Genomic DNA, 114,669 nt, shown 5'->3' with positions numbered 1-114,669 from the left:
AGGTGCTGGTCGACGACCGCCTGATTCCGACGGGGACCGCACCCGTGCGTCCCGAGGTGGACTTCCGGACCGCTCGCGCGCTGGGCGCGACCGAGCTGGACACCGCGTTCACCGACCTGTCGCGGTCCGCGACCTCCGGGGCCTGGGAGGTCGTGATCGGCGGGCTCGCGACGGGCGAGGTGACCGTGTGGGGTGACGAGGCGCTGAACTGGGTGCAGGTCTTCACCGCCAAGGGCCGGGACACCGGGGTCGACGGGGTCCGCGGCATCGCCGTCGAACCGATGTCCTGCCCGGCGAACGCCTTCAACTCCGGCGAGGGGCTGGTCGTCCTCGAGCCGGGTCAGTCCTGGTCGGCCCAGTGGGGCATCGAACCGGCCGTGCTCAGCTGACGGCGCCCGCACCCGGCCCGGCCGTGGCCGGATCAGAAGTGGGCACGGTCTGCCTCGGAGGCGTCGTCGCTGGCGGTCGCGCAGGTGCTTCTGGTCCTGCCGCCGCTCCCGCTGTTGGTCCCGCTGCTGATGGCGATGTTGTCGCCGCCGAATCGTCCTCGAGGCCGTTGACGAGCGGGGTGATCCGGCGCTCGACCGCGAAGGCGAGCACCACCATCAGCGCGCAGCCCACGATGATCATCGCGATGAAGGCCGCCGACCAGTGGTGGTTCAGCATGAAGCCGGCGACGACCGGGCCCAGGATCGTCCCGGCCTGGAACGCGCCCGCGTTGACGGCGTTGTAGCGGCCGCGGAGGTGGTCGGGAGCCATGTCGTTGGTGATGGCGGGAATGGTCGGCTGGAGCAGCGTCTCACCGAGGGCGAATGTCGCGTGGAAGGCAAGGACGCCCACGGCTGCTGCGACGCCGCCCGGGGCCAACCCGGTCAGCCCCAGGACCAGCCACGCCAGGGCCCACAGGGCGGACATGCCGATCAGGACCCGCGTGCGTCTGCGCCCGGTGATGCGGCGGAGGACGTAGAACTGCAGCCCGACGATGACGGCCGTGTTGACGGCGAAGGCGAACCCGATGACGCTCGTCGACACCTGGCTGACCTGCCGGGCGAACGCCGGGAAGCCGGCCTCCATCTGGCCGTACCCGATGAACACCCCGAGAAAGGTCAGCAGGGTGACCCACACGACCGCCGGGTTGCGCAGGATCGTGAGGTAGGAGCCCGCCGCCTCGCTCTCGCCCTCCGGCTTCTCGGCGCGGCCGTGGACGTGCCGCAACGGCCCGAGGAGCAGCCCGATCGGCACCAGCATCGATGCGGCGTCGGCCAGGAAGATCACGGTGAACGTCGACGGGTGGGCCACGTCGGCGTAGAGGCCGCCGATCACGCCGCCCAGCCCGATGCCGAGGTTGACCAGTGCGAAGTTGATCCCGAAGTACTGCTGGCGCGTAGCCCCGGTCGTGATCGCCGCGACCAGCGCGTTGAAGGCCGGCCAGGACACCCCGAAGTTGAAGCCGAGGAAGGCGAAGGCCAGCGCCACCACGACGGGCGTCGTCGCGAACGCGAGGATGACGCAGCCGACCAGCTGGGCGCCGGTGCCCCACAGCAGCATCCGGCGCGCGCCGAGCCGATCGGTCAGCGCGCCGCCCGGGCCGGTCACCGCCAGCGCGACGACCGCGATGAATGCCATCAGCAGACCAGCGAGGTCGAGCGAGATGCCGCGCACCTCGTGGAGGTAGATCACGGTGAACGGCAGGGTCAGGCCGCGACCGAGGGTCTGCACCGCCACCGTCGAGAGCAGCCACCGGCCCTCGACCGGCAGCTGCGCCCAGAACTCACGCAGCCCGGGCTGGCTCGACGTCGACGACTCACTCACCCGGGAATCATCCCGCACGCCACTGACAGCTCGATACCGGTTTTCCGCCGGCGGCGATCGGGCAGCAACGGGTGGGCACGCGGCATACCCGAGCGTGGCGCGACGGATGGCGACGGGAACAGAAAGGATTTGGACCCACCCGATAGCCTTGGAAGTGCGCATTGACGCACCCCCAAACTTTCGAGGCAAGAGGAAGACAAGTGCCTACTGGCAAGGTCAAGTGGTACGACGCGGAGAAGGGCTTCGGCTTTATCTCCGACGACGACGGCAGCGACGTGTTCCTGCACGCGAACGCTCTCCCCGAGGGCGTCGCCACGCTCAAGGGCGGCGCGCGGGTGGAGTTCAGCGTGGCCGAGGGGCGTCGCGGCACGCAGGCGCTCGCCGTGACCCTGCTCGAAGCCGCGCCGACGGTGACCGCGGGCAAGCGCGAGGCGTCGCGCAAGTCCCCCGAGGACCTCGCCCCGCTCGTCGAGGACGCCATCAAGCTGCTCGACAACTCCTCGAACGCGCTGCGCCGCGGTCGGCGTCCCGAGAAGGACCACGCCACCAAGCTCGCCGCGGTCCTGCGCTTCCTCGCCGACCAGATCGAGCCGTGATGGCAGGCAAGGACGACGCGGTCCTGGCCGGAGCCGAGGCCGTCGCCGTCGCGCGCGAGGCCGCCGAGTCGATCGCCGAGCGGGGCACCGTCGGCGACCACCTCGGCATGCAGATGGACGACGAGCGCCTGGCCACGCACTTCTTCGCGTGCGACGCCTCGGCCTACCCGGGCTGGCGCTGGGCGATCACCGTCGCCCGCGTGCCGCGCGGCAAGGTCGCGACCGTGTGCGAGACCAACCTCGTGCCCGGCGAGGGTGCGTTGTTGTCGCCCGAGTGGCTTCCGTATGCCGACCGCCTGGCTCCGGGGGACCTCAGCGCCGGCGACGTGCTCCCCTACAAGGAGGACGACCCGCTGCTCGAACCCGGGTTCGAGGCGACCGGCGACGAGGAGGTCGACGAGCTCGCGGCCTACGAGCTGGGTCTGGGGCGCAAGCGGGTCCTGTCCGCCGAGGGGCGCGAGGCCGCTGCCCAGCGGTGGTACGAGGGCGAGAACGGCCCGCACGCTGACGTCGCCGAGAAGGCCTCGGCCCCTTGCTCGTCCTGCGGGTACTTCCTCCCGATGGCGGGTGCACTTCGCTCTTTTTTCGGCGTGTGCGCCAACGCCTGGTCACCTTCCGACGGTCGCGTCGTAAGTCTTGACCACGGCTGCGGCGCCCACTCCGAGGTCGACCGTTGCGTCGCGAAACGGGGCTTGCAACTCCCGTGTTGCGACGCAACGGCCGTTTTGCGGGGGATCCGGTGTCCGGCATCCACAGGCAACACAACGCACGGGGGGAGATCCACAGGGTCCCGGATGCCTCTCGCCCGTAGCGGGTCGGCAATCGATCCTTGGGCGATGGACTCCAGGGCCGCGGCACTCATGAGTGCCCAGGGCGGCGCGGTCGGTACCTGCCAGTTGAATCGCCTCGACGTGTCGTCGCAAGAGCTGGCGTCGTGGGTCAGGGCGGCCGAGGTCGTGCGAGTTCGCCGGGGCGCCTACGTCGACGCTGAAGCGTGGGCAGCGGCGGACCCGACCGAGAGGTACCGCTTGACCGTCATGGCAACGATGCGTTCCCGCGCGGGAGGCGAGTCCGCCAGCCACCACTCCGCCCTGGCCCTGCATCGGCTGCCGTTGTGGCACGTCAACAGGGGGTTGGTCATGCTCATGGCGGACGTCGAAGAGTCCACGACAACGAACGGCGTCCGCTTGACGCCGTTGCGGTCGATGGTGGACGAGACAGAGGTCGGCGGGCTGCGAACCCTGACCGTGCCAGATGCCATCGTGACCGTCGCGTCCGTCTCGGTGGAGGGCGGAGTCGTGGCCGGGGATGCCGCGATCCGCACGGGCTGCTGCACGCCCGCGCACCTGGACGAGGCTGCGGACAGACTCGCGGCCGGTCTGAGAGGTCGCAAACGGCTGCGCCAGGCCATGGCCGCGATGGACGGCCGGTCGGAGTCGCCCGGTGAGAGCCGCACGCGACTGGTGCTGTCCGCGTTGGGGCTGCCCGTCGAGTCACAGGTGGACATCGTCGATGCCGGCGGCGAGTTCGTCGGCAGGGTCGACTTCCTGGTCGCTGGTCGCGTGGTGGTCGAGTTCGATGGAGCGGTGAAGTACCAGGGGGAGGACGGTCCGGCCGTCGTCGTCGCAGAGAAGCGGCGCGAGGACAGGCTGCGCGAGCTCGGCTACGAGGTTGTGCGGATCACGTGGGACGAACTCGCTCATCCGGAACGCATCCATGCCAAGATCCGGGCCGCCTTGCTACGCCGCCCCGTCTGACCAGCCTGGCAAAAACGGCCGTTGCGTCGCGAAACGGGGCTTGCAACTCCCGTGTTGCGACGCAACGGCCGTTTTGCGGGGGGTCGCCGGGCGGGGGGTCGCCGGGCGGCGGGTCTCCGGGCGGCGGGTCTCCGGGCGGCGGGTATGCCGGGTGGCTCAGGTGGGTCTCGAGGTCTCGAGGTCTCGGGGGGCTCGGCCGAGCTACTGGGCGCCGGCGGCGTTGCCGCGACCGCGGCGCACGTACGAGAAGCCGATCAGGCCGAGCACGATGCCGACCACGGGGACCCACGGCCACCAGTCGCGCTCGCCCTCGTGCAGGGCAGGCACCGCGAGGATGACGGCCAGCGCGACGAACCAGCCGAGCTGCCCCCAGACGACGACCCGGGCAGTGCTGACGGCCAGCGGCCTCAGCTCCTCACCGGGACCGTCGGAGGTGGGTTGCGACTCGCTCATGTCGGGCAGCCTATCTTTCACGACGACGCAACACTCAGGCCCTACTCTGGCGCCCATGGCCAAGCCCTCAACGAAGTCTGCGGCACCGCAGCGCCCGTCCCCGAAGTCCCCTTCGTCCGGAGGCCTCGACGGCTTCTTCCGGATCACCGAGCGTGGCTCCACCCTCAGCCGCGAGGTCCGCGGTGGGCTGGTCACGTTCTTCACGATGGCTTACATCGTCGTCCTCAACCCGCTCATCATCGGCACCCAGCAGGACGGCTCTGGTCAGTTCCTCGGCGGCGGCGACATCGTCAAGGCGCAGACCCTGGTTGCGGCCGGCACCGCCCTGATCGCCGGCGTGATGACCCTGCTCATGGGGGTCGTCGCGAACTACCCGCTCGCGCTCGCCACCGGCCTCGGGCTCAACGCGTTCGTGACGTTCGGCATCGCCAAGCTGCCCGAGATGACCTGGGCCGACGCGATGGGCCTGGTCGTCATGGAGGGCGTCATCATCCTCGTGCTCGTGCTGACCGGCTTCCGACAGGCTGTGTTCCGCGCGATCCCCGCCCAGCTCAAGACCGCCATCTCGGTCGGCATCGGCCTCTTCATCACGATCATCGGCCTCGTCGACGCCGGTTTCGTCCGCCGCACGGGGGTCGGGCCGGTCCCGGTCGAGCTCGGCATCTCCGGAAACCTCAACGGCTGGCCGCTGCTCGTCTTCGTCATCGGTGTGCTCGCGATCATCGTCATGATGGTCCGCAAGGTGAAGGCCGCCATCCTCTACGGCATCCTCGGTGGCACGGTCCTGGCGATCATCGTCGAGGCGATCGCCGGCATCGGTGGTCAGTTCGACAACACCGGCAAGTTCGTCAACCCGGCCGGCTGGGGGCTCAACGTCCCCACGCTGCCGGACAAGATCGTCGACGTCCCGGACTTCTCGCTGCTCGGCAACTTCAACCTCCTCGGGTCGTTCGACAAGCTCGGCTTCGTCGCCGCGCTGCTGCTCGTCTTCACGCTCCTGCTCGCCGACTTCTTCGACACCATGGGCACGATGGTCGCTGTCGGTGCCGAGGGCGGCCTGCTCGACAAGGACGGCAACCCGCCGAACTCCGACAAGATCCTGCTCGTCGACTCGGTCGCCGCGATCGCCGGTGGTGCGGGCTCGGTCTCGTCCAACACGTCCTACATCGAGTCGGCCGCAGGAGTGGGCGAAGGCGCCCGCACCGGTCTGGCGTCGGTCGTCACCGGTGTGATGTTCCTGCTCGCGACCTTCCTGGCGCCCCTGGTCAAGGTCGTTCCCTACGAAGCCGCGACTCCGGCCCTGGTCGTCGTGGGCTTCCTGATGATGCAGCAGGTCAAGGGCATCGACTGGGACGACCTCGACATCGCGATCCCGGCGTTCCTCACCATCGTCCTGATGCCGTTCACCTACTCGATCACCGTCGGCATCGGCGCCGGCTTCGTCGTCTACACCCTCATCAAGGTGGTGCGCGGCCGGGCAAGTGCGATCCACCCGCTGCTGTGGACCGTGTCCGCTCTGTTCGTCATCTACTTCGCGATCACCCCGATCAAGGAGATCCTCGGGGTCGGCTGACGCCTCCTCGACCACAGCAGGTATGCCGCGKGGCCCCGTGAGGGGGGCCACGCGGCATACCTGCGTCTGGGCCTTGGGAGCACTCGGTCGGGGTGAGCGAAATACTTAGCACAGGTAATGAGTTATGCTAAGTATCAACCAAGGAGGCACAGATGACCCCACCCGCCGCACGCTCACGCCGAGCTGCCGAGTCCGGGCTCTCACCTTCCGCGATCTATGCCCTCGCCGGCGAACTCCGTCTTGCCTGCATGCGCATCTCCCGCCGAGTGCGGTTCGAGAGCACGGATGTCGTTGCGCCGCACCAGTTCTCGGTGCTCTGCCGCCTCCAGGAGGCGCCGCGCACGCCGAGTGAGCTCGCGGAGATCGAAAAGGTGAGCGGGCCCAGCATGACTCGCACGGTCGCGGCCCTCGTCGAGCGCGGGCTCGTCGCGCGCACCGACGACCCGGCCGACCGACGCCAGGTGATCCTCTCGCTCACGAGCGAGGCCACGTCGCTGCTGAAGGACATCCGCCGCAAGCGCGACGCCTGGATGTCAGTGCGCATCGGCCACCTCACGCCCGCGGAGCAGGACGTGCTGCGGGAGGCCTCGGCCATCCTCACCCGGGTGGCCAGCGAGTGAGCCCGACGTTCTCCTCGCTCGGCGTCCGCAACTACCGCATCTATGCCACCGGTGCGTTCATCTCCAACATCGGCACCTGGATGGGCCGGGTCGCGCAGGACTGGCTGGTCCTGACCGAGCTGACCGACCACTCGTCGACGGCGCTCGGCATCGTCACCGGGCTGCAATTCCTGCCGTTCCTGTTGCTCGCACCCTGGGCCGGCATGATCGCGGACCGCTATCCGAAGCGGCGGATCCTGGCGATCACCCAGACCTCGCTCGCGCTGTCGTCGCTGGCCCTCGGCCTGCTCGTCGTAACAGGGAATGCCGAGCTCTGGATGGTCTACGGCATCGCGCTGTTCACCGGGATCGCCACCGCCGTCGACAACCCTGCTCGCCAGACCTTCGTGTCCGAGATGGTGCCGCGTGAGCGGCTTGCCAACGCGGTGTCGCTCAACAGCGCCTCGTTCAACGCCGGCCGGCTCGTCGGCCCCGGCGTCGCGGGCCTGACCATCGCGGCGTTCGGCACGGGCTGGACCCTGCTGCTCAACACCCTGACCTTCGTGGCCGTGCTGATCGCCCTGGCAGCGATGCGCGTCAGCGAGCTGCGACCCGCGCCGGCCCTCGCCCGGGGCAGCGGCGCCATCCGGGAGGGGCTCGCCTACGTGCGCAGCCGACCCGACCTCCAGCTCGTCATGGCCCTGGTGTTCGTCCTCGGCACGTTCGGGATGAACTTCCAGATCACCACGGCGCTGATGGCCACCAAGGAGTTCGGCAAGGGCCCGCAGGAGTACGGCCTGCTCGGCTCGATCATGGCGATCGGCTCGCTCACGGCCGCGCTGCTGTCCGCCCGCCGGGCCAGACCGCGACTGCGGATCCTGCTCGTCGCGCTCGTGGGCTTCACGATCGCGAGTGGCCTGGCGGCGATCGCTCCGACCTACCTGCTGTTCGCCCTCGCCCTCGTCCCCGTGGGGCTCACCGCGCTGACGGCCCTGACGACGGCCAACGCGATGGTCCAGCTCAGCGTCGACCCGGCCATGCGCGGGCGGGTGATGGCGCTCTACATGGCGATCTTCATGGGCGGCACGCCGCTCGGCGCCCCGCTCATCGGCTGGATCGGTGACGTCGCAGGCCCCCGCTGGACGATCGGCATCGGCACCATCGCCGTCGGGCTCATGCTGGTCGCGGTGTCCATCCGGATGGCCAGGCGCGAGAATGTCCAGGTGACCTATGAGTCCCAGCGGCGACCGCGCATCAGGATCCGCACGCTCCCTCAGCCCGAGGTCTCCGAACCCGTCCCCGAGGCGGTCCGGTGACGCCGCTGTTTCGTCGGCGGGTGACCATTGCCGTCCTCGTCATCGTGGTCGCCGTGGCAGTCGTCGCCAGCCTCGTCGGCAACCTCCGCTGACCGGCAGCTTGGGTATGACCCCCGACTTGTTGCTCGCAGGTCGTCACGCGAGGGCTGATTTCGGGGGCTAGTGACGCGCATCGGGCAACAAGTCTCGATGACCCCCGGACTTGTTGCTCGCAGCTCGTCACTGGGTGGCCCCTGGCGGGGTCCGGTGACCACCTCCCGGCAACAAGTCGGGAGGGGCGGCCTGGGTCAGTGCAGCTTGCAGAGGACCGTGACGCCCAGGAGGTTGACCACCGGGTCGTAGCCGGTGGGGCACTTGCCGTTGACGGGCAGCACCTCCAGCGGCAGGGGAGCGGGGGTCGAGCTGCTGGGGCTGGGGGTCGGCGTCGGGCTGGGGGCGGGGGTGCTGCCGGTGACGCCACCGACCACTCCGCCGACGACACCGGTCGCGGCGCCCACGACGCCACCACCAGCGCTGGGCGAGGGCTGCGGAACCGGGGAGGCTGAGCCGCCGTCCGAGCCACCTGAACCACCCGAACCGGGCTTGGCAGCAGCCGACGAGCCGCCCGACGTGCCAGCGGGCTGTGAGGCCTTGGCCGGGTCGTAGGTCGCCATCGTCTGGGGTTCACCGGCCGGGAGGTAGGGCGAGCCGCTGCGCTGGGACTCGGACAGGTCCGAGCCCGGGAGGACCGTGTAGCCACCGCGGTAGCCGGCGGCGATCGCCAGCACCTGGTCGGCGTAGGCATCGCTGTGGTTGTAGCGAAGCACGGCGGAGCGGGCACCGGAGTCGGTGCTCAGGTCGCCAGGACCCGAGCAGAGGTAGACCGCGGTCGCCGTGGCGGCGTCGGCCATGTTCTGCGGGTCCTTGCGACCGTCACCGTTGGCGTCGACGCCGACGACGCGCCAGGTGCCGGGGATGAACTGCATGGGGCCGACGGCGCGGTCCCAGGTGATGTCGCGGTCGTACGAGCCGCCGTCGGTGTCGTGGATCGTGGCCGTGTTGTTCTGGCCGTTCAGGGGTATGCCGTAGATGCCGGGGCGGACGGTGCCGTCGCGGTCGAGGCCGTTGCCGCCGTAGCGCCCGTGGTTGGACTCGACCTTGCCGATCGCGGCGATCAGGGCCCAGTCGATCCGGCACTCGGCGTCGGCCGCGTCCACGATCGTGGCGGCTCGCCGATAGGCGTCCAGAGCAGCCGCGGGGATGCCGTTGGCGCTCATCGAGGCAGGCAGGCCAGCCGACTGGTAGAGCGGGGTGGGCTCGGCCTCCGGTGGTGCGGGCAGCTCAGGGAGCCGGGGAGCGTCGAGACCGGTGAGCGGTTCGCCGGGCACGGTGACGACCGGGGTGTTGTCGGCGACGATGTCGGTGGCGGGGTGGCCACCCGTCGCTGCCAGGGCCACTCCGGCGCCGATGAGGGCGAGCGCGGGCACACCTCCTGCGATCTTGCGCCACGGCAGTCGCATCGTGCGTGTCATCGTTCGGCTCCTCGACATCGTTGTCCACCTTGCGGTGTCCCACCCCGGGGGTTATGTGGGGTTCAACGAGGGTCTTGAGCCGAGGTTACGCGCGGGGGTTTGTCCGCGGGGGGCTTGCGAGGCGCTGAATCAGCCCACAACGTGCTCAATGCACGCAATCAGGGCCGAAACATCCTCGGGGTCGACCGCGGGGAACGTCGCCACCCGGAGCTGGTTGCGACCGAGCTTGCGGTAGGGCTCGACGTCAACCACGCCGTGGGCGCGCAGGGTCTTTGCGATCGCGGCTGCGTCCACCTCGTCCGCGAAGTCGATCGTGGACACCACCTGGGAGCGGGCGGCCGGGTCCGCGACATACGGCGAGGTGTATGCCGTGCGCTCGGCCCAGGCGTAGAGGCGTCCGCTCGAGTCGGCGGTGCGCTTCACGGCCCAGTCGAGGCCGCCCTGGCCGTTGATCCAGTCGATCTGCGAGCGGAGCAGGGCCAGGGTGCCCAGCGCGGGGGTGTTGTAGGTCTGGTTGAGCCGGCTGTTCGACACGGCGGTCGGCAGGCTGAAGAAGTCGGGCACCCAGCGACCGGACGCGGCGATCTCGTCCACGCGGTCAAGCGCGGCCGGGGAGAACGCCGCCAGCCAGAGGCCACCGTCGGCCGCGAAGCACTTCTGCGGGCCGAAGTAGTAGACGTCGGCCTCGGCCACGTCGACGGGCAGACCGCCGGCGCCGGAGGTGGCGTCGATGAGCACGAGCGCACCCTCGTCGGCGCCCTCCACGCGCTTGACGGGAGCCATCACACCGGTGGAGGTCTCGTTGTGCGGCCAGGCGTAGACGTCGACACCGGCCTCCGCGCGGGCCGTGGCGAGGGAGCCGGGGTCGGCCTTGATGATCGTGGACTCCCCGAGGAAAGGCGCCTTGTCGGTGACGCTCGCGAACTTGGCCGAGAACTCACCGAACGCCAGGTGTTGCGCGCGCTCGCGGACGAGGCCGAACGCCGCGATGTCCCAGAACGCCGTCGACCCACCGTTGCCGAGGATGATCTCGTAGCCCTCGGGCAGGCTGAACAGGTCGGACAGGCCCTCCCGGACCGCTCCCACGAGGTTCTTGACCGGCGCCTGGCGGTGCGAGGTGCCGAGCAGGGTGGTGCCGAGGCCGGCGAGGTACTCGACCTGCTCGGGGCGCACCTTCGAGGGCCCCGAGCCGAAGCGGCCGTCCTTGGGCAGCAGGTCGGCGGGGATGGTGGGCGTCGCGGGGGCGGCAGTGTCGGTCACGCCGTCAGTCTCTCATCCTGTCCCGAGGCGTGGGACGTGAGGTCCACCACCCGGACGCACAGCGGGGGTGGGGTATGGCGCGTGGCTGAGCCGGCCGCACGGCGGGCCGAGCCGTACGTCTGGCCGAGCCGTCAGTCTGGCCGAGCCAGGCGGCATACCCCGGCTCGGAATGCGAAATAGGCCTTCGCATTCGCGAAGGCCCATTTCGTTTCTCCAACCACGTCATCAAGCTTGCGGCGGACGCCAGGCGCCCCGTCAGGCGCGGTAGCCGGACACGGCGTCCAGGCCGCGAGGGGCCTCGCCGATGTAGCGCGAGCTGGGCCGGATCAGGCGCCCGGTCTTCTTCTGCTCGAGGATGTGCGCCGACCAGCCGGCCGTGCGCGCCGCGGCGAACAGCGGCGTCATCATCGCGCCGGGGACCTCGGCGAAGTCGAGCAGCACCGCGGCCCAGTAGTCGACGTTGGTCTCCAGCACGCGGTCCGGCTGGCGCTCGCGCAGCTCGGCCAGCGCGGCCTGCTCGAGTTCGAGGGCGACCTTGAACCGCGGGGCGCCGAGGCGTTCGCAGGTGTCGCGGAGCACGGCGGCGCGGGGGTCGTAGGCGCGGTAGACGCGGTGGCCGAAGCCCATCAGCCGCTCGTGGCGGTCGAGGACGCCCTTGACGTAGGCGCGGGCGTCACCGGTCTTCTCCACGCCCTCGATCATGTGCTGCGCGCGCGACGGGGCGCCGCCGTGCAGGGGGCCCGACAGCGCACCGATCGCGCCGGACAGGCACGCGGCCACGTCGGCCCCGGTCGAGGCGATGACGCGCGCGGTGAAGGTCGAGGCGTTCATGCCGTGCTCGGCCGCGGAGATGAAGTAGGCGTCGATCGCCTCGACGTGCTTGGGGTCGGGCTCTCCGCGCCAGCGGATCATGAACCGGTCGACGATCGTGCGGCCCTCGTCCACCCGGGACTGGGGCACCATCGGCGACCCCTGCCCGTGGGCCGACTGCGCGATGAACGACAGCGCCATCACGGAGGCGCGGGCCAGGTCCTCGCGCGCCTGCTCGGCGTCGATGTCGAGCAACGGCTTGAATCCCCACACCGGCGCGAGCTGGGCCAGCGCCGACTGCACGTCGACCCGGATGTCGCCGGAGTGCACCGGCAGCGGGAAGGGCTCGGCCGGCGGGAGCCCCGGGTCGAACTCGTTGTCGACCAGCAGGCCCCACACCTGCCCGAAGCTCACCGTCCCCACGAGTTCCTTGAGGTCCACGCCGCGGTAGCGCAGCGAGCCGCCTTCCTTGTCGGGTTCGGCGATCTCTGACTCGAAGGCGATGACGCCCTCGAGGCCCGGCTTGAAGTCGCTGTCGGACATCGGTGTCCTCTCGGCCTGGGGGGAAGGTGGGGCGTCCCTGTGGGGGCGTCCGGTGACCTACTGGCTGGTTCATTCTGCACTGTCCTGCTGATGCGCCACTATGGCCCGGTGCTGAGAGCCGAGACCGACTACGACGGCGAGGAGTTCACCGAGGACCTGACTGGGTCCTCGGCGGGCGGCTCCCGATTCCTCGAATGCACCTTCCAGCGGTGCGACCTCAGCGAGCTGCGCGCCCCGCGTTCGCGGTTCTCCGAGACCAGCCTGTATGCCGTGCACGGAGCAGGCGTGGACCTCGCCGAGTCGTCGTGGAGCGACAGCCTGGTGCAGGGCGCGCGGCTCGGTGCCGTGGCGATGTACGGAGCCGAGCTGTCCCGCGTGCGGTTCGAGGGTTGCAAGATCGAGTTCCTCAACCTGAGGGGGGCCAGGCTCCGGGACGTGGCCTTCGTCGACTGCCAGCTCGTGGAGGTCGACTTCGCCGAGGCCACGCTCACGGGGGTCTCGTTCGAGGGGTCGCGCCTGGTGTCGCCGGACTTCACCAAGGGGACCTTCAAGGACGTCGACCTCACCGGGGCAGACGTGGCCGGACCGCGTGGGGTGGCCGGACTGCGGGGCGCGACCGTCTCCGCGCTGCAGCTGATCGACCTCGGACCCGCCCTGGCCGCAGAGCTGGGCATCACAGTCGCCGACTGACGGCCTAGTCGTCCGCGCTCCCGGCCCGCCACACTCGCGGTGTGACCAGGAATGCCGCACCAGACCCTCGGCTGATCCAGACCGGGCTCGGGCCGGTGGAGGTGGCTCTGCGGGGCAATGCCGAGAGGCACGTCCTGCTCTTCCCCGGAGGACACTGCTCGGCGACGACCCCGCTGGGGCAGGACGTCTACGAAGAGCTCGGATACAGGGTCGTGACCGTCAGCCGTCCGGGGTACGGCGCGACCGGCACCGATGACCTCTCCGCGGCGCAGTTCATCCCTGCGGTGGCAGATATCGCAGCCGAGCTGAGGATCACCCGGTTCGACGCGGTCGTCGGCGTCTCCTTCGGAGGCTTGCAAGCCCTTCACACGGCCGTCTCCACCGACCTTGCGGAACGCCTCGTCCTGCACAGCTGCGCGCCCTCGAGGCTCGTCTTTCCGGACACGGCTCGGGACCGGGCGATGGCCAGGGTGGTCTTCAACCCTCGCGTCGAGCGGGCCACGTGGGCCGCAACGAGGGCGATGGTGCGGACCGACCGGGGACTGCGAGTCGTGATGGGCGAGCTGTCCACGCTGCCCGCCGGTGAGTGGTTCGACGAGTGGTCGGCCGACGAGAGGGAGCAGGCGCGGGCGACTCTGCTGTCGATGCGTTCAGGGAGGGGCTTCGTCCTCGACGTCCGCCAGGGCCGTGGGTCGGCTTTGTCCGAGCGCGAGCGGACCCAGCGGGCCGTGAGCGTGCCCACGTTGGTCACCGCGTCGAGAACGGACGGTGGAGCGGCCTTCGCACACGCCCTCGACTTCGAGGCGACCATCACCGGCAGCACACTTGTCGAGACCAACGCCCCCAGCCACTTCGCGTGGATCGGCCCGTCGCGGAGGGTGCTGCTCGAGAGCCTGCGAGAGCTCCTCGGGTCGTAGGGTCTCGGGGGACATGCACCTCGGGGCGCAGCCGCTCAGGCCTTCCGGTCCTGGCGCTTGTCGCGGACTGTCATGGCGTTGCCGACGGTGCGGACCTCGAAGAGCTCGGTGGCCTTGAGCAGCTTGCTCAGCGAGCCGTACCCGTAGTTGCGGGAGTCGAAGGACGACTGGTTGGAGATGCTGTTGCCGACCGCGCCGACGCTGGCCCAGCCGTCGTCGTCAGCGGCCCGGGAGACGGCGTTGCGCAGCAGCCGCACGAGGCCGCCGTCCTGGCGGAGATCGGCGGTGGACCGGCGGGCCGGGCTGGCCTCCGCCTTGGGAGCGGCCTTCACAGCGGCCTTGGTCGCGCCCTTCTTGGCGGCCTTGGGGGCCTTGCCCGGTGCAGCCGTGGAGGCCGCGGCCGGTGGCTCGGAGGTGGCCTGGGGCGCACTCTCCCCCTGTGGCACGGTCTCGGCCTGGGGCGCAGGCTCGTCGAGCCGCGCCTCGTCAGGGTCGGCGAGCTGGTCGAGGAAGAGGAACTTGGTGCACGCCGAGCGGAACGGCTCGGGCGTCTTGCGCTCGCCGAACCCGTAGACCGCCGCGCCCTTCTCGCGCAGGTGCATCACGAGCGGGGTGAAGTCCGCGTCCGACGACACGATCCCGAATGCATCGGGGTGGTCGTTGTAGAGCAGTGACATCGCGTCCACGACCATCGCCATGTCACTGGCGTTCTTGCCTCGGCTGTAGTCGTACTGCTGCATCGGCCGGATCGCCCGCGGGTGCAGCACGTCGGCCCACGGCCTGAGCCCAGCCTTGGTCCAGTTGCCGTAGGCGCGGCGAATGCTGGTCTCGCCGTAGGCGCTGAGCTCGTTGAGGATCAGGTCGATCTTCGTCGCCGAGGAGTTGTCGGCGTCGATGAGCAGGGCGATCCGGGCGCGGGGGTCCATGGGGCCCGACGCTACGGCACCCGGCGCCGCGACCGTGGCCACGCGGCATACAGTCGCCTCGTGCCGCTGCTCCTGGACCTGACCCCGTTGCGGGGCCACGCGGCCTACCGGCGGCTGTATGTCGGGTTCACCCTCTCCAACGTGGGCTCGCAGCTGGCTGTCGTGGCGATCGGGCTGCAGGTCTACGAGATCACCCGGTCGACCGCGGCCGTGGGAATCGTGGGGTTCTGCGCGCTTGTGCCGCTGGTCGTGATGGGGCTGTACGGCGGGACGCTCGTCGACCACTTCGACCGGCGCACGGTCGGACTCGTCGCCCAAACCGTCGCGTTCGTGGCGAGCATCCTGTGTGCCCTGCAGGCGTGGCTCGGCAACACCCACGTGTGGGTGCTCTATGCGTTGGTGGCGTTGTGGAACGGAGCCTTCGCGGTCTCGTCGCCGGCTCGCACGTCGATCTACCCGCGGATCCTGCCCCGCGACCTGTTGCCGGCGGCGAACGCGCTGTCGGTGTTCGCGATGAACGCCTCGATGACCGTGGGACCGCTGATGGCCGGGTTCCTCGTCGACTGGGGCGGCTTCAAGGCGGCTTACACGACCGACGCGGTCATCACCACGGCCGCGCTCTGGGGGCTGGCCAGGCTGCAGCCGCTGCCGCCCGAACCCGAGGAGGGGGCGGCGCCGAGCCGGCCGGGGCTGCGGTCGGTTCTCGACGGATTCGCTTTCCTGGCAACGCGGCCCAATGTGCGAATGACGTTTGTCGCCGACATCTGCGCGATGCTGCTGGCCCAGCCACGGGTGCTGTTCCCGGCTGCCGGCGCCATCATCTTCGGTGGCGGCGCCAAGACGGTGGGGGCCCTGTCGGCGGCGGCCGCGGTGGGTGGGATTCTCGCGATGTTCTTCTCCGGGCGGCTCGGACACGTGCGCCGCCAGGGCCTGGCGATCCTGGTCTCCATCGTCGGCTGGGGCTTTGCCATCGCCGGCTTCGGTGCCGCGATGCTGGCGGCCGGTGGCCTGCTTTCCAAGGGTGCGGCGCTGTGGCTCGGGCTGGTCGCGATGGCGGTGGCGGGCGCGTCGGACTCGGTGAGTGCGGTGTTCCGGACGACGATCCTGCAGGCGGCCACACCGGACCACCTGCGCGGCCGGCTGCAGGGCGTCTTCATCGTCGTCGTGGCCGGCGGGCCGAGGCTCGGCGAGATGGCGGGCGGCTTCCTGGCGAGTGGGATCGGCGAGGCGATGACCGCGGTCGTCGGTGGGCTCGCGTGTGTCGTCGCGATCGTCGTGCTGGCCCGTCTACAGCCGGGCTTCGTGCGCTACGACGCGCGCCACCCCGTGCCCTGAGCAGACCTCTGAGTCGAGGGCAGCTAGACCGCGTCGGGTTGCCCGCGTCGCAGGGCGGCGCGGCGGCGTTCGTCGGTGGCGTCGGCCATCGCCCACCGCACCGCCGACGTGGCGACGCCGCCGAGGGGCCGCCCGACCAGGCGCTCGGTGACGGGCAGCCACGGGAGCCGCAACGGCTGCCTGGCCCATCGCGGGAGCATGGCCACGGCGCCCGCTGCCAACGCGGCATACCCGGGTCGGGCGGCCAGCGGCAGTGGCGGGTGGACGAGCAGGAAGCGCGCCGCCTCGCGGGCGGCCGCAGTGGACTCGAGCTCGGGACGGTAGCCCTCGATGCATGCCTTCAGCTCGGCCACGGTGGTCGGTGGGTCGACCACGCCGAGGGCGCTGGCGACGATGCCGCCCTGCTGGACGTACAGGTCGGCCTCTGCGTCAGCTAGCGGCACCACCGCATAGCGCTGGTAGGCCGTGAGGAAGCTGTCGGCCTCGGTCGCGTGCACCCAGGCCAGCAGGTGTGGGTCGCCAGCGGAGTAGGGGCGACCGTCGGCCGCCTTGCCGCGCACCCGGTCGTGGATCGACCGCACGCGCGCGATCTGCTCCTGCGCGTGGTCAATGGTGCCGAAGGTCGTGGTGGCCAGGAACTCGCTGGTCCGCTGCAGCCGTCCCCAAGGGTCGCCCTTGTAGCCCGAGTGCCCCGCGACGCCCGCCATCGCGAGCGGGTGCAGGGACTGGAGCAGGAGCGCCCGGATGCCGCCGGGGAACATGGCGGCGTCGGCGTGCACCCGCCAGATCGGGTCGTCGGGCGTGAACCAGCGGGGTCCCTCGGCGCCCCAGATGCGTTCGGCCTTGGCCTGGGCGTCGGAGCCGGCGACCTTGGAGCGCAGCGCGTGGGCGAGCTGGCGCCGCGCCCCGTCGGCCATCGGCGCCAGGAGGGTCATCGCGACCGACCGGTCCGGCGGCGGGGGAGCTGCTTGAGACGCGCGGCCGGGGTGGGGAGGTCGGCCGGGCGGGCCCGGGTGGACAGGTCGCTGTTGGCGATGAGCTCGGCGAGGGGAGTGGTGGAGGTGGGGTGGGCGGCGATGGCGTCGTCGCCGGAGAAGACCACCCACACGGGTTCGCTGTGGTCGGCTCGCGGGTCGAACGTCTTGAGCACCGTGCCCTCGCGCACCGTCGCCGCGTGCTCGATCGCCCGGCGCCGGGCCCGCTGCCGGTCCAGCGCCGTCTGGGCAGCCTTCATGGCCGGCTCCTTGGCCTGCTGGGCCAGCACGACAACGTGAGGGCCGTACTTCACGCCCCACTTCACGAGGTTGCCGACGGCCTTGCCTTTGCTGGGCATGCTGCCTCCCTGACTACTGGTCCGACCTTCACCCTAATCTCGACCCATGGAAGACCTGCACCGCACTGACCCTCTGCGCCTCGACTACAGCGGTGACGGGATCTCCGAGGCCGAGATCGCGCCCACGCCGTGGCAGCAGGCCAAGCGCTGGGTCGACGAGGCCGTGGAGCGCTCGCAGGCGCAGGCCGACGTCCCCGAGCCCTACGCCCTGTCGGTCGCCACCGTCGACGCCGAGGGACGACCCAACGTGCGGACCGTGCTGATGCGGTTCTTCGACGAGCGCGGCCCGGGGTTCGTCACCGGCACCGAGTCGGCCAAGGGTCTCGAGATCGCCGCCACCGGTGGGATTGCTGCCTCGCTGACCTGGCCCGCGATGTTCCGGGCGATCCGGTTCCGCGGGGTGGCGGAACAGGTGTCGCGCGAGGAGGTGGCGGGCTACTTCGGGTCACGCCCCTGGGCCTCGCGCATCTCCGCGTGGGCCTCGCGACAGTCCCAGCCGATCGAGGGCCGCGCCGGCCTCGAGGAGGCCTACGCCAGGTATGCCGCGCAGTTCCCCGACCGCGGGAACGCGGACGACGTGCCCGTGCCCGACTTCTGGGGCGGGTACCGCGTGCTGTGCGACGAGGTCGAGTTCTGGGGCGGCCGGCGCAACCGGCTGCACGACCGCCTCGTGTTCAGCAGGGTGGCGAAGGGTTCGCTCGACGACGCCGCTGCCTGGACGCTGTCCCGCCGCCAGCCCTGACCTCCCGTCCGTCGCCCCCCATCCCCGGGTCGATGAAAACGCCGGGGATCACCGGCGTTTTTACATCGACCCGGAGTGGGCCTGGGTCTGCACGTCGGTGTCGCCGTGGCCGGAGTTGGCGCCCTCACTGGGCTCTCTCTCCTTGCGGCGCAACAGGAACGACGCCAGCGCCAGCAGGATGATCGTGCCGGTCAGCAGCCCCATCAGTCGCAGCGTGTCGGCGAACGCCGGCTTGCCCAAGAGGTCGGGCGCCTTGACCGACAGCACGACGATCTCCTTGATCGAGGCGATGATCCCGACGAGGAGGAAGGGCTCGGCCACCAGCTCGCGCCGGGAGAGGGTGGTACGCACCGCGAAGAGCAGCTCGACGACGATGAAGACGAGCAGCAGCAGGTCGAGGATGTCCGCAGCCACGTCCACCACCCCGCCGCTGCCGAGGTTGCCGAAGGTGAGGACGGTCTTGCCGATCACGACCGACGCCACGGCGAACAGGATCACCGCCACCGCGAGGTAGATGACGTTCTCGACTCGCTCGATGGTCCCTTCGATCCAGTCCGTCATGACGGACATCCTGTCCGACCTGCGGTGATCCGTCACCCGCTGGGCTACTGGTCCGTATGCCGGGATGCCCATTGCCGGATCGCGGGTCGCCGTCACACTTGTGAACTGAATCACACGCGCACGCCAACGGAGCCGTTCGCGCGGTCCCATCCTCGACCGCCGAATCCCCTCAGGAGCCCCATGGCGCCCGCCATCCACCCCGTCGTCGCCGACGTCACCGCCAGGGTGACCGACCGCAGCCGAGCCAGCCGCACGGCCTACCTGCAACGCATCTCGCGCGCCGCCTCCGAACTGAGCCTGCGCCCGGCCCGCACCGACCTCGGTTGCTCCAACCTCGCCCACGCGGTCGCCGCGTGCGGCGGCAGCGACCGGACCACGATGGCTGCCGACACCGGCGTGAGCCTCGGGATCATCACGGCCTACAACGACATGCTGTCGGCGCACGCGCCGTTCGAGCACTACCCGGCCGCGATGAAGCAGACCGCACGCGAGGTCGGGGCCGTCGCCCGCGTGGCCGGTGGCGTGCCCGCGATGTGTGACGGCATCACCCAGGGGCGGGCGGGCATGGAGCTCAGCCTGTTCAGCCGCGACGTCATCGCGATGTCGGCGGCGATCGCGCTCAGCCACGACGTGTTCGACGGCGTCCTCATGCTCGGCGTCTGCGACAAGATCGTGCCGGGACTGGTCGCAGGGGCGCTGTCGTTCGGCCACCTGCCGACCGCCCTGGTGCCGGCCGGGCCGATGGCGTCGGGCCGCTCGAACGCCGACAAGTCCGAGACCCGCAAGGCGTTTGCCGCAGGTGAGGTCGGGCGCGACGAGCTGCTCGCGAGCGAGGTGGCGTCCTACCACTCGCCGGGCACCTGCACCTTCTACGGCACGGCGAACTCCAACCAGATGCTCATGGACGTCATGGGCCTGCACCTGCCCGGAGCGGCGTTCGTCCACCCCGACGACCCGTTGCGCGAGGCCCTCACGGCCGCGACGACGGTCCGGGTCGCCGAGATCGCCGCGTCCGAGACGCCGTACGGCATCGGCCAGGTCGTGGACGAGAAGACGGTCGTCAACGGGGTCGTCGCCCTCCTGGCGACCGGCGGCTCGACCAACCACACGATGCACCTCATCTCGATGGCAGCCGCCGCGGGGATCGACCTGACCTGGGAGGACTTCGACGACCTGTCGGCCGCGGTCCCGTCCATCGCCCGGATCTACCCCAACGGTCCCGCCGACGTGAACCACTTCCACGCAGCGGGCGGCACGCCGTTCCTCATCGGCACCCTGCTCGACCACGGACTGCTGCACGAGGACGTGCTGACCGTGGCCGGACCGGGGCTGCGGCGCTACACCCAGCGGCCGGTGATGATCGGCGGCCAGCTCGGGTTCGTCGACGCCGCAACGGAATCCGGCGACCCGGCCGTCCTGCGCCCGGCCGACGACCCGTTCACCGTCGACGGCGGGCTCCGCGTCCTCGGCGGCAGCCTGGGCCACGCGGTCATCAAGGTGTCGGCCGTCGCGGAGGAGCACCGCGTCATCGAGGCCCCGGCGCGCGTCTTCACCGACCAGGTCGGCTTCCTCCAGGCGTTCTCCCGCCGCGAGCTCGACCGCGACGTCGTCGTCGTGATCCGCGAGCAGGGTCCCAGCGCCAACGGGATGCCCGAGCTGCACGCCCTGACCCCCTCCCTGGGAGTCCTCCAAAAGCGCGGGTATGCCGTGGCCCTGGTCACCGACGGCCGAATGAGTGGGGCGTCGGGCGCCATCCCGGCGGCCATCCACGTCACCCCCGAGTCCGTGCACGCCGGGCCGATCTCGAAGATCCAGGACGGCGACGTCATCCGCGTCGACTCGCTGACCGGGCGGCTCGACGTGCTCGTCGACGAGGACGAGTTCGCCGCCCGGGTCCCCTCGCCGCGCGTCACCGCCGAGGGGGTCGGCACCGGGCGTGAGCTGTTCGCGTCCATGCGCGCCGCCGTCGGTCGCGCCGACGAGGGCGCCCACGTCTTCGGCAGCCTCGGTCACGTCTGGGACCGAAGCGATTCCGCCCCGTTCGTCAGCCACGAGGAGAACCGATGACCACCGCCAACACCCTCACCGGCGCGAGCGCGCCGACGACCGCGAGCGCGCAGTTGAGCCTCACGCAGCCGGACGGCCCCACGAAGCCGGTCCTCTACAGCGAGGCGGACATCCTCGACCTGGCCCCGGTCATCCCGGTGGTCGTCGTGGACTCCGTCGAGCAGGCCGTGCCGCTGGCACGGGCGCTGGTCCGCGGCGGCATACCCGTCATCGAGATCACGCTGCGCAGCGAAGCCGGTCTCGGCGCGATCGAGGCGGTGGCCTCGCAGGTCGAGGGCATGGTCGTCGGCGCGGGCACGGTGGTCACGCCGGAGCAGGTGCAGCAGGTCAAGGACGCCGGGGCGCAGTTCCTGGTCACCCCGGGGTCGCCCCCGCGGCTGCTGGACGCTGCCCTGGCGAGCGGCCTGCCGCTGCTTGCGGGCGCCGGCACGCTGACGGAGATGCTCGTGCTGGCCGAGGCAGGCCTCGAGGCGATGAAGTTCTTCCCGGCCGAGGCGAGCGGTGGGCGGCCCTACCTGTCTGCCGTGAGCGGGCCGTGTCCGCACCTGCGGTTCTGCCCGACGGGTGGGATCACGCCCGAGACGGCGGCAGCGTGGTTGGCGCTGCCGAACGTCGGCTGTGTCGGCGGGTCCTGGCTGACACCGAAAGACGCTGTGGCGCAAGGGGACTGGCCCCGCATCGAAGCCCTGGCCGCCGAGGCGGCTGCCCTGCGCCAGCCCTGACGCGCGGGCAACACGTCGCTGGGCATGGAACAGCCCGTGGGCTTCGCCTCGCCGACAACGATCGGCTCGGCTTGCGCAGGGGACGACCTGCACGGCCCACGGGCTGCGGTGAACTGCTGGGGATTGCGCCGGATGGCGGACCTCGAGCAGTCGAGGTGCGCTAGCGCGCAGTCACCTCACGCGTCCATATTGAAATCACTTCTTGGACCACCTCCCTTCCGTGTAGCTCGACGCTAATTCGGGAAGGTCGGCTGGTGCAACGGTTTTTTCGCGCGAGTTGGCGGCGCTCAGACGGAGGTGACGACCTCGTCGTAGTCGAGGCGGGGGAGCCGGTCCATCCAGGCGCCCTCCGCAGGGCGGCCGATGTTGACCACCGCGAGGGTGCGGTGGGCGCCGTCGGGGAAGAACTCACGGTCCACGCCGGCGGCGTCGAACCCGGTCATCGGGCCGGCAGCCAGGCCGGCCGCGCGGACGCCGAGGATGAAGTAGGCGACCTGCAGGGTGGCATTGAGGGTGGCCGACCCCTCGCGCATCTGGTCGTTGCCGGCGAAGAGGTCGCGAGCGCCCTCGAAGTGGGGGAAGACCTTGCCGAGCTCGTCGTGGAAGTCGGTGTCGGCAGCCAACACGGCCACCAGGGGGGCGGTGGACGTCTTCGCCTTGTTGTTGCCGCCCATCAGCTCGACGAGCCGGCCGCGGGCGTCGGGCGTGCGCACCAGGACGATCCGCAGCGGCTGGTTGTTCATCGACGTCGGGGCCCACTTCACGAGGTCGTAGATGGCGCGCACCTGCTCCTCGCTCACCGGCTCGTCGGTGAAGGCGTTGGCCGTGCGGGCGTCGCGGAACAGCAGGTCCTGAGCCTCGGGGGAGAGCTCGAGGTGGTCGGCGAACTGGGCCTCGAGCTCGGTCAGGGAGTCATGGGTCTGAGTCATGATTCGTTGAACAATCAATCTCATGGTTGCATTCCTCAACCATGAAAGCGCAGGTCAGGTGTCGCGGTGCACCTTGTGCGGGGCGGCCTGGATGCGCGGTTTGATGACGAGCAGGTCGATGTTCACGTGGGCCGGGCGCCCGACCATCCAGCCGATCGCCTCGGCGATGTCCTGGGCCACCAGCGGCTCCGAAACCCCCGCATAGACCGCGTCGGCCCGGGCCTGGTCACCGCCGAACCGCGTCAGGGCGAACTCCTCGGTCCGCACCATCCCGGGCGCGATCTCCTCGACCCGTATGGGCTGGTCCACGAGCTCGAGCCGCAGGGTCTGGGTCAGGGCCGTGACCGCGTGCTTGGCCGCGACGTAGCCCGAACCGCCCTCGTAGGCGACGTGTCCCGCGATGGACCCGACGTTGACGATCGTCCCCGCGCCCGAGGCGATCAGGGCCGGCAGCAGCGCCTGGGTCACCTGCAGCGTGCCGATGACGTTGGACTCGAACATGCCACGCCAGTCGGAGACGTCGGTGTCCGCGGCCGGGGCGAGCCCGAGGGCGCCACCCGCGTTGTTGACGAGCACGTCGAGACGGTCGCCGACCTCAGCAGCCAGCCGGGCCACGTCGTCGGCCGACGTCACGTCGCAGACCAGGGCCCGACCGCCGATCTGCCCGGCCAGGGCTTCGATCCGGTCGCCGCGGCGCGCGGCGCAGACCACCTCGAAACCGTCCGCCGCCAGCTGCCGGGCGGTCGCCTCACCGATGCCGCTGCTGGCCCCGGTTACCACTGCGAGCTTGCTCATGCCGCACCTCCGGCGGGTCGAGGGGCACTGGCTTTCTGAAAGGCACTGGGCTTCTGAAAGGCACTGGGCTTCTGAAAGGCACTGGGGTCGATGGCGATCCAGGTGGCCTCGGCCTGCGCGAGCAGGCTCCCCTCCGCGGCATACAGGGCGGTGCCGCTCAGGTATTTGCGACTGGTGGCCTTGCGGGCCTCGCCACCGCTCTGCCACGCCATCACCACGTGCTCGTCGCCGGGTGTGGGCAGGCTCGACACCTGCGCCGTCATCGTGCCGAGCACCATCGCCCGGCCGGCAATTCCCGAGGCCCAGGCGCCCGGACAGTCCAGGGCGGCCCACACCGTCTCGAGGTCGACGTCCGCGCGGGGGCGCCACGCCGCGGCATACTCACCATCGCCTCCGGCCACCCGAGCGGGCTGGAGCCTCAGACCGTCGCCGGCGGCGCGACCGGTGCCGCACGAGAAGCAGGTGGGAAAGGGATGGGCGGCGAGGCCTTCATAGCCCTCACCCGCCGCCGCGGCCTCGGCGAACGACACAGCAACAGGTATGCCGCCCGCGTCCAGTCCCGGCGCCGTCGTCGCCTCGACGACGAGGTGCTCACCGTCGCGGACCTCGAGGGTGCGGTGGCCCTGCGCCGAACCGCTCTGCACGGTCAGCTCCCGATCGAGCGGCGGAGGGGTGCGGAGCCGCACGGTGACGGCTTCGTCGGGCCCGGGCTGGAGCAGCGCAGCCGCGTGCCCGCTGACCCATCCGCCGTTGCCCGACTCGGGCGGGCCGCAGAAGCGTGAGGGCACGACGAAGCTCATGGCCCGAACCTACTCGTGGCGTCTCTCGGCGTGAGAGGTCAGGGGCATCCGTGGCCAGACCGCGTCAGAATGGCCGGGATGTCCGCCCCCAAGCCCCGACCCGAGCTCGACAGCGAGGCTCCCTTCAGCCTGCGCGGGATCGCCGTGCCGGCGTACGGCCCCACGATCATCGTGGCGATCGGCAGCGGTGCGATCGTCCCCATCGTCACGCTGAGTGCCCTCGACCTCGGGGCGACACCGGCGATCGCCGCCCTCACGGCCGGGCTGGCCCTCGTCGCCGAGCTGTTCTTTGCCGTGCCGGCCGGAGCGCTCGTGCACCGGGTTGGGGAGCGGCGCGCGCTGCTGTGGGCGAGCGCGGTGGACGCGGTGGCGGCGTTCGTGGCCCTGACCGCCCCGTCGCTCGGCGTGCTCATGGTCACGGTGTTCGCGATGGGGTTCACGTCGTCGGTGTTCCTCGTGGCGCGGCAGGCCTACCTCATCGACGCGGTACCGGTCACCATGCGGGCGCGAGCCCTGTCGACCCTCGGCGGGGTCAACCGGATCGGGATGTTCATCGGGCCGTTCATCGGGGCGCCGATCATCCACCTGTGGGGGCCGCGCGCCGGGTTCGCGGTGGCCGTGGCGGCCGGCCTCGGGGCGGCGGCGCTGGTGTGGCTGGGGCCGGACCTCACGGCCGCGCACGAGGCGCGGGCCAGGGAGGCCTCGCGTGACCGGCCGTCCGCTGGCGGCGGTTCCACCGGCGGTTCCACCGGCACAGCGGCGGTGCTCTGGGACCACCGCAGGGTCTACCTGACCATCGGCCTGGGCGTCATGGTCATCGGGGCCGCACGCTCGGCCCGACTCGTCCTGCTCCCGCTCTGGGCGGCGCACGTCGGCCTGTCCGCCAGCACGACGGCCGTCATCTTCGGCATCGTCGCCGGCGTCGAGATGCTGCTGTTCTACCCGGCGGGGTCGGTCATGGACCGGTTCGGCCGGATCTGGGTCGCGGTGCCGTGTGTCGTGCTGCTCGGCCTCGGGATGATCGCCCTGCCCCTGACCCACAGCGCGCTCGCGGTGACGCGGGTTGCCCTGGTGGCCGCCGTGGGCAACGGCATGGGATCCGGCATCGTGATGACCCTGGGAGCCGACAGTGCGCCGGAAGTGGGCCGTTCCCAGTTCCTCGGTGGCTGGCGCTTCGTCTCCGTTCTCGGCATGAGCGGCTCTCCCGCGCTGATCAGCCTCATCACGGCGCAGGCAGGGCTGGCGGCGGCCTGCGTCAGCCTCGGCGGGCTGGCGCTGGTGGGGACGGGCTGGCTGGGCTACTGGGTGCCGCGCTACGACCCGGTGCGCGGCGGCGCATCCCGCTGACCATCGCCGCGACGCATCCCGCTGACCAGCGACGCACCCGCCGGGTGATGCGTGACGCGCTGACGGCCGCAGGTGAGAGGCTTAGGCCTGTGACCGACCTGATCGACACCACCGAGATGTACCTCAAGACGATCTTCGAGCTCGAGGAAGAGGGCATCACGCCCCTGCGCGCTCGCATCGCCGAGCGTCTCGGGCACTCCGGGCCGACCGTCTCCCAGACTGTCGCGAGGATGGAGCGCGACGGCCTGCTCAGCCTCGCCGGCGACCGCCACCTCGAGCTGTCCGACCACGGCCGGCTGCTCGCGACGCGCGTGATGCGCAAGCACCGGCTGGCCGAGCGGCTGTTGGTCGACGTCATCGGCCTGGAGTGGGAGTACGTCCACGACGAGGCCTGTCGCTGGGAGCACGTGATGTCCGAGCGGGTCGAGCGCAAGATCCTCGCGATGCTCAAGGACCACCACGACTCGCCGTACGGCAACCCCATCCCGGGCCTCGACGAGCTGGGCGAGGACGAGCCGACCGAGGACTTCCGCTTCGGACTGCGGACCCTGACCGAGCTGGCCGGAGACTCCCCTGAGACGGTGCTCGTGCGCCGGATCGGCGAGCCGGTCCAGGTCGACCACGAGGCGCTGAGCCTGCTCACCGTCGCGCGGCTGCTGCCCGGCGAGCGGGTGCGGGTGCACCGCGCCGACGGCCGCGTGGTCGCGGTCCGTGAGGGTGCGCCCGAGTCCACCGGCGTCTCGCTGCCCGACGAGGTGGCACAGCACGTCTTCGGTGCGCTCATCTGAGCGCGTCGGCGTGTCCGATCTCTGGTCGGGTGCGCGTTTCCTGAGCACGAAAGCACAGATGTGCGTGACGTCGCGATGGACTCTCTTGGGGCGGCCGTGACCTCAACGTGACATTCCCAGACGGCTTGTGTACGGTGGCTCCGGTTCACTCGCCCCCTGGGTGAACCGGCTCGATGTGGAACGCCTAGTCCTGTCACCACGCCCGAGTCATCAGTACAAACCGCTTGGCAGGAGCGGGGGACCCAACTTTGGGCCTTCTCTTCACGAGGAGGTCCTTGGGGTTAAGTCTCCACGTACGCGCCCGCAAGGTCGGGCGACAACCGTGGAGGCCGGGTGATCTACCTCCACCCGAACCCGACAGCTCACCTCGTAGGCGCCGGAGGTTCATCCATCGTGGCTTCACACAGTTCTGGCCGTCACCGCGCGCCGGGCCGCTTCAATCCCGTCTCCGAGTTGTCGGACATCGTGGCCAGCGCCGCGCAGCCGGCAGTCAAGACCTCAGCGGTCATCGCCGCTTCCGGTGGTCTTGTCGCCTCGTTCGCCCTTCCCGCCTCTGCTGCCTCGGCCAGCCCGTCGGCGGTGACCAAGAGCGCCACCGTCACCGCGCCCGTCGCTGTGCAGGCGCCCGAGACCGCGGCCCCGACCGCGACCGACGCCTTCGGTGTCATCGGCTTCAAGGCAACGGCCAAGCCCAAGCCCAAGCCCGTCGTGGCGCCCGCCGCGGCCCGCACGAGCGACCGCACCGCGAGCCGTTCGACCGCCCGCAAGGACTACACCAGCCTCAAGCCGGCTGCCGGCGGCGTGCTCGCCATCGCGGCCCAGTACGAAGGCCTGATGTACTCCTACGGCGGCACCAGCCCGTCGACCGGCTTCGACTGCTCCGGCTTCACGCAGTACGTCTTCGGCAAGGTCGGCATCAGCCTGCCGCGCACCGCCGAGGAGCAGCGCTCAGCCACCACCCGCGTGTCGACCCCGCAGCCGGGTGACCTCGTGTTCTTCGGCAGCCCCGCCTACCACGTGGGCATCTACGCCGGGAACGGCAAGATGTGGGACTCCCCGCGCAGCGGCCAGGCCGTCGCGCTGCGTTCCATCTGGTCCTCGAACGTCACCTACGGTCGCCCCTGACCTGAGGTTGGCCACCGCGCCAAGCCACGGTCCGCAGGCCCCCTCCCGCTTCGGCGGGTGGGGGCCTGCGGCGTCCCCGCCCCGCCCGGTCCGAGGTATGCCGCGGGGCCAGCCGTGCGGCATACGCCCGACTTGCGTGGTCGTGTGAGGATGGATGGATGAACGACGCACACCAGGCCAACGACGACCGCTCGAACGCAGTGGAGATCGACGTCTGGGCGGACGTGGTCTGCCCGTGGTGCTACATCGGCAAGCGACGGCTGGAGCTGGCGATCGCGGAGAGTGCGCACCCCCACGAGGTCACCGTGACCTACCACGCGTTCGAGCTCGACCACCACGTCACGCACGGCGACGGGGAGACGGTGCTCCAGTGGTTGGCGAAGCGCTACGGCACCGACCTGGCAGGGGCCCGTGAGATCGCGGAGCGGCCCGCTGTGACCGGCCGTCCGGACGGGGTCGAGATCGTCGTCGACAAGCAGCTGCGGGCCAACTCGTTCGACGCGCACCGGCTGGTCGCGCTCGGCCTCGCCCAGGGCGGCCCGGCCCTGCAGGCCGCGGTGCTCGAACGCCTCTACAGCGCGCACTTCTCCGAGGGCAAGCTGATCGACGACATCGAGACCCTGCAGCGCCTGGGCGCCGAGGCTGGGCTCGACGGGCGTCGGGTGTCGGCGGTGCTGGCGGGCGACGAGTTCGCCGACCACGTGCGCGCCGACGAGGAGGCGGCGATCGACATCGGCGTCTCGGGCGTGCCGTTCTTCATGGCCAACCGCAGGGTGGCGCTGTCCGGCGCGCACTCACCCGAGGTCATCGGCCAGCTGATCGAAGCCGCTCTCAACGGCGATCACGAGGTGATGAGCGCCGGGGCCTGACGAGGCGCCTGGTCCACCGCGCCCCGCTCAGTCGGCGAGGGCTGCCTCGAAGGCATCCAGCGTCGGTCGGCTGAACAGCACGAACCGGACGAGCTCGATCGCCTCGTCCCCTCCGTCGCCGGGCGCGACGGCAAGACTCACGCGAACGGCTTCGACCGCGATCCGAGCCACCTCGGCCGAGTCCCAGCCATAGATCCCGGCGCTGACCGCCGGGAAGGCGATGCTCCGGGCACCCACCTCCCCGGCGACGTCGAGGCTGCGGGTGAAGCAGGACGCCAGCAGTGCCGGGTCGGTCTGCCCGCGATGCCGGTTCGGGCCGACGGTGTGGATCACCCATCGCGCGGGCAGGTCGCCCGCAGTCGTCGCCACCGCGTCGCCCACGTCGAGGCCGTCCCGGTGAGTGGTGGTGCGCAACGCCCGGCAGGCCTCCAGCAGCTGCGGGCCGGCCGCGGCGTGGATCGCACCGTCCACCCCGCCTCCACCGAGCAGCTGCGAGTTCGCGGCGTTGACGATGGCGTCGACGTGCTGGGTGGTGATGTCACCCAGCACGGCTTCGATGGTGACCATCCACCCACGGTATGCCGCGGGCGCCGCTCCGGGTCTACGGGTTGATCGCGAGGAAGACGAACGCGGCGAGCAGCACGAGGTGGACGCCACCCTGGAGCCGCGTCGCGCGACCCGGCACCACGGTCAGCACACTCACGACCACGGTCAGGGCCAGGAGCACCATCTGGGTCGGGCCCAGGCCCAGCAGCAGCGGACCATCGAGCCAGATCGAGGCGATGGCGATGGCTGGAATGGTCAGGCCGATGCTGGCCATGGCCGAACCAAGCGCGAGGTTGAGGCTCGTCTGGATGCGGTTGCCGCGGGCGGCGCGGGCGGCTGCAAGGGTTTCGGGCAGCAGCACCAGCAGGGCGATGACGACGCCGACGAACGACTGCGGGAAGCCTGCCGCCGCCACGGCCGACTCGATCGCCGGCGACTCGACCTTGGCCAGACCCACGACCGCGACGAGCGACACGAGCAGCAGCCCGAGGCTCTGGAGGGTCTCGCTGTCGCTGGGCGGGTCGGCGTGCTCATCCTCGAGCGGTGTGCCGTCATGGCTCACGGGGAGGAAGAAGTCGCGGTGCCGTCTGGTCTGCGTCGACACGAACATCCCGTAGAGCGCCAGCGAGATCACCGCTGCGAAAGCGAGCTGCGAGCTGGAGAACTCCGGCCCGGGCGCGCTCGTCGTGAACGTCGGCACCACCATCGTCATGACGGCCAGCGTCGTCACGGTGGCCAGGGCCGCACCGGTGCCCTCGGCGTTGAACGAGATGAGCCGGTACTTCACAGCACCGAGGAACAGCGACAGCCCGACGATGCCGTTGCACGTGATCATGACCGCGGCGAAGACGGTGTCGCGGGCGAGCGACTGGGTGTCCTTGCCGCCGCTGACCATCAACGTGACGATGAGGGCCACCTCGATGATCGTGACGGCCACGGCGAGGACGAGCGATCCGAAGGGTTCGCCGACGCGGTGCGCCACGACCTCGGCATGGTGCACCGCGGCCAGGACGGCGGCGGCGAGGGCCACCGCGACCACGAGCACGGGCAGGGTGCCGAGGTGTCGCCCCCACGTGAGGACGAGGGCGAGGATGGCTATCAGTGGCGCGAGGGTGGTCCAGGTCAGAGATGTCTTCTTTGATTTGGTCCTGGTCGTTTTCGCGGCCATGCCCCATTCTCACAGGTGAGCAGCACCGTCTCCCAATCGTCGCGGCCCAGTCGCTACGGTCATGCCCCATGACCTTCTCGATCGTCGGCCAGGTGGGTGAGGGCTTCGGGATAGCCGTCGCGAGCAAGTTCCCCTTCGTCGGGGCAGTCGTCCCGCAGGCGCGTCTCGGGGTCGGCGCCGTGGCGACCCAGGCGATGGCGCGGGTGGGCTACCGAGCGGTGGCGTTGGACGCGCTCGCGGGGGGAGCGTCGGCCGACGAAGCCGTCGTCGCGTGCACGACCCCCGATGGCGACCGCACGCACCGCCAGCTCGGGGTCGTGGGCGTCGACTCCCAGGCGACCTACACGGGTGGCTCGTGCATGGACTGGGCCGGCGGCGTCAGCGGCCGGGAGCGCACGGGCGGCTATGCGATCCAGGGCAACATCCTCACCGGCCCCGACGTGGTGGCGGCGATGGAGGCCGCCTGGCTCGGTTCCGCCGGATCCTCCCTCACCGACCGGCTCGTCGAGGCGCTGTTGGCCGGCGACGCCGCTGGCGGCGACTCACGTGGCCGCCAGGGCGCTGCCCTGTATGCCGTGCTGCCCGGAGCGGGGTACGACCACTGTGGGGTGCTCGCGGACATCCGGGTCGACGACCACCCGGACGCGCCGCAGGAGCTGGCCAGGCTGTTGCGGCTGAACGACCTCGTGTTCGGGAGCCCCGAGCTCGTGCTGCCCTGGGCCGACAAGGCAGGCGCGGTGGCTGAGGTTGGCACGGTCGCCGACAAGGCCGGGACGGTGGCCGACGAGGTTGCGCGAAGGCTTGCGCTGCTGGGCCACCACGGCGAGGTGACGCAGGCCTTGGCCAGCTGGGCAGGCGAAGCCAACTACGAGATGCGACTCAGCCCCGACGGCATCGACTCCAAGGTGCTGGCCGCCCTGCGCGAAGCCACGGCCTGAGTGCCCGCCTCCGACCACGCGCCCTCGCGCCCGCGACCTTCTTCCCTCCGACGCCCTAACCTCTGCTAGCAGAAGTTCCCTCGCTCAGCGCAGGTTGCACCCTGTGCTAAGAGAGCCAAGCTCTGCTAGCAGAAGTTGCTGCAGGAGGTCAGTCGGCGGGTGAGGCTCGACGCTGCGGGGCGGGCTCAGCTTGGGACGAAGGCTGCCGCTAAGCATTGGCCTCAGGCCGGGTCGACCTGCTCGGGCTCGCTGTCCCCGGCCTCGCCGCCGGCAGCCTTGCGGCGGCGACGCTCCAGGTCCTCTGCCTCGAGCCGCTCGCGCTCCATCCGCTGGCGCTTGGCTTCCTTCAGCTGGGCCTCGGCGCGCTCCCGCACCTGGCGCAGGAACGCGGCGTCGTCATCCGGGTTGGTCGCGACGAACCGGCCAGGTCGTTCGTACTCCGGGTACGCCGCACCGGTGTTCCCTTTGTACGGCAAGCTCCGCGGGGGTGCCTGCGGTCGTCCGGCCACGAGCCAGGCCACGGCACCGACCACGGACGTCACGAGCACGATGAAGATCCAGGTCACCTTGGGCAGGTTCCGGATGCGCGACTCATCGGTCATGATCACGTCGAAGAGGCAATAGATCCACAGTGCCGTCCCGAGGATCCCCAATCCAAGTTCTGCTCGAATCACGCCTCAGAGGGTGGCACAACGAACCCACCCGGATGGGCAGATTGCCCAGAATCACCGCCTCGCCCCCGGCCTACGTCAGCGTTTGAGCAGGCGGGCTTCCCATGGACGGAGGGGGGCGGTGGGCGAGGCGGGGTCGCCCAGGTTGCCGAGCAGCAGGGCCGCCTCGGACCATCGGTCCAGATCGGTAACTGCGCCGGAGAGGTCGAGGTCGTCGCCGGAGAAGTTGGCGAGGACCAGCAGGTCGGTGCCCGCGTGGGAGCGGGTGAAGGCGTACAGGGTCTCGTGGTCCGGCGCGATCATCGTGAAGTCGCCGTGCGCGATGGCCGGCTCGGTGTGGCGCAGCTCGATGAGGCGCCGGTAGTGGTGGAACACGGAACCCTCGTCGGCCACCGCGGCCGCCGCGTTGATCTCCGTGTGGTTGGGATTCGTTGCGGACCAGGGCTTTCCGGTCGTGAAGCCCGCGTGGGCACCGTCGTCCCACTGCATGGGGGACCGGGCGTTGTCGCGGCTTCCGAGTCGCAGGTTGACGAGGATCTCCTCGACGTCGCCCCCGGCGCCGGCCGCCAACCGGTAGTAGTTGACTGACTCGATGTCGAGGAAGTCGTCGGCCGTCGCGAACGGCACGTTGGTCATGCCGAGCTCCTCGCCCTGGTAGACGTACGGCGTGCCTCGGTGCAGGTGCAGCACCGTGCCGAGCAGCTTGGCCGAGGCGACCCGGTGCTCGGGCGCGTCCGAGCCGAACCGCGACACCGCCCGAGGCTGGTCGTGGTTGTTCCAGTAGAGCGAGTTCCAGCCGACCTCCGCGAGCCCGTCCTGCCAGCGGCCGAGCGAGGTCTTGAGGTCACGCAGGTCGACCCGACTCCGATCCCACTTGTGCGCCCCGATGTCGAGGCCCACGTGCTCGAACTGGAAGACCATGTCGACCTCGTGCCGCGAGGGGTCGGTGTAGAGGATCGCGTCCTCGACCGTGACCCCCGGCATCTCGCCGACAGTGAGCAGCTTCTCGGCACGTCCCTCGAAGACCGACTCGTGCATCTCCTGGAGGAACTCGTGAATCCGGGGACCGTTGAGGAAGTGGGGCGTCCCGTCGCCGAGCTGCGAGTCGCCAGGGAGCGGCTTCCCATCGGGCAGTGACGTCACCTTCGAGATCATGTTGATGACATCCATGCGGAATCCGTCGATGCCCCGATCGAGCCACCAGCGCATCATCGCGTAGACCGCCTCGCGGACCTCCGGGTTCTCCCAGTTGAGGTCGGGCTGCTTGCGGCTGAACAGGTGCAGGTAGTACTCGCCCGTCGCCTCGTCGAGCTCCCAGGCGGGTCCGCTGAAGAACGACTCCCAGTTGTTCGGCGCCCCGTCACCGCCCGACCGCCACCAGTACCAGTTGCGCTTCGGATTGTCTGTGCTGGAACGGGATTCCACGAACCACGGGTGCTCGTCGGACGTGTGGTTGACGACGAGGTCCATGACGATGCGTATGCCGCGCGCGTGCGCCTGCTCGATCAGCGAGTCCACGTCCGCGAGGGTCCCGAACGTCGGGTCGATGTCCTGGTAGTCGGCGATGTCATAGCCGTTGTCGTCCTGAGGGCTCGTGTAGATCGGCGACAGCCACACGACGTCGACGCCGAGCTGTTCGAGGTAGTCGAGCCGGCTGATGATCCCCGGGACGTCACCGATGCCGTCACCGTTGGAGTCCTGGAAGCTGCGGGGATAGATCTGGTAGACGACGGCTTCGCGGAACCACTGGTCATCGGTCATGGCTGAGTCTTTCGACCCGCACCCCCCTCGGCAAGCGCAGGCAATCCCTGCGCAGTAGCGAACCCTGCGCAGCTGTGATCCAGACGCGGCCTGCCCTATGTCCGCTTCACGAAGGTGACTCGTTTTCGACCGGTGCCCTCGCGGAAGACGCGGTGGTGGTAGCCGGGGTCGTGGATGCGCTTGTGGTGGTAGCCGCAGAGGGGGACTGCCAGGTCGAGATCGGTCCGACCACCGGATGCCCACGGATCCTCGTGATGATGCTCGGTCCAGGCGTAGGGCCGGTCGCAGTCATCTGCGGCACAGGAGTCGTAGGTCAGGGCCAGCGCGACCCGCTGCGCCTCGGTGAAGAATCGTTGCGAGCGGCCGAGATCGAGGAGTTGCGACTCCCCGCCGAGGACCGCCGGGACGATCCCCGCGCCACAGGCCAGCCGTCGGGCCTCGGATGCGGAGACGTCGTGGCCGGTGTCGAGGTGGGCCGCTCCCACCGCGGCCTTGAGCTTGTCGTGGTCGAGGGTCACCAGGATGGTCGCGTTGACCTTGCCTGACAGGTGGTCGGTGGGCAGGTGCTCCAGCAGCTCGACGAACGCGCGGCCGTACTTCTGCGACCAGTCCAGCTCCTCGGCCCGAAACGCATCCCACGTCGCCTCGGCGGTCTCGGCAGCGGTCAGCTCGGTGCCGCCCTCAGCCGCCTGGGCTTTCGCGTCCCGCGCCGCGCGCTGGGCGAACCGGCGCGGTGAGGCGATCTGCTGGATGACCTTCTGCAGGATCTGGCCGGCCAGGGTCGGCACGGTGAAATGGCCCGTCATGGTGCCGTCGTGGTTGTCGTGGATCGTCAGCTTGGTCGCGGCCAGGGCCCGCTCCTCCTCGGAGCGCAGGATCGAATCCTCGTGGGCGTCGACCTCGGCCTGGCTCCGTTTCGCTGACTCGAGGGCCCGCCGGGCGGTCTTGCGCAGCCTGACCGGGTCGACTCGTTTGGCCATCGCGACGAGCGACTGCTCGATCGCGACTCGCTCGGCCTCGTCCAGGCCCGCGGGGAGCTGTTCCGCCGTGCGGGCAATGACGTGGGCATGCTCCGTCGAGAACGCGCCCTCGCTCAGCGCAACCCTGGTCGCGAACAGCCCGTCATCGAGGGCGGTCGCCAGCCGCACGTCCTTGGCTGCCGACGCGCCGTCGCGGCGAGAGCGAGCCGCCAGCCAGGCCGCCGTACCCGTCATCCCCGCGTCCGCGGCGACGTCGGCCTTGTCCACGACGGAGACAAGCGACAGCTTCATGGCCTGCAACCGCGCCCCAGCCCTCTCGACCTCGTCGATCAGGCCTGACGCCTCGTGCCCCGAGAGCTCCCCGACGCCATCGCACCGGTCGAGCACCGAGTGCACCTGACGTACAGCGTCGGCCGCCGACAGGGGCGGCGACGGGTGGAGTGGGGCGATGGCCATGCCTCACTGTATTCGAACAGGTGTTCGAAGGTCAACCCAGAAATGGCTAGGAACCTGGGGGGCCATTGACCCATACCCCTGCATGCCGGACGATCAGGTCGACGGAGTCGAGGGTGACTCATGGACAGTCAAGGGGGATTCATGGCAGGCGTGTCGATCTTCGCGGTCATCCTGATCGGGCTCTTCGTCCTCGGTGCGGTGGCGATCGTGGCCCTCGTCGCCGTGGGCATCGTGCGCACACTGCGGGACAGGCGCACCCGCGACGAGCGCCTCGCCGACGAGCACGGCGACATCGCGCCGGGCACCTTCAAGCTCACGCCCGGTTTCGGGGGCGGCGACATCGACGGTGGCACGGGCGGCTTCTGACCGCCTCCGCACCATGCGGTGAGGTATGCCGCGGGGCCCAGCCGCGCGGCATACCTCACCGTATGGTCATGGCTGGGCAGGCTCCGCCGCTGCGGCGATCAGGTGAGTGAGGCTGTCGCGCATGGCTTCGAGCTCGCCGATGCTCATGCCGAGGCGGTCGATGATCGCCGGCGGGATGCGTTCGGCCCGCTTGCGGGCGGCGGCACCCTTCCTGGTGAGGGAGACGGCGAGGGCGCGGTCGTCCTGGGGGTCCCGGTCGCGGGTGACCATCCCGCTGGCCTCGAGGCGCTTGAGCAGCGGTGAGAGCGTCGCCGGCTCCAGGCTGAGGCGTTGGGCGAGGTCGCTGACGCGCAGCGGTGAGTCCTCCCAGAGGGCCAGCATGACGAGGTACTGCGGGTGGGTCAGGCCCATCGGCTCGAGCAGCGGCCGATAGAGCGCGATCACGTTGCGCGATGCGACCGCCAGGGCGAAGCAGACCTGGCGGTCGAGCTTCAGCAGGTCTGCCGGCGTCGTGGTCGAGGCGGGGGTTTCGGCGGTCACGATTTCGAGTCTAGGGGGTCGGGCGGTATCGTTAGGGCACAGATAGTTAGGGCACTAACGAAAACATGGAGCGAGCAATGAGTCGCAAGGCTGACCGCGAAGGACTGTCGCTGGGCTATCGGATCGCCTACCGCGTCAAGGTGCTCGGCATGCACATGTACGGGCCGGCCCAGCTGGGCGACGCGGAGGACCCGCACCGCCGACTCGAGCGCAAGCGCGCGGCCAAGGTCGCGGCGGCTCGCCGGGCCCGCGAGCTGCGAGAGTCCCGCGCGACCGCTCAGTAGCAGCCGGTGACGGTCGCCGCGAGCATGTCGATGTTCTGGCGCATCACGGTCGTCGACGTGGGTTTTCCGTTGATGACAAAGGCAAAGGCCTTGACTCGCCCGTCCGTTCCCTTCGTCCAGCCACTCAGCGCGACGGCGTCGGTCAGGGTGCCGGTCTTGGCGTGGACCTTGCCCACGGCGCACTTCGAGGTGGACGCGGTGAACCGGCCCCAGGACGCCCGCAGCGTTCCCGTCTGACCGGAGATCGGCAGGCCCGCGTTGCTGCGCAGGAGGGCGAAGGGGGTCGCGTTGGCGGGTTCGAAGACGTTGGTCACGAGCCGTGCGAGTTGCAGGCCGGTGAGGCGGTCGCTGCGTGACAGTCCCGACCCGTCATAGAGCGCGTTGGCGGACAGGCCCTCGCTCCGCAGGCGAGCCGTCTGCGCGGACCTCGCTGCGGTCCAGGTCTTGCCGTAGCCCAGCTTGATGCCGACCAGGCGGTGCAGCGCCTCGGCGTGCTCGTTGTCGGACTCGAGCATCATCCGCGACACGATCTGGCTGACGGTCTGCCCCGCCGAGCTGGCCAGCACCGGGCTGGTCGAGCCTGCGGTGCCCCGCCCGATCCGGGTCACGGTGAGGCCGTTCGCCTTGAGCTTGGCCGCGAAAAGGACGGCCGAGTCGATGGTGGTGTCGGAGACCTGACGCCCGTCGACGACCAGGGCCCGCAGCCACGTGGTGTCGGCGGGGATGTACGTCGAACGCCACCCCGTCGCCAAGGTGGGCGGTGCGAAGAGGGTGTCGTCGGCATACAGCCGGACGCGGAGCTGGCCGCGCGCCTTCATGGTGGCCGCCGTGGTCTTGGCGAGGGCGGCGAGCTGGGTCGAGGAGAAGGCGGGGTCGCCCGAGCCGACGAGGATGACCTGGTCCGCCTGCGGGCCGCGCTTGACCTTCGTCGTGAACCGGTACGTCGCGCCGAAGACCCGCAGCGCGTCGGTGGCCGTCACCCACTTGGCGGTCGAGGCGGGCAGGTAGCCGGTGCTGCCGTTCTTGCTCCACACGACCTTGCCGCTCGCCGCGTCGATGACCGCCCCGGTGAACGACGTGCCGAAGCGCGTCGTCGTGACCCGCGCCTTCAGCTTGGACGCGATCCGGGTGTCGGCCGCGGTGTTGACGTAGGTCGTCGTGGTCGTGGCGGTCACGGCGGCGTGGGCGCTGCCGGTCGTCGTCGCCAGGACGGGTGCCACGCCGAGCGCACTGGTCAGCGCGGCGATCGTGAGTCGACGGAGGGTCACGGAGCGGGGGCGTGAAGTCATGCCGGTCCTCAGGGAAAGTGCTGCCTTTGCCGGGACACGGTTGGGGCAGGTGTGACTGTGGGGGATGGGGCGAAGGTACGCCCGCCCGCGGGCCGGTGGGGGCTTTCGACCGATATTCACAGCGTTTCTGCCCGTTCACCTGAGTTGGATGCGCCGGTATGCCGCGAGGCCGGGTCAGCACGCGCCGTCAGGGGTTCGCTCAGATGTCGACCACGAGTCGAACCGTCGTGGTGCTGCCGAGCTCGAGTCCCTCGGCCCGGCGAACTGCGTCCTTGAGCGGCACGATGTAGCGGCCGTCCTTGGGCCAGAGCGAGGTCTTCCAGTCGGTGTCGCCGATCCGGACCTGGACCGGGATCATCCCCCAGCCGTAGCTCACCAGCCCGGCCGTCGCGTCGAGCGCATCGCAGAAGTCCTCCGGCACGGTGACGAAGTGGAACGGTGACGGTCCCTTCCAGAACCAGATCTCACCGCTGAACTCCATATCCATGCGGCACAGGATAGGAGTCCGAGGGCCGGCCGCGGGTCTCGCCGGGAGTCTCGCCCGGGAGTCTCATCCGGGCAGCTCGCCGTTGCCGTCGTCGCGTGTGGGGTGGACGATCGGGCCCAGTGCGACGGCCCCGCAGCGAGTGCGGCCCGGACGCGGCTCTACTCGACGACGGAGGTCCCGTGTCCGGACGGCAGTCACTGGAGGACCGGGTCGACGCCGTCATCGACCGTGCGCTGGCAGCCGGCCAGGTGGTGGGAGCGGTGGTCCTGGTCCGGGAGAACGGCATACCGGTCTATTCGCGGGCCGCAGGGCATGCCGACAGGGAGGCGGGGACGCCGACCGCACTCGACACAGTCTTCCGCATCGCGTCGCTGACCAAGCCCCTCGTGTCCGCGACAGCACTGGCGCTCGTCGAGCGCGGCAGGCTCGGTCTCGACGACCTGGTCACCGACCACCTGCCCGACTTCAGGCCGCGGCTGGAGGACGGACGCGAGCCGGCCATCACGCTGCGCCACCTCCTGACCCACACGGCCGGCTTCGGATACCCCGAGGTGCCTGAGGAGAGCGGTGGCGTGTCGGCGGACGAGGTGGCCCGGGCGGCCGAGGTGGCCGAGGTGGCCGAGGTGGCCGAGGTGGCCGAGGTTGCGGTGGACCGCTACGTCGCGGCCGAGGTGTCCACCGGCCTGGACCAGCCGGGGCTGTCCCTCGAGGAGAACCTCCGCCGCATCGCGTCCGTGCCGCTCTACTTCCCGCCCGGCACCGGTTGGCGCTACGGCGTCGCGACCGACGTGCTCGGCGCGATCATCGCGACCGTCCACGGCGGTTCCCTCGCCGAGGCCGTCTCCGAGTACGTCACCGGCCCGCTGGGCATGGTCGACACGGCGTTCCACGTGCGGGAGCCCGAGCGCCTTGCGGTGCCGTATGCCGACGGGTCACCTCGTGCGCAACGGATGTGCGATCCGCAGACGATCCAGGGTCTGAGGTTCTCCCCGGCGCGAGCCTTCGACGACGGGTCGTTCCAGTCCGGGGGAGCGGGGATGGTGGGGACGGCTGGTGACTTCATGACGTTCCTCGAGGTCCTCCGCACCGGAGGAGCGCCGCTCCTGAGCGCCCCGACAGTCGACGAGGCGTCGACCAACCAGGTCGGGCTGCTGCGCGACGAGGAGCCGGGCTGGGGCTTCGGCCTGCTCTCGGGCGTCCTGGTCGACCCGGTGGCGGCTGCCGCCCCCCACGCCGTCGGGACCCTCAACTGGGGCGGTGTGTGGGGACACCAGTGGTTCATCGACCCCCAGGCCGGTTTGAGCGCGGCGATGTTCACCAACACCGCGCTCGAGGGCTGCACGGGACAGTTCCCCCTCGACATTCGTGACGCCATCTATGCGGCATCGATGTCGCCGGCGGAGCCGCCCGCCGTGCCGCCGCCCTCCGAGACGTCGTGATGAGGCGACCAGCTGAGCGCTGCGACGTTGTGTCACCTGCGGCACAGACGTCGCGGATCGGCATGAGCACCGTGGAGGCATGGGCACCGTCATGCAGACCGGTCGAAGCCACACCGCGAGGACTGAACCGGCCGCGGAGCGCGAGTCTCTTCGACACTGCTGTCGCGAGTCATCGTGCCCGACCAGCCCTCACCGATGGGTCGAGGTAATCCCCGAACAGAAGCGCGGGAACCGCGTACATTGGCCGTTCGTCAACAAGGACAGCGCGCCGGCCATCGGCACTGCGGAGGAGACGAACCGTCATGACCGACCCACAGCCCGGACCGCTCCAGCCCCCGACCCCCCAGGGGGCCACGCTGACGCTGACCGCGCCCGCTGCGCCGCAGCCGGTCCAGGCCACAGCTGCCCCCAGGATGGCCCCGGCTGTCGACGCCGCGGCCCTGCCAGCCCTCGACGCCAAGGTCGACGCCTACCTCGAGGCGCTCTTGTCCGAGGCCCCCAGGTCGCCGGGGTTCGCAGCCAAGTCGGCGGACGTGCGCACGATGGGCGACGGCGACATCCGTCAGGCTGCCGAGACCTCGAACCGCCTCCTCAAGGCCCCCGTGAAGGCGCTCCAGGAGGGCGGGCTCGCGGAGGGCTCCACCGTCGGTGCGACGCTGCTCGAGCTGCGCCGGACCATCGAGGACCTCGACCCGAAGGAGGCGACCGGTGCCCGCAAGCTCCTCGGCATGGTCCCCTTCGGCGACAAGGTTGCCGACTACTTCCGCAAGTACCAGTCGGCGCAGAGCCACCTGGACGGCATCCTGCACTCCCTGCGCGACGGCCAGGACGAGCTGGGCAAGGACAACGCGGCCCTGAACCTGGAGAAGCAGCTGCTGTGGGACTCCATGGCACGGCTCAACCAGTACGTCTACGTCGCCGAGCGGCTCGACGCCCACCTTGCCGCCAGGATCGCCGACCTCGAGGCGACCGACCCCGACAAGGCGACAGCGCTCCGCGACGACGTGCTCTTCTACGTCCGCCAGAAGCACCAGGACCTGCTCACCCAGCTGGCCGTGTCGATCCAGAACTACCTGGCCATCGACGTCGTCATCAAGAACAACATCGAGCTGATCAAGGGTGTCGACCGGGCGTCGACGACGACCGTGTCGGCGCTGCGGACCGCGGTCATCGTGGCGCAGGCCCTGAGCAACCAGAAGCTCGTGCTCGAGCAGATCTCGGCCCTCAACACCACGACCTCCGGCATGATCGAGCGCACCAGCGAGATGCTGCGCGACAACTCGGTGCGCATCCAGGAGCAGGCCGCCTCGGCCACCATCGGGCTGCCTCAGCTCCAGGCGGCGTTCCAGAACATCTACGCCACGATGGACGCCATCGACAGCTTCAAGGTGCAGGCACTGGACACCATGGCCGCCACGATCGGCACGCTCGAGACGGAGGTCGGGAAGTCGCGGTCCTACCTCGACCGGGTCGAGCGCCAGGACCAACAGGTGGCTCACGGCTCGCTCGACCTGGGCAATTCGGTGGGTGCCGGACGCTGAGTGGTGGCGTGGGGGATAGTGAACACATGTCGGGTGGGTTCTGGGGTCGTCTCCTGCGCCGGCCGCAACAGCCGGTCGGCGACAAGGGCTTCCGCGTACCCCCGGTGCCGACCAGCGACGACCTCTTCGCCGCCCTCGACCGCGTCGAGGCGATGGTGGCCGGCGGTGCCGTCCCCGCGCCGGTCGCCTCACGGGTCAGGCGAGTTGACCGGGTCGTGCGCGACACGATTCCGCGGCTCCCCAGCCTCGGCGCCGGGAGTCCCCAGGCGTACTCCGTGATGGCCACCGCGACCGACTACCTCCCCGAGGCGGTCGGCGGCTACCTGCGACTCCCGAGGCAGTTCGCCGACAGCCGGCCGGTCGACCGCGGCAAGTCCTCGCTCATGGTGCTCATCGACCAGCTCGACCTCCTCGTCTCGACGATGGACAAGGTCTACGACGCGGTATGCCGCGACGACGCCGCCGCGCTCGTGGCTCACGGGCGGTTCCTGGCCGAGAAGTTCGGGACCGCCTCGTCGGGCGGATCGCTCAACGTGGGCGCCGCGCCGTTGCCGAAGATGCCGGAGACCCCGGAGACCCCGGACACCCCGAACGCGCCCGACCTGCCGGCTGCCACGTCCGCGGACGAGGACACCGGCAGCCTCGAACGGCTCCGGCCCCCGGCTGGACGGGACGCCTCATGAGCACCTCGAGCCTGGGCGAGGCCGTCGGCGTCGCGGCGGCGCTGGCCTCGAGCGCGGGGTTGGACCCGGCCTCCGCGCGGTCCGAGGCGTTCAGCCTCGCGGCGGCAGTGGCCGAGTCAGCGCCGGGGGCGGCCTCGGACTGGGCGCGGGCGGTCGGCGAGGCCACGACGCAGGACTTCTTCGATGCGGCGAGCCGGGGGCGTCGCTGGCGCGAGTCCCCCACGGCGTCGCTGAGCGCCCTTGTCGCGCAAGGCTCCCCGTCAGCCCGGGCCTACGCCGAGGCGCTGGCCGAGGTGGCCTCGGCCGCATGCGAGCTCGGCGAGCCGACGATGCGCGTCATCGGCAATGCCTCAGTGGCGGCCGCAGCTCAGCTCTCGGCGGTGCCGCACGCTTCCTCAGCCCCGGCCCCCTCGCCAACGGCCATGACCCCGGGGACGACGACCTCGGCGAACCCCACGATGACGCCCACGCGGCATACCGGACTGGACACTCCGGCCCCGGAGACGACGGCCACGGCGGCGACGCCCGCGCCAGCGCCGGCCCGGAGCCTGGACGAGCTGCTCGCCGAGCTCGACGCCCTGGTGGGTTTGAAGCGGGTCAAGCGCGAGGTCCACCGGCAGGTGGCCGTGCTGCGCATCGAGCGCCTGCGCACCGACGCAGGTCTGAAGAGTCCCTCCATCACCCGCCACCTGGTGTTCACCGGCAACCCCGGCACCGGCAAGACGACCGTGGCGCGCCTCGTCGGCGGCATCTACCAGGCCCTGGGCCTGCTGTCCCGTGGCCAGCTCGTCGAGGTCGACCGTTCCGAGCTGGTCGCCGGCTATCTCGGCCAGACCGCGACCAAGACCGCCGAGGTCGTCGCGTCCGCGGCGGGTGGGGTGCTGTTCATCGACGAGGCCTACAGCCTCACGGGCGCCGGGCCGAGCGGTGACCAGTACGGCCAAGAGGCGGTCGACACCCTCGTCAAGGAGATGGAGGACCGGCGCGATGACCTCGTCGTCATCGTCGCCGGCTACCCGGCGCCGATGGAGGCGTTCATCGGCGCGAACCCCGGGCTTGCCAGCCGGTTCCGCACGACGATCGAGTTCGAGGACTACAGCGACGACGAGCTGGAGGCGATCCTGGTCAAGCTCGCGGGGGACGCCGACTACGAGCTCAACCCCGAGGCCACCGAGCGGTTCCGGGAAGTGCTCGGCCGCACTCCACGCGGGAGCAGCTTTGGCAACGGCAGGTTTGCCCGCAACGCCCTCGAGGCAGCCATCGGCGCGCACGCCTGGCGGCTGCGCGAGGTCGAGGCCCCGTCCGTGGACCAGCTCCGCCAGCTCGTGGCACGGGATTTCGACGAGGAGCCGCTCGAGGACGGATCCGCCGGCGGTGCATCGGCGTCAGAGCCAGTGCTGACCGCTGCGGATCCGGGACCCCGTGACCGCCACCTTGGAGGTATGCCGTGACCACCCCCGCGACCGCGACCGCGGCGACGCCTGCCCGAGTGAGCACCGCTCCCGTGCCCGGTGACCGCGCCACCCCCAGCCCCATGCCCGGTCCCGGTTCCGACGGCGGTCCCGCAGGCGGCTCGGCCCGCGGCTCCGCAGCCGGTTCCGGCCCCCCGTCCGGCGTGGCCGGTCAGGTCTCCGCGCTGCTCGCTGGCGTCCGCGAGAGCCTGCAGGAAACTCCCGGTCGGATGCGTTGGCTGGCAGTCGTCGGCGTGGCTGTCGCCCTCGCCTTCGGGCTCGCCGGCGGCCAGGCCTTCCGGTCTGCCAGCGGCGCCCTCGACAGGGCCGGGGCCAACACCGACCAGCTCGTGCGGATCCAGGCCATCCAGACCAACCTGGTCCAGGCCGACGCTGACGCCACCAACGCCTTCCTCGTCGGAGGGCTGGAACCACCCGCCCAGCGTGCCGACTACCTCAGGGCGGTCGGGTCCGCCACCCAGCTCATCGCCGAGGCCGCGCAGCACCAGCCGGCCGACGGTCGCGCACTCGGGGCGCTCAACCAGTCGCTGGTCGCCTACACCGGCGAGATCGAGCGGGCCCGGGCCAACAACCGCCAGGCGCTGCCCGTGGGCGCGCAATACCTCAAGGACGCCAGCGCGAACCTGCGGGCCGACGCGCGGCCGATCCTGAAGAACCTCGTCGATGCCAACGACGAGCGCGTCGCCACCGAGTTCGACAACGCCGGCCGCGCAGCCCTGTGGCTGGTCGTCGTCGGGCTGCTCGCCCTGGTGGTGCTGGCGTTCGAGCTGGTGTGGCTGGCCCGCCGGACCAGGCGCTACCTCAACGTTCCGCTCGCGGCCGGCGCAGTCGTGGTGCTGGTCGCGCTCGTGGCCGGTGTGGTCGCCCTCACCGCGGTGGCGCGCTCCGTCGACACCGTGCGGACCGGGGTCTATGCCGCGACGCTGTCGACCGCGAAGGCCAGGATCGCCGCCTTCGACGCCAAGTCGAACGAGAGCCTCACGCTCATCGCCCGTGGTTCCGGCGCCGCCTTCGAGAAGGCCTGGCAGGTCTCCGACGCCGCGGTGCGGACCGAGCTGTCGCACCTCGCCGGCAACCCCGTGTCCGCAGGGCCGGGCGCCCTGCCCTGGCCTGCGTACGAGGGGGTGCACCGACAGATCCGCGCGCTCGACGCCAAGGGCGACTGGAACGGCGCCGTGAAGCTCGCCACGGGGACAGGGGCCCAGGCCGGCAACGGCTCGTTCGCCCAGTTCGACACCGCGTCGGCGCAGCAGCTGTCCAGTCTCAACGCCAAGGTCGCCTCGCGCCTCGACGGTGCCGGTGCCTGGCTCCCGGTGGGAGGCGCTCTGGGAGTCCTGGCCGGTCTGCTGGCTGCAGCCTTGGCCTGGCGGGGCTTCTCGCTCCGGCTGGAGGAGTACCGATGAGCCGCCTGCGCGCAGCGGCGCTCGCCACCGTCGCCGTGGCTGCGTGCCTCGCAGTGGCATCGTGCTCCAACGCCGGCGCCTACGAGGCGACGCCCATCCCCAGCCGTCAGGCCGGCGCGACGACCGCCACCCCGACAACGCCTGCCCCCACGACGACGACGCCGACGCCCGCCAACCCTGACGTGGTCGCCGCCAACTGCCTGCCGTCCTACGCTCCGCCGGCGACGCTTCCGAGTCCGGGCTCGATGCCCGCGGGCAGCACGATGGCCCGGATCCAGGCTCGTGGTCGCCTGATCGCCGGCGTCTCGGCCGACACGCTGCTGCTCGGCTCGCGGGACCCCGTCTCGGGCGAGATCGTCGGCTTCGACATCGACATGCTGCGAGCGGTTTCGCAGGCGATCTTCAACAACCCCAACAAGGTCGAGCTGCGGGTCATCACCACGGCGCAACGTCTTCCAGTGCTCAAAGACGGCAGCGTGGACCTCGTCGCCCGCAACATGACCATCACCTGCGCTCGCTGGAAGGAGATCGCGTTCTCCAGCGAGTACTACCGGTCTGGACAGAACGTCTTGGTCCGTCGTGGGGACACGTCCAAGGGCGGTGGTCCGATCACCGGCATGGCAGACCTCGTCGGCAAGAAGGTCTGCGCACCGACCGGCTCCACGAGCATGGACAAGCTCCGGACCTTCACTGGTGTCGTGCCGGTCGGCGCGGACACCCACACCGGCTGCCTGGTGCTGTTCCAGGAGGGCAAGGTCGACGCGATCACCGGTGACGCCACCGTGCTGGCCGGCCTCGTCGCCCAGGACCCCTACGCCCTCGTCGTCGATGCCCCCGCGTTCACGGCCGAGCCCTACGGTCTCGGGTTCAACTCGGCCAAGGTCGACTTCGTGGCGTTCGTCAACGGTGTGCTGGCGCAGGTGCGGGCCGACGGCCGGTGGACCAAGAGCTACAACACCTGGTTGGCCGAGGCGCTGGGCCCGGTGCCTGGCCCGCCGGTCGCGGTCTACGGACGGACCCGGTGACCGCCACGATGGCCAGCGCCTCGGCTCCCGTCGCACCGGGACGGCTCGGCACGCCCCTGGTCGCCATGGAGGCGCTGCGCTACCTCGAGGCGCTGGGCGCCTGGCGGGACCAGCGCAAGGCCGAGCTCGACCTGCTCGACGAGACGGCGCTGCAGGCTCCCGACCAGTCAGCCTTCACCGGTGACCTGCTGCTCTCGATGGCGCTCTGGAAGGCCGCCTCGGACCGCTACGACCTGCTCACCGCCACGTGGGACTCCGGTCGCGCAGGCCCGACGGAGCTGGAGCGGCTCTCCACGCTGGTCTGGGGCCGGGTCGACGCCACCCTCGCGGTCTCCTTGCCCGAGGCGTGCCGCCTGTCGGATGCGCTGGCGACTTCCTTGCGAGCCCGGCTGGGGCTCGACACGTCGCAGGCCGACGTCACCACGCGGATCCGCGAGCTGCGGGCCGCGGTCGAGCGGATCAGGGACCTCGTCGACGGCGCGCCCTCCTCGAGCGACGCCACAGGGCCAGTCACATCCTCGACTCTGGCGCGGCTCGCCGCGCGGGTCGACGACCTCGGCGCCCGGTTCCAGCGCGGTGCGGACGTCGGGGGCCTGCTCGGCCCGTTGGAGCACGACGCGGCTCGCGCCGAGCGTGACCTCATCGTCGCGGCCTCCCGCCGGGCGGCCGACTCCCGCGATGCGGCCCGAGCCCATGCTCTGCGCACCGAGCTCGAGGCGCAGGGTGCCGCGCTGCGTGACGTTGCAGCCCGTTGCGTCACCGAAGTCGTGTCGCCCCCTCGGTTCGCCGTGCCCGACGTCTCTACCTTGGGGCCCGTGCCGAGCGACCCTGCGGCCGTCGACGCCTACCTGGTGCGTCTGGACAAGGTCCGCCGTGCCATGACCGTGGCGCAGGACGCGTATGCCGCGGCGTTGTCCGAGCGCGACGAGCTGCGCGGGCGCCTCGGGGCGTATGCCGCGAAGGCTGCCGCCCTCGCCGCCTCACCGCCGGACGCAAGAGTCGACGCGGGGCGAGCACGCGACCTCGAGGAGCTCGAGACCCGAGCCCTCGAGGTGCTCGACCAGACCCCCGCGGACCTGGCGCGGGCACGCGCTCTCGTCGCGGCATACCAGGCCTATCTCGGGGTCGCTCTGGGCACCGCCCAGGGCACGCCACGCCAGACGGGCCGCACCGGTTCAGGAGCAACCTCATGACCACGACCGTGGCGTGCACCCAGCCGGGCTGCACCGGCACGATTCTCGACGGGTACTGCGACGTCTGCGGCTCACCGGCAGCCGCGGCTGCCGCGCCCCACGAGGGGTCGGTGCCGACGGCGCCGGCTGGCATCGACCAGACCCCGTCCACGGTGTCGCGGGCTTCCAACCGGCTCGCCTCCACAGCTCTGGGGTCGGCCCGAAATGCCAGTGGTAGCAAGGTCACCCGCCGTCTGGGCACCTCCTCGCACCGATTGCGCGGTGCTCGGCTCGGCGCGGGGCTGACCTCGATCCCACCCGTCCCGACCATCGACGCGGGCACGGCGGTCCTGGCGGACCCGATGGTCCCGGAGGAGCGCCGCACCTGCCCGTCGTGCGGGTCTCCGGTCGGCCGGTCACGTGATGGCCACCCCGGTCGGACCGAGGGCTTCTGCCCGACCTGTCGGAACCCGTTCTCCTTCACCCCCAAGCTGCACGAGGGCGACGTCGTCGGGGGGCAGTACGTCGTCGCCGGCGCCATCGCCCACGGCGGGCTGGGCTGGATCTATGCCGCGCGCGACCGCAACGTGTCCGACCGCTGGGTGGTGCTCAAGGGCCTGCTGAACTCGGGCGACCCTGACGCGCTCGCCGCCGCCATCGCCGAGCGCCAGTTCCTGGCCCAGGTCGAGCACCCGCTCATCGTCGAGATCTACAACTTCGTGTCCCACGAGGGCGCGGGCTACATCGTCATGGAGTACGTCGGCGGCACCTCCCTCAAGCAGCTGCTCAAGGACCGGATGAAGCAGGCCGGCGGCACCTACAGCCCCCTGCCGGTGGACCAGGCGATCGCGTTCGTCATCGAGGTGCTTCCGGCCTTCCAGTACCTCCACGACCTCAACCTCGTCTACTGCGACTTCAAGCCCGACAACGTGATCCAGGTCGGCGATGCCGTGAAGCTCATCGACCTGGGTGGGGTGCGCCGGCTCGACGACCTCGACTCGGCGATCTACGGCACGACGGGCTACCAGGCGCCGGAGGTGCCCCAGCTCGGCCCCTCGGTGGCTTCGGACATCTACACCATCGGGCGCGCGCTGATGGTCCTCACGTCGGAGTTCCGCGGCTACCAGAGCACCTACGTCGCCTCCCTGCCGCCCGTGGACGAGACACCGCTGTTCCAGAAGCACGACTCGCTCTACCGGCTGCTGCTCAAGGCTTGCGCGCCTGACCCTGCCGACCGGTTCGTGAGCGCCGACGAGCTGCGCGTCCAGCTCCTCGGCGTGCTGCGAGAGGTGGTCGCCCTCGACCGCGCGGGAGCCGCGGAGCACTCCACCTCGTCCCTGCTCTTCGACGTGCCCACCGTCTCGGACGACTCCCTCGCCTGGCAGCACCTGCCCACCCTGCGTCGCGACGAGGGCGATCCGCAGGCGTCCTGGCTGCGGACGGTGAGCATCGACGACCCCGCTCAGCGGCTGGTGGCCCTGGACGGCGCGCCGGAGAAGAGTCCCGAAGTGCTCCTGGCCACTGCGCAGGCAGCCCTGCACGCAGGCGACCACGACAGGGTGGACCAGGCCGTGCAGGCCCTGCTCACCGACGACCCCTGGGAGTGGCGCGCGGTCTGGCTGGACGGCCTCGTGGCGCTCGCCCGCGGTCGGACGAGTGACGCCCAGAGCGCGTTCAACGCGGTGTACGGCCAGGTGCCGGGAGAGCTCGCCCCCAAGCTGGCGCTCGCGTTCGCGTGCGAGACGGGCGGAGAGGTCGACGTCGCCGAGTCGCTCTATGTCACGTGTGCCCGCACCGACGCCAACTACATCGCGCCGGCGGCGTTCGGCCTCGCCCGGATCCGCTCCGGCCGTGGCGACATCGACGGCGCGGTCCGTGCCCTCGACCTCGTGCCGGCGACCAGCCGCGCCTTCACGCAGGCCCGGCGTCGGCGGGCCAGCCTCCTCGCCGAATCTGGTGGTGGGCTGCCGGCCCTCGCCGCGGCCCTCGACAGCATCGACAACCTGACCATCGACCCGGTCGACCGCTCCCGCTTTCGCGTCGACGTGCTCGAGGCGGCCCTGTCCGTGGTGGCGACGCAGGGCGCCGACCCGACCGTCTTCCTCGCGGGCCACCCTGCGTCGGAGCCTTCGCTGCGCGACGGGCTCGAGTCGGCGTACCGCGACCTCGCGACGCACGCGCCCAGCCAGCAGGAGCGCGTCCGCCTCGTCGACCAGGCCAACTCCGTGCGCCGCTGGACGCTGCGATGACCAGGACCGGACCGGACGTGGACGCCGGGACGCCCCAAGCAGAGGGTGGTATGCCGGTGGCGGACGTGGCGCTGACCTGTCCGACCTGCTCGGCACCGATCGGCGAGAGTGACCGGTTCTGCGAAGCCTGTGGCGCGGAGCTGACTCCCGCGCTGGCACCACCGCCGCAGACGGCTCCAGTGGTGGTCGCGAGGGCCTGCCACGAATGTGGCGGCGAGGTCGCCGCTGACGGCTACTGCACCCAGTGCGGTGCCGAGGCCGTCAGCGAGCGCGACCACTTCGTCGAGACACCGGCCGCCTGGGTGGCCGCGGTCTGCGACCGCGGCATCCGCCACTTCCGCAACGAGGACGCTGTCGCGCTGCACGCGGGCGCCGAGCCGGACAGCCACGCGGTGCTCGTCGTCTGCGACGGGGTGTCGTCGTCCACCGACTCCGACGTGGCCAGCCTCGCCGCCGCGCGGGCCGCCCGCGACGTGCTCGCGGTCTCCAGGCCGCAGGCGCTCGGCACCGCGGCGACCCGGCGCACGGCGACGGCCAGGGCCATGGAGGTCGCGGTCGATGCCGCCAACGACGCGGTCATCCGGCACACCACCCCAGGTCCGGGAAACCCTGCGTCCTGCACCTTCGTCGCCGCGGTCCTCCAGGAGTCGCAGCTCGTCGTGGGTTGGGTCGGGGACAGCCGGGCCTACTGGTTGCCCGACGCGGGGACCGGGCAGCTGCTCAGCGTCGACGACTCGTTCGCGGCGGAGCAGATCGCCGCCGGGGTGCCGCGCGCGGATGCCGAGAACGGGCCGCAGGCCCATGGCATCACCCGGTGGCTCGGCATCGACGCGCCGGACCACACCCCGCGGACGGCTTCGCTCGACCTGAGCGAGCCCGGGTGGGTGATGGTGTGCTCCGATGGCCTCTGGAACTACTGCTCCGAAGGGGACGCGATGTCAGCCCTGCTCCGCGACACGGCCTCCGCAACGGGCTGGGCTCCGCTCGACCTGGCCGATGGTCTGGTCGACTGGGCGAACGCCCAGGGCGGCAAGGACAACATCACGGTGGCTCTCGCCCGCGTCGGGCCACCGACGCCGGCCACGACTTCACCGGCCACGACGGCAGCTGCCACCACCCCCGAGCCGGCCCCCGCGGCATACCAAGAGGAAGGCACGCCAGATGGCAACGTTCTCAGCTGAGGTGTTCCAGAACGAGTTCCTGCCCGATGGCGGGACGGACGTCCACGCCATCGTCACGGTGACGTGTTCCGGCGCGGGCGAGGCGGGTCAGACGGACTCGGGCGAGGCCGGCGAGATCGTCATCGTCGACACCTCCGGCTCGATGAAGGGCGAGAACATCGTCGCCGCCCAGCAGGCCGCCGCAGCGGCGCTCGACCAGGTGCTCGACGGTGTCTGGTTCGCCGTCATCGCGGGCAGCCACCTGCCCCGCCTGGCGTTCCCGGTCACCCCGGAGCCCGCCATGGTGCGGATGGACCCACAGGTCCGGGCCCAGGCCAAGGCGGCGGTCGGCTCGTTCTTTGCCGATGGCGGGACCGCCATGGGCACCTGGCTGAGGCTGGCGACGCGAGTGTTCGCCTCGGGGCCCACGCTGGCGCAGCGGCACGCGATCCTCCTGACGGACGGCATCAACCAGCACGAAACACCGCAGGAGCTCTCCGACGCCATCGAGCAGGCCAAGGGCCGGTTCCAGTGCGACTGCCGCGGCGTCGGCGAGGACTGGCAGGTGGCCGAGGTCCGCCGGATCGCGACGGCGCTGCTCGGCAGCGTCGACCTGATCGCGCGTCCCGAGGACATGGCCGCCGACTTCGAGCAGATCATGCGGCAGGCGATGGGCCGTGGTGTCGCGGAGGCGTCGCTGCGGGTCTGGGCGCCGCAGGGGGCCGAGGTGCTGTTCGTCAGACAGGTCGCGCCGACGGTCGAGGACCTCACACCGCGTCGGCACGAGGTCAACCCGCTGACCGGGGGCTACCCGACCGGCTCCTGGGGCGACGAGGCCCGCGACTACCACGTGGCGGTGCGGCTGCCGGCGAAGTCGGTGGGGCAGGAACAGCTCGCCTCGCGCGTGCAGCTGGCCGTGGGTGACAGCGTGGTGGCCCAGGGACTGGTCAAGGCGCTGTGGTCCAACGACGACACCCTGACCGCTCGGATCGACCCGGCTGTCGCGCACTACACCGGCCAGGCAGAGCTCGCGGAGGCCATCCAGGACGGCCTCGCCGCGAAGGCGGCGGGTGACACCACCACGGCGACCGCGAAGCTCGGGCGCGCGGTCCAGCTCGCGGCGCAGACCGGCAACGACGAGGCGACCACCCGCCTGCGCAAGATCGTCGAGATCGACGACGCCGACGCCGGCACGGTCCGGCTGCGACGGGCCGTGAGCAAGCTCGACGAGATGGCGCTCGACACGGCGTCGACCAAGACGACTCGGGTGAAGAAATGAGCGCCGTCACCTGTCCGAACGGGCACGACTCGGTCGCGACGGACTACTGCGACGTCTGCGGGGCGCCGATCGCCCAGGAAGGCGGCGCGTCAGCTGGCGCCGGCGGTGCGGCTCCTGCTGCCGGGGCCTCGGGGGCAGCGCCGGACGCGGCGCCTGATGCCGCTCCCGACGGTGGGGCATCGGGCGCGGCGGCAGCGCCGCAGGAGTGCCCCAACTGCGGCACCGACAACGACCCGGCCGCGCTGTTCTGCGAGGCGTGCGGCTACGACTTCACGACGGGGACGATGCCCCGGCCCGCCGAGGCGGCACCGACCTCTTCCCTCGACCTGGGCGCAGGCGCGGAGGTGGCGGCCGTCGCGCCCGAGGTCTCGGTCGGCTGGGTGGTCGAGGTATGGGTCGACCCTGACTGGTACGCGTCCCAGGAGAGCGAGGACCCCTGTCCGTCACCGGGACTGCCGGAGACGTTGCCGTTGCGGCGGCAGAGCCTGCTCATCGGTCGGCCGTCGGTCAGTCGAGGCATTCATCCGGACATCGACCTCGCCTCTGACTCGGGGGTGAGCCGCCGCCAGGCGCAGCTCACGACCGACGGTTCGCGGTGGTGGGTCGAGGACCTGCAGTCCTCCAACGGCACGTACGTCGGTTCCGCCAGCGGACCCCTGCCCGAGACGCCAGTGCCCCCGGGGCAGCGTCGCGAGCTCGCGGAGGGCGACCGGGTCTATGTCGGGGCGTGGACCCGTCTGGTCGTGCGCCGTGCCACCGCGGAGGAACAAGCGCTCTGACCTACCGGACGGTGCCGTAGTCGTCGGCAGGTGCACCGACGTCGGCCCACGCAAACCTGCGCGGCCACAGGCAGCGTCACCCTTTGGAGGTAGGCGTGGGCGCTGGTCTGGGGGCAAACTGCTGAGGGTGCCGGAACCGCACGCCGGCTGTGAAGTCGCGATCGGAGGCTCACGTGACCGAAGCCGAGGACAGGTCTGCAGCGAGCGCCGCGGCCGTGGCGCGTCTCCAGGCCAGGCTGGCCGAGACGCAGGAACAGCTGGCCGCGACGAGCGAGATCCTGGCCGTTCTCGGGACGTCCGCCTCGGGTGAGGCCGAGGTCTTCGACGCCATCGTGGAGCGGGCTCGCCGGTTGTGCTGGGCCGATGCGGCGACGATCCACATCGCCACCGAGCACGACTTCACCATGGTGCACTCGGTCGGCCTGCGGCCCGACTACCTGGAGCTGGCCACTCGCAAACCAGTGCCCCGCGACCGCACGTCGCTCGTCGGGCGAGTCGGCCTCGACGGCAGGACCCAGCAGATCGTCGACGTGCTCGCCGACCCCGACTACGACCGTCCCGAGTTCCAGAGCAAGAGCGGCATCCGGACGATCATGGGCGCTCCGATGATCGTCGAGGACGACGTGGTCGGGGTGCTCTCAGTGTGGCGCACGATCGTCGACCCGTTCGACGACCGGGTGAGGAGCCTGCTCAGCACCTTCGCGGCGCAGGGCGCCCTGGCCCTGCGGAACGTCGGTCTCTTTCGGGCGCTGGAGAGCCGGTCGGACGAGCTGTCCTGGAAGGTCGAGCAGCTCGAGGCGCTCTCGGAGGTCGGTGAGGCGATCAGCTCCTCACTGGACCCCGACGAGGTGCTGACGACGATCGTCAAGCATGCCGTCGAGCTCTCGGAGACCGACGGCGGGTCGCTGATGGAGTACGACGAGGAGACCCGGCTGTTCGGGGTGCGCACGACCTACGGCACCAGCCGCGACGTGGTCGAGCGGCTGAGACAGTCCCGCATCCACGTCGACGAGACCTTCGTCGGGCGGACGGCCGCCTCGCGCAAGGTCGCCCAGATCCCCGACCTGTCCGAGCACCAGGACCTCGACCCGCACCTGGCGCTGCTCCACGAGGCAGGCTGGCGCTCCCTGGTCGCGATCCCGCTCACCCGTGCCGACCGCATCGTCGGCGCGCTGGTCGTGCGGCGCAAGCAGCCCGGTGTCTTCAGCGACGAGACGTGCGAGCTGCTGTCCTCCTTCGCCAGCCAGTCGGCCATCGCCCTGACCAACGCCCGCCTCTACCAGCAGCTGGAACGCCAGAGCGCCGAGCTGGCCGACGCGAGCCGGCACAAGTCCGAGTTCCTCGCCAGCATGTCCCACGAGCTCCGGACGCCGCTCAACGCCGTGATCGGCTTCTCCGAGGTGCTGCTGGAGCGGATGTTCGGCGAGCTCAACGAGCGCCAGGCGGACTACCTCCAGGACATCCACAGCGCCGGTCGCCACCTGCTGGCCCTCATCAACGACGTGCTCGACCTGTCGAAGGTCGAGGCGGGCCACATGGAGCTCGACCGGACCTCCTTCGACGTGGCCGACGCCCTCGCCTACGCGCACCTGTTGGTCCGCGAACGCGCGTCCCAGCACCGGATCAAGGTCACGGCCGACGCATCCAAGGAGGAGCTGGGGACGATCTGGGCTGACCAGCTGCGCTTCAAGCAGGTCATGCTCAACCTGCTCAGCAACGCGGTGAAGTTCACGCCCGACGGAGGCGAGGTCCGCGTGGTGGCGCACCGGGTCGAAGGGGACCTCGTGGTCAGCGTCACCGACACCGGCGTGGGCATCGCCCCGGAGGACCAGGCGCGGATCTTCGACTCCTTCCAGCAGGGCAGTCGTTCCAGCTCCTCGGCGGAGGGCACCGGTCTGGGTCTGACGCTGACCCGCCGGATCGTGGAGCTGCACGGTGGGACGCTGTGGCTCGAGAGCACCGTCGGGGTCGGTAGCACGTTCGGGTTCCGGATCCCCCAGAGCGCCCAGCTGCGCCTGGTGCCCGAGGTTGACGACGGCGCTGACGCCGCCGCCGCCGACGCTGGCGCTGGCGCCGACGCTGCCGCCGCTGCCGCCGACGTCCACTGGGGACGCGACGAGGGGGACACCCGGCCGGTGATCCTCATCATCGAGGACGACGAGAACTCCGCGGAGCTGGTCTCCGTGCACGTCCGCGCGGCCGGTCTGCGACCGGTGGCGGTGGGGACCGGGGAGGAGGGACTGGACGCGGTGCGCTCGATCCACCCGGCCGCCGTGATCCTCGACATCCGGCTGCCCGGCATGGACGGCTGGGACGTCCTTGGCGCGCTCAAGGCTGAACCCTCCACGGCTGAGACCCCGGTCGTCGTCGTCAGCGTGCTCCCCGAACGCGGCCGCGGCTTCGCGCTCGGCGCCTCCGACTACCTCGTCAAGCCGGTGGCCAGGGATGACCTCCTGGCCGCCCTGCGCCGGGKGGGGGTGGGCCCGCCACACCAGGTGGCGCACCCGCGGATCGTGGTGGTCGACGACGACCCGGCAGCGCTAGAGCTGGTCCGGGTCACCCTCGAACCACTGGGCTGGGACGTGCGGACCTGCGCCCACGGCGCCGATGCGCACGCCGTCGTGCGCAGCGAGTCCCCGGCGGTGGTCCTCGTCGACCTGCTCATGCCGGACACCGACGGCTTCGCGGTCATCGACGCGCTCCACCACGACCCGGACACGCAAGGCATCCCCATCGTCGTGCTGACGGCCAAGACGCTCACCGCCGCCGATCGTCGCCGCCTCAAGGGACGCGTGGAGTTCGTGGCCTCCAAGAGCCGTCTCGACCTGATCCAGCTCTCGACTCGCCTGGCCGGCCTCGCCGGCGTCCCCGCCGCCCTGCCGGACTGAGTGGCGCCGTCACCGCGACGGACGAGATTGGTATGCCGCGTGCTTCAGCCAGCTTCGTCCCTGCGGGCACGCTCGGGTACGGCAAAGCGGACCACGAGAAGCCACCGATCCGATACCGGAGCAGGGGAGCCTGCGGAGACCTGAACGCGCAGCGTCAGCTGGGTCCAGCTCCGGGGCTGCCGCTGCTGAACCAGTTGGTCGGATGGTCGATGTCGTGTTTCTCGACCTCGACGGCGCCGCACCGGCGACACGTCAAGATCTCGGTGTCGTTGGGCCGCCGCTCACGCTGCCAACGGTGGCCCCTCAGCAGGCAGTTCAGGGCCTTGATATTCATCTATCGAGTGTGCTCGCCCATCACTGCCTCCACCACCCCCACGTGGCGAGGTTTAGGCTGCTCGCCGATTTGGCTGCGGAGCGACGGGGGCTTCGTCAGAAAGACGGGGCTTAGTCAGAAACCTGGGCCGCTCGGGCCGCCGCCTCCGACAATGTGCTGTGCTCGCGAATCGGGCTCGCCGTCGCCGAACTCGACCAGGCCGCACCGCCGGCACGTCGACTTGACCGTGTGATCCGGCAACCGGTGGTGATTCCATCGGTGGCCCACGAGACGGCATGTCACGCGCTTGAGGTCCATGACTTCAGTGTGGCGCGCATGGTCGGCGGCGCAAGGGTGAACATGTCTAGGGCGGCGCTGGACTCCTAGAGCAGATCAAGCGAGACATCTGCGCACGGCTGCGGCCGTGTTTCGTGCTGGCTAGTCCGAAAGGAGGCCGAGAGCCCTGTTGGCGAGGCTGCGGACGAGAACCATCTCGTCACTTGCGATGACGTCATCTGCGGACCCATTCGCCGGCACCAGACGCAATGCGGCATCCAGCTCGCGCAGGCACTGGTCTGGTTGATCCCCGAACACCTCTGCCTGCCCGTCGAGGGCGGCGCCCAGGCCGCTGTCGTCGAACAGCCGCTCCCAGCACTCCTCGAGCGAGGACTGTCCAGACGGAGTCAGGCTGCTCCAGAGCTGCCGTTGGTACTCCGCGTCGGCGAGTTCGCCAAGTGCGTCGCGGACCATCTCTCCATAGACCTGCATTTCAACCTTTCGACGATCCGGGTTCTATCCGGTCCAGCAGAGCCTGCCACTACATCTCAGGAGTAGGCGGCGAGGACCGAAGCGGTCTCTGATGTGCCGCTTGTTTGGTGGTGCCCTCGGGCAGATTCAAACTGCCGACACTGCCTGAGGCGCGTGCTACGGGTGGGCATCGTCGCGGATTCCATTGTGCTGCAACGTTTCCTGCCCATGCTGGATGCCGGGTGGTTCTGGCTGCTTTGGACCCTATGGATACCTGGGAACGTGGCTTCATCTGGGACTGGCGATCCAGATCATGAACAGGCCGAGGGCCGCGACCCCAAGGAAGATCCCGGACGGGAGGCTCATTGGGGATGCTTTGGATTGGACCAGCTTGTCCACGGCGGTGTCGCCGCGACGCCACCCGTCACGAATGCGGCTGACGACGAAAGCGATGACTCCGGCATAGAGCATGAGGTCGCCAATGCCGAACGGTGCATCCTCCACAACCACATTCTGCCGGAACCGCCGCCATTGCCATCGCAGCACCGGGGGGTGAGCACCTTTCCGGCCGTGGAGAGCCACCGACACGTAGCGGAGCATGGGAGCCCGTTGGAGTGGTCGGGTCAACGGTGGCTGGAGGCCATCACGAAGTGACGCGTCGCGCCCTTGACGCCCTAATGAGCCGGGCGGAGAGTGGAGCGACGGGTCCATACTCGCTCTGAACCTGCAATTCCACGTCATGGGGCCCGGGACGCTGAACGATGAAGTTCCTGTCACAAGGGGGAGTCATGGCAGTTGATCTTGGGGACGCAGCAAGTGTTGTGTCGGCTGGAGTCGCCGCCCTGAGCATGGTCCTGGGGTATCAGCGAATGGATCAGCACAGTCGGGACTTGCTTGCCGAGGCACGCGATGCCCGCAGGCGCGATTTCGAGCACATGCGCCGTGAAGCGCAGTCGGAGCTAAACGTCGCCCTGACGGACCTGACCAGTTCGTCAGCCTCGCCCGCCCAGGAGTTGCATCAGATGGCAAGGACTCTGCGTGGTCGCGTGGCTTGCTACGCCGATCGCGAGGTCAAAGAATCCTTCAATCACGTCTTCGCCGCATTGATGACGTGCCGGGCGGACGATTCTGAGGCGAACCGGGTCGCCTTGGCGGACGCCTTGGCCCGCCTCGAGACTGCAGTCATTCTGTCCCAGACGAGTATCGAGGCCCAGGGCAGCGTCGGCGCGGTTCCGGGGGCCTAACCTCCTGGCGCATTCGCGGCTCGCGCGGCCTCGCGGAGAAATCAGCCAGCGCCCCAGGCGGGGTTGGCCGAAATTCGCTGAAAACGACGACTCCCGCTTTAGGAGTCCGACCAAGGTGACGACCGTGATCGGATTCCGTTCTGCAGCAACGGAATAGCGAATCGTCGCGCTTGGTAGTTCCGGTTGATTCCTGCGCGGTAGGTACCTCTCGGGTACTTGGCCCTTTGGGTGCTTCAGCCAGCCCCTCACGAGTGTGACTTACCCGCTGAGCCACGTCGAGACCTCGCCGTCGCCAGTACGCCGGCCGGACTGCCTCTCCCGTGAGGCTGGCCTGGAGCCAAGACTCACCGCACAGGCGGCGGAGAGGCGTACGCCATACGAGGACCAGAGACGCAGCCTGTGCAGTGCCTCGCGACAACAGCCAGACTGCTCACAACACCGAAGCTCGTAAGACCTGGGGAGTCGCACCGTGGTCCGCTCGATACCTGAGAAGACGTTCGAACACTGGGCGAGCATGTACGTCGCTCACAGGTTTCCCCTCGGAGGGCTCTGGTGGCCGACTATGGGAGAGGACATCCGCGTCGAAGATCTGGGGACTGTTCCGGGTAAGGCCCTGCTCCTTGAAGCAAAAGTGCCAGAGCAGCAACCCAATGGCTCCCACTCCATCACTATCGATATCCCACAGTTGAAGAAGTACGTAGCGTCGCCGGTTCCCGTGTACTACACCTTCCGACTCCTCCTTGGAACGGCAGCCTCGTCGCGTCGCCATGGTTAGGGATCGAGAGACGAGCCGACTTGGCCTACCGACGATCAGGTCCTCGGTGGTTCGGGAACTGGACGCAGGTCTGCACGGCTGCAGCCCTTGACGCTCACCTAGCTTCCTCAGCCGGCGCAAAATCGTCGCAACTGACGGGGCTTCCTGTAACCCATTGGACCTGGACTGAGTTCTGGACGGAGTTTCGGTCTTGCGGATCGGCTGCGCTACCCAGTGCTTTCGTCGTTGACAACCCCGTAGAGGCGCCCTCTCGAGCCAGGCTGCGCAAGCGACTTGAGGCCCTGCGTCAAACCAGAGACCAAGTGCACGGACGTGAGCGTGACTACTACTTTGAGTCGCTCCGTCAAGGCCAACGCTATGTCTATGTTCCAGACCGCTCATCGCCCGAATCAGGCCATTATCTGCTCGCCGACGAGGACGATATTCGAATCGGCCTCACGGCACTACTTGATGGGCCGAGCGGACCCGACTTCGAACGAGCGCCGACTAACCTCTCTGTTTGTCACGTGCCATTCGCGGTGTTGGACTAGGGCGAGAACGCGGCGGAAGGGCAGCGCAGGCCATCTGCGCGGTCCGACGCGGCGATGTGACGCCCCGGGTGTCGGCGGCTGTTCGCGCGTGACTTGCGCGCGCGGAGCCACGCGTCGACATCCGTCATCTGGAGATCCAGTTGGGGCGGCCAGGCTTTGTCGCAGCATAAGGTTGCATCGAATCGTGACTGACCACGCTTTGCGAGCGACGACATGTGGAGCGATTCAGGTAACGGTGAGGCGGTCTGCCAGCCAGCGGGGCCCTACCCGCAAAGATCCGCTGCCCCTGGCTGCTGCGCCCCTTCGGAGTACCCCCACACACGCATTGCCAAGAGCAACTTCTCGTCCTTGACCATGCTGAGCGAGGCAGCTTGCACACCCGGGATTGCGGCGACGGCTCGGTACGACGAGCCCTCCTCCTTCCGAACCTCTAGGACCCGAACTGGACACACCACTGTCTGGCTACCAAATGCATGGAGGCTGACGATGTCCCCTGCGTGAAGCTCGCTGGCTAACATGTCGAGAGACGGCACGACGAGAACTGCAGATTCGTTCAGGACCGCATCGTCCAGAATTGGGCCGAGGTCCTCATTCGCGATCATCTGACCTTCGTCTACAGCTTTCGTGGTGTATCGACCGAGGATGGCGGCCTCTGGTACTCCCGGATCAGAGCGGACGTCGTCCCCCGAGAGCTGATGCCATGCTGGCAACGCTCGTGCGAAGTACAAATCTGTGCTGCGCCGCTGGACAATGCCCAAGGCGCCGACGATCACAAGCAGAAGGACAGTGCCGGCGACAATGGCAGACGCTGACAAGGGACGCTTCGCCATTGGATCTCGGTGCCACTTCCATGCCACATTGGCAGGCTAGGTTCATCCGGCCCGTTGGCCGCCGAGGCGCGCCGTCCTTGCCGTACCGCGCGGACTACACGCTTGCCTGTGCCTCCTGCCCATTCTTCCCCTGCCCGGAAATTGAGCGCTTGAGTGGACGTCCGCCAGGGACGTCGCGTCCCTGCCCGAGGAACTCGTTCACTTGATTCCAAGTGAACGCCTCCTCCAATTCGCTTGACGGGGTGGGCCAACCGAGGGATGCCAAGACCTCGTGGCGGTGCATGTCGACCACGACCCTCAGCTGGTTTCCGAAGTCAATTGCGGCGAAGACGGCCAGTCGGTATGAGAGCCAAGCGAGTCCAAAGGTTGTCGGAACCGCGGCGAGGTAGACGACCACGGGACCGCCAGCAGCGACAAGATATAGCCCCGACAGGAGTCCAAAGGCGGCCCCGAGAAACGAGAGACACAGTAGGAACTCGTACTCCGAACGCGCCTCGTCGACGTCGGTGCGATAGCGATCGGGCGCTACCTCGGCCAGCCGCGGCCAGACCACGATGAGGTCAAGCCCATACCGGTCGCGGCCATAGAATTCCGAAGCTCGCATCACATTGCCGAAAGACGTGGGAAGAAACTCCCTGCTGCGCATGGGGTAGCGCAAATAGCGGGCAGCGCCGACGTAGGACATTGCCCTCTGTCTCTGCCGCCAACACAGGTGCCTCCGCAGAGAGCCGATCTGCCCCTCGCCTTTTGGAAACACGTAGCCCTCGAAGAGCCGAGTAATCGTGTACCGGCTGTTCCAGAGCATCCCGGCCAGGAACCATGACGCGCCCAACCACCCCAGCAGGCTGCCTGCCTGCGCGATGGCGTCGAGGGCCTCGAACTCTCTCGTCGCGTCCTCCAGGCCTCCACCTCCACTCAGGAGGACAAAGGCGAAGCCGGCCGTCGCCAGGAGCATGGGCAGATACGCGTTAGTGACGAATCGTCGATCGAAGAGTTCGATGCTCTTGTCGAACGTGGACCCGAGCACAGCCGATCACCCTTCAGAGACGGGGCTTGCGGTGGGCGGAGACGATTGGACCTCGGCGCACGAGAAGTCGTCGTGTGCGTGGGAATTGTCGTCCGCTTCGTGTGGGCATTCGACGTACCGCGTCGCGCCCGTCTCCTCAAAACCGCACCCGCACTTGGCGTGGTATCGGACGGGGCTCTCGCTGTCGCCCGCAAGCTGACGCGTCCCCATCCCGACCACCTCCGCCCCTTCTGTCTGTTCAAGAGTCGGTCCCATTTGGCTACCCGTCAAGAGCCGGAACTTCACGACTATCCGTTATGGCTCCGCGACAGTCTGATTACCGCGACGGAGTTCACAGCGAAGCGAACTCTTCATCCTCGGACGGGCGTAGCGCCATTTACCGGCGGAGACGCGCCTTCTCTTGTTGGCTAGACCTTCACGGCGGTGTGCAGAGGATGGGTAGAGGGCGCACGAGCGGCGGCCTACCGGGCTACAAGCCGCCTATGAACGCATTGAGTGAGCTTTCTGCCATGAGCGATCTAACGCTTCTCACTGATGACGAGCTGTCGTGTCCCGCCCGCGCCACCGCTCTCGCTGAACGTGTACTCGATATCAAGCAAGAACCTACGTACGGGGTCCTCGAAGGGTTCCTGCATTTCCGGGTGCGCCACGTGCACCCGCTCGCCTTGGTGCAGCCGAACCGGCAACCCCCCCTCACCCACAGGCGTCATTTCCTCGTCCACGATGCAGGGGGCGTCGTGTAACACTCCGGCGTCGTTCACGCGGAACGCTCGACGAACGCGGACTTTCTGCACCACCACCGGGTCTCCGACTGAGCGGATCTCTACCGTGGCGAAGTGCTCACCTTGAGTCACGAGCGATATGGTCCGGCCTTCAAACTCGATGCTGATCCGCGACTGGGCAATCCTGGCGGCATCCAACGCAGCCTGAGCGGAACGCTCTGCAGCCTCGGTGGCTCGCGCACTTTCGGACGCTGCTTCCTTCGCAGAGGTCGCCATGTCCTTCGTCGTCTTGGCGTACCAGAACGTCACTGCGAGCAGGCCGAGGGTAGCCAGCAGTCCGATCAAATCCACGGCGTTGTTACCCAGCCACCTCAGTGCGCAATCCATTCGCGACAACCTAGTGCTGTCGACGTCGGCTGCGTGTACGAACTCATCGTCATCTGCGCGGTTGCCTAGATGAAGGCTGCCTGGAGCAAGTCGGGAAACTCAAGCGCACGAGGCCCGGCGTCGGCGGCCTGTTCACGAGTGCCGTGGGCGCAGGTGCCAGCTTGAGCTATCTTCGCGACCACCAGAAATAGCCTGGGCTCGACCCCCAGTTGCCGTGGCACATCTTGTATTTCCATCCACTGCCGCATGGGCATGGGCGGTTCTTGCCGACAACCGGTACAGCCACAGGAGCGGTCGCGGCGGGGTCGACGGCCGTCACCTCCAGGCGGTTGACCGCAACGCTGGCCTCCGGAGTCACGACGATCTGGTCAACCTGATAATGCGTCCACTGGGCACTTACGGGGGAATATCGGCTGTAGAAGCCCGTGGCCGGGTTTGCCGACACCGCGGCGACCATCAGATGCTCACCGATCGTGCCGCGGAGATGTCGAGGCTCTCGTGCCAAACGGATTGCGGCTGATGCTCGTGCGCCCAGGGCTGCGAGCGATGCCTTCCTCTCAAGAAGGCTCCTGATGGCATCGAAGTCCTGGTCCCGGATGGTTTCGTATTGGCCGATGCCCTGAATAAAGGCGAAGGGGGAGGCCAGGTCGTTGGTGTAGTAGCGAGCTTGGAAGTCGGGCTTTGCGGTGCCGAGGAGCCGCCCGTCGGCGTCGTCCGACGAGAAGTCGTGACAGTTGCTTAGCATCGCTGCCACGAATTGAGCTCCGCCTTCGCCGCTATATCGAAAGCCGCTGACCATTACCGTGAAGCGCCTGGCGATGGGAGGTGCCGTAATCGTTCGGAATCTGGCTGACAGCCCATGGGCCAACTGCGTGAGGAGCCCTTCCAATCGGAACGACGAAGCCTCTCCAGCCTCCAACAGGGCTGTCGGCAGGTAGTCGCGCGCAATGAAGGATCCGGCGGTGGCCAGTCCTGAGTAGCCGATCAGGACCCGCGCATCAGCACAAGTGAGTGCAATCGCTTTCGACATATCGTCAGCGATGGGCACCCCTCCGGATGAGATGCGGCGATCGCTAATCATGAGGGAGGTATCGGCATTCGCGCACGCCAAGACGATGGTCAACTCTGCCCCCTCACTCGCCCGGCGAGGCCGAATGTGCCTTCACCCCACGTTCAAGCTTGCAGCAGCGTATCTGGCATGAGAGGACGTCGAGGCATCTCCCGATAGGCGGCGGTATGCAGCGGGTTCCTAGCTGCGCGACTCGCGGCTGTTTGGTGGAGGGCAGCGAGGGTGACGACCACGGGTTGTCACCCTTGTCCTGGAACGACGTCTATCGATGATCCTGTCACCGGCTTGCCCACCCGACGCGCGATCGGGGACAAGAGTGGCGCAACTAAGACTCGTCCCACTCCTCGCGCCACGCCCAGGTTCGGGATCCATTGGCGGCGAGATGCACCGCGTCGCGAAGTGCTTCCAGACCAGCAACGGTCACCGTGCTGCCTACTGACTCGAACTCCGGCTGCCAGGTGCGGCCCTTGGCCTCAACGATGGCACGGGCAGCCTGCGGTCCGGTCAGCCCGGCAGTGTCGACGCCAACTGCAGTTCCAACTGCGTGGAAGAAGTCGGCGTTCACCGTGCTGCCCGGGCCGAGTCCAGGCGGGTCCAAGGCGAGAATGTCGGCGATGTCCTCCAGAACCAGTGCCTTCGACCGCGAAGGTACCCAACGTGGCTGACTGCGTGTACCTACATTGGTCGCCCACTTTTGGCGCCGCGCTCTGGTCAACAAGTTGGTCAGCCAGGTTGGGTCAACCGGCTTGCTCAGCGCCTCACTGAAGTGACGCTCGATCTCGGTACGGTCCACGAACTCGACCTTGTCAAGCAGCTCAACCAGTCGATGAAGGTCGGCGTCCTCCGGCCTAGCCGAACGAGCGACCCCAACGAACACTTCAAGGGCGGCGGCAAGCCGTGCCCGTGCAGGCTCGTGCCACTTGGCCATCATCGATACCGAGAACGGATAGATCGCCACCCTTTCGGCGCTAGGAGCGCGATACGCCCCTCCATCCGTCTGCTCTCGGTCCGTCAGCCATTGCGCGCGACCCGGGAGTCCTAGGAACCGGACCACGGCCAGTTTCCCGGATTCGGGATCGGGCACGACCTCGTCAACCCGGTAGCCGGCGGCCCACCAAGCGTTGACCTGGGGTCGGCCTTCGGCCTTGGTCCCTGTGCCCGCCCACCACGCGCGATGTGCCCAGGCACTCGGGGGCAACGGCGCCTCGCCGGCACGGCTCAAGATCAGGTCGATCTCTGCGAGCTCGTACGTGGGCGCGTCGCGGGTGTCGGCACTCAAGGCCTGGTATAGCGACGCGTACCTCGCGCCTGGTTCGGGCGCAGGATTGTCGGTGGCGCCGGCCTGGCCGCCGGTCGAGAACTGCGCGCGCGGCAGCCTCTTGGCGAGACTCTCCAGGCTTTCCAAGGTCATGTCGTGCATCCGTTGGGCGACAGCGTGAGCGATGACGGCCCTGTCAATCCGGTCGGCTAACGCTGGCGCCTCGAGTAGCTCCCACTGGCTCGTGAACTCCAGTTGAAGTGCCGAGCAGAGCCTGACGATCACAGGGAAGGGAAACGCGGTGTGCCCGCGCAGGAGCTGCTCGAGCTCGAACCCGGTGATCGGCGTCGACCATTCGACGTGCCTCTTCACATCGTCCGGCGAGCGGCCGACGGCCTCTGCGACTGAGTCGACGATCCTGCGGAAGCGCTGCGCGGCGATCTGTCGATGCCTCCTGCGCTGATCGTCGGCGGACAGCGCGGTCTTCTCGAACGGGTCGAAATCGGACTCGTAGAACGAGTTGGGCCAGACCCAGGCAATGACCTGAGCGCCGGCTTTCGACTCGAGCAGGGCGGTGTCTTCAAGCGCTGCCTCGTCGAACACCTGGAGGCGGTCCAGGTAGGCCACCTCAGTCTGGAAGCGGCGAAGAGCACCGCCGTCGGCGGCCACATCGTGTGGGGTCACGACCTAAACCTACCCTAGTTGCGATAGGGGGTTGACGATACGCAGTTAGGATCCCTATCGTTCTCGCGTACAAGCAACGACGATACGCCGAAAGGATTCACTCAGTGAAGAATGTTCTGTGTTTGGCGGCGACATCCAGCAACAGTCGGCCTGCTCGCCGCGCTCCTGGCCGGTCCGCGGCAGTCGTGGACCTCGAGAACATCGCCATCGTCGGAGGCGCTCGGCTGCCACCAGCCCAGATGCGACGCCTTCTGACCTTCGTCGAGGCCCGCATCGAAGGGATGCCAGTGCGAGTCGCTTCGGGACGCAACGTGCTGCGTCCCTTCATGAACCTGCTGGAGGGCACCCGCTGGGGCCTCACCCTCGTCAAGACCGAGCCAGACGCGGCCGACCACGCGCTCACCAGCGCAGCCCACGACTTCATCGGCTGCGGCATCACCGACATCGTCGTCGTCAGTGGCGACCACCACTTTGTGTCACTCGCGACCGAGGCGCGACTCCACGTCATTAGCCACGCCAGCCACCTCAGTACCGCTCTCCGCCTCGCCGCGACGACCGTCACCTACTTGCCCGACGTGTCGCCGCCAGTTCGCGCCGCCAGCTGACCGCCCCGGACTCGACCAAAGCCTCGTCCCTAACCCGCTCAACCCACATCAGACAACGAAAGACTCACATGAGCCGACCCCCCGTCGCTCGACTCGACACGTCGATCGCGCTCGCCCTTACTCAAGTAGTGCTCAGTCAGGACGTACAGGATGCCTGGCGCGGCGCCGCCCATGACTCCAGCGTTGCAATCGACGCCGTCGTGACCGCGGCGGGATCGATGAGGACCGCCGCCGGCAGCATCTCTCGAGCCACCAGCGTTGCCGCCGCGACCTGGCGCGCACATGGCGGCAGCCGATGAACACGACCAACCGCCGGCGTCGATCGGCTCGCAGGTCGAGAGTAACCTGCTCGACGGTGCCGCTACCGAACGGGCAAGGCAGTTTGGGTGAGGTTCAGCAACCATTGTTCGATCGTGATTGGCGTTGGACGCGTGCCACTGAAAGCCGCCGAGCCGATAGCGGAGCAGGGGAGCCGGCCAGAGCGCCCTTGATGCGGCCCGGCGGCGGGCGGAGAGTGAAGGGCAGGGTCGGCGGCGACGGTGACGGTTCCACCGAAAGCCCTCAATCCGGCCCCAAATAGGCCTTCGCTGAGCGATCCTCGAGGCATGGTCCGTAGGGAAATCCGGGCAGGTCGCTCGAGCCAGCAGAAGTACGACGAGTTGATGAAGGCGTGGCGATATCGGAATCGCGTCCTGTTCCGGTGGCTTGCGGTGTTCGCCTGGTCGATGCTGCTTGGCTCGCTGGTGCTCTCGCGGTTCGTGAGCTCGCAGGCGTGGCTGTTCGGGGTTCTAGGTGGCATGGCTTTCGCCGCCTACCTCACGTTCCGACTGTCGGGACCAGGTTGGATAGAGAACTGGCAGCAGGGCGTGTGGGGAGAGCAGTCAACGGCAAGGGCCCTTCGACCGCTCGAGCGTTCAGGGTGGGTGGTTCTGCACGACCTCCCAGCGGGACGCGGCAACGTTGACCACATCGCGGTCGGACCGGGTGGCGTGTTCTTGCTCGATTCAAAGAGGTTGGGTGGCTCAGCGTCGATCAAGGATGGAGTCCTGAAGGTCGAGCGCTTCGGCGACTCCGACCTGACTTACACACACCCCGGTCCGGGCCACCTGCTGGGACTCGCTCGCGAGACGCACGACCGAGTGAGGGCGGCCACGCGGATCAACGAGTGGGTCAAGCCAGTGATGGTGATGTGGGGGGAATTCCCCCAACGCCTGGTCGAGGAACGATGCGTCTACATCCACGGGGAGGAGCTGGCAGTTTGGCTCGCCGCTCAGCCGCAACGACTAGCACCCAAACGGGTGGGGCAGATGGCGCAGGCTGTCCAAGTTGCATGGGAGTCCGTGCCGGAGGGCGCCGGGTAGCAATTCGAGGCGCGACGACGGCACCTCGATTATGGGTGCCGTCGTTCTTGTCTGCCGTTGGGTGTGGTGGGGGCGCCCGCAGCGCCAGGGTCCGCTTGTGGCCCGAATCCCTGCTTGCAACTCAGCGCTACGTCTCCAAGCCAGGTGCTTCCGGTCTGCTCGTTAGGCAGAAGCATCGATCATCGGCCCGCCTTGGGGTTGATGGCCGAGGGCTGCCGTAAAATCCGGGGCACTCATCTCGTGTGGCGTCGGCCGTGAACGAAAGGCGGAGATACTACGGCGCCACGCCGGGGCGCCTGGCGCGGACCGTCAGTCCAGCGTGCGACGATGCTGCCATGCCCGCAGCCGTCGCTTCTGCCCCCATCGGCATGGCCGAGTACTTCGCTGGCATCGGTCTGATGGCCCAAGCCTTGGAGCCGAAGGGCTTCGAGGTGAAGTGGGCCAACGACATCGAGCAGGCCAAGAGAGATCTGTATGTCGCGAACCGCCCGACTGCCGCGACCGCCTTTCACCTGGGCGACGTACGGCTCGTTACGGGCGACCACATGCCGACGGCGGTCGAATTGGCAACCGCTTCATTCCCGTGCATCGACCTCAGCCTGGCCGGGAATCGGAAGGGTCTCGCGGGTGAGCAGAGCGGGATGTTCTGGGAGTTCGCGCGCGTACTTGAGCAGATGGGTGACGAGCGTCCCCGAGTTGCCTTGCTAGAGAACGTTCACGGCTTCGCAACGAGCCGCGGTGGCGGGGACCTGCGCGCGGCCTTGAAGCGCATGTGCGAGCTGGGCTACAGCTGCGACGTCATCGCCATTAATGCGCGACATTTCGTCCCACAGAGTCGACCACGGATGTTCGTCATTGGGATCCGTGGCGACTTGCCTCAAGCGGCGCAGAGTGCGCTTCCGCCGGTCTCTTGGACGCGGCCCCGCTGGGTGCGTGCTGTTCACGAGCGCAACGCTGACCTAAACATGCACTTCCTTGAGCTGCCTGACTTGCCGGAGGGGCCCGCGGATCTGTCGTCCGTCATTCAGCGACTCACGCCTGACGACACTCGATGGTGGGACGCGGCGCGGACCAGGGCCTTCGTGGAAAGCCTTAGTCCTCGGCATGCTGCTCGCTTATCGGAGCTTCGCGAGGGTGGGGCACTCAGATGGCGAACGGCATACCGTCGCACGCGTAAGGGAGTGGCCACCTGGGAGATTCGCGCAGACGACATCGCCGGCTGTCTGCGAACCACGGGTGGGGGATCGTCCAAGCAGGCACTCGTTGAGGCAGGCGCTGGGAAGGTCCGCGTGCGGTGGATGACGCCCTTGGAGTATGCCCGCCTCATGGGTGCCGGGGATTACAAGACGAATGCTGGCACCGACAACCAAGCTCTATTCGGTTTCGGTGACGCTGTGGTCGTTGACGTCATTGCGTGGATCGCCGACCACTACCTTTTGCCCGTTCTGCGACCAAGCGCCAGCTAGCCGCCCTAGAGTTTGCCCCTCGCGACAAGAGAGGGCAGAGATGACATCGGGCCAGATCGTTCCTTCGGAATGGTTCAAGGGCTTGGATCTGTCGACGACAAAGCTCCCCCGCGAGGTCGACGCGATACGCAAGGCCATCCAGGCCGTAATGAAGCTTCCGGATCCGCACTGCGGCGGCCAGCCTATAGGACGGTCGAAGACCGGCGTTTACGCCTTCTTCGACTATGACGGGGAACCCATCTACGTCGGCCAGACAGCGGAGTCGTTCGGTACCCGGGTAGGACGTCACCTGACTGGCCAGCGTTCGGACTCAGTCGCTAAGTACGTACTGGACCCGTTCGAGGTTTACGCGATCGCGATGTGGTCACTTCCCCACATTGGCGCACTCCCAAAGGGCGAACGCAAGGCGGCACTAAGCCAGTACGAGTATCAACTACACCGAGTGCTGATGGAGCAGTCCAAGTTCAAGGCCGTACTCAACGAAGGTGACATCCCCGTGGCCGCCCCAGTGGATCTTGTCGAGCCCGTTGGGGGCGTCATCATCCCCAACGAGATCTTCCCCGACCGCGCCCATCCGGATGTGCGCATTGCTCGACGAGCGCAAACGGTCTCTCTCTTGGCCAAGAACGTCTCCGAGCGGAGAGTCTCAAAGGGCCTACGCCGGACCTTGCTCACGCAATCCCGGAGGTTGGTCGAACTGTCGGAGCGTCGCTTCGAAGCTGCGGACGGCAGCATCCCCAGCGCGGACAGTGTCGAGTCGATTGAGGCTTCTGACGAGTAGGGCGCCCTAGGCTTGGACGCATGGCCGCCGCACCACTTGACCCAGACAGCCCCGCGCATGGCACCGTAAACGGATACGGCAATCGCGGATGCCGCTGCGATGCCTGCCGTGAGGCTCACCGGAAGAGCCACTCCGCATATATGAAGCGGGTCCGCGAGACTGGGGAACTGGCAAACGGCGACGTTCAGCATGGAACGTCCTACCGGTATGACGTCGGGTGCCGGTGTGACGCATGCCGTGAGGCCCACAACGCCAAATCGCGCGCTACGAAGCAGCGGCTCCGGGAGCGCCGCGCCAAGCAATGACGCCGTTTGACGTTGCTCCCGCTACTCGAAAGGCCATGCAAGGCAATAAGAGTCGTGACACCAAGCCGGAGATGCTCCTACGATCGATCCTTCATCGACGAGGTCTGCGATATCGCGTGTCCATCCGCCCGATCCCCGAGCTGAGACGCACGGCGGACCTGGTCTTCACGCGCGCTCGCGTCGCCGTCTTCGTTGACGGTTGCTTCTGGCACGGATGCCCGACACACCACCGGTTGCCTGCCACAAATTCGGACTACTGGACGGCCAAAGTCGAGAGGAACAGGCAGCGGGACCGAGAAATAGACCAAGCCTTGAGTGACCTCGGATGGTCTGTCGTCCGCTGCTGGGAGCACGACCCGGCGCCGGAGGTCGCTGAGCGCGTGATTCGCGAGGTGGCCTCACGTGGCCCCAGCAACCGGTGGACGCGTTGACGGTCGGTATGAGGACGGCCAAATATTCACGCCCCGGGGCCAATAGACCCACGTTGATCCCGACTGTCTGAGAGGCTTCAAACGTGAGCGAAACAGCAGACCAGCAGATCATTGGCACTCTCTTCGACCAGTTCGCCAAGGCCGAGTATCCCAAGCTCAAGAAGGACGATGCCTTCGAACGGTTCGCGGTCACCCAGGTTCTAAAACCCAGGGAGATCTCTACCGACGAGCTGGAAGCGGGCATCGTCGATGCGAGTGATGACGGTGGACTGGACAGCTTCTATGTCTTTGTCAACGGTGCTCTCTTGGATGTCGACGACGCCCTGTTGGACCCCCAGAGCGAGGCCTTCAAGAGTCTTGCCAAGGGTCCTCATGTAGAGGTGGTTGTTGTTCAATCTAAGAACAAGAAGAGTTGGGAAGAGGCGGTCTGGGAGAAGTTGCTGTCGACATTGCCAGCCGTCCTGGACCTTCAGAAGAGCGACGCGGAGCTCGAGCAGCTCTACAACTCGAAGGTCGTCGAGCGGACGGGAATTCTTCGCCGCCTCCTCAAGAGCTTTGCGGTGAAGTTCCCCAAAGTTTCCCTCCGCATCTGCTATGTCACGAAGGCACCCGAAATCAATATTACTGGGTCAATCCACGCGCGAGCTGACCAAGTCTCGGAGACAGTCAAGAGTCGCTTGTCCGCGGGATCGAGCATATCTGTCGAGCACGTTGGCGCCGCCGGCCTATACGAGTTGACGTCTCAGGCCTACGGCGAGCCCGCCTCACTCACCTTCTTCGACCTCGTGAGATTGGAGTCGTCATACCTAGGCGTGGCCACCCTGGAGGACTACCTCGCTTTCGTTCGGAAGGACGATGGAACCTTGCGGGAGGAGTTGTTTGACGCGAACGTGCGGGACTTCGAGGGCGACAACATGGTCAACCGTGCTATCACTGAAACGCTAAGCACGTCAGACAATGTCGAGTTTTGGTGGCTCAACAACGGGGTCACCGTTTTGGGTGACGAGGTGAGTGGACCGCAGAAGTCTCTGACAATCTCGCGACCACTCATAGTCAACGGCCTCCAGACATCACACGTGCTGCACCGGGCAGAGGTCGATGGCGGGGTCGCACCCCAGCGCTTGGCAAATTCCATAGTCGTGCGCGTCATCGTGTCGACGGACGAGAATGTGCGCGACCGGGTGATTGCTGGAACCAACCGACAGACCCCCGTACCTGGTCCTGCCCTTTTCGCCACTGACCCGAAGCAGATTCGGCTTGAAGCCTTCCTCAAAACAAAAGGCTTCTACTACGAGCGTCGAAAGAATCGATACAAGAATCTGGGCAAGCCGGCAAACAAGCGGATATCGATGAGCATGCTGGCGCAGGCTATGATCACGGTGCTTCTGGGCACCCCAGACGCGGCTCGCGCGCGCCCCTCTTCGATCCTCACGCGGAAGGGAGGTTACGAGTCCATCTTCGCCGAGGACCTTGACCTAGATGTGTACGTACGGGCTCTGCAGTTGCTGGAGCACGTGGACACCTTCCTAAAGAGTTCTGACGCGAAGGCGATTCTGGACGAACAGACGAACGCAAGGTTCTACGTTCTTGCTGGTTACGTCATGCTTCGGCTTCGAACTCGACAGTTCGGGCGCGTCAACTTTGATAAGAGTTTTGCTCAACTTGGCGGCCCGGCGGATCTGGCGGCATTGATGGATTCGCTTGTTGTCCTCGAGCGCACCGCCAAGCGGTTTCAGCGAGCAAACCCCGAGATGTCGCGCGACTCGGTCTTCAAGAGTGGGGACTTCAGGGATAAGTATTTCGCAGCTGTCGGCCGCAGCATCGCGAAGGCAAAGAACGCCTCAAAGTGAGGTCACAGCCCGTCGGCGGTCCTTGAAGGACGTAAGAGGTCGGGGATGCGCATGATCCCTGCGTCCGGTCGCCGCATCGATCCCTGGAACCCACCAAGTCGACGTGCTAGCCACGAGCGGGTCGCGGATGCGAGTTTGGGGCCGGATCGCCATGTCGACGGAGCGACATATCCCGCACAATGGATGCGTGGCACAGCGTGGATCCGAGGCAGCGCATGACGATCAGGTGGCTGCCATGATCGGCACCACCGCAGAAGCGGTCTTGAATGCCGCTGTGGCGTATCCACCGCTCGAACGCCCCGAGCTCATCGAAGCTGCCCTCGACTTGGGCAAGGTCTGTCGATTGCAAGCAAAGGGTGCGCGGATCCTCGTGTATCGCGATGATGGGCAGGTCAAGGCCGTGGCCACAGAACTTGCTCATGCGGGCTATCGACGCCGGTACAAGTCCTACGTTGGGTCGGACGTCAACGACGTCGTCGGGCAGCTGCAGCGCGCTTACAAGGACTCCTGAACTCTCGCGCGGCCGAGAACGGCGCGCCCAGCGCTGCGGAGCGGCGGCTTGATAGCCAAGAGCCAGAACCAGCAGAGCAGGGTCTGAAGGTCCGCGAATCGCACGTACACCCGGTCGGACAGCGGGAGATTGCGGATGTGTGTTAGATCCCCTTGTCGTGTGGCGCGGATGTCCGCTTAGCCCCTCGCGGGATTCGGAGGCCGTTCGACGGGGTGACCCTCGAGTCGAGTTGCCTCAGCCTGGGACGTGTCCCCGAGCGCCAGTGGGCGCCACTCTTCTCGAGTCTGTAGAGCGTGTTAGGTACCGACGGAGGTTGGCTGGACGGGCTGCCCCCTGGATCTGGAGCGCCGTGGTCGTTGACTTGGAGGCCTAGTGCAGCGCACGGCTGCTCAGCCCGTCCGGCGCGTTAGCACCGAGTGGGCCGACCCGTCATGAGTGGCGGCCGGCCGCCAGCCGGGGCTGGGGCCAGCGGGCGCTAGAGCTTGAAGCGAAGGCGCACACTGTTGCCGACGAAGCGAAACTTCGCACGGTTGTCGCGCGTGAACGGGTTAGGAAGCATTAGGACGCGCGGTTGGGCTGACAGTGCGTCCTCAACGATCAGCAAGCGCCAGCGGTTGGCCTGGGAGCCGCGCACGAACTCCTGAGCACGGTTGACCTCGGTCTCGCCCAGTTCGATCATGCCGGCGTCGCCAGACGTCGCCTTGACCTCGTACATGACCGAGCCGCCCTTGCGCGGTACCTCGAAGTCGAAGCCGAGACTGTCGTTCCCCTGCAGGCCCTTGAAGACGTGCGAGACGTTGCTCGACTTCCAGCATGTCTCGTCCACGATCGAGTGGCGGTCTTTGGCCTGGAGCCAGTGGAAGGCAGTCATCTCTCCGATGAGGCCAATGGCGCGCTTTTGGGGATCGGAGAGTCGCGACACGGTCGATGTCGTAGATGGACCGCCCTCGGAGCGCCCCTTCCGCTTGGCCGAGTCGCCCATGATCTTCAGATCCGCAGCGCGGTAGGGCGTGTTCAGACTGGCCGGCCCCGTGTCGAGGTTTTCGCGCACCATCGCGACGAGATCGGACATGGAGGCGTCGAGGTCGACGACCTGTCCGTGGACCGAGAGCTGGTGGTCGGCTCGCACCTTGGCCGCCTGGGCCTTCTGCTGCTCGGTTACAGCTGCGTCGAGGTCGCTCTCATCGAGGCCGAGACCCGCTGGGTCATCCGTGGCGGGCATCGCGTCCGGCCACAGGTCCAAGATCGCCAACCACTCGATCAGGTCGTGGGTCGCCAACACCGTGAAGTCTAGAGCGCCGACCTGATCGAGGGCGGTGAAAGCGGATTCGGCGAAAGCGTCGCCGACCGCGGCTGGAGGTGTGTCGCGGTTCTTGCGCGACCACGCCGTGATGAGGCGCTCCAGGGCCAGCAGGCGCTCACGCAGCGTCCGGCTGGTGCTCTCGCGAAGGTCGGAGGCAGAGGTCAGCGTGGACTGGGCCGGGGGCACCCCGAACTGGTCGGTTAGTTGCTGGTTGATCCAGATGTCGATCCTCGTCTCGCCGACCTCGTCGTACGTGGTGCCCCAGGACGGGTCGGGCCGGAGAAACGTAAGGGTTCGGATCGCGGGCCAGTCAGTCTGGGGATGCTTGGCGGTGAAACTGGGCAGTCGGCTGTGTCGTATCCAGTCGAGGATCTCGCCTCGGCGCTGGCTGCGGCGCAGGTTGAATTCCTCGAGCTGCGCGACGGAATTGTCGATCGGGCGCGACGCGGGAAAGTGCTCCGCCAGGGTCTGGTTGAAAGTCACCAAGTCGATGCCCAGCTGCCGGCGAAGCGCATCGGCACTTGCACAGTCCACAGCCTTCGCCATGAGGTCGTAGGCCGCCGCGTGACTTGAGCACAAGCCTTCCAACGCAGAAGCGAGAGCGTCACGGGTCGTCACGATCTCTGGATGAAGCTCTGCCAGAGCATCGGGACCCCACATCGCGACCGCGATTGGCTGGAGCCGGGTAAGGACTCCAGCGGTAGACCCATAGACCAAGCCTTCGGTCTCACTGACCAAGTGCTCGGGCACTCCCAGGATCTCGGCGATCTCGGCAATGTCAGGCCGGAAGATCGTCGCGCCGGGCCCGCTCGCGATCTTGCTCAGGTTCAAAGAGAGCTCAGCGGTGAAGCGTGTCTGGCCAAGGAGCTCCAGCGCCGCCTCGGCCACCTTCTCGAGCTGTTCCCATGTCAGCGGTGTGGCCAACTGCTGCACTAGCAGTGTCGCGGGGGTGCCTGCGAGCGGCAGAACTCCATGAAGACGCGCTGGCAGTGGCTCTTGGGTATTGGCAGTCGCGACGCGGATCTCGCCGCATCGCACGAGGCGAATTCGCGCCAGATCGTCCATCACGCTCTCGAGGTTCCGTCCGATGCGAGGGCCCGAACGAGGGAAGCGCATCGTGCACGCGAGCACGAGCGAGAGCCAAGGGATCTCCGCGCAGAGTCTCTCGTCGGTCTCGGCCGCTTCCCACGCTGTGCCGTCAGCCAGGACTTCGAGGGTCCAGTCAGTCGCCACCTCGGCGTTCTGGTTCCAGTGCGGTCTCAAAACCGTGTCTGCGATCTCACGAAGCCGCTCGACGTCGACGGTCTCGACGTTGAGCACGGGCGATCCGAGTTCGCGGACCAGTCTGGTCGTCGCTGACTGGTCGCTGTTGGAGACCACAAAGACCCGCTCGTCGCTGGCACTGGCAGGTGCAAGGAACTCGATGCGTCCCGCACGCTCGACCAAGAGTCCGTTCTCTACGGTTGGACGGAACTTGGCGGTCGGGCGGCCGAGCTGCTCCCATGCCCGCGCAAGGGTCGAACGGAAGTGGTCTGAGGAGGTCTCGGCGACCTCGCCCGCCTCGAAGAGGACGGTGAGGTGATCCACGAGATCGGCGGCATCAGCGGGGTCTCCCCAGACCTGCATCTGGATCTGGGTTAGGGCAAGTCGCGCGTTCGGCAGTCTGTCGATCGCTTGGCGAACGGGGGAGGCGACCAGCGGCGAGTAGGCAGCGGCAACCTGGTTCTCGACCGTGACGTACCAGCTCTGCATGGGAGACAAGAACTCCCACGACTCATCGTGGCGACCGTTCGGCACCCAGTCGCTGTGACGGAGGAAAGCGGCCAGCGGAGTCGGCACGTTGCTGTCAACTCCGCCTTTGGCGTTGCGTCGCCAGGTTGACGACAGATGTTGCGGCTTGATCGTCGACAGCGTTCGGACCACCGCTTGCGCGTATGCGGCGCGTTGGCGCCGAGGAAGCAAACCGATCTCGTGCTGACCCATGAGCCAGTACACGGCGTCGGTGGTGGTGAAGCGGGTGTCAGGGTGATTGGAGTTCGCGATGTCGCCGATGCCGAGGGCCCACTGCTCCAGGACCCCAGCGGGAATGGCGCTCGGTGGGTTCGACTCGCTGAGGGTCGTGGCGCTTAGGTACCGCCCGTTGAAGGCACGTCCGTCGCTGGTTTCAAGGATGGGCAGCGACGTTTTCACTCCCAGAACGGTCAAGAAGTCGCGCCAACGTTGAGCGTCGTCGACAGGACTGATGGCGACGAACTCACTGGGTGCTGCAACGAGCAATGCCTTCAGGGCAGAGAGATCGGGAGTCATAGCAGACGCGGCATTAGCAAGGATCGAGAGTTCTGTGGCGCAGGTGACCGGCCAGGGGTGACCGAAGCGCGCCTGCGAGGCGCGGATCCACTCTCCGCTCTGGGTCGGCACTTGCAGGCCGACACTAAGGAGCTCGCGCGCGTGGCGTTCGGTATCACCCGCGAAGAGGCGGAAGGCAAAGCCGAGCGCGTCACGCTTCGAGGAGTCTGACGTCACGGTCTCCATGACCTGGCCCAGCAACGGCAGCAGGCGCTCCGTCCGGAAAGCCTGCACGAGTCGCGCGTTCTCCAGGAAGTCTCGACCGGGTCGTCGGCTCGGTCCCTGATACCAGTCGATGTCGGAGTGCATGAAGACGATGCGCTCGCGCAGTGAGCGTGGCGGACGGAAGTCGAGCATGGCCGCGCCTGTCTTGGCATTCAGGGCTACCAAGGTGTCGTCGGAAGTGTCGTCGCGGGCATCTGGGGACCCCGAGCCGCTCGCGGCTTGGGGTGAGAAGAAGACGGAGCGCCGTCGCCGCCGGCGGGCACCGGTGGCGGACGGATCTGGTGCCGTATTGCAGTCGGCCAGTGTGCCGTCGGTCGAGAGGAGGATGCGGCGCCCAGCAAGTTCCTTCGCGCCGAGCGCGAAGATCGTACTGAGGTCGTCGTAGAACATCGGCCACACCTCGACAGGCTCGCCGCGGCGTACCATCGCGCTGGCCTGGGCCTCGACCCAGTCTGCCAGCTCAGTCGGGCTCGGCTCGACACTGACGCCGATCTGCTTGGCAAAGGAGGCCAGTCGCACCTGCCGATCGGCCGAAATGCGTTGGGCATCGACGATGGCCGCGTTGCTGTCAGCCGTGATACTGCCGCCTGTCACGACTACGGTGTCGGGCCAGCGCCACACCCGCGCCGTGCTCAGCGGCGTCCATCGTCCGCGTAGGTCCGGGACTCGGACGACGTCGAAGAGCGGCTGCCCACAGGTTTGGGTGGAGACCTGCTCAAGGATGTCGACCGCCTCCCTCCAGGCGAGCAGATCCGTGACAGTGTCGGCATCGCCGTCGCTGGCGGTAATGACGCCGGCAGCCTCTAGGCACAGCTCGGCGAGACTCGTCAGTAGCAGCTTGTTGACCGGCTGCTCACGGTTGAGTCCTACCCGGGCGAAGTCCGTGATGAAAGGCGCATTGATGTGACCGGCTATCGGCGAGGTGGCGTCGTCACCCATCGGCAGGTAGGTGTAGGCGTGCCCGTCGGAAACGCTCGTATTGTCACCGACCGCGACGCTGACATGTGCGGGGCTGTCCCACGTGAGCCATCGCTCGTCCAAGGCGCCCTCTTCGACCGACTCCCTAAGCGCTGCCTGGAGGCGAGCTGGCACGACGGCCTTGGTGAATAGGCGGAACGTGTGCTGGCCATCCAGGACGACACGGTCGTAGGGGAGCGCGGCTGGGGGGTCGGCTGACAGGCGTTCCGGATGCCCGGCTGCCTCGGTCGGAGCAGCGTCGAGTACCCGGCGCGTCAGGACCGTCGGCTTCTCGGACGATGTCGTCTGGATCGAAAGTTTCTCGATACGTTCGAGGAAGAGCATGATCGGGATGGACGGTGTCAGGAGGCGATCGATGCGCTCCTTAATCTCCCGGGCTGCCCGCGCGTCGATCGCCGGGAGGCGAAGCACCGTGACGTAGCCCTGTTCGCGTAGGGCCTGGACCTCCGGCGGGATGGCGTCGAGAGGCATCGTCAGCATGCTGAGCGACAGCTTGTCCGCCACCTGTGCGGCTCGAGCCTCATCGTTGTTCAGCAGACTGACCAAGTCTGTGTGGGTGCCGAAGCGGAACGAGAACCCATTGAAGCCGGGATCGTCCGCGTCGAGTGCGCTGTACACCTCGGGCACCGCGCAGATCTGGAACACACTCTTGAAGCCGACACCCTTGTTGCCGATGCCGACACCGATGGGCTTGTCGCTTTCGCCGAGCGAAGCCATGCGCTCGAAGTTGCTGGCAGAGAGGGGCTGACCGCCGTTGGCCACGTAGAGCACGCCGTGCCGGTTCTCACCCGTCGCGTTGCCGCTGCCGTCACTTTCGTGGAAGTGGATGGCGAGGCGTCCGCCACGCGTGCCCTCGGGGTGAGCGTCGTAGCCGTTCTGGATAAGCTCGTGCAGGAAGCGCCCGCGGTACTCCTTGATGGTGTGGACGATCATCTGCTTGACCATCCGCGAGAATCCGATCTTATCCTCGAGGACCCCATCGACTACGTCACGAGCTCGCGTCGCGATGGCTTCGGCAGGGGTGGTCATACGCCTTGTCTAGCGCACGAGGGCGACCGGCGTGGGCGGAAGTGCGCCCACAGCATTCGACCGCTCGGTATCCCAGGCGCGACGGATTAACTCTTAGCGGATGCCTTCGCAGCGCGTCCGAGGCGCGTGTACCGAGCCATCGCCTGAAAGCCGTGGAAGCCCACCTCCCCACAGACTGGCGTCGACGACGACGCCGGCCCCGGTAAGGCGTCTTGCGTAGTCGACGGTCTTGTCTGAGACGGTGTTGCGGTGCCGCAGTTACCTCACTGGGGAGACGGCCACAGTCGGGTCGCCTAGGCCCCGCCGGTCTGACAGCAGGCCTTCTCGATGATGGCTGTCAGTCGCACGGACCCTCTCAACGTGCGGAAATCAACAGATCCGCGGCCCACTTGCGCGTCAATCTGGAGCCGAGGTGTTGCATGCCCATCGGTATGGGGTGGTCGTTGGCGTCATCTGTCCTCATGCATGCCCGGCCGGAGGGTAGGGCCCTGCATCGCGCCTGCTGTCACGGTAGATCATGGATGGCGCCTGCGTGATCCAGAGCCACGGGTGGGGAGCGCCACTCGCGCTCGCGACTCCTTGTCGCGGCACATTCGTCCTGTCTGACTTGGGTTGCCGAAAGGTCGGCGCTGCTGGTCTCGACTATGCGTCGGAGCACGTCGGCCGGCTCGGCATGGTCAAGGCCGCCGTGTTGGGTGGTGTGGTCGGAGTCGGTGGTGATCTCGACATACAGCTGGTTGGTGTCTCTGCCTCTGGTCGCCATCACGTACAGCGGCTCCAGGGTCGTCGAGGCGTTGAGGTAGGCGTGTGCGGTGTCGACGGTTCGGCCTTGGGCGCGGTGAGCGGTGGATGCGTATCCCAGTTCGACGTGTTCGCGCACGTAGTCGGCGGGAAGGACCACGGTCGCCCCGCCGCTGGACCGGGTCACGCGCAGGGAGCAGTCATCGCGAACTTGGCGCACGATCCAGTGGTCTCCGTTCTTGACCCAGCCGTGGCCGGTGGTCAGGGCGCGCTGGTTGAGCCTGGTCACGATGACGTCGCCGACGCCGGCGACGGTCCCGTCCGCGATCCCCACCCCGTGGGCGGTCACCTGTCCTGAACTGACGCGGTGGGCGCGGGCGCGGGCGTTGAGGTCGGCCACGGTCTGGGTGTCAGCGGCGAGCATGAGCGAGGACCTGCCGGCCTTGGTGTCGGTGCGCCAGGCGTCGAAGATCAGGTCGAGCATGTCCTCGCGCGCCCCGGACTCGACCCTTTCGTGGGCCAGGTAGGTGTCGGCGATGTCGGGGTTTCCGAGCCGCAGTTGCAGGGAGGCGTCGCGTTCCCACTCGTGGGCGAAGCGGTGAACCTCGTGCAGGGTGGGGGCGTCGGGGCCGCGCTCGTCGGCGAGGAGCTTGAACGCGCCCCCGGCCTGCACCGGCGACAGCTGGGCCCAGTCGCCGACGAGCAGCACCTTCGCCCCGACCTGGCGGGCGTGGGCGGTGATGTGGTCCAGGTCCTTGGTGGCGGCCAAGGAGGCTTCGTCGACGATGACCAGCTGCCCCCTTGCCAGGGACCAGCGCCGGTAGGCCGCGTACTCGGCTTTGGCGCGCTCCTCTAGCCGCCGCGTGGCCAGGCTCGGGTAGGCGCCAGCCAGCTTCGCGGCATACCCCTCCAACGCCTTGCGCCGCTCGGAGGTGCGCTGGTTCTCGGCGATCCACTTCGCCGTGTTCTCCGTGGGCACTCCGACCGCGTCGGCGAGCACCTCGGCGGCCGCAGCGGACGGGGCGAGCCCGACCACGGACCCGACCCCGTGGTCGGCCTCCCACGCCGCCCGGACGATCGCCATCGTCGTGGACTTGCCGGTCCCGGCCGGCCCGACCAGCACGTCAAGGCACCGCCCGGAGGTGATGATGGCAGCCACCGCGGTCGCCTGCTCGGAAGCCAGTACGTGGCCCATCCCGGGTGCGAGCATCCGCCCCAGCTGGGCGGCGACGTACTGGCCCACGGCAGCGCCGTCGGTGGCGCGCCCCGCCTCGAGGAGCCGGGCCTCGGCGTCGAGGATCTCCTGGCTGGCGTAGACCTCGCTGTTCCTGGCCCGCAGCCGCGATGTGCCGTCCGTGCGACGCAGCTGTTGCGGCAGCAGGTCCTGCTCCGGCGGCGTGAGCATCACCGATCTCTGCGTGGCCAGGGTCGCGACGCGCTCGCTGACCGCGACCCGGTCGGCGGGGCTGGCGAACCGAACGCCGGCCAGCTGGCGGTGGGTTTCGGCGAGCAGGTTGGCCCGAGTGAACGTGGACCGCGCCTCCGCAACCGTGTCGGCCACCACAGAGGCGAGGTCGCGCAGCATCCCCTCCTCCAGGCCCCCTGCGGTCACCAGGCGTGCGGATTGCCGACCCGCCAGACCGGAGACCCACCCCTCCTGCTGCTCGACTCCAACGAACGACGCGGCCCGCTCCCGCCATCCGTTGATGAGCTCGTTTAACGCTTTGATGTCCTTGTCCGGGCGGGTGGCGAGCGTGGCCTGCTGGCGCAGCTTGAGGATCTCCGGCGCCAACGGGGCCCGACCATGGGCGGCCACGAACTCCTGCACGAGGTGGTCCTTGGCGGACTCGATCGCGCTGGACCGTTGCGAGAACTCCTCACGCAGCTCGGCTGCTACGCCGTCAACCTCCCACTTCGGCACCGGGGAGCGGCGCCGCGCCTCCGGCGTCCATAGCCAGCCTAGGTCGCGGGTCAGCTCGTCGGCGAGCAGGCCGTTGTACAGCTCGGACATGCCCACCGCGGCCCGAAACAGGGCTTTGGAGTCCAACGTCCGCCACGCGCCATCGGACACTGCTTGGGCGCGGTTGAGGACCACGACATGGGTGTGCAGCTGCGGGTCCCCCGCGCGGGAGTCCCAGTGGTCGAAGGCGGCTGCCACGATGCCCCGCACGTCCTCGGAGACGGCGCCAGCGTGACCGGTTCGCGTGGCGAACACCTGCGCCTCGCCATAGGCGATCACCGCTTCCAACGCCCGCCGGTGCGCAGCGTGGATCCGTGCCCGGGTCGGCGCCTCCGCCAACGCCCATGCCACCGACACGCTCTTGGGCACCGAGAAGGTCAGGTCGAACCCAGCGACGCTCTTGGGCGCCCTTCGGACCCGCCCGAGGTGGTCGACGAACACCATCTGCTTGCCCCGCGGCGGGCGCCCGAGCGGATCCCCGGTGACCGGGTCCTGCAGCATCCCCAACATCCGGAACAGGCCTTCTTCCGACACCGCTAACCCCGCTGGCACGCCGCGTCCGCCGTCGAGCCCAGCCAGCCCCGCGCCCAGAAACCGTCCCGGCGGAGTGCCCTTGGCGGCGTAGTACGCCGTCAGGCTCGACGCCGGGCCGGCAGCGTCCATCCGCGCGACCGAAGACATCAAATAGCGATACCCAGCACCCAGCGTCATCCGGCGGATCGACATCGTCACAGTCGGACAACGGCGCCGCGGGGGCACCATCGACGACCACCCCTGACCACCTTGGTGCCAGACGTGTGGAGCGGGGTGGTGGTTGTGAAGGCGAGGGGGCGACGGGCGAGGGTCAGGATGGCCCGGGGCCGGCGATGGGAGGGAGCTAGGAGTGGGGCCGGGGCGGCGGTAGTGGGGTGAGGGAGGGATGGCGAGGATGGGGGGCGGAAGGGGGCCTGCCTGGTCAGTGACACGACTCTCGGGGGTCCGCCGGGCCGGTGTGCTCGCGGTAGCTCACCCAGGCGCCTCCACTGGCGCGGTCAGTCGTCGAGCCCGAGAGCCGACTCGTAGTCACGCCCACCGTGGAAGACGCCGACGATCATCAGCCGTTCCCCAGACACGGCGAACGCGATGACCGTTCGCTTCCTGTAGCTCGTCGTGCGCAGGCCCGGTCTGATGTCGTCTCGCGCAGACCCTCTGGTCGGGAAGACCGCCAGACCCTCGCAGTAGTCGAGGAGCTCTTCCACGTAGCGTCCGGCAACGTTGGGCGTCGCTCGGCTCGCGATGTAGTCATACAGCTCGCCGAGCTGCGTTTCGGCCTCGGGCGCAAAGACGACTCGCAGACTCACCGGCCAGCGTCTCGGGCCGAGAGCCTCTCTCGCAGGTCCTCGCCCGTGATCCCACGCGATGGGTCGGCGACCAAGGCGTCGTAAGCCGTGGCCACCTCGTCCTGGAGCCACGCCTCCACCGCGGCGTCACGGGCGAACAGGGTACGCAGCCCGTCCCGAATCACTTCGCTCTCACTGGCGTACTGACCCGAGCGCACGCGTTCCGCCAACGTGTCCGCCATCTCGTTGGGAAGCGTAATGCTCAGTTGTCGAGTCGTCCTCATGACCCACCTCCGAATAGGACTCAATCCTACTCGGTTCGCTTCCGGTCGCATGGTGCCCCCACAGCGCCGTTGTCCACACAACAGCAACGAAGGATGGCCATGCAGAAACCACCGGGATCAAATGAGGCTGTAGCCCACGAGCATGAAGGGAGCATCACCATGAACGAGGCCCGCGACAACGACGTCCGCGCGCCGGTCCTGCTGTGTCCGGATGAGGCGGCGGCGTGGTGCCACATCAGCGTGGGAACGCTGAACCACCTGCGATATCACGGGCGGTTCGCTCCGGCGATCAGGATCGGCAAGCGCTGCTTCTGGACGCCAAAGGACCTACTGGCGTGGTTGGAGTCGCAGAAGGAACCGGCGTGATCGTCAAGACGAGGTACGGAACGTGGCGAGTCCAGGTGAAGTACCGCAGTGTCGTGGTGGCGGACCGATCGTTCGAGCGCAAGGGCGACGCAATTCGCTGGGAGATGGAGCAGAAGCGGCTCCTCCTCTCGGGCGAGTTCGTCTCTCCCGCAGCGGGAAAGGTCACCGTGCGGGAGTTGGCCGACGAGTTCAGGGAGTCTCGAAAGGGGCAGGTGTCTGTCCGGGCGTGGGAGTCGGACGAAAGTGCCCTACGCGTCCACATCGTCCCTGCGTTTGGCCGGCTCCCGATCTCGTCGGTCTCGTCCATCCAGGTGGAGCGGTTCCTGACCGATCTGGCGGTGTCGCGTTCGGTGCGCACGGCGGCTCGGGTCCGGACAACCCTTCGCGGCCTGTTCCGGTATGCGGTGCGCACCCGCCGTCTCCAGGTGTCGCCCGCCGAGAACGTGCCTTTGCCGCACCCCGACTCAAGGACAGGCGAGGTCGTCGAGGTGGCTCCCTTCCCGCTGGACGTCCTGCTCGATGTCGTCGAGACGCAGCGTGGCCTTGCGGGCCGCTACGCCGACATCACATTGGTGCTCGCGCTGACCGGTGTTCGCTTCGGCGAGCTGCGCGGTCTGCGGGTGCGAGACCTGGTGTCGGTGCCGTACGCAGGGTTATTGGTGAAGCGGTCTGTCCCACAGTCCGGGAGGACGGGAGCCGTCATCGAGCGGGCGACGACGAAGAGTGGGCGCTCTCGACTGGTCCCGCTGACCGACATGGCGCGACCGGTGGTGGAGTCCTGGGCGGAGGGTCGCGATCCCGACGACCTGCTGTTCCCGGCTCCGGAGGGCGGCTATATCCATTCGCAGAACTGGCGGCGCTCGGTGCGTTGGTCGACGACTGGGCTGGGGCGGCGTCCGCACGACTTGCGGCACACCGCTGCCAGCCTCTGGATCGCGGCCGGTGTCGACATCAAGACCGTGTCATCGTGGCTCGGTCACTCGACGGCCAAGTTGACCCTCGACACATACGGCCACCTGATGGGGACCGACGCTGACAGGGCTGCTCTAGATCGTGTGAATCGGGCGATGGCTGGGGCGACTCCACGTCAAGGGTTGCGCGCAGGTCCGTCAAGTGACGAGGGCTAGTGGTCGAGGTGACCGTTGACGTGGTGGTTTACGTGAGGGTCGGTTTCGAGGATGAAGTCGACGACGGTCCAGAAGTCAGAAATTCGCGGGTGCGCCAAGGCTTCCTGGCGTCCCAGCTTCGTCCCCCAGGTCGGCCCGTCCTCGTACGGAATCGCCGCCTGCACCGCTGTTGCGGCGGGCTCGCGGCTGCTGTCGACGGGCCCGACTCGGGCGCCAAAGGTGGTGCGGTGATCGTCTGCGGCGCCTTCGAACGTCCCAAGGATGACGTCAATCCATGCCTCGAACTCTCCCCCGTGTTGGTGCAGCGCGGCGAACGCGATCGCGTATGGCCCGTCACTGTCCAGGACGAAGTTCTTGGTCAGGGTGAATTGGGCCCCGCAGTCCGAGCACTGCTCCTCCGAGACCGTCGGTGGGCCGTCCAAAGTCAGGTTCACGACGGCATTCTGCATGTGTCGGGTACGGATCAGGTACGGATCGAGCCTGACAGCGAGAAACGATCGGCGGCCGCGGATCGCACAAAGGGCATCTGACCTGCGGAAACGTGGTGGTGCCCTCGGGCAGATTCGAACTGCCGACACCCGCTTTAGGAGAGCGGTGCTCTATCCCCTGAGCTACGAGGGCGGGGTATGGCTGCACCCTCGCTGGCAGGGCTCATCGAGACCTGAGGCGCTGGAGGCCACGCGTGAGGAAGGGTAGCCCACCGCTGCGCGTGCTCGGGTGGCGGATAGACCACTCACGCACCGACAGCGTCCACCAAGCCCGCGTTTCGGTCTATCGGCAAGCCAGGCCACGGTCTTTGACCCATCGGCAGGCCGCGCCACGTTGGTTGACCCAACGGCATACGTCCAGGGACTGGTCATGAATATCGGTGACAAACGGCGCGGTTGACGCCTCAAGAATCACCAGCCCCAGTCGAACGTCAAGAAACGACAAATAGTCCACGCATCCGCAGGACATCGGATCATGCTGGGGGTCATCGACGGATCGGACGGGACGCCGACCCCGATCCACTTCTGAGCCGGGGGCTGTCGTGGGGCCCTCACTCACTCCTGCCATTTCTCATGTCTTGCCACGGAGAGGGACCACTAATGCGTATTACCAAACGGGCCGCCATCATCGCTGTCGCCGCCGTTGTCGGCCTCGGAGTTTCTGGGGGCACGGCCTATGCCGCCGGCCTCATCCCGGGTTCCGACGGAGTCATCCACGCCTGCTACAACAAGACCAACGGCAACCTCCGGGTCGTCGCAGCCGGCACCAAGTGCCGCAACCCCGAGAAGACCCTCGCCTGGAACCAGACCGGACCCGCGGGCCCCACCGGCGCAACCGGGGCAACGGGCGCTACCGGTGCGACCGGGGCGACCGGCGCAACGGGCGCGACCGGTCCTCAGGGACCCGCTGGCAAGGACGCCCCGAAGACGTTTGCCGGTGAGTTCAAGGGAGACACCCTCGCACTCTGGTCCGGCACGGGTGCCTTCACGGTGACCGACATCGGCGCGGGCGCGTGGCGGATCACCATCCCGGCGGGGACCTTCCCCACGGGGACCGGTGTTGGCAACGGCTGCCCGATCCCGTTGGTCCAGGCGCTGGTGCCCGGTGGCGCGATGGTCATCGACCAGAACCTCTGCGGGCCGCTGACAGCCAATAACGGCAGTGTCATCCTCGACGTGCACAGCGCCGATGGCAGCGACAACCACTACGTGAGCTTCGTGGTGACCGCCGTCGGCTGAGGCTCAACCGACAGGCAACACACTGATCGGCTCTCGGGCACTTGCCCGGGAGCCGATCCTTTGTGGAGCCTGCGTCCAGTGGAGCCTGCGTCAGCACGCGTCACAGGTGGTCATCCGCGCGACGTCAGACGCGCTTCCGGTCGCCCTGCGCGTCGACCACCGGACCCCCTGCCACGTCGGCCGCTCGGACCACCAGCGGGACCACCAGTGCGAGCGGCGCTCGAGCCGTTTCGCGAGCGCCAGCTCGTAGGCCATCGCCCGCGCCGGGCGGTAGGCCTCCTTGGCCGCCCGGCGGTGCTCCTCGAGCAGAAGCGTTGTCAGCTCAGACATCTCATCTCCTTGGTTGGGTGCCAAGGAGAGTGACCCCGGGGCCTTCCTGCGACCTTCCGCGGCCTTGCGCCGATGCCCATGTCGCCGGAAGGTCCGCGAAAGGTGCCGTTCCTACCGTCTCTCCTCTCATCAACAAACGGGCCCGCCGACGGGCCCACCGGAGGAGAAACACCATGAGCAACACGGCATACGCAACGCGGGCTCCCCTCAACGGTGTCGACGTGGCAACGCTTTTCGCCACCCTCGACGCGATCAAGGGACAGAACGACATCGCGACGTTCCAGTTCCGCGCCGAGAACACCTGGCTGACCGGCGCCCACAGCCAGTCGAGGATCCACGGCTTCTACGGCGCCGGCCAGGAGCTGACGCACAAGAGCGAGACGGTCCTCGACGCCGACCACCCCGTCGTCCTCACCGGCACCGACAACGCCCCGACCCCGGTGGAGTACCTCCTCCACGCGCTCGCGGGCTGCCTCACGGCGGGGATCGCCAACATCGCCGCCGCCAGAGGAGTGACCCTCACCAAGGTGAGCTCGACCGTGGAGGGCGACATCGACCTGCTCGGGATCCTGGGGCTGTCCGACGGCTCCGTCCGCAACGGCTACCAGGGCATCCGCGTCACCTTCCACATCGAGGGTGACGCCGACGACGAGACGCTGCGCGGCATCGTCGAGCAGTCGCGCCGCCGCTCCGCCGTCTTCGACGCCCTCACCAACCCCACGCCCGTCACCGTCTCCGTCGTGACCGGCTGAGCCAGACCCCGGGATCGCCCCGGGCCGGCGATCCCGGCCCGGGGCGCGACCAGAAGGAGCACCACCATGTCCGCCATCGACACCGTCGTCATCGGTGCCGGCCACGCAGGTCTGGCCGTCAGCCGCCTGCTCGCCCTCGAGGGGCGCGACCACGTCGTCCTCGACCGCGGCCGCGTCGCCGAGAGCTGGCGCAGCGCCCGCTGGGACTCCCTGCACCTGCTCACCCCGAACTGGATGGCCCGCCTCCCCGGGTGGGTCCACGTCGGCCCCGACTCCGACGGTTTCATGAGCGCCTCCCAGTTCGTGCGCTACCTCGAGAGGTATGCCGCGAGCTTCGGTGCGCCCGTCCTGTCCGGTGTGCGCGTGGTGGAGGTGAGCGCCGCCGGCGAGGGCTACCGCGTCGTCACGGACTCCGCGACCTGGCTGGCTCGTCACGTCGTCGTGGCCACCGGACCCGGCGGGCAGCCGCGCATCCCCGCTGCGGTGGAGGGTCTGGACGCTGGCGTTCACCTGACCACCGCGGCTGACTACCGCAACCCCCGTCAGCTCCCCAATGGCGGAGTGCTGGTCGTGGGGGCATCGGCCTCCGGCGTCCAGATCGCCGACGAGCTGGCTGCTGCCGGCCGCGACGTCGTGGTGGCCGTGGGTCGGCACAACCGCATGCCGCGCCGCTACCGCGGCATGGACATCTACTGGTGGCTGGAGCGCACCGGTCGCACCGCGCGCACGATCGACGAGGTCCCCGACCCCGACGCCGCGCGACGCGAACCGTCCATGCAGCTCGTCGGGCGCCGGGGCCACCAGAGTGGCCCCCGCGACCTCGACCTGGGCACCCTGCAGGCCCGAGGAGTCCGGCTCGCCGGTCACCTCGTGGAGGCGCACGGGCAGAAGGTGAGCTTCGCGGCCGACCTGCTCGACTCGGTCGGGAGCGCGGACAACCGGATGCACCGGTTCCTCGACGTCGTCGACCGGCACATCGAGGAGAGCGGCCTGGTCAGCGAGGTCTGGCCGGCGGAGCGTCCACGAACCGTTGCGCTGCAAGGCAATCCGACAGCGCTCGACCTCGCAGCGGAGGGGATCGGCACGGTCCTGCTCGCCACCGGCTACTCGCAGAGCCACCCCTGGCTGAAGCTGCCCATCACCGCGCCCGACGGCTCGATCCGTCAGCAGGGCGGTCGCACCGAGGCTCCGGGCGTCTACGTCGTCGGGCAGCGGTTCCAGCACCGGCGGGACTCGGGCATGGTCGACGGCGCGAGGCACGACGCAGCCCTGGTGGTGTCCGACCTCGTGGGAGCGGGTGCGGGCGCTGTTGCGGGCGCTGGCGCTGGGGCCAGTGCCTCGTCCGGATCGGCCGAGGGCCCCGAAGCCCTCGACGAGCGGCTCGAGGGGTGGGCGTCATGAAGACCTACGACGCCGTGGTCGTGGGCGCCCGCGTGGCGGGTGCCTCGACCGCGCTGCTGCTCGCCAGGGCGGGCGCGAGGGTGCTGCTGCTCGAACGCGCGCCCTACGGCTCCGACACCCTGTCGACGCACGGCCTGATGCGCGCCGGGGTGCTGCAGCTGTCGAGGTGGGGCCTCCTCGACGAGGTCGTCGCAGCCGGAACGCCCCCGGTGACCCGCACGCTCTTCCACTACCCGGACGCCGCCCCCGTCCGGATCTCGATCCGCGCCACCCAGGGCGTGACCGCCCTCTACGCCCCCCGCCGCCAGGTGCTCGACCGGATCCTCGTCGACGCCGCCGCGCAGGCAGGAGCCGAGGTGTGGCACGGAGTCACCGTGACGGAGGTGCTCACCGACTCGGGTGGGAGGGTGACGGGAGTGCGCGGCGTCGACGCCGCGAACGGCACGTTCACGGCATACGGGAAAATGACGATCGGTGCCGACGGGATCAGGTCGACGGTGGCCACCGCCGTGGACGCGCCCTTCGAGCGGCGCTCGAAGGCACGCGGCGCGGTGCTCTACGGCTACTTCGACGGACTGCCGACGGAGGGGTACGAGTGGGCGTACGGCCGGAGGACCGCGGCGGGGCTCATCCCGACCAACGACGGGCAGACCAACGTCTTCGTGGGCACCTCCCCGGAGCGGCTGCGGCAGATCCGTCGAAGCGGTCCCGACGCAGCCTTCACCGAGCTGTTCGACGCGGCGGCGCCGCGACTGCGGCGCAGGTTGCGGGCCGCGACGAGGGACGGTCGGCTGCACGGCTGGTCCGGTCAGCACGGCCACATCCGCGGGTCGCACGGCTCGGGCTGGGCCCTGGTCGGGGACGCCGGCTACTTCCGGGACCCCATCACCACCCACGGGATGACCGACGCCCTGCGCGACGCGGAGCTGCTGGCTGACGCGCTGCTCTCGACGTGGGCGGGGGACCAGCCCGAGGCGATCGCGCTCGCGGGATACCAGGCGAGGCGCGACGCCCTGTCCTTGCAGCTGTTCGAGGTGAGCGACCGCATTGCGGGGTACGACTGGGGTGCCACCGAGATCCAGCAGCTGCTGCGCGAGGTCAGCTCGGCCATGAGCGACGAGGTCAGCCTGCTGCAGTCGCTGCCGCCGCGGCCATCTCGCCCGGTTGACGCCGATTTGGGTGCACTTGTGTTGGCTGACATGCCCGGCGCAGGTGGCTAGCGTTGAAGGCCATCTCCTGGAGATCGGCACCGGCCATGGACGCGCGAATCAGCCTCCTCGGAGGGTTCTCTGTATCCGTCGACGGCTCCGTGGTCACCGACCAGCAATGGGGCCGCCGCAATGCCAGCACGCTCGTCAAGGTGCTTGCCCTGGCCAAGGGACGGCGGCTGCACCGCGAACAGGTCATCGACGCCCTCTGGCCCGACCTGCCGGCGGACCTCGCCGGGGCCCGGCTCCACCAGGCCGCGCACTACGCGCGGCGGGCGCTGGGAGAGGCTGCGGGAGCCGCGGGGAGGGGCGTCGTCCTGAGCCATGACTTCGTCGAGCTCCTGCCGGACGGCGAGGTCTCCGTCGACGCCGTCGACTTCCGGGGCGCCGCCGAAGCCGCCCTCGCCGGACGGGACGCCGAGGCTGCCGCGGCGGCTCTCGAGCTGCGCGCCGGGGTCCTGCTCCCCGACGACGTGTACGAGACGTGGGCCCAGGACCACCGCGAGTCGCTCGAGCAGCTGCACCGCGAGCTGCTGCGCCTGACCGGGCGGTGGGAGGACCTGCTGGAGACCGACCCCGCCGACGAGCAGGCCCACCTCGCGCTGGCGCGGTCCCTCGCCGACCGGGGTGACCTCAGGGCGGCCATGCGTCAGCTCGAGCGGCTCGAGCTCACGCTGCGACGAGAGCTCGGGACCGCCCCGGGGGCCGAGGCCGAGTCCTTGCGCGCGGAGCTCGCCGCGCCGACGGCGCCACCAGGCACCGCGCCTGCCGGGAGCGAGCAGCGCCGTCTCGTCGGACGACGTGCGGTGGGTGACCTCCTGCGCGAACGGCTGACGACTGCCCAGGGCGGCCGCGGCGGCGCGATCCTGGTCACCGGACCGCCCGGCGTGGGCAAGTCCAGCGTGCTCGACCTGTCCGAGACCCTGGCCCGGAGGGCCGGCTGGCGGACCGCTCGGGGCACGGCTTCGGCGGTCGAGGGCCCGTGGCCCTACGCCCCGGTGCTCGAGGCGCTGGGCGACCTCTGCCGCCGGCACCCGGCGCTGCTGGACGGGCTCGACGACCGGTACCGCGAGGAGCTCGACCGAGCCCTGTCCGAGAGTCAGGTGACGTGGTCGGGGGAGAGCGCCCACCAGCGACTCTTCGTGGCGGCAGCCGAGCTGCTGCGGCTCGGAGCGGCGGGTCGCGGGCTGCTGCTCGTCGTCGACGACATCCACGAGGCCGACGAGGCGTCGCTGCGTCTCCTGCACTATCTCGCGCGCTGCGCCGTGACCGACCACGTGTTGCTGGTGCTGGCGCACCGCTCAGCCCACAACGCGGCCCTCGAGGAGGTCCACTCCAGCCTGGTCGCGCGGGGCATCGGCTCGCGGATCGAGGTCGCGCCCCTCCCCGAGTCGGCCACCCTGCGCCTGCTCCACGAGCGCTTCCCCGATCTCGACGAGGCCACCCAGCAACAGATCTGGGCCGTGAGCGGCGGCCTGCCCTTCACCGCCCTCGAGCTCGGCGCCGCCGCGGCCACCGGGCGCGAACCGGCGGCCATCGCGAGCCTGCCGCCGGACGCCCTGCATGCCCTGCAGCGGGCCGCGCTGCTCGGGTTGTCCTTCACCACCGACGAGTTCCTGGCGGTGGCCGGCGCCGACGAGGCGCGGGCCTACCAGCACCTCGAGACCGCCCAGGCCAGCCTGGTCATCGAGTGGTCCGAGACCGGCTACCAGTTCCGGCACGCCCTGGTGCGCGAGGCGGTCCTGGACGCCATGCCGCCGGCCGCGCAGAGCGCAGCCCGGGTCGAGGTGGCCCGCGAGCTGGCCCGGCTCGGCGCCCCGCCCGCCCGGATCGCTCACCAGTACCTCGCGGCCGGCCAGCCGCGACAGGCCATCCCCTACGTGCTCCCGGCTGTCGAGACCGCCGGAGCGCTGGGCGCCTACCGTGACGGGCTCAACCTCGTCGACGGCGTCCGGGAGTATGCCACCGGCGAGATGCTCGGGCACCTGATGGCTCGCCGCGGCGACCTGCTCACGGCGCTCGGGGACCCGGCCGCCGTGCCGAGCTATCGCGCCGCCGTGCCGCTCACCACCGGGGTGGAGCACCGACTGGTGCGCGCGCGACTGGCCCGCGCGGCGTGCTTTGCCAGCGACTTCGACACGGCCCGCTCCGCGCTCGCGGGCTTGGAGCTGCTGGGCGATGACGCCGACGGTCCCATCCTGCTGGCGAGGGGCAACCTGGCCTACTTCAGCGGCGACATCGACGGGGCGTGGGACCTGGCGGTCGAGGCCCGCGAGTCCCTGCTCACGCCCAAGGACCCGTGGCGCTACGTCGACCTCGTGGCGCTACAGGGACTGATCGCCCACCAGCGCGGCGAGTGGTTCGAGCGCTTCCGCATCGAGCTGCGACGCACCCTGTCCGACACGGGTCTGACCACCGCCCTCTTCGACGCCCACCTCTGCGTCGCCGAGTACCTCCTCTACGGCGGGATTCCCTACGCCGAGGTCATCGAGCTGGCCCGAGGGCTCCAGCGCCGCTCGCAGCAGTTCGGTGCGCTGCGCGGAGTGGCCTTCTCCACCGCCCTGATCGGGGAGGCCGCGCTGCTGATGGGTGACCTCGACCTCGCTGAACGCGAGCTGCAGGAGGCCGTCGACCTCCATCGCGACGCCGATGCGCCAGCGGGCGAGTCGCACGCGCTCCAGCGGCTGGCCGAGGTGCGGCTCGCCCAGGGGGACCGCCCCGAGGCCACCAGGTTGCTCAACCAGGCCCTCCCGCTGGCCCGGTGGTCGGTGATCGGTTCGCACCTGTTGCAGCGCATCCACGGGGCGATGGTGCTGGCCGCCCCCGACCCGGTCGCGGCCCGCATCGCCGTCGAGCGGGCCGAGGACAGCATGGGTGACTCGGACTTCTGTCCCTTCTGCACCGTGACGTTCGAGATCCCGGCCGCCATCGCCTGCGCGGACGCGGGCGACCTCACCGCTGCCGAACGCCATCTCGCGCTGGCCGAGCTGTCGGCCGCGAAGTGGGAGGGCACCGCCTGGCCGGCCGCCGTGAGGGAGGCGAAGGCCCACCTCGCCGCGGCTCGTGGCGACACCGCCGACGCGCTCAGCCTGCTCGCCGAAGCGGCCGAGCTCTTCGGAAGGGCTGGTCAGACGCTCGACGCCGCCCGCTGCTCCTCCGCGGCCAGCCTGCCGTTGACGCCGACGCCCGTCCCGTGACGCAGGCACCCGTCCCCTGATGGCGGCATCCGTCGCTATGCCGTGCCCCACGCTGAGGGGCACCGCATAGCCCCCTGAACCGACGCCCATCCGAGGACGCGCACAGCACCTGTCCGGTGACGTTCGCGACGCCTCGAGGTCGCACGTCACCGCCGTCTGGCTAGGTCCATCTCATCCAAATGGATGATGGCGCAGCCTTTCCACCTCCACCGAATGACGTGCGCTTCTAAGTTCAAGCCCGCAGTGTCGCGCCCGCGGCGCTCGTTCGGAGGATCCATGCGCAAGCCCATCGCCGTCCTCGGCGTCGTCCTCGCCCCGGCCGCCCTGGCCGCGGGTGTGGTCGCTGCGGCTCCGCAGACCGCGGACGGTGCCATCGTGACCTACAAGATGACGTACGCGTCGTTGCCGGACGGGTCGAAGCGGGTCGTTCGCTGGAACGGCTGCCAGACGGCGATCACCTACAAGGTGAACCTGGCGGCGGTGCCCAGTTCGCTGCGCTCCACCGTCCTCGCCGACACCAAGGCTGCGGTGGCGAAGGTCGCCGCGAGCACCTCCTTCGTCTTCAGCTACAAGGGGAGTACCACCGAGGTCCCCAAGGTCGGGTCGATGGCCTCGCAGTCCGCCGAGATCGTCATCGCCTTCACCACGCCGACCAAGACGAACTACTCGTTGGCCGGCTCCACGCTCGGCCAGGGCGGTCTCTACTACGGCTATGTCTCCCGCACGGTCAGCGGCAAGACGTCCTACACGGTGGCGGCACAGCGCGGGTTCGTCGTCATCGACACCCCACAGATGCTCCAGCAGACCAAGGGCGGCACCGGCACCGGACTGCGGCGCAGCAACCTGCTCTCCCACGAGCTCGGCCACGCCGTCGGGCTCCAGCACGTCAGCGACACCCGTCAGCAGATGTACCCCTCGATCCGGACGACCTCGCCCACGCTGTTCTACAGCGGCGACCGCGCCGGCCTGTACAAGGTGGGCAAGGCCTCGGGCTGCATCAACACGGCCTACATGCCGTTGAGGGACCTCGGCTAGCCGCACCACCAGCCCGGCACCACGCGTGCCCACGGACTGCCCGGCGTCACGACCGCCTGGCACACAGACTGCCCGTTCGCCCACCAGCGAGCGGGCAGTCGCTTTTGTATGCCGCGGGTTCGGCGCGGGCGCGCCGCCCGGCACTGACGCCCCGCGCTGACGCGACGCGCCCACGCGAGCGCGAGCGCGAACGACGGGTTCACGCGCGTCGGTATGGCTTATACACCATCACCGTCGAGCGGTGAGGGTTCTTTACCAAATGCAGACCCAACTGGGGGATTTCCAGTAGATCCAATGACCCTTTCAAGGGGCAGGTTGATCGATGTGCCGCCCTGAGGGGGTTCGACACGATCGAATCATCCCCACAGGGGCCACGCATCAAGCCGGCCACCGTCCCCGAACAGAGGAACCCCCCATGCAGTTCAACCGCAAGCGCGCCGCAGCCGTCGCCACGGGCGCAGCCCTCACCTTCATCGTCGGCGGGGTCGCCTTTGCCTACTGGAGCACCAGTGGCGCGGGCACCGGCTCGGCCGCCACCGGCACCGTCGTCGCGGTCAAGATCAACGCGACCAGCGCCGCCGTCACGGGCCTCTACCCGGGTGGCCCCGCGCACGACGTCTCCGGCAACTTCGACAACACGAACGCCGGCACCGTGTACATCAACCAGGTCACGGTCGCCGTGGCCCCTGGCTGGTCCAAGCAGGCCAACGCCCTCAAGCCCGCGTGCACCGCGAACGACTTCACCATCGTGGCGCCGGCAGCGACGGCCCACGAGATCGCGTCCGGCGCCGGCGTCGACGCCTGGGGCCCGGCCACCATCGCGATGAACAACCTGTCCACCAACCAGGACAACTGCAAGAACGTCACCGTCGACCTGGTCTTCGCCAGCAACTGATCGTGACGTCGAGCCCCTGAACCCCGTCCGGTGGTATCAACCCCCCCGATGCCACCGGGCGGCCAGGCCGGTCCTCGACTGCCAGCAGCACCACGCTCGACCCTTCGCCACCACCGCGCTCATCACCCGGGAGACATGCTCATGACCACCACACCGCGCCTGCGCCGCATTCTCGCGGGGGCCGTCGGTCTCGTGGTCCTCCTCGCCCTCCTCAGCAGCTGCGGGGTCTGGCTCACCAACGCGGAGCCCACGCCCCAGCCAGGCGCGTTGCGCCTCGTGCACAGCAGCGGCGCGGCCGTGGCCCAGAGCCCTGCCGGTCACGCACCGTTCGCGGCGATCGGCAGCGTCAGCCAGCTGCGCCCCGGCCAGATGCAGACCCTGCAGGTCAAGGTCACCAACCCGGACGCCGTCGACTACAAGATCCTCGAGCTCACCGCGACGCCCCAGGACGCGAACGCCTCCTGCTCGGGCACCACCAACCTCGTCGTCAGCAGCTACCAGGCGACCAAGCCCGGCGCGCGCACCTACCTCGTGCCGCGCAAGTCGAGCATCATGATCCCCCTCACGATCATGATGCTGAACACCGCCACGTCGCAGGACGGCTGCAAGAACGTCTCGTTCCCGCTCGCCTTCGGTGGTCTGGCCACCCAGGGGCAGGGCAACGGCAACTCGTGACCTCCCACCAGCGCTGGATGCGTCGCCTCGCCTCTGCCTGCCTCGGCACGACGGCCCTCCTCCTGGCCGGCGGCGTCGCGTATGCCGCCTGGTCGGCTCTCGGAGCCGGCGCCGGTACCGCTGCGAGCGGCATACCCCAGGCTCTCGGCGTCTCGGCGACGGTGGCCGGCCTGCTCCATCCCGGTGGCTCCGCCGACGTCCTCGTCACCGTCAGCAACCCGAACTCCGCCTCCGTCACGGTGACCTCGCTCGCCCTCGCCGGGTCGGTCACCGCCAGCGCCGGGTGCACCACGCCGGGCGTCACGGTCTCCCTGCCCGCCTCCACGTCCCTCGTCGTCCCGGCCGGTGGCAGCACCTCGCTGAGCGTCGCCAACGCCGTCGGCATGACGACCGCGTCGTCGTCGGACTGCCAGGGCGCCACCTTCACCATCCCCCTCCAGGCCGACGGACGGCTGCCGTGAACCCGACCCAGCGCACCACCCGCCGCGTGACCAGCCGTCGCCCGGTGCGTGTGCTCCTCGCCGCCGCGGTCTGCCTCGCCCTCGGCGCCATCCCCGCGTATGCCGTGTGGTCGGTCATCGGCACCGGCAGCACCACCGCTACGGCCGCCTCCCTGGTGACCCCGGCCGCGCCCGGCGTCGGCTCGCCGACCGCCACGTCGCTCGTCGTCAGCGGCACCCTGCCCGGGGCCCAGCTCCCCACGACCACCTATGCGGTCAAGCGTGGCTCGACCACCATCTGCGCGCCCGGCGCGTCGCCGTGGTCCTGCACCGACACCGGTCTGACCTCGGACACCACCTACAGCTACACGGTGGTGGCCTCCATCGGCTCGTGGACCGCGGCGTCCTCGGCCGCGTCGGGGACCACCGGCTGCACGGGCCCTGACACCTACGCCGTCGCCGCTCCGGCTGTGACCGCCGGCGCCGCGACGACGGTGACGCTCACGGCGAAGAAGTGCGACGGCACTGTCGACTCGGCCTACACGGGCTCCAAGGCGCTCACCTGGGCTGCGGTCGCTGCCAGCCCGTCCGGCAAGGCCGCGGTCCTGCCTGCGGCCGCCACCTTCTCGGGGGGCAGCGCCACCGTCTCGGTGACGCTGTACGCCGCTGGCAGCGCAACCCTGACGCCGAGCACGGGCGCCGTCACCGGATCGGCGACCACCATCGTCACCGCGGGTGTCGCCAAGAACTTCGTCCTGAGCGCGGTCACCAGCAAGCTGATCGCCGTCACCGTCACCTGCCAGGCGCTCAGCGAGCCGCCCGCCGCCAGGACCTGCTCCGCGAGCAACCCGGCCCAGAACGGCAAGCGCGACTGGGCCGCCACCGCCAACCTGCTCGACACCTGGGGCAACCCGGCCACCACCCCGACCGCACTCCTGGTCACCGCCACGAGGTCTGGCGCGACGAGCACGGCCACGATCGCTGCGGGCAGTGGCGCGAGCGCAACCCAGCTGATCGTCTCGATCGCCAACAACGAGGCGCCCGTCAGCGTCGCCTTCACGGCCACCGGCATCTCGACGCTGACCGTCACCAACGCCACCTGAGGAGTCCGCCCGGTCAGGGGGCCGGGCGGCCTCCTCAGTTGGGCCCGCTCAGGGAGCCTGGCTCAGGGGCGTGGCGGGGGAGGCGTGGTGTCGGGAGCGGGCGGCATACTGGCGCGGTGCCCACGCCCGACACCAACGCCCCCGACAGGTCCGTCCAGCGGCGCACCATCACCACGCTCATCGGCACCCAGGTCCTCGTCGGCGTGGGGGTGTCCGCGGGGGCGGGCATCGGTGCGCTGCTCGCCGAGGACGTCGGCGGATCAGCTGACCTCGCCGGGCTCGGGGGCACGTTCCAGGTCCTGGGTGGGGCGCTCATCGCGATCCCCATGGCCCACGTCATGGCCGCGCGCGGGCGCCGCTGGGGACTGCTGGTCGGCTACGCCCTCGGCATCATCGGCGCCCTGACGATGATCACGGCCGGCGCGATCCGCAGCTTCCCGCTGCTCCTGGCCGGCGCCGCACTGTTCGGGGGGTCCAACGCCGCCAACAGCCAGGCTCGCTATGCCGCGGCCGACCTCGCCGACGAAGCCCACCGCGGGCGCGACCTGTCCACCGTGGTGTGGGCGACGACGATCGGCGCCGTGTTCGGGCCCAACCTCGCGGGGCCGGGCGAGCCGGTCGCGAGGTTCCTCGGGATCCCGGCGCTGACCGGTCCCTATGTCTTCTCCCTCGCTGGTCTCGTGCTCGGCGCGGTCCTGCTGTTCACCCGGCTGCGCCCCGACCCCTTGCTCCTCGCCCGGGAGCGCGCCGCCGCCGTCGCCACCGAGCCGCTCGAGCGCCAGCACGGTTCCGTCGTCCGCGGCTGGCGCACCCTGCTCGCCCACCCCGGCGCCCTGCTCGGCCTGGTGACGATGGCCCTCGGGCACACCGTCATGGTCAGCGTCATGGTGATGACCCCCCTCCACATGCACCACGGCGGCGCCAGCCTGCGGATCATCGGCCTGGTGATCAGCCTGCACGTGCTCGGCATGTTCGCGTTCTCGCCGCTCACCGGGCTGGCCGTCGACCGGTTCGGTGGGCGGTCGTGCGGCCTCGCCGGGGCGGTCGTCCTCGTGGTCGCCGGGCTGCTCTCCGCCCAGGCCCCGACCGGCTGGTCCGCGGGGCTGGCCACCGGGCTGTTCCTGCTCGGCCTCGGCTGGTCGTTCACCCTCGTCGCCGGCTCCACCCTGGTGGTGAAGTCCGTGCCCCTCGCCGAGCGCGCTGGAGCCCAGGGCGCGGCCGACCTGGTCATGGGGCTGGCCGCCGGTGGCGGTGGTGCGCTGGCGGGCGTCGTCGTCGGCCAGTTCGGCTATTCGATGCTGGGCGCCTGCGCGGCCGCCCTCGCCGCCGTCGTCGCCCTGGCGTCCCTGCTCATCCGCGTGAACGGCACGGGCTCGGGTCATGCCACGTCGATGTCACCCGACCCGGTGCTGCCAGAGACCGTCCTGCCCGAGTGATCCCCGTGTTGCCCGACCGTGAGGACGACCAGGTTGGTTAGCCTGCTTGGGTGACCCCGCCGACCGACGAGACCCCAGCAGCGCCGCAGCCCAGCGGCGACGCGCTCCCGCCCACCCGGCATACCGAGCAGCAGGGGGCGCCCCAGGCTGACGCCGACCCGCGCGGCACGCGCGTCGCGGAAGCCGTCAAGGTCTGGCAGCGCCACCTCGTCGACCTCGGTGGTCGCAACACCCTGCTCTGGTACCGCGACCTGCCCAGCGGCACCCTCGACCTCACCACCGCGCACCCCGGCGGGCTGGCCATGCTGCTCGCCGGCCGCCCGACCCGGCTCTCCGACCTCGTCCGGGAGGCCGCGGCCCTCGACGAGGCCCGTCGTCGCGCCCGCATCATCCGCGCCAAGACCCTCGAGCTGTCCGAGGAGCGCGGCATCGCGGCCGGGTTCATCGCGATCGGGATGGCGAGCTGGACCGTGCGCGGGGCGTCGCGCGCCCCGGCGGCCCCCGTGCTGCTGCGGTCCTGCGTCCTGAAGCCGACCGGCGCCGCCCGCGAGGACTTCGACCTCGACCTGGGCAACGACGTGGAGTTCAACCCGGTCCTCGAGCACTACCTGCGCTCCGAGCAGGGGCTCGAGCTCGACACCGGTGCCCTCGAGGAGATGGCCAACGCGAGTGGCGCCTTTGACCCCCACCCTGTCTATGCCGCGCTGACCTCGCTCTGCGCGTCCGTGCCGGAGTTCTCCGTGTCGCCGCGGCTCGTGGTCGGGACGTTCTCCTACGCCAAGCTGCCCATGGTGGCTGACCTTGCGGCACAAGGAGATTCGCTGGCCGACCACGATGTCGTGGCAGCCCTCGCGGGCGATCCCGGAGCGCTCCGCGCGGTCAGGACGTCCGTCCCCGACTCGCCCGCGGACTCCGACCCGTCCCACGAGCTGCTCATCCTCGACGCCGACTCCACGCAGCAGGCAGCGATCGACGCGGTCCGCTCCGGAGCCCACCTCGTCATCAAGGGACCGCCCGGCACCGGCAAGTCGCAGACCATCGCCAACCTCATCGCCAGCCTCGCCGGCGAGGGCAAGCGGGTGCTGTTCGTCGCCGAGAAGCGCGCGGCGATCGACGCGGTGCTCTCCCGGCTCGACGGTGTGGGCCTGGGTGACCTCGTCCTCGACGCCTATGACGGCGCGAGCAACAAGCGGCGCCTGGCCCAGGAGTTCGGGGCTGCCCTCGACCGCGGCACCCAGGTGCAGGACCCCGACACGAGCGAGATCGAGCACGCCCTGGTCGACCGGCGCGCGACCCTGGTCGCGCACTCGGCCGCCCTGCACGCGGTGCGTCAGCCCTGGGGGGTCTCGGCCCACCAGGCGCAGGAAGCCATCTCGAGGCTGGGCAGCCTGGCCCACCCGCCCACCTCACGGGTGCGCGTCCGTGGGGAACAGCTCGCGGGCCTCGACCGGCAGCGGGTGCAGGAGCTCGGCCGCCAGCTGACCGAGGCGGCGTCGCTGGGGGCCTGGTCCACGCAGGAGGGGACCGACCCGTGGTTCGGGGCGCGGATCGCGACCTCGGAGGAGGCGGTGCGCGCCCGTGACATCACGAGCAGGCTCAGCCAGGGTGGGCTGCAGGAGCTCGAGCAGACGATGCACGACGTCTTCTCGGAGGTCAGCCTCCCGCAGGCCGACCGCGTGGGCGACTGGGGGAGCGTGCTCGACTCGGTCGGCCGGGTCCGAGACACCCTCGAGGTGTTCCGGCCCGAGATCTTCGACATCCCGCTCGGCGACCTGGTTGCCGCCACCGGGGGCAAGGCCTATCGCGAGGCGAACAGCGTTGCCCTGGGCTGGTATTCGCGGTGGCGCCTGCGCCGTCAGGCTCGCTCGCTGCTGCGTCCCGGTCCGCCCCCGGCCGACCTGCACGCAGCACTGCTCGACGCGCAGGTCCAGCGCAACGCCTGGCAGCAGATGGCCGGAGCCGGTGGCCGGCCCGAGATCCCGGTCGACCTCGACCGGGCCCGCACGGCCTACGCCTCCGTCGCGTCGGACCTCACCTGGCTGGAGGGCAGGCTCACGGCGACGCACAGGGGTGGTGACCTCTTCGGCGCGACCCTCGGCGAGCTCCGGGAGCGGTTGGCCGAGCTCGACAGTCGCCCCGACCGCCTCACCGTCGTGCCCCAGGTGCTCGGCACCCTCGACGCCCTGCGCGAGGCGGGTATGAGCGCTTTCCTCGACGACGTTGCCCGCCGTGGTGTGGAGCCCGACGACGTCGCCGCCGAGCTCGAGTTCGTCTGGTGGACCTCGCTGTCCGAAGACCTCATCGTGCGCGACCCGAGCTATGGCGCGCACGACGGAGCCCAGCTGCAGCGGGTCGCGCGCGAGTACGTCGCCGCCGACCACGCCCACCTGCGCGCCAGCGCCGACCGGGTGCGTGCCGGAGCCGGGCGTCGGCTGCGCGAGGTGCTGGCCGACCACCCCGACCAGGAGGCGTTGGTCCGTGCCGAGGCGGGCAAGTCCCGTCGCCACCGCCCGCTGCGCGATCTGCTGCCCAAGGCCGCCGAGACCCTGACCGCCGCGAAGCCCGCCTGGGCGATGTCGCCGCTCGTGGTCGCGTCGGTGCTGCCGCCCGGGCGCTGGTTCGACGTCGTGATCTTCGACGAGGCCTCGCAGATCCCGCCGGCCCAGGCCGTGTCGGCGATCTCGCGGGCGCACCAGGTCGTGGTGGCCGGTGACGAACGCCAGCTGCCGCCGACCAGCTTCTTCACGGCGGCGGTCGACGAGGAGGGGGCACCGGAGACGGACGCGCTGACCGAGGGCTTCGAGTCGGTCCTCGACGTGCTGACCGCCGCGCTGCCGACCCGCCGGCTGTCGTGGCACTACCGCTCGCTCGACGAACGCCTCGTCGCATTCGCCAACCGCGAGATGTACGACGGCTCGCTCGTCACCTTCCCCGGCACTGGCACCGACGCCGTGGTGAGCCTCGAGTCGGTCGAGGGGTCGGGCATCGTCCAGGCCGGTGAGGAGGCGATCGAGTCGACCGAGGCCGAGGTGTCCCGGGTCGTCGAGCTCGTCCTCGAACACGCCCGCACCCGTCCGCACGAGTCACTCGGCGTCATCGCCCTCGGCATCAAGCACGCGACTCGCCTCGACGACGCCCTCCGGCGCGCGCTCGCGACCGACGCGGCCGACGGGGTCGGCGACTTCTTCGACGAGGACCGGCCTGAGCGCTTCTTCGTCAAGAACCTCGAACGCGTCCAGGGCGACGAGCGCGACGCCATCATCCTGTCGGTCGGCTACGGCAAGACCCCGCACGGCCGGGTGCTGCACCGGTTCGGCCCGCTCAACCTCGAGGGCGGGGAGCGTCGCCTCAACGTCGCCATCACCAGGTCCCGCCGCCGGATGACCGTGGTCTCGTCGCTGCTCGCGGGTGACCTGGACCCAGCCCGGCTCAAGTCCCGCGGTTCGGTCATGCTCCGCGACTTCCTCGCGTATGCCGCGGACGGCAGCTTCCCCGCGCCCGTCGCCGACCAGGCTGGCGTGGGTGCGGGCGCCCGAGAGGGTGGCACATCGACCCCTCCCGCGGCTGGAGGGTCGATTTCCCGCCACGTCGAGGTGGGCTCCACCGCATTGCGGGCCGAGTTCGCCCGACGGCTGCGTGACTCCGGACTGGTGGTGCACGAGTCCTACGGTTCGGCCGGCCAGCCCATCGACCTCGCGGTTGAGGATCCCAACCACCGTGGCCACGTCCTCGTCGCCGTCGAGACCGACGGTCCGGCCTACGCCGCGATGCGCAGCAGCCGAGACCGCGACCGGCTGCGCGGCGAACAGCTCGGCAGGCTCGGGTGGATGCACGTCCGGGTCTGGACGACCGACCTGTTCCGCGATCCCGCCCGCGACGTCGCCCGGGTCAACGCCGCGGTCCAGCAGGCCGTCGCCAACCGCCCGACCCCGCTGCCGACCGTGGCCCCCGCAGCCCAGGCAGCCCCCGCGGCCCCAGCGGCCCGCCGCTCTCCGGTGGTGCCTGTTCCGGCCCGTGGTGCAGGTGGCCAAGAGATGCTGCCGATGGGCAGCGAGGCCGAGCCGACCCAGGGCGACGACTCATCAGCCCGGTCGGAAGCCACCACGACCCAGGACGAGTTCAGCCCGACCGCCGACGAGGGCGCTCGCCAGCGCCGCGTCCGCGGCCGCCGGGCCAAGCGCCCACCAGGGCCGACCAGCGCCCAGCCGACCGAGCCCGAGCCGGAGCCGACTGAGCCGGAGCCGACTGAGCCGGAGCCGACCGAGCCCGAGCCGACCGAGCCCGAGCCGACCGAGCCCGAGCCGACCGAGCCTGAGCCGACGGTCACGGCCGAGCGCACAAAGCCCCAGCAGACCAAGCCCGAGCAGACCAAGGACGACACGGATGTCGGCTGGGGCGAGCCGCACGAGGAGCTGGCCTACGACCGCTGGCTGCGCGAACAGCGTCCACCGCACTGGGGTTCCGACTGACCGCGAGGCTCCACTCGGTTCGAGGTAAACCCGCCGGGAAGTCCCGGCGGGTTTACCTCGAACGGGGGAGAGGCGAGCGGGGAGAGGCGAGCGGGGAGAGGCGAGCGGGGAGAGGCGAGCGGGGAGAGGCGAGCGGGGGAAGCTCAGGCCCGGCCCTTGAGGGCGTCGCGGATCTCGCGCAGCAGGACGACACTCTCGTCGGGCGCGGCGTCGACCTCGTCAGCCTTGACGAACCGAGCCTTGGCAGCCTCGTACGGCTTCACGACGAAGAAGTAGACGACGGCGGCCATGAGAAGGAACGCGAAGAGCGCGGTGAGGAACGGTCCGACCGACACCAGTCCACCGGGCTTGAAGTCGTCGAAGTTCTTGGCGCCCCCTGCCTTGGTGACGAGCTCGATGATGATCTTGGTGAACGAGGTGACGACGGCGGCGAACGCCGCGCCGATGATGAAGGCGACGGCAAGCTCCACGAGGTTGCCTCGCATGACGAAGTCCTTGAAACCCTTCATGGCTGTCGCGACCTTTCCCTGGAAGTTGGACCTACGGCGCACACGCTAGCGACCCCGCGAAGGCGACGTGCGGGGTGCAGGATGCGGATTCAGCCGGTTTCGGGCCAGTCATGGGTGAGGACCAGCTCGATCTGGGGCCGGCCGAGCGCGTCCTCCGGAACGGCGAGGATGCGTCGCGCTTCCTCCTGACCTGCGGAAACAACCACACCGCCCCCATCGAGCGCATAGCCGCTCGACGACCCCTGACCCTGGATCACGGACCCGAAGTCCGTGGTCACGGATTTGTCCACACTGAGCACGACGACCGCGCGCGCCACGGGCCCGTCGGGGCTCCACAGGTCGATTCTGTCGCCCGCCGAAACCATCGACACCGCACCGGGATCGGGCACCGTGACGTGCACCGCGACCGCCTCGACCGGCTGTCCGGTCAGCAGCGAGCTGCGGTTGACCCGAGCCCTGGTCACCGGCTCGCCAGGAGCCAGCGGCGCCGCGATCGGTCGCCCGAGCACCTCGGCCATGCTGTGGATGCTGCTCTGAGGAGCCAGCTCGGCGGGCCACCAGACCTCACGCAGCGAACCAGGGGAGGCCACCTCGCCGACAGCCATCGGCCGGGCTGCGACGACGACGCGCACCAACGGACGCGAGTCGGCGGAACGAGCCAGCGCGAGCCCGCCGATCGCCGCCCCCATCGCGCACAGCATGGCGAGCCCACGTCTGACCACGCGACGCCGCCACTGCCGGCGACGGCCCGGACCGTGCAGCCACCCCACCGCGCCAGCCACCGCCCCGGCGCCAGTGCCGGCAATTGCCCCACCGCCAGACACTGCCCCACCGCCAGACACTGCCCCGACGCCAGACACTGCCCCGGCTCTCGCCGCGCCGTCTGCTCCGGTCCTGTTGCGCCCGCCTCGCACCGCGCCGCGCCCCTACCCGGGCAGCGCGAAGGGCAGGGTGATCCCGTCGAGCGCCCGCCGGCACCCGCAGGTCGCGTCGGCATCGGACTCCTCGGCAGGCATGGCGGCCAGCGCCGAACGCAGCACCTGCTTGAGCCCGCCGACGTTCTCGGCAAAGACCGCGAGGACCTCCTCGTGGGTGACCGCCTCGCCACCGTCGACCCCGGCGTCGTGGTCGGTCACCAGGGCGATGGTCGTGAAGCACATCGCGAGCTCGCGGGCGATCGACGCCTCCGGCATACCCGTCATGCCGACCACGGTCCAGCCGGCCTGCTGATGCCAGGCCGACTCGGCCTTGGACGAGAAGCGGGGCCCGTTGACGACCACCAAGGTGCCGGCATCGGCCACGGATTTGCCTGCGGCAGTGGCGGACTCGACGGCCACCGCCCGCCCGCGCGGACAGTAGGGGTCGGCGAAGCCCACGTGCACGACCGGCCCCTCCGCGGCATACACGGTGTGCTCGCGGCCCCACGTGCGGTCGACCACCTGGTCGGGCACCACGATCGTGCCCGGCCCGAGCTCCGGTCGCAGCGAACCCACCGCGCACGGCGCGAGGACCTGGCGGACCCCGACCGAGCGCAGCGCCCACAGGTTGGCGCGGTAGTTCACCCGGTGAGGAGGGAACCGGTGTCCCTGCCCGTGCCGCGCGATGAACGCGACCCGCCGCCCGTCGACCTCGCCGATGACCAGGTCGTCGCTCGGGTCACCGAACGGGGTGCTCACGCTCACCCGCTCCGCAGCGTCGAAGAACTCGTAGAAGCCGGAGCCGCCGATCAGTCCGAGGTCGGCGCGGGGAGTCGTCGAGGTCATGTCAGCAGACTACGCAGCGCCGGACCGGCCTCGCCCGCCGTCAGCGGCTCCTGTGGATGGCGACGCGACGACGCCCGCCCCTGTGGACAGGGACGGGCGATATCGAGGTATGCCGCGCAGTGGCGGCACAGGGGTCGGGAAGGTCAGGCGGCCGAACCGTCCGCGGATTTCGACGACGTCCTGGCGGACGAGCTGCTCGTGGAGCCGCCGGAACCGCTGGACGCGCTCGACGAGCCCTTCGACGAGCCCGCGGAGCCGCCCTTCGACGCGCTCGACGACTCGCCGGAGGACCCGCTCGACCCACCCGACGGCGCCGGGACGGAGGCGGAGGAGGTGCTCCGGGAGTCCGTGCGGTAGAAACCGCCGCCCTTGAAGACGACACCGACCGCGTTGAAGACCTTCCGGAGCCGGCCCTCGCACTCGGGGCAGACGGTCAGGGAGTCGTCGGTGAACGACTGCACCGCGTCGAAGCGGTGGTCGCACTCGGTGCAGGCGTAGGAGTACGTCGGCACGGGTTCCTCCAAAGGGGCGTTCTGGCTGGCGGTCGCGGGCCGCGACGCTGGCACTGTCATGGCTCGACTGCCAACTATAAGGCCGCGCGGGGCCTACTTCTTCCCGCCGCCGTCCTTCCAGCCGGCCAGGCGGCCGTGCTGGCTGACCGAGCGGACCCGCTTCTCGGCCCGGCTCCTGGCCTCGGCGGTCGACACGATGAGCAGCTGGTCGCCGCGGCGGATCACCGTGTTGTTCTCCGGCACGAAGCCCCTGCCCGCGCGCACGACGAGCGTCACGTTGGCGCCCTCGGGCAGGCGCAGCTCGAACACCTCGACCCCGTGCAGCTTGGACGCCGGTCCGACGGTCACCTGGATGAGCTCGGCCTGGAGCTCGTCGAGGGGCGTGGCCTCGACGGCGAGGTCGAGGGTGGCGTAGTCCTCGACGATGCCCAGCCGCTGGGCGACCCACGGCAGGGTCGGGGCCTGGACCAGGGTGAAGATGACCACGAGCACGAAGACGAGCTCGAAGATCCAGTTGACGTTCTTGGCGCCCACGGTGAGCGGCACGGTCGCGAGGACGACGGGGACAGCGCCGCGCAGCCCGGCCCACGACAGGAAGACCTGGTCGCGCCACCGGAGCCGAAAGGGCGACACCGACACCAGCACCGACAGCGGTCGCGCTACGAGCAGCAGCACGAGGCCGATGACGATGGCCGGGACGATCTGGTCACCCATGTCACCCGGCGACGCAAGGAGCCCGAGCAGCACGAACAGCCCGATCTGGGCGAGCCACCCCAGGGCGGTCGAGAGCCCGAGGACGGCGGGTGCGTGGGGGAGGCGCAGGTTGCCCAGCACCAGGGCCGCGAGGTAGCAGGCGATGAAGCCGCTGGCGTGCACACTCGCCGCCGCGGCATACGCGAGGACGGTGAGGGCGACCACGCCGATGCTGAACAGGCCGGAGGCACCTGAGGCGGCGCGCCTCATGAACTGTCCGCCCGCCCACCCCACGGCGAGGCCGATGACGGCACCCGCGCCGAGCTCGGCGACCGCCTTGAGCGCCAGGGTGAACCAGCCTTCGGCGTCCGCGGGGTCGGCCGACCGCGCCGCGAGGGCGGTCACGAGGATGACCACGGGGGCGTCGTTGAAACCCGACTCGGCCTCGAGCATCCCGGTGATCCGCCGGGGGAGGGGCACCCGGCGGAGCACCGAGAAGACCGCTGCCGCGTCCGTCGAGGACAGGATCGCGCCGATGAGCAGGGCGGTGTTCCAGTCGAGCTGCAGCACGAACCGCGCAGCCAGCGCGACGACCAGCACCGACACGATCACGCCGACGGTCGACAACACGGCCGCCGGGCCTACCGATCGGCGGATGCCCTCCCACCTGGTGCTGAGCCCGCCCTCGCTGAGGATGAGGATGAGGGCGGCGTAGCCGAGCACCTGGGTGAGCTCGTTGGAGTCGAACCGGATCTGAATGAAGGGGCCGGCTTCGCCGATGGCCAGGCCGATGCCGAGGTAGATGAGCAGGGAGGGCAGCCCGGACTTGAGCGAGAGCCTCACCGCGGCCACCGAGACGAGCAGGACGACCGAGCCGATCAGCAGGGCAGGGGTCAGGTCGTGCAGGGTGAACGAGTCGGACGTGGTCGCGTCGGACCAGCGGAGCCCACCGGGCAGGATCGCAGCGCGCACGGCCGGTCACGTCCTTTCCCTCGGTGTGGTGCGGATAGTCTCGCAGGGTGTCTCGCGCCCTTCTTGCCCGCCGCATCGCCGTGGTCGTGGCAGCCCTGCTCGTCGTCGTCTTCGGAGTTGTCGCGGTGCTCGCGGTCACCTGGGCGCGCCGTCCGTTCCCGACCACCGAGGGGGAGATCCAGCTCCCCGGCCTGTCCGGCAAGGTGAGCGTCATCCGCGGCGACCACGGCATCCCGCAGATCTATGCGGACAGCGCCGACGACCTGTTCAAGGCAGAGGGATTCGTCCACGCCCAGGACCGGTTCTTCGAGATGGACCTGCGCCGCCACATCACCGCCGGACGGCTCTCCGAGCTCGTCGGCGAGGGCGGCCTCGAGACCGACCGCGTGATCCGCACCCTCGGGTGGCGCCGCGTCGCCGAGGCGGAGCTGCCGACCCTCAAGCCCGAGACGCGCCGCTACCTGCAGGCCTACGCCGACGGGGTGAACGCCTACATCCACCGGCAGGGCAGCCCCTCGAACATGTCGCTCGAGTACGTCGTCCTCGGCCAGAAGGTCAATGACTACCGGGTCGAGGACTGGACACCGGCCGACTCCCTCGCCTGGCTCAAGGCGATGGCGTGGGACCTGCGTGGCGACTACAACGCCGAGCTGATGCGCGCGCGCCTGGCCGGCTCGATGTCCACGTCGCAGATCAACGAGCTGTTCCCGTCCTATCCCTATGACACCAACAAGCCGATCCTGTCCCCCCAGGACTGGTCGCCCAGCACCTCCTCGACATCCGCGAACTCGGCCGTCCCCGCCGGTGACCTCGCCAAGGAGACGAGCAAGAACGCACAGCACGCGTATGCCGTGGTGCAGCGTGCGCTCGACGCCGTCCCGGTGACGATGGGTCGCGGTGACGGGATCGGGTCCAACTCGTGGGTCGTCGGCGGGAGTCGCACGAGCACCGGAAAACCGTTGCTGGCCAACGATCCCCACCTCGGTGTCTCGATCCCGGGCATCTGGTACCAGGTCGGCCTGCACTGTCGGTCGGTCAGCAGCAGCTGTCCCTTCGACGTGGCCGGCTACTCGTTCTCCGGGCTGCCCGGCGTGGTCATCGGCCACAACCAGTCGATCGCGTGGGGTTTCACCAACCTCGGACCCGACGTCAGCGACTTCTTCCTCGAGCAGGTGCGAGGCGACACCTACCTGCGCGACGGCAAGCAGGTCCCGCTGACCATGCGCACCGAGACGATCAAGATCGGGGGCGGCGGTGAGCAGACCATCACGGTCCGCAGCACCGTGCACGGCCCGATCCTCTCCGACGCCATCGAGAACGTCGCGAGCGCCGGCGAGAGCCCACCCGTCAACGGGCGTCCCAGCCCCGGGTCCTACGAGGTCGCGTTGCAGTGGACCGGCATCGAGGTGAGCCAGACCGCTGATGCGATCTTCGGTCTCAACACGGCCACGAACTTCGACCAGTTCCGCACTGCCGCAGAGCAGTTCGCCGTCCCCGCGCAGAACCTCATCTATGCGGACACGGCCGGCAACATCGGCTACCAGGCGCCGGGCCGGATCCCGGTCCGCAGCCGCTACATGGAGGCGGCCCCCGGCTACTGGATCAGGCCGGGCTGGGTCTCGTCGTGGGACTGGCAGGGCTACGTGCCGTTCGCCTCGATGCCCCACAGCTACAACCCCTCCGAGGGTTTCATCGTCGCGGCAAACCAGGCCGTCACCGAGAGTGGAACGCCGTTCCTCACGACTGAGTGGGACTACGGCTTCCGCAGCCAGCGCATCCGGTCACTGCTGGAGAAGAACACCAAGGTCACCCCGGCCACGATGTCGTCCATCCAGGGCGACACCCGCAGCCAGTTCGCACCGACCCTGGTCAAGGCGCTGCTCAAGGTCGACCTGGGGCGCGACGACTTCACCAAGCAGGCGCAGGAGCTGTTGCGCGGCTGGGACTACACGAACCCGGTGGGTGCGAGCGAGTCCGGCGCCGCTGCGGCGTACTACAACGCGGTCTGGTCCAGCCTGCTCAACCTGACCTTCGACGACGAGCTCCCGAAGGACTTGCGCGCGGACGGTGGCGACCAGTGGATGCAGGCGGTGTCGGTGCTGCTGACCAAGCCGCGCTCGGCCTGGTGGGATGACAAGCGCACCCCCGGGGTGGCCGAGGGGCAGTCCGAGATCCTGCGCAGGGCGCTCGTCGACGCGCGGCTCCAGCTCACCAAGGAGCTCGGCAAGGAGCCAGGGGACTGGCAGTGGGGACAGCTGCACCAGCTCACCCTGACCCACCAGGTGCTCGGTGGCGACGACGTGCCGGGCATTGTGGCCAAGCTCTTCAACCGCGGACCCATGAACATGCCCGGCGGCTCGGCGATCGTCGACGCCAACGGATGGGATGCCAGTGTGGGACTGGACGGCAAGGACTCCAACAAGGCGTTCGACGTCGACTGGGCGCCGTCGATGCGGATGGTCGTCGACCTGTCGAACCTGGACGGGTCGCACTGGGTCAACCAGACCGGCAACAGTGGTCACGCCTTTGCCGACCACTACAACGACCAGTCCGAGGCGTGGGCCAAGAACGAGCTCTACGACTGGCCGTTCACCGAGAAGGCCGTCCGGGATGCCGGCGGCGACGAGCTGACCCTCGTGCCGGGCGGTACGTCGAGTTGATCCGCTCGTCGTAAGGCCGGGCTCTCACTCGTCGTAGGGCTCGCTCGATGAGCTGGGGTCAGTCGCCAAGCTGGCGCCACCGGGCCCCGGGCGGCTCGGTGAGCACGTCGAGATCTGCGGTCAGTTGCTCGAGCCGGTCCTCGGGGAGGTGCACCAGCCACGCCTCGATGAGCTCCGTCAGCGCCGCTGTCACCTCGCGCACGAGGGCCAGGCCCTCGTCCGTCGACGCCACGAGGGGGCCACGCTCGGTGACACCCCGCTCCACCAGGCCCGTTCGCTCCAACCCGTTGACGACCTGGGCGGCAGCCTGTCGGGACACCAAGAGGTGCTCGGCGATGCTGGCCAGCCGTTTGCCACCGTGGCTGCAGACCCGCAGGGTGTGAACGGCAGCAGGCGTGAGGCCCGGATGGCCCAGGTCGGTGGTCACCCGTCGCATCTGCTGCTCGACGCGGGCGTTGGCCAGCCTCAGCAGCAGCGGTAGATCCGCGGGTGTCGAGCCCTCGTCCAGCGGCGCCGTGACGATCGGACCGGCAAGGAGTGCGGCAAACCGAGCATCGGTTTCCTCGGGAGTGGGGTTGCGAAACGACATCCGGCCATCGTGCCCGTCGGCGAAGGTCGTCCGTCGACTGTCCACAGGCTTTCCTGGCGGCGGGGGCGGCGGCTGGGGCCGGCAACGCGGCGGACCAGCGGGGGCACATGTTCCCTCCTCACGCCGCGTCAAGAGCCTTGACGCGGCGTCAAGGCGCTTGACGTCTGTGTGGTGAGGGTGGCGTGCTGGCCGGCCCCGCCGTCAAGGCGCTTGACGTCTGCGTGGTGAGGGTGGCGTGCCGGCCGGGCCCGTCCCTCAGGCGCCTGACGGCCCTGCTCCCAGCTCGACGACTCCGAGCTCGGCTGTCATGGCCGCGTGCACGCGGCGGTCGTGGGGCTCGCTCGGCAGCTCCTCGTCGAGCAGCTCCCACGGGTGCACCACCGCGACCAGGTGCGCGCTGGTCCGGGGGATGACCCGGTCGTAGCAGCCCTTGCCGCGCCCGATCCGGGTCCCCGACCGGTCCACGCCATGGGCCGGCAGGAACACCACCGCGGCCCGGGCGATGGCCTCCTTGCCCAGGGATTCCTCCTTTTCCAACGTTGCCTCCTTGCCCAGCGACGCCTCTGTGCCCAGCGACTCCTCGCTGCCCACCCGGCGCCAGTCCAGGTCCCAGTCCTCGAGGGTCACCGGCACCATCACCCGTATGCCGCGCGCGGACAACGCTTCGATGATCCCCTCCGTGGGCGGCTCCAGAGCCGTGGCCTCGAAGGCGGCGACCCAGTCACCACGGACCAGGCCCGCGGCATACACGAGCTCGAGGGCGGACAGCGCGAGCTCCTCCGCGTCGCGGGCCCGGTCGCGCTCCGGCACGCGTTCGCGCCGCAACGCGCTCAGGCGCTGTCGCACGGCGGTCTTGCTGGACGCGGGCACCTCAAGATCGTCCCACTAGGCTGCCCGTCATGGGCAAGGAAGGGCTGGCGCGGGCGGTCACACGCATGACCGAGCGGGGGGTCGACCCGATGGCGATCCACGTGTTCGAGGACGCCTATGCCCAGCTCGAGGCGGGCAGGACAGGCCTGATCGCGGAGGCCGACATCGAGCCGCTGCGCGACGTGACGACGCTCGAGAGCATCGCCGTCGACGACGCTGCGCACGACGACGAGATGGCGCGGGCGCTGGCCCGCACGGCCGTCGTCAAGCTCAACGGCGGCCTGGGCACGAGCATGGGCCTGTCCGGTCCGAAGTCGGTGCTCGAGGTCCGCGACGGGCTGACCTTCCTCGACGTCGTGGCCAGGCAGGTGCTGGCCCTGCGCGAGCGCCACGGCGTGGAGGTCCCGCTCGTCCTGATGAACTCCTTCCGCACGCGCGAGCAGTCGCTGGCAGCCCTCGCCGAGTACCCCGAACTTGCCATCGACGGGCTGCCGCTCGACTTCCTGCAGAACGCCGAGCCCAAGCTGCGAGCCGACGACCTGACTCCGGTGTCGTGGCCTGACGACCCCGATCTGGAGTGGTGCCCTCCCGGCCATGGCGACGTCTATGTGGCCCTGGTCGCGAGTGGTGTGCTCAAGGCGTTGCGGGACAAGGGATTTCGCTACGCCTTCATCTCGAACTCCGACAACCTCGGCGCGACCTGTGACCCTGCGATCCCTGCGTGGATGGCACGCGAGTCCATCCCCTATGTCTCCGAGGTGTGCGAGCGCACCGCCAATGACCGCAAGGGTGGCCACCTGGCCGTGCGTCGCAGCGACGGCAGGGTGGTGCTGCGCGAGAGCGCGATGGTGGCACCCGAGGACCAGGAGCACTTCCAGGACACCGACAGGCACACGCTGTTCCACGCCAACAACCTGTGGGTCGACCTCGACGCGCTCGACGCCCAGATGTCGGCCCGCCAGGGCGTCCTCGGACTGCCCATCATCGTCAACCGCAAGACCGTCGACCCCAGTCGCAAGGACTCGACCCCGGTGATCCAGGTCGAGTCGGCCATGGGGACGGCGATCGAGGTGTTCGACGGGTCACGAGCCCTGCACGTGCCCCGGCGCCGGTTCCGCCCGGTGAAGACGACCAACGAGCTGCTCATGCTGAGGTCCGACCTCTACGGCTTCGGAGACGGGTACGAGGTGGTGGCGCAGTCCACGCGCCCCGATCCTCGGGTCGACCTCGACGACCACTACACGCTGATCCACGAGTTCGACGCCCGGTTCCCCGCCGGCGCCCCCTCCATGCTCGAGTGCACCTCCCTCACGGTCCGTGGCGACGTGACCTTTGGCTCCGAGGTCCGCTGTGTGGGCGACGTGCTGGTCGAGACGGACGAGCCGCGCACCATCCCCGACGGCAGCACCCTGCCTCCGACAGAAGGAGCGACCACCTCGTGATCAGCGTCGAGCAGCACCTGGATCGAATCCTGAGCACCGTCAAGGTGATCCCGCCGTTCGAGCTCGGTGTCCTCGATGCCCAGGGCTGCATCCTCGCGGCCGATGTCCAGGCCCGTGGGTCGCTGCCTGGCTTCACCAACTCCGCGATGGACGGGTATGCCGTGCACGCGGCCGACATCGCGACCGCCACAGCCGACAACCCGGTCGTGCTGCCCGTCGTCAACGACATCGCCGCGGGCAACACCAAGGCGTGGTCGCTCGCCACCGGCCAGACCATGCGGATCATGACCGGCGCCCCCATGCCCCACGGCGCCGACGCCGTCGTGCCCGTCGAGGCGACCGACGGTGGCGTGGTCCGGGTGCAGATCCGGGAGCGCCGCGTCGTGGGGTCACACGTGCGCGAGGTCGGCGAGGACGTCGAGGCCGGCAACGTCGTCCTGCGCCGTGGCACCCTGCTGGGTCCAGGCCAGATCGCCCTGCTGGCAGCGGCCGGAATCGCCCGGGTGCGGGTCGTCCCGCGTCCGCGGGTCGTCGTCATCTCGACCGGAGACGAGCTCGTCGAGGTGGGTCGGACTCCGGGGTTCGGCCAGATCGTCGACTCCAACTCGGTCATGCTGACCGCTGCCGTCACCGCGGTGGGCGCCACTCCCTTCCGGGTCGGCGGGGTCCCCGACGATGCCCGGACCCTGATGGAGACCCTCGAAGGCCAGCTCGTCCGCGCCGACGTCATCATCACGACCGGCGGGGTCTCGATGGGAGCCTTCGACACCGTCAAGGAAGTCCTGTCCCGCGTCGGCACGATGCAGTTCGACAAGGTCGCGATGCGACCCGGCATGCCCCAGGGTTTCGGGGTGCTCGGTGAGGAGCAGGTGCCGGTGTTCACGCTGCCCGGCAACCCCGTGAGCGCTCTGGTGTCGTTCCACGTCTTCGTCGCGCCGGCGCTGCGGGCCATGGCTGGCCGCCCCGAACCGTCCTACCCGCCGGGCTACGTCCCAGCCGTGGCTGCGGAGCCGTTCGGCTCGGTCAGGGGCAAGATGGAGTTCGTGCGGGTGATCCTCGATGACGACCAGGCCCGACTCGCCGGTGGCCAGGGTTCCCACATGCTCGGTGCGCTCGCAGCGGCCGACGCGCTGGCCGTCATCCCCGAGGACGTCGCGGACGTCGCCGCGGGCGACGAGCTGCTCTGCCTGCCCCTGCTGGGCCGGGAGGGGATGTGAGCCTCGACCCGGCCGAGCGGCCACAGCCTTCCGGGCTCACGCACGTGCGCCCCGACGGGTCGGCGCACATGGTCGACGTATCCGCCAAGGACGTGACCGCACGGGAGGCCTCAGCGGCAGGTCGCGTCCTGCTGTCGCCCGCCGCCGTGGCCGCGTTGCGCGACGGGAACGTCCCCAAGGGCGACGCGCTCGCCGTGGCGCGGATCGCCGGGATCCAGGCCGTCAAGCGCACCCCTGAGCTGATCCCGCTCGCCCACCCGATCGCCGTGCACGCGGTCGAGGTCGACCTGGCGGTGGCCGATGACGGCGTCGACATCGGCGCCACGGTGCGCACGGCCGACCGGACCGGCATCGAGATGGAGGCCCTGACCGCGGTCGCCGTCGCGGCACTGGCCCTCATCGACATGGTCAAGGCGGTGGACAAGCACGCGCGGATCACCGACATCCGGGTGACCGCCAAGTCCGGCGGCCGCTCCGGCGACTGGGTGGAGGAGTCGTGACCGAGGCGCCGCACGGCAGCACCCCGCCCGACAACAACCTGGCCGTCGTCATCACCTGCTCGACCCGCGCCGCCGGTGGTGTCTATCCCGACCGCGGTGGCCCGCTCATCGTGGAAGCGTTGCGACGATGGGGCTTCGAGGTGGGCGACGCCGTCGTCGTGCCTGACGGCCCCGCCGTCGGTGAGGCGCTCGCGCAGGCCCTGACCGGCATACCAGGGGTGATCGTCACCACCGGTGGCACGGGGCTGTCGCCCACGGACCGCACTCCAGAGGCGACGCGGGACGTCCTCGACCGCGAGGTCCCCGGCCTGGCCGAAGCCATCCGGGGCGCCGGGCTCGCAGCCGGAGTGCCCACGGCGGCGTTGTCGCGCGGGCTGGCGGGAGTCGCGGGCAGCACGCTGGTCGTCAACCTGCCCGGGTCGACCGGCGGGGTCCGCGACGGGCTGGGGGTGCTCGAAGCCGTGCTGCCGCACGCACTCTCGCAGATTCGCGGCGGCGACCACTGATGGCCCTCTGGCCCGTCGAGCTCCGGGGACAGACCCCGGGCGGGGAGCAGCTGCTGCTCGACCCGCTGCGTCGTCGGGACCGGAGCGAGTGGACCGAGGTCCGGAGCCGCAACCGGGAGTGGTTGGGGCCCTGGGACGCCACCTCGCCCGGCCAGGCACCGCACTACCTCTCGTTTCCCGGGCTGGTGCGGCACTACCGCACGGAGGCGAGGGAAGGGCGGATGCTCCCCCTCACGATCCGGACCGAGGGTCGGATCGTGGGCCAGATGGTGCTGTTCGGCATCTCGTACGGGTCGCTGCTGTCGGCCTCGGCCGGGTACTGGGTCGACGAGACGGTCGCCGGGCGCGGCATCGCCCCCGTGGCCCTGGCCCTGGCCGGCGACCACGCCCTGGGCTCGATGGGGCTGCACCGGATCGAGGTCAACATCCGCCCCGAGAACGC

The 114,669-nt window shown here is 69.4% G+C and carries 100 protein-coding genes, 1 tRNA gene and 1 riboswitch (2 of these 102 running past the window's edge); of the genes, 59 read left to right on the top strand and 42 right to left on the bottom strand.

Annotation, left to right across the window (positions count from 1 at the left end):
- On the top strand, positions 1-389 hold the 3' end of the coding sequence (locus AC1DYG_RS13865; protein WP_477640456.1) for an aldose 1-epimerase family protein. Its footprint begins 538 nt before the window's first position; the window shows 389 of its 927 coding nt (coding positions 539-927); its start codon lies off the left edge, out of view; its stop codon occupies positions 387-389.
- On the opposite strand, the gene AC1DYG_RS13860 is transcribed toward AC1DYG_RS13865, so the two are convergent.
- Positions 382-1,812, bottom strand: coding sequence for an MFS transporter (locus AC1DYG_RS13860; protein ID WP_477640455.1), 1,431 nt, complete (start codon positions 1,810-1,812; stop codon positions 382-384). The two genes, AC1DYG_RS13865 and AC1DYG_RS13860, sit on opposite strands and share 8 nt — an antisense overlap.
- A 200-nt stretch (positions 1,813-2,012) precedes the next feature.
- Here AC1DYG_RS13860 and AC1DYG_RS13855 point away from each other — a divergent pair, with 200 nt between their 5' ends.
- Positions 2,013-2,408, top strand: a complete 396-nt coding sequence (locus AC1DYG_RS13855) for a cold-shock protein (protein WP_477615812.1) — start codon at positions 2,013-2,015, stop codon at positions 2,406-2,408.
- Complete coding sequence (locus AC1DYG_RS13850) at positions 2,408-4,165, top strand: DUF3027 domain-containing protein (RefSeq protein ID WP_477640454.1); 1,758 nt, start codon at positions 2,408-2,410, stop codon at positions 4,163-4,165. The genes AC1DYG_RS13855 and AC1DYG_RS13850 overlap by 1 nt, the downstream gene beginning before the upstream one ends.
- Before the next feature lie 201 nt (positions 4,166-4,366).
- On the opposite strand, the gene AC1DYG_RS13845 is transcribed toward AC1DYG_RS13850, so the two are convergent.
- Positions 4,367-4,618: a DUF2530 domain-containing protein gene (locus tag AC1DYG_RS13845; RefSeq protein ID WP_477640453.1), complete on the bottom strand. Its 252-nt coding sequence runs from the start codon at positions 4,616-4,618 to the stop codon at positions 4,367-4,369.
- Between the two features lie 55 nt (positions 4,619-4,673).
- Here AC1DYG_RS13845 and AC1DYG_RS13840 point away from each other — a divergent pair, with 55 nt between their 5' ends.
- The 3 genes from AC1DYG_RS13840 (at position 4,674) to AC1DYG_RS13830 (ending at position 8,106) form a co-directional block, all read left to right on the top strand.
- Entirely contained in the window at positions 4,674-6,191 is a 1,518-nt protein-coding gene (locus AC1DYG_RS13840) for an NCS2 family permease (RefSeq protein WP_477640452.1), read from the top strand.
- 152 nt (positions 6,192-6,343) lie between these two features.
- Positions 6,344-6,811: a MarR family winged helix-turn-helix transcriptional regulator gene (locus AC1DYG_RS13835; RefSeq protein WP_477640451.1), complete on the top strand. Its 468-nt coding sequence runs from the start codon at positions 6,344-6,346 to the stop codon at positions 6,809-6,811.
- Complete coding sequence (locus AC1DYG_RS13830) at positions 6,808-8,106, top strand: MFS transporter (RefSeq protein WP_477640450.1); 1,299 nt, start codon at positions 6,808-6,810, stop codon at positions 8,104-8,106. The genes AC1DYG_RS13835 and AC1DYG_RS13830 overlap by 4 nt, the downstream gene beginning before the upstream one ends.
- Before the next feature lie 287 nt (positions 8,107-8,393).
- Here AC1DYG_RS13830 and AC1DYG_RS13825 read toward each other — a convergent pair whose 3' ends face one another.
- From AC1DYG_RS13825 to AC1DYG_RS13815, 3 genes are all read right to left on the bottom strand, one after another.
- Complete coding sequence (locus tag AC1DYG_RS13825) at positions 8,394-9,617, bottom strand: lytic transglycosylase domain-containing protein (protein WP_477640449.1); 1,224 nt, start codon at positions 9,615-9,617, stop codon at positions 8,394-8,396.
- A 129-nt stretch (positions 9,618-9,746) separates the two neighbouring features.
- Entirely contained in the window at positions 9,747-10,877 is a 1,131-nt protein-coding gene (serC, locus tag AC1DYG_RS13820) for a phosphoserine transaminase (RefSeq protein ID WP_477640448.1), read from the bottom strand.
- 255 nt (positions 10,878-11,132) lie between these two features.
- Positions 11,133-12,230, bottom strand: coding sequence for a citrate synthase 2 (locus tag AC1DYG_RS13815; protein ID WP_477640447.1), 1,098 nt, complete (start codon positions 12,228-12,230; stop codon positions 11,133-11,135).
- A gap of 90 nt (positions 12,231-12,320) precedes the next feature.
- Between AC1DYG_RS13815 and AC1DYG_RS13810 the strand changes: the two genes are divergently transcribed.
- Together AC1DYG_RS13810 and AC1DYG_RS13805 are read left to right on the top strand one after the other, a co-directional pair.
- Entirely contained in the window at positions 12,321-12,920 is a 600-nt protein-coding gene (locus AC1DYG_RS13810) for a pentapeptide repeat-containing protein (RefSeq protein WP_477640446.1), read from the top strand.
- Positions 12,921-12,961: 41 nt separating this feature from the next.
- Positions 12,962-13,837, top strand: a complete 876-nt coding sequence (locus tag AC1DYG_RS13805) for an alpha/beta fold hydrolase (RefSeq protein WP_477640445.1) — start codon at positions 12,962-12,964, stop codon at positions 13,835-13,837.
- 35 nt (positions 13,838-13,872) lie between these two features.
- On the opposite strand, the gene AC1DYG_RS13800 is transcribed toward AC1DYG_RS13805, so the two are convergent.
- Complete coding sequence (locus AC1DYG_RS13800; protein WP_477640444.1) at positions 13,873-14,763, bottom strand: NYN domain-containing protein; 891 nt, start codon at positions 14,761-14,763, stop codon at positions 13,873-13,875.
- Between the two features lie 60 nt (positions 14,764-14,823).
- Between AC1DYG_RS13800 and AC1DYG_RS13795 the strand changes: the two genes are divergently transcribed.
- Positions 14,824-16,098: an MFS transporter gene (locus AC1DYG_RS13795; RefSeq protein ID WP_477640443.1), complete on the top strand. Its 1,275-nt coding sequence runs from the start codon at positions 14,824-14,826 to the stop codon at positions 16,096-16,098.
- Positions 16,099-16,121: 23 nt separating this feature from the next.
- On the opposite strand, the gene AC1DYG_RS13790 is transcribed toward AC1DYG_RS13795, so the two are convergent.
- Together AC1DYG_RS13790 and AC1DYG_RS13785 are read right to left on the bottom strand one after the other, a co-directional pair.
- The gene (locus AC1DYG_RS13790; RefSeq protein ID WP_477640442.1) at positions 16,122-17,033 is read right to left on the bottom strand and encodes an oxygenase MpaB family protein; all 912 of its coding nucleotides are present in this window, start codon (positions 17,031-17,033) and stop codon (positions 16,122-16,124) included.
- Positions 17,030-17,431, bottom strand: coding sequence for a hypothetical protein (locus AC1DYG_RS13785; RefSeq protein WP_477640441.1), 402 nt, complete (start codon positions 17,429-17,431; stop codon positions 17,030-17,032). The genes AC1DYG_RS13790 and AC1DYG_RS13785 overlap by 4 nt, the downstream gene beginning before the upstream one ends.
- A gap of 46 nt (positions 17,432-17,477) precedes the next feature.
- Between AC1DYG_RS13785 and pdxH the strand changes: the two genes are divergently transcribed.
- A complete protein-coding gene (gene pdxH, locus AC1DYG_RS13780) occupies positions 17,478-18,173 on the top strand; it encodes a pyridoxamine 5'-phosphate oxidase (RefSeq protein ID WP_477640440.1) in 696 nt (231 codons plus the stop codon).
- A 60-nt stretch (positions 18,174-18,233) separates the two neighbouring features.
- Here the strand turns inward: pdxH and AC1DYG_RS13775 are convergent, their stop codons facing one another.
- A complete protein-coding gene (locus AC1DYG_RS13775; protein WP_477640439.1) occupies positions 18,234-18,734 on the bottom strand; it encodes a phosphate-starvation-inducible PsiE family protein in 501 nt (166 codons plus the stop codon).
- 180 nt (positions 18,735-18,914) lie between these two features.
- Here AC1DYG_RS13775 and edd point away from each other — a divergent pair, with 180 nt between their 5' ends.
- On the top strand, positions 18,915-20,801 hold the full coding sequence (gene edd / locus AC1DYG_RS13770; RefSeq protein WP_477640438.1) for a phosphogluconate dehydratase: 1,887 nt from the start codon (positions 18,915-18,917) through the stop codon (positions 20,799-20,801).
- Positions 20,798-21,523, top strand: coding sequence for a bifunctional 4-hydroxy-2-oxoglutarate aldolase/2-dehydro-3-deoxy-phosphogluconate aldolase (gene eda, locus AC1DYG_RS13765; protein ID WP_477640437.1), 726 nt, complete (start codon positions 20,798-20,800; stop codon positions 21,521-21,523). Before edd ends, eda begins: the two co-directional genes overlap by 4 nt.
- Before the next feature lie 287 nt (positions 21,524-21,810).
- On the opposite strand, the gene AC1DYG_RS13760 is transcribed toward eda, so the two are convergent.
- Genes AC1DYG_RS13760 through AC1DYG_RS13750 form a run of 3 tightly spaced genes read right to left on the bottom strand, consistent with a single transcriptional unit; the run spans position 21,811 to position 24,047 of the window.
- Positions 21,811-22,452: a malonic semialdehyde reductase gene (locus AC1DYG_RS13760; protein ID WP_477640436.1), complete on the bottom strand. Its 642-nt coding sequence runs from the start codon at positions 22,450-22,452 to the stop codon at positions 21,811-21,813.
- Positions 22,453-22,506: 54 nt separating this feature from the next.
- Entirely contained in the window at positions 22,507-23,247 is a 741-nt protein-coding gene (locus AC1DYG_RS13755; protein WP_477640435.1) for an SDR family NAD(P)-dependent oxidoreductase, read from the bottom strand.
- The gene (locus tag AC1DYG_RS13750; RefSeq protein WP_477640434.1) at positions 23,244-24,047 is read right to left on the bottom strand and encodes a hypothetical protein; all 804 of its coding nucleotides are present in this window, start codon (positions 24,045-24,047) and stop codon (positions 23,244-23,246) included. Before AC1DYG_RS13750 ends, AC1DYG_RS13755 begins: the two co-directional genes overlap by 4 nt.
- A gap of 78 nt (positions 24,048-24,125) precedes the next feature.
- Between AC1DYG_RS13750 and AC1DYG_RS13745 the strand changes: the two genes are divergently transcribed.
- The 4 genes from AC1DYG_RS13745 to AC1DYG_RS13730 all read left to right on the top strand — a co-directional run bounded on the left by AC1DYG_RS13745 (position 24,126) and on the right by AC1DYG_RS13730 (position 28,176).
- Positions 24,126-25,394, top strand: coding sequence for an MFS transporter (locus AC1DYG_RS13745; RefSeq protein ID WP_477640433.1), 1,269 nt, complete (start codon positions 24,126-24,128; stop codon positions 25,392-25,394).
- Between the two features lie 89 nt (positions 25,395-25,483).
- Complete coding sequence (locus AC1DYG_RS13740; protein WP_477640432.1) at positions 25,484-26,182, top strand: iron-dependent transcriptional repressor DtxR; 699 nt, start codon at positions 25,484-25,486, stop codon at positions 26,180-26,182.
- 189 nt (positions 26,183-26,371) lie between these two features.
- A riboswitch (cyclic di-AMP (ydaO/yuaA leader) is annotated at positions 26,372-26,573 on the top strand.
- Between the two features lie 2 nt (positions 26,574-26,575).
- On the top strand, positions 26,576-27,307 hold the full coding sequence (locus AC1DYG_RS13735) for a C40 family peptidase (protein ID WP_477640431.1): 732 nt from the start codon (positions 26,576-26,578) through the stop codon (positions 27,305-27,307).
- A 158-nt stretch (positions 27,308-27,465) separates the two neighbouring features.
- Entirely contained in the window at positions 27,466-28,176 is a 711-nt protein-coding gene (locus AC1DYG_RS13730) for a DsbA family oxidoreductase (protein ID WP_477640430.1), read from the top strand.
- Positions 28,177-28,203: 27 nt separating this feature from the next.
- Here AC1DYG_RS13730 and AC1DYG_RS13725 read toward each other — a convergent pair whose 3' ends face one another.
- Together AC1DYG_RS13725 and AC1DYG_RS13720 are read right to left on the bottom strand one after the other, a co-directional pair.
- Positions 28,204-28,743, bottom strand: a complete 540-nt coding sequence (locus tag AC1DYG_RS13725) for an O-acetyl-ADP-ribose deacetylase (RefSeq protein ID WP_477640429.1) — start codon at positions 28,741-28,743, stop codon at positions 28,204-28,206.
- 34 nt (positions 28,744-28,777) lie between these two features.
- Positions 28,778-29,890 carry a calcium:cation antiporter gene (locus AC1DYG_RS13720; protein WP_477640428.1) on the bottom strand — a complete coding sequence of 371 codons (1,113 nt, stop codon included), beginning with the start codon at positions 29,888-29,890 and terminating at the stop codon, positions 28,778-28,780.
- Positions 29,891-29,958: 68 nt separating this feature from the next.
- Here AC1DYG_RS13720 and AC1DYG_RS13715 point away from each other — a divergent pair, with 68 nt between their 5' ends.
- Positions 29,959-30,828, top strand: a complete 870-nt coding sequence (locus tag AC1DYG_RS13715; RefSeq protein WP_477640427.1) for a DUF1028 domain-containing protein — start codon at positions 29,959-29,961, stop codon at positions 30,826-30,828.
- A gap of 221 nt (positions 30,829-31,049) precedes the next feature.
- On the opposite strand, the gene AC1DYG_RS13710 is transcribed toward AC1DYG_RS13715, so the two are convergent.
- The 3 genes from AC1DYG_RS13710 to AC1DYG_RS13700 form a co-directional block, all read right to left on the bottom strand.
- Positions 31,050-31,502, bottom strand: a complete 453-nt coding sequence (locus AC1DYG_RS13710; protein WP_477640426.1) for a PLD nuclease N-terminal domain-containing protein — start codon at positions 31,500-31,502, stop codon at positions 31,050-31,052.
- A 75-nt stretch (positions 31,503-31,577) separates the two neighbouring features.
- Positions 31,578-33,260 carry an alpha-glucosidase gene (locus AC1DYG_RS13705; RefSeq protein WP_477640425.1) on the bottom strand — a complete coding sequence of 561 codons (1,683 nt, stop codon included), beginning with the start codon at positions 33,258-33,260 and terminating at the stop codon, positions 31,578-31,580.
- Positions 33,261-33,355: 95 nt separating this feature from the next.
- Positions 33,356-34,696: an HNH endonuclease signature motif containing protein gene (locus AC1DYG_RS13700; protein ID WP_477640424.1), complete on the bottom strand. Its 1,341-nt coding sequence runs from the start codon at positions 34,694-34,696 to the stop codon at positions 33,356-33,358.
- Between the two features lie 141 nt (positions 34,697-34,837).
- Between AC1DYG_RS13700 and AC1DYG_RS13695 the strand changes: the two genes are divergently transcribed.
- Positions 34,838-35,062, top strand: a complete 225-nt coding sequence (locus AC1DYG_RS13695) for a hypothetical protein (protein ID WP_477640423.1) — start codon at positions 34,838-34,840, stop codon at positions 35,060-35,062.
- A gap of 66 nt (positions 35,063-35,128) precedes the next feature.
- Here the strand turns inward: AC1DYG_RS13695 and AC1DYG_RS13690 are convergent, their stop codons facing one another.
- Entirely contained in the window at positions 35,129-35,602 is a 474-nt protein-coding gene (locus AC1DYG_RS13690; protein ID WP_477640422.1) for a MarR family winged helix-turn-helix transcriptional regulator, read from the bottom strand.
- A gap of 77 nt (positions 35,603-35,679) precedes the next feature.
- On the opposite strand from AC1DYG_RS13690, the gene AC1DYG_RS13685 reads away from it, so the two are divergent.
- Positions 35,680-35,886, top strand: a complete 207-nt coding sequence (locus AC1DYG_RS13685; RefSeq protein WP_477640421.1) for a hypothetical protein — start codon at positions 35,680-35,682, stop codon at positions 35,884-35,886.
- Here AC1DYG_RS13685 and AC1DYG_RS13680 read toward each other — a convergent pair.
- Together AC1DYG_RS13680 and AC1DYG_RS13675 are read right to left on the bottom strand one after the other, a co-directional pair.
- The gene (locus AC1DYG_RS13680) at positions 35,880-37,175 is read right to left on the bottom strand and encodes a D-alanyl-D-alanine carboxypeptidase/D-alanyl-D-alanine-endopeptidase (RefSeq protein ID WP_477640420.1); all 1,296 of its coding nucleotides are present in this window, start codon (positions 37,173-37,175) and stop codon (positions 35,880-35,882) included. The two genes, AC1DYG_RS13685 and AC1DYG_RS13680, sit on opposite strands and share 7 nt — an antisense overlap.
- A gap of 199 nt (positions 37,176-37,374) precedes the next feature.
- Positions 37,375-37,662, bottom strand: coding sequence for a DUF1905 domain-containing protein (locus AC1DYG_RS13675; protein WP_477640419.1), 288 nt, complete (start codon positions 37,660-37,662; stop codon positions 37,375-37,377).
- A 179-nt stretch (positions 37,663-37,841) separates the two neighbouring features.
- On the opposite strand from AC1DYG_RS13675, the gene AC1DYG_RS13670 reads away from it, so the two are divergent.
- From AC1DYG_RS13670 to AC1DYG_RS13615, 12 genes are all read left to right on the top strand, one after another.
- Entirely contained in the window at positions 37,842-39,101 is a 1,260-nt protein-coding gene (locus tag AC1DYG_RS13670) for a serine hydrolase domain-containing protein (RefSeq protein ID WP_477640418.1), read from the top strand.
- A gap of 302 nt (positions 39,102-39,403) precedes the next feature.
- Positions 39,404-40,642, top strand: coding sequence for a toxic anion resistance protein (locus tag AC1DYG_RS13665; protein ID WP_477640417.1), 1,239 nt, complete (start codon positions 39,404-39,406; stop codon positions 40,640-40,642).
- A gap of 26 nt (positions 40,643-40,668) precedes the next feature.
- Entirely contained in the window at positions 40,669-41,325 is a 657-nt protein-coding gene (locus tag AC1DYG_RS13660) for a hypothetical protein (RefSeq protein WP_477640416.1), read from the top strand.
- Entirely contained in the window at positions 41,322-42,776 is a 1,455-nt protein-coding gene (locus AC1DYG_RS13655; RefSeq protein ID WP_477640415.1) for an AAA family ATPase, read from the top strand. Before AC1DYG_RS13660 ends, AC1DYG_RS13655 begins: the two co-directional genes overlap by 4 nt.
- Entirely contained in the window at positions 42,773-44,200 is a 1,428-nt protein-coding gene (locus AC1DYG_RS13650; protein ID WP_477640414.1) for a hypothetical protein, read from the top strand. The genes AC1DYG_RS13655 and AC1DYG_RS13650 overlap by 4 nt, the downstream gene beginning before the upstream one ends.
- Positions 44,197-45,225 (top strand): glutamate ABC transporter substrate-binding protein, encoded by a 1,029-nt coding sequence (locus AC1DYG_RS13645; protein ID WP_477640413.1) that lies wholly within the window; start codon positions 44,197-44,199, stop codon positions 45,223-45,225. The genes AC1DYG_RS13650 and AC1DYG_RS13645 overlap by 4 nt, the downstream gene beginning before the upstream one ends.
- Positions 45,222-46,418 (top strand): hypothetical protein, encoded by a 1,197-nt coding sequence (locus tag AC1DYG_RS13640; protein WP_477640412.1) that lies wholly within the window; start codon positions 45,222-45,224, stop codon positions 46,416-46,418. Before AC1DYG_RS13645 ends, AC1DYG_RS13640 begins: the two co-directional genes overlap by 4 nt.
- Positions 46,415-48,646: a serine/threonine-protein kinase gene (locus tag AC1DYG_RS13635; RefSeq protein WP_477640411.1), complete on the top strand. Its 2,232-nt coding sequence runs from the start codon at positions 46,415-46,417 to the stop codon at positions 48,644-48,646. The genes AC1DYG_RS13640 and AC1DYG_RS13635 overlap by 4 nt, the downstream gene beginning before the upstream one ends.
- Complete coding sequence (locus AC1DYG_RS13630; protein WP_477640410.1) at positions 48,643-49,827, top strand: PP2C family protein-serine/threonine phosphatase; 1,185 nt, start codon at positions 48,643-48,645, stop codon at positions 49,825-49,827. The genes AC1DYG_RS13635 and AC1DYG_RS13630 overlap by 4 nt, the downstream gene beginning before the upstream one ends.
- Positions 49,808-51,085 (top strand): VWA domain-containing protein, encoded by a 1,278-nt coding sequence (locus AC1DYG_RS13625; protein WP_477640409.1) that lies wholly within the window; start codon positions 49,808-49,810, stop codon positions 51,083-51,085. The genes AC1DYG_RS13630 and AC1DYG_RS13625 overlap by 20 nt, the downstream gene beginning before the upstream one ends.
- Entirely contained in the window at positions 51,082-51,864 is a 783-nt protein-coding gene (locus tag AC1DYG_RS13620; protein ID WP_477640408.1) for an FHA domain-containing protein, read from the top strand. Before AC1DYG_RS13625 ends, AC1DYG_RS13620 begins: the two co-directional genes overlap by 4 nt.
- Positions 51,865-52,037: 173 nt before the next feature.
- Positions 52,038-54,752, top strand: a complete 2,715-nt coding sequence (locus AC1DYG_RS13615; protein WP_477640407.1) for a GAF domain-containing protein — start codon at positions 52,038-52,040, stop codon at positions 54,750-54,752.
- Between the two features lie 154 nt (positions 54,753-54,906).
- On the opposite strand, the gene AC1DYG_RS13610 is transcribed toward AC1DYG_RS13615, so the two are convergent.
- From AC1DYG_RS13610 to AC1DYG_RS13600, 3 genes are all read right to left on the bottom strand, one after another.
- Positions 54,907-55,086 (bottom strand): DUF1660 family phage protein, encoded by a 180-nt coding sequence (locus AC1DYG_RS13610; protein ID WP_477640406.1) that lies wholly within the window; start codon positions 55,084-55,086, stop codon positions 54,907-54,909.
- Positions 55,087-55,503: 417 nt separating this feature from the next.
- Positions 55,504-55,833: a hypothetical protein gene (locus tag AC1DYG_RS13605; RefSeq protein ID WP_477640405.1), complete on the bottom strand. Its 330-nt coding sequence runs from the start codon at positions 55,831-55,833 to the stop codon at positions 55,504-55,506.
- A gap of 267 nt (positions 55,834-56,100) precedes the next feature.
- Positions 56,101-56,412, bottom strand: coding sequence for a hypothetical protein (locus AC1DYG_RS13600; protein ID WP_477640404.1), 312 nt, complete (start codon positions 56,410-56,412; stop codon positions 56,101-56,103).
- 188 nt (positions 56,413-56,600) lie between these two features.
- On the opposite strand from AC1DYG_RS13600, the gene AC1DYG_RS13595 reads away from it, so the two are divergent.
- A complete protein-coding gene (locus AC1DYG_RS13595) occupies positions 56,601-57,056 on the top strand; it encodes a hypothetical protein (protein ID WP_477640403.1) in 456 nt (151 codons plus the stop codon).
- Between the two features lie 1,568 nt (positions 57,057-58,624).
- Here the strand turns inward: AC1DYG_RS13595 and AC1DYG_RS13590 are convergent.
- The 5 genes from AC1DYG_RS13590 to AC1DYG_RS13570 all read right to left on the bottom strand — a co-directional run bounded on the left by AC1DYG_RS13590 (position 58,625) and on the right by AC1DYG_RS13570 (position 64,338).
- Positions 58,625-59,191 (bottom strand): hypothetical protein, encoded by a 567-nt coding sequence (locus AC1DYG_RS13590; protein WP_477640402.1) that lies wholly within the window; start codon positions 59,189-59,191, stop codon positions 58,625-58,627.
- Positions 59,192-59,285: 94 nt separating this feature from the next.
- The gene (locus AC1DYG_RS13585; protein ID WP_477640401.1) at positions 59,286-60,218 is read right to left on the bottom strand and encodes a hypothetical protein; all 933 of its coding nucleotides are present in this window, start codon (positions 60,216-60,218) and stop codon (positions 59,286-59,288) included.
- 518 nt (positions 60,219-60,736) lie between these two features.
- Positions 60,737-61,327 (bottom strand): hypothetical protein, encoded by a 591-nt coding sequence (locus AC1DYG_RS13580; protein WP_477640400.1) that lies wholly within the window; start codon positions 61,325-61,327, stop codon positions 60,737-60,739.
- A gap of 166 nt (positions 61,328-61,493) precedes the next feature.
- Positions 61,494-62,450, bottom strand: a complete 957-nt coding sequence (locus AC1DYG_RS13575; RefSeq protein ID WP_477640399.1) for an SEC-C metal-binding domain-containing protein — start codon at positions 62,448-62,450, stop codon at positions 61,494-61,496.
- A gap of 271 nt (positions 62,451-62,721) precedes the next feature.
- Positions 62,722-64,338 carry a DUF7662 domain-containing protein gene (locus AC1DYG_RS13570; protein ID WP_477640398.1) on the bottom strand — a complete coding sequence of 539 codons (1,617 nt, stop codon included), beginning with the start codon at positions 64,336-64,338 and terminating at the stop codon, positions 62,722-62,724.
- Between the two features lie 104 nt (positions 64,339-64,442).
- Between AC1DYG_RS13570 and AC1DYG_RS13565 the strand changes: the two genes are divergently transcribed.
- From AC1DYG_RS13565 to AC1DYG_RS13535, 7 genes are all read left to right on the top strand, one after another.
- Entirely contained in the window at positions 64,443-64,943 is a 501-nt protein-coding gene (locus tag AC1DYG_RS13565) for a hypothetical protein (RefSeq protein WP_477640397.1), read from the top strand.
- Positions 64,944-65,548: 605 nt separating this feature from the next.
- Positions 65,549-66,304, top strand: a complete 756-nt coding sequence (locus tag AC1DYG_RS13560; protein ID WP_477640396.1) for a nuclease-related domain-containing protein — start codon at positions 65,549-65,551, stop codon at positions 66,302-66,304.
- A gap of 335 nt (positions 66,305-66,639) precedes the next feature.
- Positions 66,640-67,770 carry a DNA cytosine methyltransferase gene (locus AC1DYG_RS13555; protein ID WP_477640395.1) on the top strand — a complete coding sequence of 377 codons (1,131 nt, stop codon included), beginning with the start codon at positions 66,640-66,642 and terminating at the stop codon, positions 67,768-67,770.
- A 40-nt stretch (positions 67,771-67,810) separates the two neighbouring features.
- Positions 67,811-68,551 (top strand): GIY-YIG nuclease family protein, encoded by a 741-nt coding sequence (locus AC1DYG_RS13550; protein ID WP_477640394.1) that lies wholly within the window; start codon positions 67,811-67,813, stop codon positions 68,549-68,551.
- 301 nt (positions 68,552-68,852) lie between these two features.
- The gene (locus AC1DYG_RS13545; protein WP_477640393.1) at positions 68,853-69,287 is read left to right on the top strand and encodes a very short patch repair endonuclease; all 435 of its coding nucleotides are present in this window, start codon (positions 68,853-68,855) and stop codon (positions 69,285-69,287) included.
- A gap of 83 nt (positions 69,288-69,370) precedes the next feature.
- Positions 69,371-71,137 (top strand): AIPR family protein, encoded by a 1,767-nt coding sequence (locus AC1DYG_RS13540; RefSeq protein WP_477640392.1) that lies wholly within the window; start codon positions 69,371-69,373, stop codon positions 71,135-71,137.
- Between the two features lie 187 nt (positions 71,138-71,324).
- Entirely contained in the window at positions 71,325-71,648 is a 324-nt protein-coding gene (locus AC1DYG_RS13535; protein WP_477640391.1) for a hypothetical protein, read from the top strand.
- A 475-nt stretch (positions 71,649-72,123) separates the two neighbouring features.
- Here AC1DYG_RS13535 and AC1DYG_RS13530 read toward each other — a convergent pair whose 3' ends face one another.
- From AC1DYG_RS13530 to AC1DYG_RS13515, 4 genes are all read right to left on the bottom strand, one after another.
- The gene (locus AC1DYG_RS13530) at positions 72,124-77,529 is read right to left on the bottom strand and encodes a sacsin N-terminal ATP-binding-like domain-containing protein (protein ID WP_477640390.1); all 5,406 of its coding nucleotides are present in this window, start codon (positions 77,527-77,529) and stop codon (positions 72,124-72,126) included.
- Between the two features lie 505 nt (positions 77,530-78,034).
- Positions 78,035-80,956: a MobF family relaxase gene (gene mobF, locus AC1DYG_RS13525; protein WP_477640495.1), complete on the bottom strand. Its 2,922-nt coding sequence runs from the start codon at positions 80,954-80,956 to the stop codon at positions 78,035-78,037.
- Positions 80,957-81,261: 305 nt separating this feature from the next.
- Complete coding sequence (locus AC1DYG_RS13520) at positions 81,262-81,570, bottom strand: type II toxin-antitoxin system RelE/ParE family toxin (RefSeq protein WP_477640389.1); 309 nt, start codon at positions 81,568-81,570, stop codon at positions 81,262-81,264.
- A complete protein-coding gene (locus AC1DYG_RS13515; RefSeq protein WP_477640388.1) occupies positions 81,567-81,833 on the bottom strand; it encodes a ribbon-helix-helix domain-containing protein in 267 nt (88 codons plus the stop codon). The genes AC1DYG_RS13520 and AC1DYG_RS13515 overlap by 4 nt, the downstream gene beginning before the upstream one ends.
- A gap of 159 nt (positions 81,834-81,992) precedes the next feature.
- Here AC1DYG_RS13515 and AC1DYG_RS13510 point away from each other — a divergent pair, with 159 nt between their 5' ends.
- Together AC1DYG_RS13510 and AC1DYG_RS13505 are read left to right on the top strand one after the other, a co-directional pair.
- Positions 81,993-82,199 (top strand): helix-turn-helix transcriptional regulator, encoded by a 207-nt coding sequence (locus AC1DYG_RS13510; RefSeq protein WP_477640387.1) that lies wholly within the window; start codon positions 81,993-81,995, stop codon positions 82,197-82,199.
- Entirely contained in the window at positions 82,196-83,326 is a 1,131-nt protein-coding gene (locus AC1DYG_RS13505) for a tyrosine-type recombinase/integrase (RefSeq protein ID WP_477640386.1), read from the top strand. Before AC1DYG_RS13510 ends, AC1DYG_RS13505 begins: the two co-directional genes overlap by 4 nt.
- On the opposite strand, the gene AC1DYG_RS13500 is transcribed toward AC1DYG_RS13505, so the two are convergent.
- Positions 83,323-83,775, bottom strand: a complete 453-nt coding sequence (locus AC1DYG_RS13500; RefSeq protein ID WP_477640385.1) for a hypothetical protein — start codon at positions 83,773-83,775, stop codon at positions 83,323-83,325. The genes AC1DYG_RS13505 and AC1DYG_RS13500 overlap by 4 nt on opposite strands.
- Before the next feature lie 96 nt (positions 83,776-83,871).
- A tRNA-Arg gene (locus AC1DYG_RS13495) sits at positions 83,872-83,947 on the bottom strand.
- A 467-nt stretch (positions 83,948-84,414) separates the two neighbouring features.
- Here AC1DYG_RS13495 and AC1DYG_RS13490 point away from each other — a divergent pair.
- A complete protein-coding gene (locus AC1DYG_RS13490; protein WP_477640384.1) occupies positions 84,415-85,053 on the top strand; it encodes a hypothetical protein in 639 nt (212 codons plus the stop codon).
- A gap of 90 nt (positions 85,054-85,143) precedes the next feature.
- On the opposite strand, the gene AC1DYG_RS13485 is transcribed toward AC1DYG_RS13490, so the two are convergent.
- Complete coding sequence (locus tag AC1DYG_RS13485) at positions 85,144-85,383, bottom strand: hypothetical protein (protein ID WP_477640383.1); 240 nt, start codon at positions 85,381-85,383, stop codon at positions 85,144-85,146.
- Between the two features lie 173 nt (positions 85,384-85,556).
- Between AC1DYG_RS13485 and AC1DYG_RS13480 the strand changes: the two genes are divergently transcribed.
- From AC1DYG_RS13480 to AC1DYG_RS13430, 11 genes are all read left to right on the top strand, one after another.
- Entirely contained in the window at positions 85,557-86,135 is a 579-nt protein-coding gene (locus AC1DYG_RS13480) for an OsmC family protein (RefSeq protein WP_477640382.1), read from the top strand.
- A gap of 66 nt (positions 86,136-86,201) precedes the next feature.
- Complete coding sequence (locus tag AC1DYG_RS13475) at positions 86,202-87,536, top strand: NAD(P)-binding domain-containing protein (RefSeq protein WP_477640381.1); 1,335 nt, start codon at positions 86,202-86,204, stop codon at positions 87,534-87,536.
- On the top strand, positions 87,533-88,756 hold the full coding sequence (locus AC1DYG_RS13470; protein ID WP_477640380.1) for an NAD(P)/FAD-dependent oxidoreductase: 1,224 nt from the start codon (positions 87,533-87,535) through the stop codon (positions 88,754-88,756). The genes AC1DYG_RS13475 and AC1DYG_RS13470 overlap by 4 nt, the downstream gene beginning before the upstream one ends.
- Before the next feature lie 35 nt (positions 88,757-88,791).
- Positions 88,792-91,941, top strand: coding sequence for an ATP-binding protein (locus AC1DYG_RS13465; RefSeq protein WP_477640379.1), 3,150 nt, complete (start codon positions 88,792-88,794; stop codon positions 91,939-91,941).
- A gap of 276 nt (positions 91,942-92,217) precedes the next feature.
- Complete coding sequence (locus AC1DYG_RS13460; protein ID WP_477640378.1) at positions 92,218-92,976, top strand: matrixin family metalloprotease; 759 nt, start codon at positions 92,218-92,220, stop codon at positions 92,974-92,976.
- 415 nt (positions 92,977-93,391) lie between these two features.
- On the top strand, positions 93,392-93,871 hold the full coding sequence (locus tag AC1DYG_RS13455; protein WP_477640377.1) for a TasA family protein: 480 nt from the start codon (positions 93,392-93,394) through the stop codon (positions 93,869-93,871).
- Between the two features lie 141 nt (positions 93,872-94,012).
- Complete coding sequence (locus AC1DYG_RS13450; protein ID WP_477640376.1) at positions 94,013-94,546, top strand: hypothetical protein; 534 nt, start codon at positions 94,013-94,015, stop codon at positions 94,544-94,546.
- Positions 94,543-95,007: a hypothetical protein gene (locus AC1DYG_RS13445; RefSeq protein ID WP_477640375.1), complete on the top strand. Its 465-nt coding sequence runs from the start codon at positions 94,543-94,545 to the stop codon at positions 95,005-95,007. Before AC1DYG_RS13450 ends, AC1DYG_RS13445 begins: the two co-directional genes overlap by 4 nt.
- Positions 95,004-96,089: a hypothetical protein gene (locus tag AC1DYG_RS13440; protein WP_477640374.1), complete on the top strand. Its 1,086-nt coding sequence runs from the start codon at positions 95,004-95,006 to the stop codon at positions 96,087-96,089. Before AC1DYG_RS13445 ends, AC1DYG_RS13440 begins: the two co-directional genes overlap by 4 nt.
- 116 nt (positions 96,090-96,205) lie before the next feature.
- Positions 96,206-97,525: an MFS transporter gene (locus AC1DYG_RS13435; RefSeq protein WP_477640373.1), complete on the top strand. Its 1,320-nt coding sequence runs from the start codon at positions 96,206-96,208 to the stop codon at positions 97,523-97,525.
- Positions 97,526-97,575: 50 nt separating this feature from the next.
- Entirely contained in the window at positions 97,576-101,994 is a 4,419-nt protein-coding gene (locus AC1DYG_RS13430; RefSeq protein ID WP_477640372.1) for an AAA domain-containing protein, read from the top strand.
- Between the two features lie 143 nt (positions 101,995-102,137).
- Here AC1DYG_RS13430 and AC1DYG_RS13425 read toward each other — a convergent pair whose 3' ends face one another.
- The 5 genes from AC1DYG_RS13425 to AC1DYG_RS13405 all read right to left on the bottom strand — a co-directional run bounded on the left by AC1DYG_RS13425 (position 102,138) and on the right by AC1DYG_RS13405 (position 106,443).
- Entirely contained in the window at positions 102,138-102,503 is a 366-nt protein-coding gene (locus AC1DYG_RS13425; RefSeq protein ID WP_477640371.1) for an MscL family protein, read from the bottom strand.
- Positions 102,504-102,592: 89 nt separating this feature from the next.
- Positions 102,593-103,225: an SAF domain-containing protein gene (locus tag AC1DYG_RS13420; RefSeq protein ID WP_477640370.1), complete on the bottom strand. Its 633-nt coding sequence runs from the start codon at positions 103,223-103,225 to the stop codon at positions 102,593-102,595.
- A 204-nt stretch (positions 103,226-103,429) separates the two neighbouring features.
- Entirely contained in the window at positions 103,430-104,266 is an 837-nt protein-coding gene (locus tag AC1DYG_RS13415; protein WP_477640369.1) for an S-methyl-5'-thioadenosine phosphorylase, read from the bottom strand.
- 143 nt (positions 104,267-104,409) lie between these two features.
- Positions 104,410-104,778: an FmdB family zinc ribbon protein gene (locus tag AC1DYG_RS13410; protein ID WP_477640368.1), complete on the bottom strand. Its 369-nt coding sequence runs from the start codon at positions 104,776-104,778 to the stop codon at positions 104,410-104,412.
- Positions 104,779-104,871: 93 nt separating this feature from the next.
- Complete coding sequence (locus tag AC1DYG_RS13405) at positions 104,872-106,443, bottom strand: potassium/proton antiporter (protein WP_477640367.1); 1,572 nt, start codon at positions 106,441-106,443, stop codon at positions 104,872-104,874.
- Between the two features lie 47 nt (positions 106,444-106,490).
- Here AC1DYG_RS13405 and AC1DYG_RS13400 point away from each other — a divergent pair, with 47 nt between their 5' ends.
- Complete coding sequence (locus AC1DYG_RS13400) at positions 106,491-109,103, top strand: penicillin acylase family protein (protein WP_477640366.1); 2,613 nt, start codon at positions 106,491-106,493, stop codon at positions 109,101-109,103.
- A gap of 58 nt (positions 109,104-109,161) precedes the next feature.
- On the opposite strand, the gene AC1DYG_RS13395 is transcribed toward AC1DYG_RS13400, so the two are convergent.
- Both AC1DYG_RS13395 and AC1DYG_RS13390 read right to left on the bottom strand, forming a co-directional pair.
- Entirely contained in the window at positions 109,162-109,692 is a 531-nt protein-coding gene (locus AC1DYG_RS13395; protein ID WP_477640365.1) for a MarR family winged helix-turn-helix transcriptional regulator, read from the bottom strand.
- Positions 109,693-109,947: 255 nt separating this feature from the next.
- Complete coding sequence (locus tag AC1DYG_RS13390) at positions 109,948-110,562, bottom strand: 5-formyltetrahydrofolate cyclo-ligase (RefSeq protein ID WP_477640364.1); 615 nt, start codon at positions 110,560-110,562, stop codon at positions 109,948-109,950.
- Between the two features lie 29 nt (positions 110,563-110,591).
- Here AC1DYG_RS13390 and AC1DYG_RS13385 point away from each other — a divergent pair, with 29 nt between their 5' ends.
- The 5 genes from AC1DYG_RS13385 to AC1DYG_RS13365 all read left to right on the top strand — a co-directional run.
- Complete coding sequence (locus AC1DYG_RS13385) at positions 110,592-112,004, top strand: UTP--glucose-1-phosphate uridylyltransferase (RefSeq protein ID WP_477640363.1); 1,413 nt, start codon at positions 110,592-110,594, stop codon at positions 112,002-112,004.
- On the top strand, positions 112,001-113,221 hold the full coding sequence (gene glp / locus AC1DYG_RS13380; RefSeq protein ID WP_477640362.1) for a molybdotransferase-like divisome protein Glp: 1,221 nt from the start codon (positions 112,001-112,003) through the stop codon (positions 113,219-113,221). Before AC1DYG_RS13385 ends, glp begins: the two co-directional genes overlap by 4 nt.
- A 68-nt stretch (positions 113,222-113,289) precedes the next feature.
- On the top strand, positions 113,290-113,721 hold the full coding sequence (moaC, locus tag AC1DYG_RS13375; RefSeq protein ID WP_477640494.1) for a cyclic pyranopterin monophosphate synthase MoaC: 432 nt from the start codon (positions 113,290-113,292) through the stop codon (positions 113,719-113,721).
- Positions 113,718-114,227, top strand: coding sequence for a MogA/MoaB family molybdenum cofactor biosynthesis protein (locus tag AC1DYG_RS13370; protein WP_477640361.1), 510 nt, complete (start codon positions 113,718-113,720; stop codon positions 114,225-114,227). The genes moaC and AC1DYG_RS13370 overlap by 4 nt, the downstream gene beginning before the upstream one ends.
- Positions 114,227-114,669, top strand: the 5' portion of a protein-coding gene (locus AC1DYG_RS13365; RefSeq protein ID WP_477640360.1) for a GNAT family N-acetyltransferase. 220 nt of this gene lie beyond the right edge of the window; 443 of the gene's 663 nt are visible here — the first part of the coding sequence; its start codon is at positions 114,227-114,229; its stop codon lies off the right edge, out of view. The genes AC1DYG_RS13370 and AC1DYG_RS13365 overlap by 1 nt, the downstream gene beginning before the upstream one ends.

The organism is Pedococcus sp. P1_H8 (genome assembly GCF_056405175.1).
Note: the sequence above shows the minus strand (reverse complement) of the source record. Positions and strands in the feature narration are given on the sequence as shown.

What these genes read in the sequence shown, in the direction of transcription:
- AC1DYG_RS13850 (WP_477640454.1), top strand. Translation starts at nt 2,408, where the DNA reads ATGGCAGGCAAGGACGACGCGGTCCTGGCCGGAGCCGAGGCCGTCGCC.
- AC1DYG_RS13845 (WP_477640453.1), bottom strand. Translation starts at nt 4,618, where the DNA reads ATGAGCGAGTCGCAACCCACCTCCGACGGTCCCGGTGAGGAGCTGAGG.
- AC1DYG_RS13840 (WP_477640452.1), top strand. Translation starts at nt 4,674, where the DNA reads ATGGCCAAGCCCTCAACGAAGTCTGCGGCACCGCAGCGCCCGTCCCCG.
- AC1DYG_RS13835 (WP_477640451.1), top strand. Translation starts at nt 6,344, where the DNA reads ATGACCCCACCCGCCGCACGCTCACGCCGAGCTGCCGAGTCCGGGCTC.
- AC1DYG_RS13825 (WP_477640449.1), bottom strand. Translation starts at nt 9,617, where the DNA reads ATGACACGCACGATGCGACTGCCGTGGCGCAAGATCGCAGGAGGTGTG.
- AC1DYG_RS13815 (WP_477640447.1), bottom strand. Translation starts at nt 12,230, where the DNA reads ATGTCCGACAGCGACTTCAAGCCGGGCCTCGAGGGCGTCATCGCCTTC.
- AC1DYG_RS13810 (WP_477640446.1), top strand. Translation starts at nt 12,321, where the DNA reads ATGCGCCACTATGGCCCGGTGCTGAGAGCCGAGACCGACTACGACGGC.
- AC1DYG_RS13800 (WP_477640444.1), bottom strand. Translation starts at nt 14,763, where the DNA reads ATGGACCCCCGCGCCCGGATCGCCCTGCTCATCGACGCCGACAACTCC.
- AC1DYG_RS13790 (WP_477640442.1), bottom strand. Translation starts at nt 17,033, where the DNA reads ATGACCCTCCTGGCGCCGATGGCCGACGGGGCGCGGCGCCAGCTCGCC.
- AC1DYG_RS13785 (WP_477640441.1), bottom strand. Translation starts at nt 17,431, where the DNA reads ATGCCCAGCAAAGGCAAGGCCGTCGGCAACCTCGTGAAGTGGGGCGTG.
- pdxH (WP_477640440.1), top strand. Translation starts at nt 17,478, where the DNA reads ATGGAAGACCTGCACCGCACTGACCCTCTGCGCCTCGACTACAGCGGT.
- AC1DYG_RS13775 (WP_477640439.1), bottom strand. Translation starts at nt 18,734, where the DNA reads ATGACGGACTGGATCGAAGGGACCATCGAGCGAGTCGAGAACGTCATC.
- edd (WP_477640438.1), top strand. Translation starts at nt 18,915, where the DNA reads ATGGCGCCCGCCATCCACCCCGTCGTCGCCGACGTCACCGCCAGGGTG.
- eda (WP_477640437.1), top strand. Translation starts at nt 20,798, where the DNA reads ATGACCACCGCCAACACCCTCACCGGCGCGAGCGCGCCGACGACCGCG.
- AC1DYG_RS13760 (WP_477640436.1), bottom strand. Translation starts at nt 22,452, where the DNA reads ATGACTCAGACCCATGACTCCCTGACCGAGCTCGAGGCCCAGTTCGCC.
- AC1DYG_RS13755 (WP_477640435.1), bottom strand. Translation starts at nt 23,247, where the DNA reads ATGAGCAAGCTCGCAGTGGTAACCGGGGCCAGCAGCGGCATCGGTGAG.
- AC1DYG_RS13750 (WP_477640434.1), bottom strand. Translation starts at nt 24,047, where the DNA reads ATGAGCTTCGTCGTGCCCTCACGCTTCTGCGGCCCGCCCGAGTCGGGC.
- AC1DYG_RS13745 (WP_477640433.1), top strand. Translation starts at nt 24,126, where the DNA reads ATGTCCGCCCCCAAGCCCCGACCCGAGCTCGACAGCGAGGCTCCCTTC.
- AC1DYG_RS13730 (WP_477640430.1), top strand. Translation starts at nt 27,466, where the DNA reads ATGAACGACGCACACCAGGCCAACGACGACCGCTCGAACGCAGTGGAG.
- AC1DYG_RS13725 (WP_477640429.1), bottom strand. Translation starts at nt 28,743, where the DNA reads ATGGTCACCATCGAAGCCGTGCTGGGTGACATCACCACCCAGCACGTC.
- AC1DYG_RS13720 (WP_477640428.1), bottom strand. Translation starts at nt 29,890, where the DNA reads ATGGCCGCGAAAACGACCAGGACCAAATCAAAGAAGACATCTCTGACC.
- AC1DYG_RS13715 (WP_477640427.1), top strand. Translation starts at nt 29,959, where the DNA reads ATGACCTTCTCGATCGTCGGCCAGGTGGGTGAGGGCTTCGGGATAGCC.
- AC1DYG_RS13705 (WP_477640425.1), bottom strand. Translation starts at nt 33,260, where the DNA reads ATGACCGATGACCAGTGGTTCCGCGAAGCCGTCGTCTACCAGATCTAT.
- AC1DYG_RS13700 (WP_477640424.1), bottom strand. Translation starts at nt 34,696, where the DNA reads ATGGCCATCGCCCCACTCCACCCGTCGCCGCCCCTGTCGGCGGCCGAC.
- AC1DYG_RS13695 (WP_477640423.1), top strand. Translation starts at nt 34,838, where the DNA reads ATGGCAGGCGTGTCGATCTTCGCGGTCATCCTGATCGGGCTCTTCGTC.
- AC1DYG_RS13685 (WP_477640421.1), top strand. Translation starts at nt 35,680, where the DNA reads ATGAGTCGCAAGGCTGACCGCGAAGGACTGTCGCTGGGCTATCGGATC.
- AC1DYG_RS13680 (WP_477640420.1), bottom strand. Translation starts at nt 37,175, where the DNA reads ATGACTTCACGCCCCCGCTCCGTGACCCTCCGTCGACTCACGATCGCC.
- AC1DYG_RS13675 (WP_477640419.1), bottom strand. Translation starts at nt 37,662, where the DNA reads ATGGATATGGAGTTCAGCGGTGAGATCTGGTTCTGGAAGGGACCGTCA.
- AC1DYG_RS13665 (WP_477640417.1), top strand. Translation starts at nt 39,404, where the DNA reads ATGACCGACCCACAGCCCGGACCGCTCCAGCCCCCGACCCCCCAGGGG.
- AC1DYG_RS13660 (WP_477640416.1), top strand. Translation starts at nt 40,669, where the DNA reads ATGTCGGGTGGGTTCTGGGGTCGTCTCCTGCGCCGGCCGCAACAGCCG.
- AC1DYG_RS13655 (WP_477640415.1), top strand. Translation starts at nt 41,322, where the DNA reads ATGAGCACCTCGAGCCTGGGCGAGGCCGTCGGCGTCGCGGCGGCGCTG.
- AC1DYG_RS13645 (WP_477640413.1), top strand. Translation starts at nt 44,197, where the DNA reads ATGAGCCGCCTGCGCGCAGCGGCGCTCGCCACCGTCGCCGTGGCTGCG.
- AC1DYG_RS13635 (WP_477640411.1), top strand. Translation starts at nt 46,415, where the DNA reads ATGACCACGACCGTGGCGTGCACCCAGCCGGGCTGCACCGGCACGATT.
- AC1DYG_RS13630 (WP_477640410.1), top strand. Translation starts at nt 48,643, where the DNA reads ATGACCAGGACCGGACCGGACGTGGACGCCGGGACGCCCCAAGCAGAG.
- AC1DYG_RS13625 (WP_477640409.1), top strand. Translation starts at nt 49,808, where the DNA reads ATGGCAACGTTCTCAGCTGAGGTGTTCCAGAACGAGTTCCTGCCCGAT.
- AC1DYG_RS13620 (WP_477640408.1), top strand. Translation starts at nt 51,082, where the DNA reads ATGAGCGCCGTCACCTGTCCGAACGGGCACGACTCGGTCGCGACGGAC.
- AC1DYG_RS13610 (WP_477640406.1), bottom strand. Translation starts at nt 55,086, where the DNA reads ATGAATATCAAGGCCCTGAACTGCCTGCTGAGGGGCCACCGTTGGCAG.
- AC1DYG_RS13605 (WP_477640405.1), bottom strand. Translation starts at nt 55,833, where the DNA reads ATGCAGGTCTATGGAGAGATGGTCCGCGACGCACTTGGCGAACTCGCC.
- AC1DYG_RS13600 (WP_477640404.1), bottom strand. Translation starts at nt 56,412, where the DNA reads ATGCTCCGCTACGTGTCGGTGGCTCTCCACGGCCGGAAAGGTGCTCAC.
- AC1DYG_RS13595 (WP_477640403.1), top strand. Translation starts at nt 56,601, where the DNA reads ATGGCAGTTGATCTTGGGGACGCAGCAAGTGTTGTGTCGGCTGGAGTC.
- AC1DYG_RS13590 (WP_477640402.1), bottom strand. Translation starts at nt 59,191, where the DNA reads ATGGCGAAGCGTCCCTTGTCAGCGTCTGCCATTGTCGCCGGCACTGTC.
- AC1DYG_RS13580 (WP_477640400.1), bottom strand. Translation starts at nt 61,327, where the DNA reads ATGGATTGCGCACTGAGGTGGCTGGGTAACAACGCCGTGGATTTGATC.
- AC1DYG_RS13560 (WP_477640396.1), top strand. Translation starts at nt 65,549, where the DNA reads ATGGTCCGTAGGGAAATCCGGGCAGGTCGCTCGAGCCAGCAGAAGTAC.
- AC1DYG_RS13555 (WP_477640395.1), top strand. Translation starts at nt 66,640, where the DNA reads ATGCCCGCAGCCGTCGCTTCTGCCCCCATCGGCATGGCCGAGTACTTC.
- AC1DYG_RS13550 (WP_477640394.1), top strand. Translation starts at nt 67,811, where the DNA reads ATGACATCGGGCCAGATCGTTCCTTCGGAATGGTTCAAGGGCTTGGAT.
- AC1DYG_RS13545 (WP_477640393.1), top strand. Translation starts at nt 68,853, where the DNA reads ATGACGCCGTTTGACGTTGCTCCCGCTACTCGAAAGGCCATGCAAGGC.
- AC1DYG_RS13530 (WP_477640390.1), bottom strand. Translation starts at nt 77,529, where the DNA reads ATGACCACCCCTGCCGAAGCCATCGCGACGCGAGCTCGTGACGTAGTC.
- mobF (WP_477640495.1), bottom strand. Translation starts at nt 80,956, where the DNA reads ATGTCGATCCGCCGGATGACGCTGGGTGCTGGGTATCGCTATTTGATG.
- AC1DYG_RS13515 (WP_477640388.1), bottom strand. Translation starts at nt 81,833, where the DNA reads ATGAGGACGACTCGACAACTGAGCATTACGCTTCCCAACGAGATGGCG.
- AC1DYG_RS13510 (WP_477640387.1), top strand. Translation starts at nt 81,993, where the DNA reads ATGAACGAGGCCCGCGACAACGACGTCCGCGCGCCGGTCCTGCTGTGT.
- AC1DYG_RS13500 (WP_477640385.1), bottom strand. Translation starts at nt 83,775, where the DNA reads ATGCAGAATGCCGTCGTGAACCTGACTTTGGACGGCCCACCGACGGTC.
- AC1DYG_RS13490 (WP_477640384.1), top strand. Translation starts at nt 84,415, where the DNA reads ATGCGTATTACCAAACGGGCCGCCATCATCGCTGTCGCCGCCGTTGTC.
- AC1DYG_RS13485 (WP_477640383.1), bottom strand. Translation starts at nt 85,383, where the DNA reads ATGTCTGAGCTGACAACGCTTCTGCTCGAGGAGCACCGCCGGGCGGCC.
- AC1DYG_RS13480 (WP_477640382.1), top strand. Translation starts at nt 85,557, where the DNA reads ATGAGCAACACGGCATACGCAACGCGGGCTCCCCTCAACGGTGTCGAC.
- AC1DYG_RS13475 (WP_477640381.1), top strand. Translation starts at nt 86,202, where the DNA reads ATGTCCGCCATCGACACCGTCGTCATCGGTGCCGGCCACGCAGGTCTG.
- AC1DYG_RS13470 (WP_477640380.1), top strand. Translation starts at nt 87,533, where the DNA reads ATGAAGACCTACGACGCCGTGGTCGTGGGCGCCCGCGTGGCGGGTGCC.
- AC1DYG_RS13465 (WP_477640379.1), top strand. Translation starts at nt 88,792, where the DNA reads ATGGACGCGCGAATCAGCCTCCTCGGAGGGTTCTCTGTATCCGTCGAC.
- AC1DYG_RS13460 (WP_477640378.1), top strand. Translation starts at nt 92,218, where the DNA reads ATGCGCAAGCCCATCGCCGTCCTCGGCGTCGTCCTCGCCCCGGCCGCC.
- AC1DYG_RS13455 (WP_477640377.1), top strand. Translation starts at nt 93,392, where the DNA reads ATGCAGTTCAACCGCAAGCGCGCCGCAGCCGTCGCCACGGGCGCAGCC.
- AC1DYG_RS13450 (WP_477640376.1), top strand. Translation starts at nt 94,013, where the DNA reads ATGACCACCACACCGCGCCTGCGCCGCATTCTCGCGGGGGCCGTCGGT.
- AC1DYG_RS13425 (WP_477640371.1), bottom strand. Translation starts at nt 102,503, where the DNA reads ATGAAGGGTTTCAAGGACTTCGTCATGCGAGGCAACCTCGTGGAGCTT.
- AC1DYG_RS13415 (WP_477640369.1), bottom strand. Translation starts at nt 104,266, where the DNA reads ATGACCTCGACGACTCCCCGCGCCGACCTCGGACTGATCGGCGGCTCC.
- AC1DYG_RS13395 (WP_477640365.1), bottom strand. Translation starts at nt 109,692, where the DNA reads ATGTCGTTTCGCAACCCCACTCCCGAGGAAACCGATGCTCGGTTTGCC.
- AC1DYG_RS13385 (WP_477640363.1), top strand. Translation starts at nt 110,592, where the DNA reads ATGGGCAAGGAAGGGCTGGCGCGGGCGGTCACACGCATGACCGAGCGG.
- moaC (WP_477640494.1), top strand. Translation starts at nt 113,290, where the DNA reads ATGGTCGACGTATCCGCCAAGGACGTGACCGCACGGGAGGCCTCAGCG.